This window comes from Pseudomonas sp. LBUM1645 (genome assembly GCF_059716185.1).
The window spans coordinates 1,801,644-1,916,475 of sequence record NZ_CP166811.1; the positions used below are offsets into that span (position 1 = coordinate 1,801,644).

Annotated in this window: 99 protein-coding genes, 2 tRNA genes and 3 rRNA genes (1 of these 104 running past the window's edge); 54 read left to right on the top strand and 50 right to left on the bottom strand. The window is 59.6% G+C overall.

Translation table 11 applies throughout. The features are described 5' to 3' along the window. Positions 1-11 precede the first annotated feature (11 nt). From ACA079_RS08000 to ACA079_RS08020, 5 genes are all read right to left on the bottom strand, one after another. Positions 12-1,340 carry a deoxyguanosinetriphosphate triphosphohydrolase gene (locus ACA079_RS08000; RefSeq protein ID WP_497703119.1) on the bottom strand — a complete coding sequence of 443 codons (1,329 nt, stop codon included), beginning with the start codon at positions 1,338-1,340 and terminating at the stop codon, positions 12-14. 168 nt (positions 1,341-1,508) lie between these two features. Beyond that, the gene (locus tag ACA079_RS08005) at positions 1,509-2,672 is read right to left on the bottom strand and encodes an EAL domain-containing protein (RefSeq protein ID WP_497703120.1); all 1,164 of its coding nucleotides are present in this window, start codon (positions 2,670-2,672) and stop codon (positions 1,509-1,511) included. A 126-nt stretch (positions 2,673-2,798) separates the two neighbouring features. Continuing rightward, entirely contained in the window at positions 2,799-3,140 is a 342-nt protein-coding gene (locus ACA079_RS08010) for a hypothetical protein (protein ID WP_497703121.1), read from the bottom strand. Then, positions 3,137-3,526, bottom strand: coding sequence for a phage holin family protein (locus ACA079_RS08015; protein WP_282481321.1), 390 nt, complete (start codon positions 3,524-3,526; stop codon positions 3,137-3,139). Before ACA079_RS08015 ends, ACA079_RS08010 begins: the two co-directional genes overlap by 4 nt. Before the next feature lies 1 nt (position 3,527). Beyond that, a complete protein-coding gene (locus ACA079_RS08020; protein ID WP_017340000.1) occupies positions 3,528-3,842 on the bottom strand; it encodes an ElaB/YgaM/YqjD family protein in 315 nt (104 codons plus the stop codon). Positions 3,843-4,148: 306 nt separating this feature from the next. On the opposite strand from ACA079_RS08020, the gene ACA079_RS08025 reads away from it, so the two are divergent. After that, positions 4,149-5,357, top strand: coding sequence for an ammonium transporter (locus tag ACA079_RS08025; protein ID WP_497703122.1), 1,209 nt, complete (start codon positions 4,149-4,151; stop codon positions 5,355-5,357). On the opposite strand, the gene ACA079_RS08030 is transcribed toward ACA079_RS08025, so the two are convergent. Next, positions 5,354-7,066 carry a cation:proton antiporter gene (locus tag ACA079_RS08030; protein ID WP_497703123.1) on the bottom strand — a complete coding sequence of 571 codons (1,713 nt, stop codon included), beginning with the start codon at positions 7,064-7,066 and terminating at the stop codon, positions 5,354-5,356. The genes ACA079_RS08025 and ACA079_RS08030 overlap by 4 nt on opposite strands. A 208-nt stretch (positions 7,067-7,274) precedes the next feature. Here ACA079_RS08030 and ACA079_RS08035 point away from each other — a divergent pair, with 208 nt between their 5' ends. From ACA079_RS08035 to ACA079_RS08045, 3 genes are all read left to right on the top strand, one after another. Continuing rightward, a complete protein-coding gene (locus tag ACA079_RS08035; protein WP_149629243.1) occupies positions 7,275-7,511 on the top strand; it encodes a glutaredoxin family protein in 237 nt (78 codons plus the stop codon). 167 nt (positions 7,512-7,678) lie between these two features. Continuing rightward, positions 7,679-7,996 (top strand): hypothetical protein, encoded by a 318-nt coding sequence (locus ACA079_RS08040; protein WP_008145883.1) that lies wholly within the window; start codon positions 7,679-7,681, stop codon positions 7,994-7,996. Between the two features lie 71 nt (positions 7,997-8,067). Then, positions 8,068-8,958, top strand: coding sequence for a pseudouridine synthase (locus ACA079_RS08045; protein ID WP_497703124.1), 891 nt, complete (start codon positions 8,068-8,070; stop codon positions 8,956-8,958). 88 nt (positions 8,959-9,046) lie between these two features. Here the strand turns inward: ACA079_RS08045 and ACA079_RS08050 are convergent, their stop codons facing one another. Together ACA079_RS08050 and mobA are read right to left on the bottom strand one after the other, a co-directional pair. Next, complete coding sequence (locus ACA079_RS08050; RefSeq protein ID WP_033059146.1) at positions 9,047-9,268, bottom strand: YgdI/YgdR family lipoprotein; 222 nt, start codon at positions 9,266-9,268, stop codon at positions 9,047-9,049. Positions 9,269-9,344: 76 nt separating this feature from the next. Next, positions 9,345-9,947 (bottom strand): molybdenum cofactor guanylyltransferase MobA, encoded by a 603-nt coding sequence (gene mobA, locus ACA079_RS08055; RefSeq protein WP_497703125.1) that lies wholly within the window; start codon positions 9,945-9,947, stop codon positions 9,345-9,347. A gap of 81 nt (positions 9,948-10,028) precedes the next feature. On the opposite strand from mobA, the gene moaB reads away from it, so the two are divergent. Together moaB and ACA079_RS08065 are read left to right on the top strand one after the other, a co-directional pair. Further along, entirely contained in the window at positions 10,029-10,568 is a 540-nt protein-coding gene (gene moaB, locus ACA079_RS08060) for a molybdenum cofactor biosynthesis protein B (protein WP_415757372.1), read from the top strand. Next, positions 10,552-11,778, top strand: coding sequence for a molybdopterin molybdotransferase MoeA (locus ACA079_RS08065; RefSeq protein WP_497703126.1), 1,227 nt, complete (start codon positions 10,552-10,554; stop codon positions 11,776-11,778). The genes moaB and ACA079_RS08065 overlap by 17 nt, the downstream gene beginning before the upstream one ends. Positions 11,779-11,838: 60 nt before the next feature. On the opposite strand, the gene ACA079_RS08070 is transcribed toward ACA079_RS08065, so the two are convergent. Beyond that, the gene (locus tag ACA079_RS08070; RefSeq protein WP_415773792.1) at positions 11,839-12,153 is read right to left on the bottom strand and encodes a hypothetical protein; all 315 of its coding nucleotides are present in this window, start codon (positions 12,151-12,153) and stop codon (positions 11,839-11,841) included. A 229-nt stretch (positions 12,154-12,382) separates the two neighbouring features. On the opposite strand from ACA079_RS08070, the gene yegS reads away from it, so the two are divergent. Further along, a complete protein-coding gene (gene yegS, locus ACA079_RS08075) occupies positions 12,383-13,300 on the top strand; it encodes a lipid kinase YegS (protein ID WP_497703127.1) in 918 nt (305 codons plus the stop codon). On the opposite strand, the gene ACA079_RS08080 is transcribed toward yegS, so the two are convergent. The 3 genes from ACA079_RS08080 to ACA079_RS08090 all read right to left on the bottom strand — a co-directional run bounded on the left by ACA079_RS08080 (position 13,284) and on the right by ACA079_RS08090 (position 15,645). Further along, entirely contained in the window at positions 13,284-13,943 is a 660-nt protein-coding gene (locus ACA079_RS08080; RefSeq protein ID WP_033059158.1) for a response regulator, read from the bottom strand. The genes yegS and ACA079_RS08080 overlap by 17 nt on opposite strands. Continuing rightward, on the bottom strand, positions 13,940-14,833 hold the full coding sequence (locus ACA079_RS08085; RefSeq protein ID WP_497704295.1) for a sensor histidine kinase: 894 nt from the start codon (positions 14,831-14,833) through the stop codon (positions 13,940-13,942). Before ACA079_RS08085 ends, ACA079_RS08080 begins: the two co-directional genes overlap by 4 nt. Positions 14,834-15,174: 341 nt before the next feature. Next, positions 15,175-15,645: a hypothetical protein gene (locus tag ACA079_RS08090; protein ID WP_150656970.1), complete on the bottom strand. Its 471-nt coding sequence runs from the start codon at positions 15,643-15,645 to the stop codon at positions 15,175-15,177. A 461-nt stretch (positions 15,646-16,106) separates the two neighbouring features. Here ACA079_RS08090 and ACA079_RS08095 point away from each other — a divergent pair, with 461 nt between their 5' ends. Further along, on the top strand, positions 16,107-17,042 hold the full coding sequence (locus tag ACA079_RS08095) for a chemotaxis protein CheV (protein WP_497703128.1): 936 nt from the start codon (positions 16,107-16,109) through the stop codon (positions 17,040-17,042). A 90-nt stretch (positions 17,043-17,132) separates the two neighbouring features. After that, positions 17,133-17,939, top strand: a complete 807-nt coding sequence (locus ACA079_RS08100) for an MOSC domain-containing protein (RefSeq protein WP_497703129.1) — start codon at positions 17,133-17,135, stop codon at positions 17,937-17,939. Between the two features lie 86 nt (positions 17,940-18,025). Here the strand turns inward: ACA079_RS08100 and ppnP are convergent, their stop codons facing one another. From ppnP to ACA079_RS08140, 8 genes are all read right to left on the bottom strand, one after another. Then, on the bottom strand, positions 18,026-18,310 hold the full coding sequence (ppnP, locus tag ACA079_RS08105; protein ID WP_007973461.1) for a pyrimidine/purine nucleoside phosphorylase: 285 nt from the start codon (positions 18,308-18,310) through the stop codon (positions 18,026-18,028). 69 nt (positions 18,311-18,379) lie between these two features. Next, positions 18,380-18,922, bottom strand: coding sequence for a 3'-5' exonuclease (locus tag ACA079_RS08110; protein WP_497703130.1), 543 nt, complete (start codon positions 18,920-18,922; stop codon positions 18,380-18,382). A 71-nt stretch (positions 18,923-18,993) separates the two neighbouring features. Continuing rightward, positions 18,994-20,955, bottom strand: coding sequence for an acetyl/propionyl/methylcrotonyl-CoA carboxylase subunit alpha (locus ACA079_RS08115; RefSeq protein WP_497703131.1), 1,962 nt, complete (start codon positions 20,953-20,955; stop codon positions 18,994-18,996). 136 nt (positions 20,956-21,091) lie between these two features. Continuing rightward, positions 21,092-21,889 (bottom strand): enoyl-CoA hydratase/isomerase family protein, encoded by a 798-nt coding sequence (locus ACA079_RS08120; RefSeq protein ID WP_497703132.1) that lies wholly within the window; start codon positions 21,887-21,889, stop codon positions 21,092-21,094. Then, a complete protein-coding gene (gene atuD, locus ACA079_RS08125; RefSeq protein WP_497703133.1) occupies positions 21,886-23,043 on the bottom strand; it encodes a citronellyl-CoA dehydrogenase in 1,158 nt (385 codons plus the stop codon). The genes ACA079_RS08120 and atuD overlap by 4 nt, the downstream gene beginning before the upstream one ends. Before the next feature lie 23 nt (positions 23,044-23,066). After that, entirely contained in the window at positions 23,067-24,683 is a 1,617-nt protein-coding gene (gene atuC / locus ACA079_RS08130) for a geranyl-CoA carboxylase subunit beta (protein ID WP_497703134.1), read from the bottom strand. A gap of 3 nt (positions 24,684-24,686) precedes the next feature. Then, a complete protein-coding gene (locus ACA079_RS08135) occupies positions 24,687-25,556 on the bottom strand; it encodes an SDR family oxidoreductase (RefSeq protein WP_348127198.1) in 870 nt (289 codons plus the stop codon). A gap of 12 nt (positions 25,557-25,568) precedes the next feature. Then, positions 25,569-27,359, bottom strand: coding sequence for an acyclic terpene utilization AtuA family protein (locus tag ACA079_RS08140; protein WP_497703135.1), 1,791 nt, complete (start codon positions 27,357-27,359; stop codon positions 25,569-25,571). Positions 27,360-27,549: 190 nt separating this feature from the next. Between ACA079_RS08140 and ACA079_RS08145 the strand changes: the two genes are divergently transcribed. From ACA079_RS08145 to ACA079_RS08155, 3 genes are all read left to right on the top strand, one after another. After that, a complete protein-coding gene (locus ACA079_RS08145; protein ID WP_497703136.1) occupies positions 27,550-28,176 on the top strand; it encodes a TetR/AcrR family transcriptional regulator in 627 nt (208 codons plus the stop codon). 93 nt (positions 28,177-28,269) lie between these two features. Beyond that, on the top strand, positions 28,270-29,076 hold the full coding sequence (locus ACA079_RS08150; protein WP_497703137.1) for a substrate-binding periplasmic protein: 807 nt from the start codon (positions 28,270-28,272) through the stop codon (positions 29,074-29,076). A 100-nt stretch (positions 29,077-29,176) separates the two neighbouring features. After that, complete coding sequence (locus tag ACA079_RS08155) at positions 29,177-30,190, top strand: GNAT family N-acetyltransferase (RefSeq protein ID WP_497703138.1); 1,014 nt, start codon at positions 29,177-29,179, stop codon at positions 30,188-30,190. A gap of 109 nt (positions 30,191-30,299) precedes the next feature. Here the strand turns inward: ACA079_RS08155 and ACA079_RS08160 are convergent, their stop codons facing one another. Then, positions 30,300-30,848, bottom strand: a complete 549-nt coding sequence (locus ACA079_RS08160; RefSeq protein WP_008145913.1) for an RNA polymerase factor sigma-70 — start codon at positions 30,846-30,848, stop codon at positions 30,300-30,302. Between the two features lie 371 nt (positions 30,849-31,219). On the opposite strand from ACA079_RS08160, the gene ACA079_RS08165 reads away from it, so the two are divergent. Beyond that, entirely contained in the window at positions 31,220-44,203 is a 12,984-nt protein-coding gene (locus tag ACA079_RS08165) for a non-ribosomal peptide synthetase (RefSeq protein WP_497703139.1), read from the top strand. 221 nt (positions 44,204-44,424) lie between these two features. Beyond that, positions 44,425-45,243, top strand: coding sequence for an alpha/beta fold hydrolase (locus ACA079_RS08170; protein ID WP_497703140.1), 819 nt, complete (start codon positions 44,425-44,427; stop codon positions 45,241-45,243). A 92-nt stretch (positions 45,244-45,335) separates the two neighbouring features. On the opposite strand, the gene dsbG is transcribed toward ACA079_RS08170, so the two are convergent. From dsbG to dsbD, 3 genes are read right to left on the bottom strand one after another with little or no spacing between them, the layout of a single operon-like run. Continuing rightward, on the bottom strand, positions 45,336-46,106 hold the full coding sequence (gene dsbG / locus ACA079_RS08175; RefSeq protein WP_497703141.1) for a thiol:disulfide interchange protein DsbG: 771 nt from the start codon (positions 46,104-46,106) through the stop codon (positions 45,336-45,338). Beyond that, positions 46,082-46,948: a TlpA family protein disulfide reductase gene (locus ACA079_RS08180; RefSeq protein ID WP_497703142.1), complete on the bottom strand. Its 867-nt coding sequence runs from the start codon at positions 46,946-46,948 to the stop codon at positions 46,082-46,084. The genes dsbG and ACA079_RS08180 overlap by 25 nt, the downstream gene beginning before the upstream one ends. Then, entirely contained in the window at positions 46,948-48,684 is a 1,737-nt protein-coding gene (gene dsbD, locus ACA079_RS08185; RefSeq protein ID WP_497703143.1) for a protein-disulfide reductase DsbD, read from the bottom strand. Before dsbD ends, ACA079_RS08180 begins: the two co-directional genes overlap by 1 nt. Positions 48,685-48,837: 153 nt before the next feature. On the opposite strand from dsbD, the gene ACA079_RS08190 reads away from it, so the two are divergent. The 5 genes from ACA079_RS08190 (at position 48,838) to ACA079_RS08210 (ending at position 53,342) form a co-directional block, all read left to right on the top strand. Next, a complete protein-coding gene (locus tag ACA079_RS08190) occupies positions 48,838-49,521 on the top strand; it encodes a response regulator (protein ID WP_046049207.1) in 684 nt (227 codons plus the stop codon). Continuing rightward, positions 49,518-50,843: an ATP-binding protein gene (locus ACA079_RS08195; RefSeq protein ID WP_415773813.1), complete on the top strand. Its 1,326-nt coding sequence runs from the start codon at positions 49,518-49,520 to the stop codon at positions 50,841-50,843. Before ACA079_RS08190 ends, ACA079_RS08195 begins: the two co-directional genes overlap by 4 nt. A gap of 214 nt (positions 50,844-51,057) precedes the next feature. Beyond that, on the top strand, positions 51,058-51,543 hold the full coding sequence (locus ACA079_RS08200) for a GNAT family N-acetyltransferase (protein ID WP_497703144.1): 486 nt from the start codon (positions 51,058-51,060) through the stop codon (positions 51,541-51,543). 77 nt (positions 51,544-51,620) lie between these two features. Continuing rightward, the gene (locus tag ACA079_RS08205; protein ID WP_497703145.1) at positions 51,621-53,033 is read left to right on the top strand and encodes an aspartate aminotransferase family protein; all 1,413 of its coding nucleotides are present in this window, start codon (positions 51,621-51,623) and stop codon (positions 53,031-53,033) included. An 81-nt stretch (positions 53,034-53,114) separates the two neighbouring features. Further along, a complete protein-coding gene (locus ACA079_RS08210; protein ID WP_008152757.1) occupies positions 53,115-53,342 on the top strand; it encodes an MbtH family protein in 228 nt (75 codons plus the stop codon). A 163-nt stretch (positions 53,343-53,505) separates the two neighbouring features. Here the strand turns inward: ACA079_RS08210 and ACA079_RS08215 are convergent, their stop codons facing one another. The 9 genes from ACA079_RS08215 to ACA079_RS08255 all read right to left on the bottom strand — a co-directional run bounded on the left by ACA079_RS08215 (position 53,506) and on the right by ACA079_RS08255 (position 60,589). Beyond that, positions 53,506-54,420 carry a metal ABC transporter substrate-binding protein gene (locus ACA079_RS08215; RefSeq protein ID WP_497703146.1) on the bottom strand — a complete coding sequence of 305 codons (915 nt, stop codon included), beginning with the start codon at positions 54,418-54,420 and terminating at the stop codon, positions 53,506-53,508. After that, the gene (locus tag ACA079_RS08220) at positions 54,421-55,320 is read right to left on the bottom strand and encodes a metal ABC transporter permease (RefSeq protein ID WP_003226663.1); all 900 of its coding nucleotides are present in this window, start codon (positions 55,318-55,320) and stop codon (positions 54,421-54,423) included. Further along, positions 55,320-56,183: a metal ABC transporter ATP-binding protein gene (locus ACA079_RS08225; RefSeq protein WP_497703147.1), complete on the bottom strand. Its 864-nt coding sequence runs from the start codon at positions 56,181-56,183 to the stop codon at positions 55,320-55,322. Before ACA079_RS08225 ends, ACA079_RS08220 begins: the two co-directional genes overlap by 1 nt. After that, positions 56,180-57,106 carry a metal ABC transporter substrate-binding protein gene (locus tag ACA079_RS08230; RefSeq protein ID WP_497703148.1) on the bottom strand — a complete coding sequence of 309 codons (927 nt, stop codon included), beginning with the start codon at positions 57,104-57,106 and terminating at the stop codon, positions 56,180-56,182. The genes ACA079_RS08225 and ACA079_RS08230 overlap by 4 nt, the downstream gene beginning before the upstream one ends. 35 nt (positions 57,107-57,141) lie before the next feature. Next, on the bottom strand, positions 57,142-57,714 hold the full coding sequence (locus ACA079_RS08235) for a DUF6162 family protein (protein WP_497703149.1): 573 nt from the start codon (positions 57,712-57,714) through the stop codon (positions 57,142-57,144). Further along, positions 57,711-58,040, bottom strand: a complete 330-nt coding sequence (locus tag ACA079_RS08240) for a hypothetical protein (RefSeq protein WP_497703150.1) — start codon at positions 58,038-58,040, stop codon at positions 57,711-57,713. The genes ACA079_RS08235 and ACA079_RS08240 overlap by 4 nt, the downstream gene beginning before the upstream one ends. Continuing rightward, on the bottom strand, positions 58,037-58,579 hold the full coding sequence (locus ACA079_RS08245; protein ID WP_095131872.1) for a PA2404 family protein: 543 nt from the start codon (positions 58,577-58,579) through the stop codon (positions 58,037-58,039). The genes ACA079_RS08240 and ACA079_RS08245 overlap by 4 nt, the downstream gene beginning before the upstream one ends. Beyond that, positions 58,576-59,775 carry a PepSY-associated TM helix domain-containing protein gene (locus ACA079_RS08250; RefSeq protein ID WP_497703151.1) on the bottom strand — a complete coding sequence of 400 codons (1,200 nt, stop codon included), beginning with the start codon at positions 59,773-59,775 and terminating at the stop codon, positions 58,576-58,578. The genes ACA079_RS08245 and ACA079_RS08250 overlap by 4 nt, the downstream gene beginning before the upstream one ends. A gap of 355 nt (positions 59,776-60,130) precedes the next feature. Continuing rightward, the gene (locus ACA079_RS08255) at positions 60,131-60,589 is read right to left on the bottom strand and encodes a VOC family protein (RefSeq protein ID WP_046054450.1); all 459 of its coding nucleotides are present in this window, start codon (positions 60,587-60,589) and stop codon (positions 60,131-60,133) included. Between the two features lie 343 nt (positions 60,590-60,932). Here ACA079_RS08255 and ACA079_RS08260 point away from each other — a divergent pair, with 343 nt between their 5' ends. The 3 genes from ACA079_RS08260 to ACA079_RS08270 all read left to right on the top strand — a co-directional run bounded on the left by ACA079_RS08260 (position 60,933) and on the right by ACA079_RS08270 (position 63,661). Continuing rightward, positions 60,933-62,147, top strand: a complete 1,215-nt coding sequence (locus ACA079_RS08260) for an SfnB family sulfur acquisition oxidoreductase (RefSeq protein WP_497703152.1) — start codon at positions 60,933-60,935, stop codon at positions 62,145-62,147. 2 nt (positions 62,148-62,149) lie between these two features. Continuing rightward, positions 62,150-62,815 (top strand): methionine ABC transporter permease, encoded by a 666-nt coding sequence (locus ACA079_RS08265; protein ID WP_497703153.1) that lies wholly within the window; start codon positions 62,150-62,152, stop codon positions 62,813-62,815. 75 nt (positions 62,816-62,890) lie between these two features. Beyond that, positions 62,891-63,661 carry a MetQ/NlpA family ABC transporter substrate-binding protein gene (locus ACA079_RS08270; RefSeq protein WP_497271854.1) on the top strand — a complete coding sequence of 257 codons (771 nt, stop codon included), beginning with the start codon at positions 62,891-62,893 and terminating at the stop codon, positions 63,659-63,661. Between the two features lie 123 nt (positions 63,662-63,784). On the opposite strand, the gene soxR is transcribed toward ACA079_RS08270, so the two are convergent. Then, positions 63,785-64,252, bottom strand: coding sequence for a redox-sensitive transcriptional activator SoxR (soxR, locus tag ACA079_RS08275; protein WP_497703154.1), 468 nt, complete (start codon positions 64,250-64,252; stop codon positions 63,785-63,787). A 95-nt stretch (positions 64,253-64,347) separates the two neighbouring features. Between soxR and ACA079_RS08280 the strand changes: the two genes are divergently transcribed. Further along, entirely contained in the window at positions 64,348-64,713 is a 366-nt protein-coding gene (locus ACA079_RS08280) for an antibiotic biosynthesis monooxygenase (protein ID WP_497703155.1), read from the top strand. Here the strand turns inward: ACA079_RS08280 and ACA079_RS08285 are convergent. The 4 genes from ACA079_RS08285 to msuE form a co-directional block, all read right to left on the bottom strand. Beyond that, a complete protein-coding gene (locus tag ACA079_RS08285) occupies positions 64,710-65,813 on the bottom strand; it encodes a sigma-54 interaction domain-containing protein (RefSeq protein ID WP_497703156.1) in 1,104 nt (367 codons plus the stop codon). The genes ACA079_RS08280 and ACA079_RS08285 overlap by 4 nt on opposite strands. 23 nt (positions 65,814-65,836) lie before the next feature. After that, complete coding sequence (locus ACA079_RS08290; protein WP_497703157.1) at positions 65,837-67,024, bottom strand: acyl-CoA dehydrogenase family protein; 1,188 nt, start codon at positions 67,022-67,024, stop codon at positions 65,837-65,839. A 123-nt stretch (positions 67,025-67,147) separates the two neighbouring features. After that, positions 67,148-68,293, bottom strand: a complete 1,146-nt coding sequence (gene ssuD / locus ACA079_RS08295) for an FMNH2-dependent alkanesulfonate monooxygenase (protein WP_497703158.1) — start codon at positions 68,291-68,293, stop codon at positions 67,148-67,150. 10 nt (positions 68,294-68,303) lie between these two features. After that, entirely contained in the window at positions 68,304-68,867 is a 564-nt protein-coding gene (gene msuE / locus ACA079_RS08300) for an FMN reductase (protein WP_046049228.1), read from the bottom strand. A gap of 402 nt (positions 68,868-69,269) precedes the next feature. Between msuE and ACA079_RS08305 the strand changes: the two genes are divergently transcribed. The 4 genes from ACA079_RS08305 (at position 69,270) to ACA079_RS08320 (ending at position 73,490) form a co-directional block, all read left to right on the top strand. After that, on the top strand, positions 69,270-69,539 hold the full coding sequence (locus ACA079_RS08305; protein WP_497703159.1) for a hypothetical protein: 270 nt from the start codon (positions 69,270-69,272) through the stop codon (positions 69,537-69,539). A gap of 101 nt (positions 69,540-69,640) precedes the next feature. Further along, positions 69,641-70,255 carry a LysE family translocator gene (locus tag ACA079_RS08310; RefSeq protein WP_497703160.1) on the top strand — a complete coding sequence of 205 codons (615 nt, stop codon included), beginning with the start codon at positions 69,641-69,643 and terminating at the stop codon, positions 70,253-70,255. A gap of 203 nt (positions 70,256-70,458) precedes the next feature. Then, positions 70,459-71,616 (top strand): cysteine desulfurase family protein, encoded by a 1,158-nt coding sequence (locus ACA079_RS08315; RefSeq protein ID WP_497703161.1) that lies wholly within the window; start codon positions 70,459-70,461, stop codon positions 71,614-71,616. A gap of 65 nt (positions 71,617-71,681) precedes the next feature. Continuing rightward, the gene (locus tag ACA079_RS08320; protein WP_497703162.1) at positions 71,682-73,490 is read left to right on the top strand and encodes an aminopeptidase P family protein; all 1,809 of its coding nucleotides are present in this window, start codon (positions 71,682-71,684) and stop codon (positions 73,488-73,490) included. Here ACA079_RS08320 and ACA079_RS08325 read toward each other — a convergent pair. Next, entirely contained in the window at positions 73,483-74,403 is a 921-nt protein-coding gene (locus ACA079_RS08325) for a LysR family transcriptional regulator (RefSeq protein ID WP_497703163.1), read from the bottom strand. The genes ACA079_RS08320 and ACA079_RS08325 overlap by 8 nt on opposite strands. Positions 74,404-74,507: 104 nt before the next feature. On the opposite strand from ACA079_RS08325, the gene ACA079_RS08330 reads away from it, so the two are divergent. After that, complete coding sequence (locus ACA079_RS08330) at positions 74,508-75,506, top strand: zinc-dependent alcohol dehydrogenase family protein (RefSeq protein WP_497703164.1); 999 nt, start codon at positions 74,508-74,510, stop codon at positions 75,504-75,506. Here ACA079_RS08330 and ACA079_RS08335 read toward each other — a convergent pair. Beyond that, entirely contained in the window at positions 75,503-76,093 is a 591-nt protein-coding gene (locus ACA079_RS08335) for a 2-hydroxychromene-2-carboxylate isomerase (protein WP_497703165.1), read from the bottom strand. The genes ACA079_RS08330 and ACA079_RS08335 overlap by 4 nt on opposite strands. Positions 76,094-76,127: 34 nt before the next feature. Beyond that, positions 76,128-76,856, bottom strand: coding sequence for an SDR family oxidoreductase (locus ACA079_RS08340; protein ID WP_497703166.1), 729 nt, complete (start codon positions 76,854-76,856; stop codon positions 76,128-76,130). Positions 76,857-76,948: 92 nt separating this feature from the next. On the opposite strand from ACA079_RS08340, the gene ACA079_RS08345 reads away from it, so the two are divergent. Then, the gene (locus tag ACA079_RS08345) at positions 76,949-77,509 is read left to right on the top strand and encodes a TetR/AcrR family transcriptional regulator (protein ID WP_497703167.1); all 561 of its coding nucleotides are present in this window, start codon (positions 76,949-76,951) and stop codon (positions 77,507-77,509) included. A gap of 15 nt (positions 77,510-77,524) precedes the next feature. Here the strand turns inward: ACA079_RS08345 and ACA079_RS08350 are convergent, their stop codons facing one another. Together ACA079_RS08350 and rhtA are read right to left on the bottom strand one after the other, a co-directional pair. Further along, positions 77,525-77,806 (bottom strand): hypothetical protein, encoded by a 282-nt coding sequence (locus ACA079_RS08350; RefSeq protein WP_008156219.1) that lies wholly within the window; start codon positions 77,804-77,806, stop codon positions 77,525-77,527. 168 nt (positions 77,807-77,974) lie between these two features. Beyond that, positions 77,975-78,862, bottom strand: a complete 888-nt coding sequence (gene rhtA, locus ACA079_RS08355) for a threonine/homoserine exporter RhtA (protein ID WP_497703168.1) — start codon at positions 78,860-78,862, stop codon at positions 77,975-77,977. Between the two features lie 660 nt (positions 78,863-79,522). Between rhtA and ACA079_RS08360 the strand changes: the two genes are divergently transcribed. The 5 genes from ACA079_RS08360 to rrf all read left to right on the top strand — a co-directional run bounded on the left by ACA079_RS08360 (position 79,523) and on the right by rrf (position 84,818). Then, a 16S ribosomal RNA gene (locus ACA079_RS08360) occupies positions 79,523-81,061 on the top strand. 161 nt (positions 81,062-81,222) lie between these two features. Further along, positions 81,223-81,299: transfer RNA gene (locus ACA079_RS08365), tRNA-Ile, on the top strand. Positions 81,300-81,326: 27 nt separating this feature from the next. Beyond that, positions 81,327-81,402: transfer RNA gene (locus ACA079_RS08370), tRNA-Ala, on the top strand. 249 nt (positions 81,403-81,651) lie between these two features. After that, positions 81,652-84,543, top strand: a 23S ribosomal RNA gene (locus ACA079_RS08375). Positions 84,544-84,702: 159 nt separating this feature from the next. Then, a 5S ribosomal RNA gene (rrf, locus tag ACA079_RS08380) occupies positions 84,703-84,818 on the top strand. Together the 16S, 23S and 5S rRNA genes with 2 tRNA genes alongside form the textbook arrangement of a ribosomal RNA operon. A 115-nt stretch (positions 84,819-84,933) precedes the next feature. On the opposite strand, the gene ACA079_RS08385 is transcribed toward rrf, so the two are convergent. Next, the gene (locus ACA079_RS08385; RefSeq protein WP_497703169.1) at positions 84,934-85,857 is read right to left on the bottom strand and encodes a TIGR03571 family LLM class oxidoreductase; all 924 of its coding nucleotides are present in this window, start codon (positions 85,855-85,857) and stop codon (positions 84,934-84,936) included. Between the two features lie 275 nt (positions 85,858-86,132). Between ACA079_RS08385 and mrdA the strand changes: the two genes are divergently transcribed. Then, positions 86,133-88,025: a penicillin-binding protein 2 gene (mrdA, locus tag ACA079_RS08390; protein ID WP_497703170.1), complete on the top strand. Its 1,893-nt coding sequence runs from the start codon at positions 86,133-86,135 to the stop codon at positions 88,023-88,025. 12 nt (positions 88,026-88,037) lie between these two features. Here mrdA and ACA079_RS08395 read toward each other — a convergent pair whose 3' ends face one another. Next, positions 88,038-88,997, bottom strand: coding sequence for a LysR family transcriptional regulator (locus ACA079_RS08395; protein WP_046055134.1), 960 nt, complete (start codon positions 88,995-88,997; stop codon positions 88,038-88,040). Between the two features lie 157 nt (positions 88,998-89,154). Here ACA079_RS08395 and ACA079_RS08400 point away from each other — a divergent pair, with 157 nt between their 5' ends. From ACA079_RS08400 to ACA079_RS08430, 7 genes are all read left to right on the top strand, one after another. Then, complete coding sequence (locus ACA079_RS08400) at positions 89,155-90,456, top strand: MFS transporter (RefSeq protein ID WP_008145464.1); 1,302 nt, start codon at positions 89,155-89,157, stop codon at positions 90,454-90,456. Beyond that, entirely contained in the window at positions 90,453-91,208 is a 756-nt protein-coding gene (locus ACA079_RS08405) for a class II aldolase/adducin family protein (protein ID WP_056741989.1), read from the top strand. Before ACA079_RS08400 ends, ACA079_RS08405 begins: the two co-directional genes overlap by 4 nt. After that, positions 91,205-92,134: a 2-hydroxyacid dehydrogenase gene (locus tag ACA079_RS08410; protein WP_497703171.1), complete on the top strand. Its 930-nt coding sequence runs from the start codon at positions 91,205-91,207 to the stop codon at positions 92,132-92,134. The genes ACA079_RS08405 and ACA079_RS08410 overlap by 4 nt, the downstream gene beginning before the upstream one ends. A gap of 127 nt (positions 92,135-92,261) precedes the next feature. Then, positions 92,262-93,641, top strand: coding sequence for an MFS transporter (locus ACA079_RS08415; protein WP_415767982.1), 1,380 nt, complete (start codon positions 92,262-92,264; stop codon positions 93,639-93,641). 18 nt (positions 93,642-93,659) lie between these two features. Next, complete coding sequence (locus ACA079_RS08420; RefSeq protein ID WP_497703172.1) at positions 93,660-94,052, top strand: RidA family protein; 393 nt, start codon at positions 93,660-93,662, stop codon at positions 94,050-94,052. Further along, a complete protein-coding gene (locus ACA079_RS08425) occupies positions 94,045-94,665 on the top strand; it encodes an RraA family protein (protein WP_497703173.1) in 621 nt (206 codons plus the stop codon). The genes ACA079_RS08420 and ACA079_RS08425 overlap by 8 nt, the downstream gene beginning before the upstream one ends. Positions 94,666-94,713: 48 nt before the next feature. Then, complete coding sequence (locus ACA079_RS08430) at positions 94,714-96,024, top strand: OprD family porin (protein WP_497703174.1); 1,311 nt, start codon at positions 94,714-94,716, stop codon at positions 96,022-96,024. Between the two features lie 9 nt (positions 96,025-96,033). Here the strand turns inward: ACA079_RS08430 and ACA079_RS08435 are convergent, their stop codons facing one another. After that, a complete protein-coding gene (locus tag ACA079_RS08435; RefSeq protein ID WP_033061190.1) occupies positions 96,034-96,966 on the bottom strand; it encodes a LysR family transcriptional regulator in 933 nt (310 codons plus the stop codon). A 161-nt stretch (positions 96,967-97,127) separates the two neighbouring features. On the opposite strand from ACA079_RS08435, the gene ACA079_RS08440 reads away from it, so the two are divergent. From ACA079_RS08440 to qhpG, 7 genes are all read left to right on the top strand, one after another. Continuing rightward, on the top strand, positions 97,128-98,438 hold the full coding sequence (locus tag ACA079_RS08440) for an MFS transporter (RefSeq protein ID WP_497703175.1): 1,311 nt from the start codon (positions 97,128-97,130) through the stop codon (positions 98,436-98,438). Positions 98,439-98,462: 24 nt separating this feature from the next. Beyond that, the gene (locus ACA079_RS08445; RefSeq protein WP_497703176.1) at positions 98,463-99,692 is read left to right on the top strand and encodes a Zn-dependent hydrolase; all 1,230 of its coding nucleotides are present in this window, start codon (positions 98,463-98,465) and stop codon (positions 99,690-99,692) included. Positions 99,693-99,843: 151 nt separating this feature from the next. Continuing rightward, positions 99,844-100,869, top strand: a complete 1,026-nt coding sequence (locus ACA079_RS08450; protein WP_497703177.1) for a histone deacetylase family protein — start codon at positions 99,844-99,846, stop codon at positions 100,867-100,869. Between the two features lie 248 nt (positions 100,870-101,117). Beyond that, positions 101,118-103,022: a sigma-54-dependent Fis family transcriptional regulator gene (locus tag ACA079_RS08455; RefSeq protein WP_497703178.1), complete on the top strand. Its 1,905-nt coding sequence runs from the start codon at positions 101,118-101,120 to the stop codon at positions 103,020-103,022. Beyond that, the gene (locus tag ACA079_RS08460) at positions 103,022-104,740 is read left to right on the top strand and encodes an ABC transporter ATP-binding protein (RefSeq protein ID WP_497703179.1); all 1,719 of its coding nucleotides are present in this window, start codon (positions 103,022-103,024) and stop codon (positions 104,738-104,740) included. Before ACA079_RS08455 ends, ACA079_RS08460 begins: the two co-directional genes overlap by 1 nt. Then, a complete protein-coding gene (gene qhpE / locus ACA079_RS08465; protein WP_497703180.1) occupies positions 104,730-105,407 on the top strand; it encodes a subtilisin-like serine protease QhpE in 678 nt (225 codons plus the stop codon). The genes ACA079_RS08460 and qhpE overlap by 11 nt, the downstream gene beginning before the upstream one ends. Continuing rightward, positions 105,404-106,693 (top strand): flavin-dependent monooxygenase QhpG, encoded by a 1,290-nt coding sequence (gene qhpG / locus ACA079_RS08470; protein ID WP_497703181.1) that lies wholly within the window; start codon positions 105,404-105,406, stop codon positions 106,691-106,693. Before qhpE ends, qhpG begins: the two co-directional genes overlap by 4 nt. A gap of 140 nt (positions 106,694-106,833) precedes the next feature. Here qhpG and ACA079_RS08475 read toward each other — a convergent pair whose 3' ends face one another. Further along, entirely contained in the window at positions 106,834-108,324 is a 1,491-nt protein-coding gene (locus ACA079_RS08475) for an aldehyde dehydrogenase family protein (protein WP_497703182.1), read from the bottom strand. 274 nt (positions 108,325-108,598) lie between these two features. Between ACA079_RS08475 and ACA079_RS08480 the strand changes: the two genes are divergently transcribed. Beyond that, complete coding sequence (locus ACA079_RS08480) at positions 108,599-108,853, top strand: DUF1652 domain-containing protein (RefSeq protein WP_134423379.1); 255 nt, start codon at positions 108,599-108,601, stop codon at positions 108,851-108,853. 48 nt (positions 108,854-108,901) lie between these two features. Here the strand turns inward: ACA079_RS08480 and ACA079_RS08485 are convergent, their stop codons facing one another. Further along, the gene (locus ACA079_RS08485) at positions 108,902-109,258 is read right to left on the bottom strand and encodes a hypothetical protein (RefSeq protein ID WP_497703183.1); all 357 of its coding nucleotides are present in this window, start codon (positions 109,256-109,258) and stop codon (positions 108,902-108,904) included. 341 nt (positions 109,259-109,599) lie between these two features. Here ACA079_RS08485 and peaA point away from each other — a divergent pair, with 341 nt between their 5' ends. The 4 genes from peaA (at position 109,600) to peaD (ending at position 114,174) form a co-directional block, all read left to right on the top strand. Then, positions 109,600-111,180, top strand: a complete 1,581-nt coding sequence (gene peaA / locus ACA079_RS08490; protein ID WP_497703184.1) for a quinohemoprotein amine dehydrogenase subunit alpha — start codon at positions 109,600-109,602, stop codon at positions 111,178-111,180. A 95-nt stretch (positions 111,181-111,275) separates the two neighbouring features. Further along, the gene (gene peaB / locus ACA079_RS08495) at positions 111,276-112,706 is read left to right on the top strand and encodes a quinohemoprotein amine dehydrogenase maturation protein (RefSeq protein WP_008145337.1); all 1,431 of its coding nucleotides are present in this window, start codon (positions 111,276-111,278) and stop codon (positions 112,704-112,706) included. A 1-nt stretch (position 112,707) separates the two neighbouring features. After that, the gene (qhpC, locus tag ACA079_RS08500) at positions 112,708-113,031 is read left to right on the top strand and encodes a quinohemoprotein amine dehydrogenase subunit gamma (RefSeq protein WP_008027961.1); all 324 of its coding nucleotides are present in this window, start codon (positions 112,708-112,710) and stop codon (positions 113,029-113,031) included. Between the two features lie 24 nt (positions 113,032-113,055). Continuing rightward, on the top strand, positions 113,056-114,174 hold the full coding sequence (gene peaD, locus ACA079_RS08505) for a quinohemoprotein amine dehydrogenase subunit beta (RefSeq protein WP_497703185.1): 1,119 nt from the start codon (positions 113,056-113,058) through the stop codon (positions 114,172-114,174). A gap of 135 nt (positions 114,175-114,309) precedes the next feature. On the opposite strand, the gene ACA079_RS08510 is transcribed toward peaD, so the two are convergent. Both ACA079_RS08510 and ACA079_RS08515 read right to left on the bottom strand, forming a co-directional pair. Further along, positions 114,310-114,711, bottom strand: a complete 402-nt coding sequence (locus ACA079_RS08510) for a lysozyme inhibitor LprI family protein (protein ID WP_497703186.1) — start codon at positions 114,709-114,711, stop codon at positions 114,310-114,312. Positions 114,712-114,767: 56 nt separating this feature from the next. Further along, positions 114,768-114,832 carry the 3' end of a GFA family protein gene (locus ACA079_RS08515; RefSeq protein ID WP_497703187.1) on the bottom strand. It continues 334 nt past the right edge of the window, so 65 of the gene's 399 nt are visible here — the last part of the coding sequence; its start codon lies off the right edge, out of view; its stop codon occupies positions 114,768-114,770.

Genomic DNA, 114,832 nt, shown 5'->3' on the forward strand with positions numbered 1-114,832 from the left:
CCCAGGTCTTATCAGTGGCTCGAACGACCGGTCATCTCCAGCGCCATTTCGCTTGCATAGCTGTCGGTCATGCCGGCGATGAAATCAATCATCCGTAGAAACGAGGCGTGCAATGAGCCGTGAGGATCGGGCGCATTGTTGCCCAACAGGTCGAGGACTCTGCGACTCTTGAAGGACGGCGTTCGACCGTTATGCTGTTCCAGTGCCGCGCCGCAGAAGGCGTTGAGCAGGATTTCCAGCGTGGTATAGGCACCGATTTCATGCAGGGTCTTGCGCTTGTCCTGGAAGATTTTTTTTCGCGCCATGTCCTTGGCATTCAGGACGCAACGCTTGGCAGGGCCGTGCATGTGTTCCACCAAATCACCGGGCAACGTACCGTCCAGCAACGCATCCTGTTGCTCGACAAAGGCCCGGGCAGCGGCGTTGGTCAGGTGTTCAATGGCTTTGCCTCGCAGGATCGCCAGTTTGCGCCGACGCGAATCCTGTGGACCAAGTTGGCGATAGGTTTCCGGCAGATCGTCACCCACAAGGTCCAGCAACAGGGACTCGACTTCGGCGTACTCCAGCAACTCCATTTCCAGACCGTCTTCCAGATCGATCAGCGCGTAACAGATGTCATCGGCAGCCTCCATCAGATACACCAGCGGATGGCGCGCCCAACGCTGTTCCTCGAGTTGCGGCAGGCCGAGTTTATGGGCGATTTGCTCCAGAAGCGGCAATTCGCTCTGATAGCAGCCGAACTTGTGTTTCTTGTAGCCCAGTGAATCCGCGTGCTTTGCCGTCCATGGGTACTTCAGATAAGTACCCAGCGTGGCGTAGGTCAGCCGGGTGCCGCCGTCGAACTGGTGATATTCCAGCTGGGTGAGTACCCGGAAGCCTTGGGCATTGCCTTCGAAATTGAGGAAGTCATTGCGTTCGACTTCGCTCATTGCATCCAGCCAGCCACGGCCGGCGGCTTGCTGGAACCAGTGGCGAATCGCGTCTTCGCCGGAGTGGCCGAAGGGCGGATTGCCGATGTCATGGGCCAGGCAAGCTGATTGCACCACCATGCCCAGGTCGCTGGGCTCGCACCAGTCAGGCAGCGCGCTGCGGATGGTTTCGCCGACGCGCATGCCCAGCGAACGGCCGACGCAGCTGACTTCCAGCGAGTGGGTCAGGCGCGTGTGGATATGATCGTTGCTGGTGACCGGATGGACCTGGGTCTTGCGCCCCAGGCGGCGAAACGCGCCCGAGAAAATGATCCGGTCGTGGTCTTTGTGGAAAGGGCTGCGGCCGAGTTCTTCCGGGCTGTGCAGAGGCTTTCCGAGGCGTTCGCGGGTAAGCAGGGTTTGCCAATCCAAGGCTGGTTCTCTCCGTCAGGTGACTGAGCCCCTAGCTTCCCGTTTCGCGTCAGGACCTGCAAGGGAAAAACACGCACACACCTGTAGGAGCACGGCTTGCCGGCGATGGTGGTGTATCAGGTGCTGCAATATCGAGTGAACTGCCGTCATCGCGAGCAAGCTCGGCTCCTACAGCCCGGCGGCGTCGATATCGATGAGCAGCAGTCGCTCGCCGTTGTCGAAAAATTGCCCGGCGGTGAGGCAATACTGGTTGCTGGTGGCATCGCGGTAAGTATTGGAGAGCGTCAACCTGCGTTCATCCCAACCCTCTGCCAGCAGGTGATAGAAGTAGGGGCGCCATGACCAGTTGTGGCCCAGGTAGCGATTGTCGGCCTCCCAACCGTTGTTGCGCCATTCAAGGTTGGGTGTCAGCTGCGTGCCGTGGCGGTCGCATTGGTAGAAGCGCAGCAGCCAGGGAAATGCATCCAGTTGTGGCAAGGCACTGAGCGGTGCTCGGGCCTGAGCCCATGCTTGCAGGATGGTCATCAGCTCGCTGAGTTGCTGGCGCATGATCATCAGGCGACCGCGCTCAGCCAGCTTCTGCTGAACATAGCGCTGACGCAGTTGCGCAAAGCGCTCGACAAAGGCGTCCGTGGCAAAGAAACCGGCTTGCGCCCGGGCGAACAGAAAGCCCTGAACGTAGCGCGAACCACACTCCAGGGCAAAACTCAGTTGAGCCTCGGTTTCCACGCCTTCGGCGATGATCCAGCAACCGGTTTTCTCCGCCATTTGCGCCAGAGCCTTGACCACGTCGCTGCTCGGTCCGCCTAACGCAGCGGCCTGGAACAAGCGCATGTCGAGTTTGAGAATGTCCGGTTGCAGCGCGAGTACGCGATCAAGCTGAGAGTATCCGGCACCGAAATCATCGATGGCGATCCTCGCGCCGGCCTGTCGGTACCGTGCCACGACGTCAGTCAGACGCTGAATATCGCCCCCCAGCTCGGTGATCTCGAAGACAATGCGTTGCGGGTCGACGTTGTGCCTGATCAATTGCTTGAGGCTCGGTAGAGCCTGGTCCTGCCGCAAGCGGTTGATCCAGCGTGGCGATATGTTCAGGCTCAGAAACCAGTCCGAGGGCGCTTCATGTAGACGGCTCAGCGCGTTATCGCGGATCTGGCGATCCAGACGACGCAGCGCGATGGCGGGCGTTCGCGGGTCGGCGAACAGCGGCCCCACCGAGGTCAGTTGACCGTCGGCCTGGCGCAATCTTCCCAGTGCCTCGACGCCAGCGATACGGCCGGTGGCGGTATCGATGAATGGTTGAAAACAGGCGAGCGGTTGCCCGTCGATCACGAGGCCTCCTTGGTCAGGTCTTGTTATTGGATAAAACCTGTTCACCGGGTAGGCACGCAGGATTGAACCCCTCGATAAAGAGGTTCAATCCCGGTGATGTTGCAAGAATGCAGCCAGAGGGTGGCTTTAGCGGTTGCGCGAAGAACCCTGCATGACCAGTTTGATCAGCGGCCCCAGCGTGGTGCCCAGACGAACCAGTCGAGTGAGACTGCTGACGCCACCGCTCTTGGCGCCCTTGCCCGTCAGAAAACCGAGCAAGGTGACGGCTGCCACGCCCCAGAGTGGGGCGTGCTTGATGCCGAAACCATCGTGCAGGTTTTGCGTCATCCCGCGTATGCGCTGCAAGGGTTGCAGCAATTCCCGGGATTCGTGGCGAATTTCCTGGCGATGCATTTCCATGCGCAGGCGGATCAGCGCCTTGCGCATTTCGGTGCGCGAGCTGTTGTGAGGCAGTTCAGGCAGGCTCATGGCAGCAGACGCTCCCGATCGTTGGCCAACTCTTCCAGGGTGCCGTGGAAGGGCGACGATTCATCGAAAATCGCCGCTCTCAAGCGCATCGCACAGAAAATGGCCGCCAGTGTGTAGAAAACACAGAGCCCGATGATGGCCGCCAGGCGATAGGTGTCCCAAAACAGGATCATCACCAGCGTCGACAACCCCACCAACAACAGCAAGGCAAAAACCAGCGCCAGGCCTGCGAATAACAACAGGCTTACCGTGCGGGCTTTTTGCTCCTGCAATTCGATGCCGAACAGTTCGACATGGCTGTGCAGCAGTCCAAGAAAAGCAGCACCCAGGCGCCGCGGTGAGGAGCTTGGGCCCGTCGCGGACGAGCCGGATTCGCCGATCGCCATATCAGCGCCGAGTGGCCAGCAAGCCAATCAGGAAACCAACGCCGGCCGCGATCCCGACCGATTGCCATGGGTTGGCCTGGACATAGTCTTCGGTGGCGGTAACGGCAGCCTTGCTGCGTTCGCGCAGGGAGTCTTCGGTCAATTTCAAGGTTTCGCGCGCACGCAGCAGACTGTCGTGGATTTGCTCGCGCAACTCATCAGCCTGATCGCCGGCCAACGTTGCGGTGTGTTCCAGCAAGCGTTCGGTGTCGCTGACCAGAGTCTGAAAATCGTTCATCAGGATTTCTTGAGCAGTCTTTGCCTTGATGCTGGCCATTGGTGGATCTCCGTAAGTGGCTTCTGAAGCGTTCGAGTATGAGCCTTGCGCGAAGGTTCAGTACAAATGACTGGTACAACTTTTGCTACGTCGTGGTGCGTCTGCCTGCGCCGTTGCGCTGTTGCTGGGCAGGATTCGAGCAAAACCTTATCTCAAATAATGAAAACTCGCGCAAAGGTTCCAACCTTGTGCGCCAAAGTGGCTCATCGGGATCAATCTGCTGATCCCGGCAAGTCGCAACTTGGTGCATGAATTGTCTGCGCGAACTGCTTTGGTGCTTTTTTAGCCTTCAGGTCTGCCAACCCCATGGAAAATCTGCAAAGCGCTGTGGACACTCTGGTCCATAGCTCCAATACGTTGTTCATTCTGATCGGCGCGGTCATGGTGCTGGCGATGCACGCCGGTTTCGCCTTTCTTGAAGTCGGCACGGTTCGACAAAAGAACCAGGTCAATGCCTTGTCGAAGATCCTTAGCGACTTCGCCATTTCGACCCTGGCCTACTTCTTTATAGGCTATTGGATTTCCTATGGGGTGACCTTCATGCAACCGGCAGCTGTGATCAATGCTGATCATGGCTATGGGCTGGTGAAGTTTTTCTTTCTGCTGACCTTTGCTGCGGCGATACCCGCGATCATTTCCGGCGGCATCGCCGAGCGTGCCCGCTTCGTCCCGCAGTTGTGCGCGACGGCACTGATCGTGGCGTTCATCTATCCGTTCTTCGAGGGCATGATCTGGAACGGCAACTTTGGCCTGCAAGCCTGGTTGCTGGAGCACTTTGGCGCCAGCTTCCATGATTTCGCCGGCTCGGTGGTGGTCCACGCCATGGGTGGTTGGCTGGCTCTGGCGGCGGTGTTGTTGCTCGGGCCGCGCAATGGTCGTTATCGCGAAGGGCGACTGGTGGCGTTCGCGCCCTCGAGCATTCCCTTTCTGGCGTTGGGGTCGTGGATCCTGATCGTTGGCTGGTTCGGTTTCAACGTGATGAGCGCGCAAACCCTGCAAGGTGTCAGCGGGCTGGTGGCTGTGAACTCGCTGATGGCCATGGTCGGCGGTACCGTGGCGGCGCTGATCGTCGGGCGCAATGACCCGGGCTTTCTGCATAACGGCCCGCTGGCCGGGTTGGTGGCGATCTGTGCCGGTTCCGATCTGATGCACCCGGTGGGCGCGCTGATCACTGGCGTCATCGCCGGCGCATTGTTTGTCTGGTGCTTCACTGCGGCTCAAGTCAAATGGCGCATCGACGATGTGCTGGGGGTTTGGCCGTTGCATGGTTTGTGTGGCGTCTGGGGCGGGATCGCCTGCGGCATCTTCGGCCAGAGCGCGTTGGGTGGGCTGGGCGGCGTGAGTCTGATCAGTCAGTTGATCGGCACCGCACTGGGCGTGGTCGTGGCGCTGGCCGGTGGTTTTACGGTGTATGGCGTGATCAAGGCGTTCCATGGTCTGCGCCTGAGTCAGGAAGAAGAGTATTACGGCGCTGACTTGTCGGTGCACAAGATCGGCTCGGTCAGTCAGGACTAGGTCTCTTCGTCGTCAGCGCCAGGATAGAAACCGTGCAACAGACGATAGCGGTCGTGCCGAATCTGGTCGGCCCGCTCCTGTACCTGATGCGCGGGTAATCCCAGCATGATCAGCGCGTGGGAGGCGAGCATCAGGCTCGACTCCAGCAGTTCGGGGACGACTTCGCTGGCGCCGGCTGCCTTCAACTCGGCCAGTTGGCTGTCGTCGCGTGTGCGCACCAGAATCGGCACGGTCGCGTTGAGTTGCCGCGCTTCCTTGAGGATCAGCAAAGCGATGTCGGTCTGGTCCACGGCGATCACCAGCAGCCTTGCGCGCTCCAGCCCTATCGCAACCAGTAGTTCACCGCGGCGTGAGTCGCCATAGTGCACACAGGTTTCACCCACGGCGGCTTCCTGGACACGCACCGGATCAGTATCCAGTGCGATGTAGGGTTGCTGCGCGTTGCGTAGTGCACGGCCGATTGACTGGCCGACGCGACCGTAGCCACAGATTACGACATGGTTGTGTAACCCGGCATTGAGCGCGCTGATTTCTTCAAGTTTTGCTTCTTCATTGGGTTTGCGATGCAGGCGTGTGGCGATGTGGGGTGCGGCACGCAGCAACAACGGCGTGACGAGCATTGAACAGAAGGTCGCCGCCAGCAGCAGTCCGCCAAAATCCGCGGGCATCAGTTTGTTCTGCTGCATCTGTGCCATCAGCGCAAAGCAGAACTCGCCGCCCTGGGCCAATGCCAGGCCGCTGCGCCAGGCGGTTTCGCCATCGCTGCCACGCCATTTGACCAGCAGCGCAACGACGCTGCCCTTGAGCACCAACAACCCCAGGGTCAGGCCGAGAATCAGCAGGCCGTGGCTGGCGAACAACTGCAAGTCGATCAGCATGCCGATACTGACGAAGAACAGCCCGAGCAGGATGTCGCGGAACGGGCGGATGTCGGCCTCGATCTGATGCCGGTAGTGGCTTTCTCCCAGCAGCATGCCAGCGAGAAACGCACCCAGGGCAGGGGAGAGACCGAGCAGGTGCGTCAGCCACGCCGTCAGCAGAACAATCACCAGCGCCAGTAGCACGAACAGTTCCGGGGAACGGGCAGCCGCCACTTCATGGAACAGCCGGGGCAGCAACCAGCGACTGGCCAGCAACAGGCCGACGAACAATACAACGGTTTTACCCAGCGTCAGTGGTAGCGCCCAATACCAGGCCTGGTCGCTGCTGCCAGCGAACACCGGCACCAGGGTCAGCAGCAATACCGCCACGACGTCCTGGAACAGCAACACGGCAATGGCATTCTGGCCGTGGCTGCTGAAAATCTCGCCGAGACTGGTCAGCTCTTTACTGACAATGGCCGTGGAAGACAGCGACAGGCCGGCGCCGAGTAACAGTGCAGGCGTGATCGGCATGCCGAGCAGCATCAGCAAACCGCCCAGCAGCATCCCGGAGCACAGCACCTGCAGACTGCCAAGCCCAAACACCACTCGGCGCAACACGAGCATTTTCGACAGGGAAAACTCCAGCCCAAGGGAGAACAGCAGAAACACCACGCCCAACTCGGCGAGGTCCGGCAGCTCTTCGCTTTCATTCACCCAGTTGAATGCGGTTGGCCCAATCATCAGCCCCACGCACAGGTAGCCCAGCACCGGTGGCAATCGCAGGCGCTGGAACAGTGCAATCACCACCAGGGAGGAGGCGAGGATGATCAACAGGTTGGCGAACACGAAAAACTCCGGTGATGGGCGCTGGCAATTCAAGCGTAGAGGTAAATAATCCGTGAGCATCGCGCAATGGGTATTGAAGACGACTGATGTGCGTCAGCGTATTGCCGCGATCCGTTGCCGTTATGGCCCAAGGGTAGAGCATTCAATGGCTCGACGGCTTTTCGGGGCGGGCCTAGAATGATGACTTAATTTTTTAGGTTGAGCGCTCATGCTTCCTGAATGTCAGCTGTTCGGCACCCTTGGGTGTCATCTCTGTGAAGTGGCAGAAGCCATGCTGATGGAATTTGTCGAGCGCGGTCTGCTGGTGGAACTGGTGGATATCGCGGACGACGAAACGTGGTTCGAAGCTTACAGTCTGCGTATTCCGGTATTACGGCGGGTCGATACTGGCGCTGAGCTGGGCTGGCCGTTCAGTGCCGATCAGGTAGTGGCGTTCCTGGGTTAAGCGGTGGTTGTGGTGGCGATGTTCCGCCTGTCAACTTTGCGATGGATCCCCTTGGCTTTACCGGCACTGATCGGATACTGTATGCGCATACAGTTATTCGTGATGCCTGCCTTGCGCCCCTGGTTTTCGGGCTTGGGCAGGCGATCCGGGCGTGAGAGGGATGAATCGTGGTCAATGTCGAACAATTGAAGAACAGCGTGAACCGGATGTCGGCGGACGTGGTGCGCGAGGCTGTCCTCGAATTGCGTCTGGATGGCCTGGTGACAGAAGGAAAAACTCCCTTCAATAAACTGCATTTCAATACTTGTTTCGCCGAAATCGAAGCGTTATTCCAGCGCGCGGGCTATCACCGGCAGCTGGATGTCGTGGGTTATCAGGGCTTGTTGTATGCGCTTTATGACCCTGGTCGATGGGAGGCGGTTGATGTGTTGCGCTGGCTCAAGGAGTTCACCGAAGCGGCAGCGCGCACGCAGATACCGGCTTGAGGATTCTCTTCTAGGTTCGTTCCGGCCGCTGTTGGATAATGCCGCCCTGTATTGAGGGTTAGAGCTTTCGTATGTCCACTTCATCTTTTTCTGCTGCACACAACCAGGCCAGCACGCTCTACTTGCCGCCTGGTCCGTGGCAGACCGTACTCGATTGTCTGTGCGAACACTTCAGCGCCATCGGTCGTGAACAATGGCTGGACAGAATTGCTCGCGGTCGTGTCCTCGACGGCCACGGCATGCCGATCGCCCTTGATCTGCCTTACAAGGAAGGCTTGCGGATTCATTATTTCCGTGAGGTGCCGGACGAAAAGCCGATCCCGGTGGTTGAGTCGATTCTGTACGCGGATGAGCATCTGGTTGTGGCGGACAAGCCGCATTTTCTGCCAGTGACTCCGGCGGGTGAATACGTGGAGCAGACCCTGTTGCGACGGCTGATCCGTCGACTCGATAACCCGCATCTGGTGCCTTTGCATCGCATTGACCGGCACACAGCGGGGCTGGTGCTGTTTTCCGCCAACCCTCAGAGCCGTTCTGCCTATCAGTCGTTGTTTCCTACGCGGCAGATCGAAAAGCGCTACGAGGCAATTGCCCGAGCATTGCCTGAACTCTCTTTTCCATTGGTCCATAAGAGCCGTCTCATCGATGGCGAGCCTTTCTTCCGCATGCAGGAAGGTCCGGGCGTCAGCAATACCGAGACGGCTGTCGAAGTCAGGGAGAAGAACGGTGATCTCTGGCGTTATGCGCTTTACCCGGTGACGGGCAAGAAGCATCAGCTACGGGTGCACATGACAGCGTTGGGCGCCAGCATCTGCAACGACCCGTTTTATCCGCACGTACTCAAGGATGTTGAGGATGACTACGCCAATCCTTTGAAACTGCTCGCTCAGGGATTACGGTTTGTTGACCCGGTCACCGGCCAGGAAAGAGCATTCGAAAGCACCATCACCCTGGACTGGTGATCACGAGGTTTAGCGAATCTGCTGATCTTCAGCCACGAAAAAGCCCGCATAAAGCGGGCTTTTCCATATCCGGTTGTCACCGCAAAAATTACAGCTCTTTGACGGTACGAACCTGATCCTTGTTGATGCGGGTCTGCTTGCCATCCAGTTGTTCGAATTCGTAGAAACCCGAATCCTTATCGAACTTTGGCGCGTCGACAGCCTGGATTTCTCGACCGTCATTCAAGGTGATCACTGTAGGCGATGCGCAACCGGCGAGGGTAGCGAGGCCCAGTGCGAGCATGAAAGTGGCGAGGGTCCGTTGAGTCATGAGTGTGTCTCCGAATATGAATTCTTTTGGTTGCTGAGCTTGAGACGTGTACAGCGCGTGCAAGTTCCTTCTCCTGTCAGTCTGACACAGAGTTGTGGGCACTTAACAGTTCTGGAGTGTTGAGGTTGGCCAGGCGAGGATCATTGTCCGGACATTGCAGGGCGGTAGCGCCCAGTTTGCGCATGAGGCGACCCGGGCTGCGTTCCCCGTCGTTCCAGGCACTGTCGAAATCGGCCGAGAGCGCCACGGGGATGATGCACAGCAGAGGTTCCCAGTGTTCATCATGGCGCAGCATCAGCGGTTGGTCCGGGTGCTGGCTGGCGGCTTCGCGCATGCTATTGAGCAGCGCGGCATCGATACGCGGCACGTCACAAGGCAGCACCAGCAGATGCGCATGGCGGGCGGCCTTCATGCCTGCGCGAATACCGGCCAGGGGGCCAGGAAAGTCGCCTTCATCGTCATGAACCAGCTGGTCGGCGTAGGGCGCGTACTTTTCCAGGTTTCTGTTGCAGGAGATGATCAGGTCATCGCTCAGTGAACGGGTCTTGCGGTGCAAGTGGGCAATCAATGGCTCGCCGTGCCATTCCAGCAGCCCTTTGTCCTGACCGCCCATGCGTTGGCCACGACCACCTGCCAGGAGCAGAATGGAGCAGGGCGGCAAATGTGTATTCGAGGTCATGGCAGGTCTCCATGGGGGCGGCGAAAAAATGAGGCGCTGTGATATAACACCGGGCTGTTTCTCCTACAACTGGATGAGCCTATGAAAGCCAAGGCTGATGTACCTTTCGCACCGCTCAACATCGCGGTGCTGACGGTCAGCGATACCCGTACCCTGGAAACCGATACCTCAGGCCAGGTCTTCGTCGACGGTTTGAGCGCTGCCGGCCATAACTTGGCGGCCCGGGTTCTGCTCAAAGATGATCTCTACAAAATTCGCGCGCAAGTCGCCAACTGGATTGCCGACGATGTCGTGCAGGTAGTGCTGATCACTGGCGGCACCGGTTTTACGGGGCGCGACAGCACTCCGGAAGCGGTGAGTTGCCTGCTGGACAAACAAGTCGACGGTTTTGGTGAGCTGTTCAGGCAGATATCGGTGGCGGATATTGGCACCTCTACTATTCAGTCCCGTGCCTTGGCCGGCCTGGCTAATGGCACGCTAGTCTGCTGCTTGCCAGGTTCGACCAATGCCGTGCGCACCGGTTGGGATGGCATTCTTGCCGAGCAGCTGGATTCGCGGCACCGCCCGTGCAACTTCGTCGCTCATCTCAAACAGGCGGCACCCTGTGAATCCCGCGGGTAAGCCAGGCAAGACTGGCAGTCTGATGGCTGTCGAAGTGGCACTGGCACGCTTGCTGGCAATGGCCGAAGCCTCACCGATTCGTGAGCGTGAACGCTTGCCATTGGCGCAGGTTCAGGGCCGGGTGCTGGCCGATGATCTGGTCTCGACGCTTGATCTGCCACCGTGGCCCAACAGTGCCATGGACGGCTATGCCTTGCGCGTGGCCGACTGGACTGGAGAGCCACTGGTGGTCAGCCAGAAGATTTTTGCCGGTCAGGCTCCGGAGCCCTTGAAGCCTGGCACCTGTGCCCGAATCTTCACCGGTGCGCCAGTGCCCGCTGGTGCAGATTGCGTCGAGATGCAGGAAAACGCCGAGGTTCAGGCGGATGAGCGAGTACGTTTCACCGAAACCATGGCCCCGGGACAAAACATTCGTCCTCAAGGCCAGGAAGCTACTGTTGGTGAATTGATTCTGCCAGCCGGCACGCGCCTCGGGCCAATCGAGCAGGGGTTGGCTGCATCGCTGGGATGCGCAGAGCTGGACGTGATTCGCAAGGTTCGCGTTGCTGTTCTGTCCACCGGGGATGAACTGATTGAACCGGGTCAGGCTCTGGGGCCGGGACAGATCTACAACAGTAATCGAGTGTTGCTGTGCAGTTGGTTGCAGCGCCTGGGCTGTGAGGTGATCGATGCCGGAATTCTTCCGGATGATTTAGCAACCACTCGCGCTCAACTGGGTGAGTTGAAGGATGTCGATCTGATCCTTTCCACCGGTGGTGTCTCGGTGGGAGAAGCTGACTTTCTGGGCATTGCCTTGCGGGAAGAGGGCGAGTTGACGTTGTGGAAACTCGCCATCAAACCCGGAAAACCGCTGACATTCGGGCATTTTCGCGGAGTACCTGTGATTGGTTTGCCTGGCAACCCAGCTTCAACGCTGGTGACCTTTGCTTTGTTGGCAAGGCCCTATCTCTTGCGCCGACAGGGTGTAAAAGAGGTTGAGCCCCTGAAGTTTCAGGTGCCTGCAGGGTTTGCATGGCCAAAAGCAGGCAATCGGCGCGAGTACTTGCGCGGACGTCTGGAGAATGGTCGGGCAATTATCTACAGGAATCAGAGTTCGGGTGTACTGCGTAGCGCTGCCTGGGCGGATGGTCTGGTTGAGGTGATGGAGGATCGCACGCTGATCGAAGGTGACTACGTGGGCTTCATCCCGCTGAGCGAAGTCCTGAGCTGACTCCTGCCGCTGGCTTACTGCGCAAACCCGGTTGATCGAACCGGGTTTTGCGTTCTTGGCTTACCCTTGGTGAGCCAGGAGTGTCACGACCTGGTCGAAACGGCTATTGGCGATCCAGGCCAGAACCCCGATGACCACGGCTGTTCCGAGAGCCGAATAGGCAAGCCTGTGTTTTATCGATTTGACGTCACTACGGACTTCGTCCAGGTCTCGCCGGATGTATTTGAGGTGTGTCTCCAATTCAACGACGCGAGATTCCAAAGCAGCTTCTCCAATGGGCTTTGCGCTGTTTTTGAATTCAGCCTGATGATTGGCGCGTTTTTCTGCGAACGGTACAACCGGAATGACCGGTGACCTGATCTCTTGGCTTTGCATGGCACGTCCCTGTGTAGTTCCTGCTGATGTTTGATAACTGCAGGCGCCAAGGTGTACCAATCGCATGGGGCGGTCAATTGAGCCGATTCCTTACATCTTGTAAGAAAAAGTCCCGCCTTGTAGGACGCCATACTGCTCGACTTCAAATAATTCAAATTCTTGCGACTTTTATGTGGCGAGATGAGGTCAACATCTCCCATACGGAATTCAATCACGGGAGTGACAACTAATGAGCGAACGCAAGGCACTGTTGATTCTGCATGGCAAGCAAGCGCTCAACGAGGCGGTTCGTTCTGCCATTGCGGACAAGCGCAAACAGGGTTGGGAGCTGGCCGTTCGAGTGACCTGGGAAGCGGGCGACGCGCAGCGACTGGTGGATGAAGCGCTGGCGGCGGGCTACACGCAGATCATCGCCGGTGGCGGTGACGGTACCTTGCGCGATATTGCCGAAGCCATGGCGGCGCATTCGACTCAGGCCAGTCTGGTACTGATGCCGTTGGGGACCGCCAATGATTTTGCGCGTGCCGCCGGCGTGCCTCTGGAGCCCGCGCAGGCGCTGGACCTTCTCGACATTGCACCGAGCGCCATTGATCTGGGGGAGGTCGGTGGGCAAGTGTTCCTGAATATGGCCACGGGCGGTTTTGGCAGTCAGGTCACGGCAAACACCTCGGAGGACTTGAAAAAAGTCCTCGGGGGCGCGGCTTACCTGTTCACCGGTTTATCGCGCTTCAGTGAGTTGCACGCAGCCTATGGCGAGTTGCAGGGGCCTGATTTCCAGTGGAGTGGCGAGCTGTTGGCGTTGGGCATCGGCAATGGCCGGCAGGCCGGCGGTGGACATGTGTTGTGTCCAGAAGCGCTGGCTGACGACGGTCTGCTGGATATCAGTATTTTGCCTGCGCCGCAGGAACTCGTCGGCACCTTGAAAACCCTGCTGGCGGATGGCTTCGGCATCGACAACATGTTTGTGCGAGTCCGGTTGCCATGGGTCGAAATCAAGGTCTCGGAAGGCCTCTACATCAACCTCGATGGCGAACCTCTGGAAGGTGACAATTTGCGTTTCTCGACACGTCCAGCGGCACTGCGCGTGCATTTACCTGAAAACTCGCCGCTGTTGGGGTCATCGCAATTGATCAATCATCCAGGCTGATGATCTGTTCGCGAACGGCGAACAGCACCAGGCCCGCCACATCGTAGATCTGCAAGCGCTTCATGATCTGCGAGCGGTGGGTTTCAACGGTCTTGATGCTGAGGCCCAGGCCATTGGCAATTTCCCGGGTGGATTTTCCGCGAACGATCAGCCGAAGGATTTCCAGCTGACGCGCTGTCAGGTTGTGCGAGTCGGCAGGTTCCGGCTGGTTTTTCTGAGTTCGGGTCAGCGCCTGGTTGATGACGGTGTGGGCGATGGCCGGGCTCAGGTAGCGTTCGTTGTTACGCAAGGCATCCAGGGCATGTTCGAGCTCGGTAGCCGTGGTGTCCTTGAGCAGGTAGCCATGTGCACCGGATTCCAATGCCTGCATGATGAGTGCTGGATCGGTGTGCATCGACAGGATCAGCACCTTGCTCTGCGGGCGTACTCGCTTGAGTCGCTGCAATGCGTCAAGGCCACTGGTTTCCTTCATGGAAATATCCAGCAGGACGATGTCCGGGGACAGCTGCTCGACCATCTCGAGCAACTGCGAGCCGTCATTGGCCTCACCGATTACCGCGTAGCCAGGAATATCCAGCACCAGAGCGCGCACGCCTGCCCTGATAAGCGAGTGGTCATCCACCAGAAGTAAGTTACAAGTCAACGCATAACCTTATTCGTACTGGCCCGTTCGAGCGCACGAGGCGCCCAGGGGAAGAGTGCTTCGATTTGAGTGCCTTTGCCCGGCTCGCTGGTCACGCTCAGTGTGCCGCCCAACTGATTGATCCGTTCCGACATCCCCGCCATTCCGCGTTGCCCCTCACGACCTGGATCGGTCGCTGGCGCGAATCCCAGGCCATCGTCACTGATCAATAGTGTCAGGCCCTGAGGCTGACGTTGCAGGCGGACCAACAGGTTTTTCGCTTCGGCATGGCGCAATATATTGGTCACCGCTTCCTGGGTGATTCGAAAGGCGGCCAGCGTCATTTCCTCCGGTATACCGGCCAAACGCTGATGGCATTCCAGGCTCCAGTGCACAGGCGTGTTGGCCAGCGTCTTGAGCAAATGCGCCCGCAGACTGGCTTCCAGCCCGAGACTGGTCAACTGCCTCGGATTGAGAATGGCCGATACGTCTCGCACTTTGGCCAGGGTTTCTTCCAGCGTATCGCAGAGCACCGAACACTGGCCCTGAAGTTCTTCGGGCATTCGGCGTTTGAGCCAGTCGCTTTGAAGTTTTGCCGCGGTCAGCAATTGGCCGATGTCGTCATGCAGTTCCCGACTGAGCCGGCGTCGTTCGTTTTCCTGTACCTCCAACAACCGGTCAGCCAACTCCTGGGGTTGAAACTTTATCGACTTGCGCGAAAGACAGTACTGCACCCCGACGCAGGCCAATGCCGCAATATTGAGTACCAGCAGACTCAGCGGCAGGGGAGTGGACTGGCTATATATCAGCAGGCAGCCAAGCGCCGAGCAGGTACACAACACAAGCGTGACCAGGCGCGCGTTTTTTCGGGAGGGTGGCTTTAGGGTGATCGACTTGAGGCTGGCGTACATAGCGGATGGAGCCAATGGATGTTCGCTGCGGGAAGACCGGGCATCGTGGATGACGGGTCTCTGTCTGGAGTCACTCTGCCATTAATTGACGTCAACTAATGGGCGGCATAATACCACTTAAGATACCGTTGGTCGCGTTTGGTATATATGTCTGCCGAGTCAGGAAATAAGCGTGTATGGACAGCAGTTCCATAATGGAAAAAGTTGGCAGGCAAGAATGGTTTATTTGTTTCGAGTTGTCGTAAGCAGGTATGAAATATTCAATTGCGACATGAGCCCGCTAAAGTTGAAGAGGCAATTATCGCAATAAAAATTCACAGCACGGCATAGGGCCCGATAGTTCAGGCTTGCCGACCTGCAAAGGAAACGAGTGTGAACGGTTTGGAATTAGCGGGGGGCTGAAACTGACTGTGTCCGACCTGAAAGGCGAAGGCTTCGATCAGGGATGTCTGTTCGCTGTCATCAAGGCTGAGTTGACCGGTCTTCTGATCGATAAGCTCGAGTTGCCAGGCGATCAACGTCAGGCAGTCTTTCAGCGCACTCAGGGCCTGGTCGTGTAAATCCATGTGATTCTGGGCATGGCTCAGCAAACCATGGATGTGCAACGAAAACTCCGAAACGGCTGCCAGAGCGAGGGCATCAGCCTTGTTGGCCAGTTTGAGCAGGGTGCTCAACATGCAGTCGATGGCATCCTTGTCATTGCTGATCAGTTGCAAATGACTCAGGCATTCCTCGGTTTTAACCAGGAGTGTCTCAGCTTCGACGAGAAACTCAGGGAGCCGGTGAGCCCATTCTTTACGATCGTTCGGCATGCTTATCTCCACAACGTCATGTCAAATGCGGGAATGTCGTGTGTGTCGACGGGGACAATCAGAGTCCCCGCATTGTCATGCCGTCGTGAGATCGCGCGCCGGTCTGTCTGGTTGCAGGCTGGGGAACTCGATAGGGTGGATGGCCACTTACCTGCGATCGCACACAAAAGCCTGACTCCGTTCATGCAATGAGAATGGCGTCACATTAATGGCTATTGGATATTGCGAATATCAGGTTGGGCCTGATTGCTACTAGGGGAATCCCTTACACGGGGGGAACCAACCGAACGAAACGAGGTCTCGCGGCAGGCAATGATGCAGATGAAATCACGTGGCCAGTAAAGCATGATGTTAATGTGACATCAATGTTTGGTCGTGGCATTTTACAGGGGTCAAGGTCCGGCGAAAACAGCCGATAACCCCCTTTAGTGAATTCATCAGAACAAGCCCAGGAGTCATTGATGGCCGGCATTCTCGACACGGTAGACCAACGCACGCAACTGGTGGGTGAGAATCGCCTGGAAATTCTCATGTTCCGGCTGGCCGGACGGCAATTGTTCGCGATCAACGTCTTCAAAGTGCAGGAAGTGCTGCAACTGCCGAAGCTGACCTTGATGCCTCAGCGTCATCCGTTTGTCTGCGGCGTGGTTAATCTGCGTGGCCAGACCCTGCCGGTGATCGACCTGTCCCAGGCCATCGGTATGCGTCCGCTGGTGCCAAGCCCGACCAGTACGATCATCGTTACCGAGTACAACCGTTCGGTGCAGGCGTTCCTGGTCGGTGGTGTAGACCGTATCGTCAACATGAACTGGGAAGCCATTCTGCCGCCACCGGCCAGCGCCGGTCGTCAGCATTACCTGACGGCCATCAGCAAGGTCGACGATCAGTTGGTGGAAATCATCGACGTCGAAAAAGTACTGGCGGAAATCGTCCCGTACAACGCCAAGGTATCGCGCGACAAACTCGACGATCCGGTTCTGGAACGTGCCCGTGGCCGTGAAGTGCTGCTGGTGGACGACTCGAACGTGGCGCTGTCGCAATTGCGTGACACCCTGGGTCAGTTGGGTGTGAAGATGCACATCGCCAGCGATGGCTTGAAGGCACTGAACATGCTCAAGGCCTGGGCCGATACCGGTGTGAACATGACCGACAAACTGCTGATGGTCTTCACCGACGCGGAAATGCCGGAAATGGACGGCTATCGCCTGACCACGGAAATCCGCAACGACCCGCGTCTGCGAGGCCTCTACGTGGTTCTGCATACTTCGTTGTCCGGCAGCTTCAACGACTCGATGGTGAAGAAGGTCGGCTGCGACAACTTCCTCTCCAAATTCCAGCCGGACAAACTCATCGATGTGGTGCGCCAGCGCTTGATGCTCGATGAAGTGCCTGCCTGATAACGGTGCAAGAGGCTGGCCTGAAGTCAGCCTTTGATTCGGCGATCAAGCTCGTATAGGGTGGCGTTTTTGCCTACCAGGGAGCTGGCCATGTTGCGTCTGAGCGCGCTTTATCGTTATCCGTTGAAATCCGGCAAGGGCGAGATCCTGCAGCAGGTCAGCCTCGACAAGCTGGGCCTGGACGGTGATCGACGCTGGATGCTGGTGGACGAGGCCAGCGGGCGCTTTCTGACCCAACGTGCGGTGGCGCAGATGAGTCAGCTGTCGGCGTTGTGGAATGCCGACGGTGGCTTGACCCTCAGTGCGCCGGGCCGCTCACCGATCGATATCGCCTTGCCTGCCAGCGACGCGGAACTGCGTGGCGTGACCATTTGGCGCGATACGTTGCGTGTGCCGGATGCCGGTGACGAGGCGGGTGCCTGGGTCAGCGAATTCATTGGTAAACCGACTCGTCTGGTGCAAGTCCCTCTTGAACGCGCACGGACCACCCAGGCCGGCTACGGCAAGGATGACGATCAGGTGGCCTTCGCCGATGGCTTTCCGTTGTTGCTGATCGGGCAGGCCTCACTGGAGGACTTGTCGCAAAAAGTCGGCCGCCCGCTGGAAATGCTGCGCTTTCGGCCGAATCTGGTGATCGAGGGCAGCGAGGCGTATGCCGAAGATGGCTGGAAGCGTATCCGCATTGGCGATGTCGAGTTCCGCGTGGTCAAGTCGTGCTCACGCTGCATTCTGACCACCATCGACCCGCAAACCGGCGAGCGCAGCGAAGATCGCGAACCACTGGCCACGTTGCAGAAATACCGTGCCGAGGCCGATGGTGCGATGTTCGGACAGAACCTGGTCAACGACAGCAATGGCCAACTTGAAGTCGGTATGCCGGTGACAGTCCTGGAATAAGACCGTCAGAATGACTGCCCTTTGAAAAAAAGTGCCCGTGTCCAAGGACACGGGCATTTTTTTTGTCGCTGTGAAAACCCAGGGTTTTAGCCGCGGTATTCGCACAGGTAAGCGGTGTCGACGGCCACTTTCAGCTGGAACTTGCTGTTGGCGGGCACGTTGAACTGGCTGCCGGCGGCGAAGGTTTCCCAGTCGTTGCTGTCCGGCAGTTTGACGGTCAGGGCGCCGGACACCACGTGCATGATTTCACGCTGGCTGGTGCCGAATTCGTATTCGCCCGGTGCCATGACGCCAATGGTCGCAGGACCTTCAGCGGTGCCAAAGGCGATCGACTTGACGGTGCCGTCGAAGTACTCGTTGACTTTAAACATGGGCGATTCCTCGAAAAGGGCTGAAAAGGGCCGGCCAGTATGCACAAGGCCCATGCCGGCGTCACCTCTCTAAGATGGAAGAACCAGTGGCAATAATCGTGCGGTATTGCGCGCATCTTCCAGCGCCCGATGTTGTTGACCACTGAACTGCATGCCCGCCAGTTGCAGCGCGCCGTTGAGCCCCAGCGGGCGTTCCAGCCGGCGAGCCTTGGCAAAGCGCTGTTTGAGGTTCATGTGCGGCACCCGGCTCAGGGCACTGTCGAGTTGCAGGCGCTCCCACTCCTGAACCAACTGTTTGCGATCGTAATCGCCCCAGCTGACCCAGCCTTCGAGGCGCGAGTGATGCTGGCCGAGCCAGTACTCGAACGACGCCCAGACCTCGCTCAGAGGCTGTGCGGTGTCGATGTTGGCCTGGGTGATGCGGGTCAGTTGCCGGCAAAACGGAGTCAGCAAGGGTCGACGCAGCGGCCGGACGAAACGCTGGAAAGCATCCAGTTCGCGCCCCTTGCGGTCCACCAGGGTGGCGCCGATTTCGATGATTTCCATTTCCGTTACTGGCCAACCACCCTCATCGGTGGTGGCTTCTAGATCAATGACCAGCCAGTGAGGCATCGCAGGGTTCCTGGTATCCGCGTCCTGATAGGGCTTGAGCGTAGCCAAACCCGGCGGATCCGCCTAGCGGCTTATTCGACCTCCAACAAAATCTGACGATTTTTCACCTGATCACCGACCCTGACCTGCAAGCGTTTGAGCACGCCGTCGATGCCCGACTTGAGCGGATGCTCCATTTTCATCGCCTCCAGCACGACCAGCAACTGGCCTTTAATGACCGAACTGCCCTCAGTGACCAGCACGTCGACGATCGCCCCATCCATCGGGGCCTTGAGGGTGCCGGTACTGACGCTGGCCTGACTGCTGACCAACGCCTGGGTCCGGTCCGTCAGCCGCACACTGCCGGGACGGGTGAACAACCAGAGTTGTCCTGCCTCGAGACGGTAGGCATGACGTTGGCGAATGCCGTCTATTTCCAAGGTGGCCCAGCGTCCATCGCACTGGATGATCGTTAATTCAAGGTTTTGCTCAACGACTTGAATCCGGTAGGGCGCGCCAGGCACAGCGTTCAATTCCACTGACCAATCCTGATCATCAAGGCCGATTCGATAGTGCAACGGCACGCTCGCGTTGTTGCGCCAACCGGCCAGTGGTGCGTGATGAACCTGCGCCGAGGCCTGATAGAACAGCGCAGCAGCGATGGCCAGTTCTTTGGCGCTCGGCACATGCGCATGCAGGCAGGGATGCTCGGTAAAGTGTGCCGGGATGAACCCGGTGCTGAACTCGCCACTGATGAACTGCGGGTGTTCCAGCAGGGCGGCGAGCAAGCGCTGATTGCTTTGCACGCCGAGCAGCACGCTGTCCTGCACCGCCCGCAGCAACTTACGCCGGGCTTCTTCGCGGGTGGCGCCGTGGGCGATGATTTTGCCCAGCATCGGGTCATAAAACGGGCTGACTGTCTGGCCTTCGATCAAACCATGGTCGATCCGCACGCCGCGCTGCAACGTAGGCTCCCAGGCGGTGATGCGACCGGTTTGTGGGAGAAAACCGTGCGCCGGATCTTCGGCGTACAAACGGACTTCCATGGCATGGCCGCTGAGCTGAACCTGCTCCTGTCGCAGGGGCAGAGGCAGTCCCTCGGCGACGTGCAACTGCCAGGCCACCAGATCGAGGCCGGTGATCAATTCGGTCACCGGGTGCTCCACCTGGAGTCGGGTGTTCATCTCCAGAAAGTAAAACCGCCCACGCGCATCCAGCAGGAACTCGACGGTGCCAGCGCCGACGTAATTCACGGCGCGACCCGCCTTGAGCGCCGCTTCGCCCATGGCCTGACGCAACTCGGCGGTCATCACCGGGCAGGGCGCTTCCTCGATGACTTTTTGATGGCGACGCTGGATCGAACAGTCGCGCTCGCCAAGGTAGATCAGGTTGCCGTGCTGGTCGCCGAACAGTTGAACTTCGACGTGACGCGGGTCGATCAGCGCTTGCTCGAGAATCAGTTCGTCGCTGCCAAACCCATGCAGCGCTTCGGAACGGGCGGTGCGCAGTTGCTCCAGCAAATCGTTGGCCTCGTGCACCAGGCGCATGCCACGCCCGCCACCACCGGCACTGGCCTTGATCATCAGCGGATAGCCGATGCGTGCGGCTTCGCGGCTCAGGGTCGCGTCGTCCTGTTCTTCGCCCTGATAACCCTTGATGCACGGCACACCGGCATCGAGCATGGCGAGTTTCGACAGGCGTTTGCTGCCCATCAGTTCGATGGCGTCGGGGCTGGGGCCGATGAAGGTGATGCCGGCATCCTGGCAGGCGCGGGCGAAGCCGGCGTTTTCCGAGAGGAAGCCGTAGCCTGGATGGATTGCATCAGCGCCCGTGCGCCGGGCGGCGTCGAGAATGACCGGGATATTCAGATAGGACTGCTGCACCGGTGCCGGGCCGATGCTCACGGCTTCGTCGGCCATCTGCACATGCAGCGCATCGGCGTCGGCATCACTGAACACCGCGACCGTGCGATAGCCCAGGGCCTGGGCGGTGCGCTGGATGCGGCAGGCGATTTCACCGCGGTTGGCGATCAGGATTTTTCTGAGTCCGGGCATGGGTTCTTCCCTTTGTTTTTGCGGTGAATGTGATGGCCCCATCGCGGGCAAGCCTTGCTCCTACAGGGTTTGGGATTGAATCACCGTGGTGGGATCGACCGTGAACTTGTAGGAGCAAGGCTTGCCCGCGATGCTTTTAAAGGGCCCACCCCGGTTTACGTTTCTGCACGAAGGCCATCGTCCCCTCAATACCTTCAGCCCCGGTCACCGCCTCGCTGAACCAATCGGCCGCTTCATCCAGCAACGCATTCGATGGCTGTCCGGCACTCGCGAGCAAAAGTTTCTTGGTCGTCGCATTGGCCTCCGGCGCGCAGCACAACACATGGGCCAGAATTTCATCGAGACGCTCGGCCAACGCTTGCGCGTCATGCTCGACAAAGTGCACCAATCCCATGCGCCGTGCGTGTGTGCCATCGAATCGTGCAGCGGTCAGCGCCAGTCGGCGAGTCTGAGTCAGGCCGATGCGCTGCACCACGAACGGCGCGATCTGCGCTGGCAGCAAACCGAGGCTGGTTTCCGGCAGACCGAATTGCGCCTGGTGATCGGCCAAGGCGACGTCGCTGACGCAGGCCAGACCAAAACCGCCGCCGAGCACCGCGCCTTGCAGCACCGTGATCACCACTTGCGGCGCGTGTTGCACCTCTTGCAGCAGCGCACCGAACGCGCGATTCAAGTCGCGATAGGCGCTCGGGCCTTGAGCGCGTGCGTTGGCCATGTCCTTGATGTCGCCACCGGCGCAAAAATGCCCGCCCGCACCACCGATCACCAGCGCGCGAATGGCTCGGTCGTCACGCACCGCCGCCAGCACCGCACGCAGTTCGGCGACCATTTGCAAGCTCATGGCGTTGCGGCTTTCCGGGCGGTTGAGGGTGATGTGCAGGACACCGTTATGCGATTCGAGCAGCAAGGTCTGGCAAACCGGCAGGGTGCTCATTTCTTTTTCCCCGGCAGGATGCCCATGAGTTTGCAGATGATCCCCAGCATGATTTCGTCGGCACCACCGCCGATCGACACCAGCCGCACGTCACGGTAAGCGCGGGCCACCGGGTTATCCCACATGAAGCCCATGCCGCCCCAGTATTGCAGGCAGCTGTCGCTGACTTCGCGGCCCAGACGCCCGGCCTTGAGTTTGGCCATCGACGCCAGACGGGTGACGTCCTGGCCTTTGATGTACTGCTCGGTGGCCTGATAGACCAATGCCCGCAGGCATTCGATTTCGGTTTGCAGTTCGGCCAGGCGGAAGTGGATGACCTGATTGTCGATCAGCGCACTGCCGAAGGTTTTGCGTTCCTTGCAGTACTCGATGGTGCTGTCGACGCAGTACTCCAGGCCTTTGATCATGTTCGCCGCGCCGAACAGCCGTTCCTCCTGGAACTGCAGCATCTGCATCATGAAGCCCCCGCCTTCATGGCCGATGCGGTTGCGTTGCGGCACGCGCACGTTGTCGAAAAACACCTGGGCGGTTTCCGAGCTGCGCATGCCGAGCTTGTCCAGGTGCGAGCTGAGGCTGATGCCTGGCGTGTTCATCGGCACCATGATCAGCGACTTGTTGATGTGCGGTTTGTCGTCCGAGGTGTTGGCCAGCAGACAGATGAAATCGGCGCTCGGTGAGTTGGTGATCCACATCTTGCTGCCGTTGATCACGTAGTCGTCGCCGTCCTTGCGGGCGGTGGTTTTCAAACCGGCCACGTCGGAACCGGCGCCGACTTCGGAAACACCGATGCAGCCGACCTGCTCGCCAGTGATCGCCGGCCGCAGGAATTCTTCACGCAATTCATCGGAGCCGAAACGCGCCAACGCCGGGGTGCACATGTCGGTCTGCACGCCGATGGACATCGGAATGCCGCCGCAGTGGATGGTGCCGAACTCTTCAGCCGCGACGATCGAATAGCTGTAATCGAGCCCCATGCCGCCAAACTTTTCCGGTTTGGAAATCCCCAGCAGGCCGAGGTCGCCGGCCTTGCGGAAGATCTCGTGGATCGGAAAGCGTCCGGCCTTTTCCCATTCCTCGACGTGAGGATTGATCTCGTGATCGACGAATTGGCGGACGGTGCGGCGCAGTGCTTCGTGTTCCTGGGTGAAGATCATTTTTATTGTTCTCCTTATCGTCCTTAGAAGCGGGCTACACCAAAACTGTTGGATTGCAGCGGTCGCACTTCAGCCTCATGACAGATATCCAGCAAGTACCCGAGCAAGGTCCGGGTATCGCGAGGATCAATCAACCCGTCGTCCCACAAACTGGCGCTGCCATAGAGCGCGGTGGACTGGCTGTCGAGTTTCTGCGCGGTGACCTGTTCCAGCATGTCGAGCATTTTCGGGTCAGGTACCAGGCCGTCCTTGGCCTGTTTGGCCTCGGTGACGATCCGCAGCACTTTGCCGGCCTGGGCGCCGCCCATCACCGCCGTGCGGCTGTTGGGCCAGGCGAAAATGAAGCGTGGGTCGAGGCCGCGGCCGCACATCGCGTAGTTGCCGGCGCCGTAGGAGCCACCGACGACGATGGTCAGTTTAGGCACGCGGGCATTGGCCACCGCTTGAATCATTTTCGCGCCGTGTTTGATCACGCCTTGCTGCTCTGACTCGGTGCCGACCATGAATCCGGTGGTGTTGTGAAAAAACAGCAGCGGCGTCTGGCTTTGGTCGCAGAGCTGAATGAACTGCGCCGCCTTGCTCGCACCCTTGGGCGTGATCGGCCCATTGTTGCCAATGAACCCGCAGGCGCGGCCTTGAATCTGCAGATGACCGCAGACGGTTTGCTGATCGAACTCACCCTTGAATTCGAGAAAGTTCGAGCCGTCGGCAATCCGCGCGATGATTTCGCGCACGTCGTAAGGTTTTTTCGCGTCGTCCGGAATCAGCCCGAGCAACTCGTCGATGGGGTAGAGCGGTTCTTCCCAACGACGTTTGGGTACCCAGGGCAGCTGATCGTTCCACGGCAACAGGCTGACAATCTCGCGCACCTGCCGCACGCCATCGGCATCGTTCTCGGCCAGGTATTCAGCGGTGCCGGCGATTTGCGCATGCATCTCGGCGCCGCCCAGTGCTTCATCGGTGGCGACTTCGCCGGTGGCAGCCTTGAGTAGTGGCGGGCCGGCCAGAAACAGCTTGGCCTTGCCACGCACCACCACCACGTAATCCGATAGCCCTGGCTGATAGGCGCCGCCCGCCGTGGCCGAGCCGTGGACCACCGTAATTTGCGGCAGGCCCATGGCCGACATCCGCGCCTGATTGGCAAAGCTGCGGGCGCCTTCGACAAAAATCTCCGCCGCGTAATTGAGGTTGGCGCCACCGCTTTCGGCCAGGGTAATGACCGGTAGTTTGTTCTCCATGGCGATCTGTTGCAGGCGCAGGGATTTTTTCAAACCGCTGGGGGAAATGGTCCCGCCCTTGATCGCACTGTTGTTCGCCACCACCAGCACCCGCACGCCGGCCACGTAACCGATCCCGGCGATCAAACCGCCGCCAGCCGAACTGCCGTCCTTGTCGTCATGCAGTTTGTAGCCGGCCAGACTGGCCAGTTCGAGGAACGGGGCGCCAGGGTCCAGCAGCAGATTGAGGCGTTCGCGGGGCAACAATTGGCCGCGCTTGTCGAACCTGGGTTTGGCTTCGGCCGCCTTGTTCAGCAGGTTCTGTTCGAGCTGGCGAACGTGCTCGATGCCGACCAGCATCGCCGCGCGATTGCGCGCGTACTGTTCGCTGAACGGGTCCACTTGCGACTGAATCACCGGCATGACTTATTCCTTATCCTTGAGCACGTCCGGCAAGTAGGCACGGTGAAAACCGTTATACGACTCGCTGATCTGCGCCTTGTGTATCGGCCAGGCGCGCCCGCCCAGGCTGGCGGCACCGTCGATACGCAAAGTGCTGCCACTGACAAACGCCGCGGCCGGGCTGAGCAGGAAAACGATCGCCGCGCTGACTTCCGATTCGGTGCCGATGCGTTTCAGTGGAACGTGCTCACGCAGCGTTGGGATCACCGCTTTGAACGCGCCTTCGTAGGTGTCCATGCCACTGGACGCGATCCAGCCCGGCGCCACGGCGTTGACCCGCACCCCGGCATAACCCCATTCGAACGCGGCGGTCTTGGTGAGGTTATCCATGCCCGAACGCGCCGCACCCGAGTGGCCCATGCCGGGCATGCCGCCCCACATGTCGGCGAGCATATTGACGATGGCGCCACCGTGCGTGCTCATGGACTGGTTGAACACTTCCCGGGCCATCAGGAAGCCGCCCATCAGGTTAGTGCGCAACACCGTGTCGAAGCCTTTTTGATTGATCGACGCCAGCGGCGACGGGTACTGCCCGCCGGCATTATTGACCAAGCCGTGAATCGGTCCGTACTTGCGGATCAACTCGCTGACCACATGCTTGACCGCTTCTTCCTCACGAATATCGCAGACCATCCAGTCAGCCTTGCCGCCATCCTCGGCAATCTCGGCAGCGACGTTTTTCAGCTTGTCTGCCTTGCGCCCGAGCAGCAGCACATGGGCGCCGAGGGCCGCCAGTTCGTGCGCGGTGCAACGGCCGATGCCGCTGCCGCCACCGGTCACGATGATGTTTTGGCCTGCAAACAAATCGGCTTTGAAAATCGAATCGTATGCCATGGCGACAGTCCTCTAGTTGACTCGGTCGGCGATGCGCTGAGGCACCGGTATCTGGATTTCCAGCAGTTGCTGGGCGAAGGCTTTGCCTTGCGGATCGATCCGCAGGCTGGCCACGCCACCGCCTCCCAGGGCGTTTTCCAGCAGAAAATTAAGGCTGTGGGTGCCCGGCAGGTACCAGCGTTCGACACGGCCGTGGATCGGGTCGAGGACATGACTCATCCAGTCGACGATCACTTCTGGCGTCAAGGCTTCGGCAATCCACGGCAGGTATTCCGGCTCGCGGGCCATGACGCCGATATTGCTGTGGTTGCCCTTGTCGCCGGAGCGTGCCACGGCGAGTTTGACCAGGGCCACGCTGGCATCGGCCCGGTCTGAGGGTTTCGGTGGGGCGCACGCCACGGGCAGGTCGGCGGTGTCGAGTACATCAACGGCGGGCAGGGTGCAGGGGTGGCGCTGGCCATTGAGATCAATTTCCAGCGTGCAGGCGGTTTTGTCGATAAGGAACGAGAACAGCCGGATCAGCGGATACACCGTCGGCCGTCCACCGACAATCCCGGTCAGTCCCGGTGCCATGCCGGTGGCGGCCTGGGCGATCTCCCGGGAGAACACAATCAACGCCTGTTTACCCGGATGGCGCACCGCGAGTTTGATCACCACTTCGCGGCTGTCATGGCGCTGACCGTGGGGGCCGTAAGTGGCTTCGCTGCCGAGCAGTTCGATGTTCACTTCGCTGTAGGGTGGCCAACCGCGCTGGCTGAAGATTTCCGACGTCTTGTTGATGATGGCTTCGCTGACTCGACGCGCCTTGTCGACCGCATCGATCCCCGCGATCAGGCAACTGGCGGTGCAGCGGAAACCGTCCGGGTACGTCGCGCTGACCTTGTACTGATCGGTCGGCGGCAAGCCTTTTGCGCCGTGCACCTGAACCGCGTTTTTGCCTTGTTGCACGAGTTTGACTTCAGTGAAATCGCAGACCACGTCCGGCAGCAGATACGCCTGTGGGTTGCCGATTTCATACAGCATCTGCTCGCCGACCGTCAGCGGTGTGACCAGCCCGCCGGAGCCTTCGGGTTTGCTGACGATGAACTGGCTGTCGGCGCTGACTTCGACGATGGGGAAGCCGATGTGTTCGTAGTCGGGCACCTCGCGCCAATCGGTGAAGTTGCCGCCGGTGCACTGGGCACCGCATTCGATGATGTGCCCGGCCAATGCAGCTTGGGCGAGTTTGTCGTAGTCGTGCCAGGACCAATTGAATTCATGCACCAATGCAGCGCTGACCACCGCGCTGTCGACCACGCGCCCGGTGATGACGATGTCGGCGCCCAGACGCAGGGCTTCGACGATGCCCGGCGCGCCGAGGTAGGCATTGGTCGAGACGCACATCGGCGGCAAGGGCGCGCCGCTGAACATTTCATGGATACCGCTGCTGCTCAGCTGTTTGAGCTGCGGCTGCAGGTCATCGCCCAGCAGCACGGCGATTTTCAGCGTTACCCCGGCCTTGTCGCAGGCCGCTTGCAGGGCGGCGGCGCAAGCTTGCGGGTTGACCCCGCCGGCGTTGCTGATGACGCGGATATTCTGTTCGGCCAGTTGACCCAATAGCGGGCTGAGGACTTCGATAAAGTCGCTGGCGTAACCGGCCTGGGGATCTTTCATCCGCGCGCCGGCCATGATCGACATCGTGATTTCGGCCAGATAATCGAAGACCAGATAGTCCAGACGCCCGCCTTCCACCAGTTGCGCGGCAGCGGTCGAGGTGTCGCCCCAGAAGGCGCTGGCGCAACCAATGCGGATTGTTTTTGGCACAGTCAACTCCATAATCACCCCCGACAGAAGTACATCGAGACTACCAAGCAAGCGCTTGGTTTGTAAACGGCTGAAATATCTTCTGCCCGAGCGCTTGCTTGGTCGCGCCGGCCAGCTTAAATTGCCCGCGCAACCCCGCAGTTTTAGCGGCGAGCGGCGTATTTGATTGATCGACTGTAGGAGAGAACGGGTGGACGAGCAAAAAGCCCTGAGGGTGATGCGCGAATTGGTCGGCAGCGGCCAATTGACCGACCCGGATAGCGCCCGCGGCAAACTGCTGCAAGTGGCGGCTCACCTGTTCCGCAACAAAGGTTACGAACGCACCACCGTGCGCGATCTGGCCGGCGCCGTGGGGATTCAGTCAGGCAGCATTTTTCATCACTTCAAAAGCAAGGACGAGATCCTGCGGGCGGTGATGGAAGAAACCATTCGCTACAACACCGCGTTGATGCGTGCAGCCCTGGCCGAAGCCGGCAGTGTGCGCGAGCGGGTACTGGCGCTGATTCGTTGTGAGTTGCAGTCGATCATGGGCGGCAGCGGCGAGGCGATGGCGGTGTTGGTGTATGAGTGGCGTTCTCTGTCCGAAGACGGGCAGGTGCAGGTGCTGGCGCTGCGCGACATTTATGAAGACATTTGGCTACAGGTGCTGGGCGAGGCCAAGGAGGCCGGCTTTATCCGCGGTGATGTGTTCATCACCCGCCGCTTTCTGACCGGTGCGCTGTCCTGGACCACCACCTGGTTTCGCGCCGGCGGCAGCATGAGCCTCGATCAATTGGCCGATGAGGCATTGATTCTCGTGCTGGAAGAAAAGCAGTAGTTTTGTTTTGAATCAGATGGAAACTGGCTAAGTAGCCGAAACCGCCTAGCTTGAATGCATTGACGCGTATTTTTTGGGGAGTGGGTTGTTTTGATGTCTTCGCCAATTCGGACGGCTTCGCGGCTTTTGCTGGCGACGCTTGCGGTGTTATGCGTGGTTCCATCACAGGCCGCACAGCTGGTGCGGGTCGGTGCCGCACATTTCCCCCCCTATACCGTGCGCCCGGAGTCCGGTGCCGACACTGGTTTGCTGCCGCAGCTGGTCGAGGCGCTCAATGCCTTGCAGAGCGACTATCAGTTTGTGCTGGTTCCCACTTCCATTCCCCGGCGTTTCGGTGACTTCAAGCAAGGCCGGGTGGACATGGCGATTTTCGAGAACCCGGACTGGGGCTGGAAGGACATCCCACACACCACCGTCGACATGGGGCTGGAAGACGCCGAGATTTTTGTCGCACAACACCAGCCCGATGGCCAACCGGTTCGTCAGCAGAATTATTTTGCCGACCTCACCGGCAAGCGTCTGGCGCTGTTCAGCGGCTATCACTACGAATTCGCCAACTTCAATGCCGATCCAAAATTCCTCGCGCAAAACTACAACGCCACGCTGACGTATTCCCATGACAGTAACCTGCTGATGGTGCTGCGCGGGCGCGCCGACGTTGCCCTGGTGACGCGCTCGTACCTCAGCGATTACCTGCTGCGCAACGAGAAAGTCGCCGATCAGTTGCTGGTGTCCCAGCGTATCGATCAGGTTTATCACCACTACGCCATCCTCAGTCCGGCCGCACCGATCACTGGTGAGGCGTTCGGCAAGTTGCTGCAAGGGTTGCGGGACAATGGCGAGATGCTGAAGATTTTCGATCCCTACAAGATCGCCGTGGTGCCGGTCCCGGGTAGCTGAGATCGCACCACAGGTCGCGTATTTACCGACTTCTCTTAAATTTCCCGCACTGGCTCACGTCACCTCGTTGAACTGTCGACGATTAACGTGAGCCCGACCCATGTCCACTCTGAATGACCTGACTGCCCTGGCCTTGCCGACAGGAAGCCGTCTTGTAGCTGATGAAACCGAAAGCCGCCTGTGTCTCCGCCTTGAAGGGCAGCCGTTGATTCAGTTGCGCCTGACTCGCGAGCCCGCGCTGCATGTGCAAGTAGAAGAGCGCTTCGACTACGCCGACAATCGGGCCGTCTGGGCGGCCTGTTATTGGCTGTTTGCCCGTGACCCGGCCTGCCAACGCCTGACCTGGCATCTCGATGACGCTCCCACCGAAGCATTGCTCAGCGGGTTGCTGATCCCTACCGAAACCGTCGGCCAGTATCGTTGCGAGCGAACGCTGTTCTGGCAGTTGCCTCAGCCTTGGCTGGGCGCGTCACTGACACCGAGTTATCCGCAGCAAATGGTCATCAGTGGCGGCAAGCGTCATCCGCTGCGGCCGGTGAAACCGCGCGGTGAAGTCTATCGGCGTTTTGATGCGCGCCTCGGTGCCTGGATTTCCCTGCGCACGATGGACATCGACCTGGACCTGGCGCGTTTCAATCGTTGGCAGAACAGCCCGCGCGTGGCGAGTTTCTGGCAGGAGGAGGGCAGTCTTGAACAGCATCACGAGTACCTGAGCAAACTTGAGGCCGATCCCCATACCCTGACGCTGATCGGTTGTTTCGATGATCAGCCGTTCGCCTATTTTGAAGCCTATTGGGCCAAGGAAGATCGCATCGCACCGTTCTATGACGCCGGCGATTACGACCGCGGTATTCACATGCTGGTGGGTGAAGAAAATCACCGTGGCCCGCATAAGGTGGCGAGCTGGTTATCGGCGTTGACGCATTACCTGTTTCTCGACGATCCACGCACTCAGCGAGTGGTCGCCGAGCCTCGCGCCGACAACGCGAAGATGATCGGGCATATGCAGAACCAGGGTTTCTACTGCGAGAAAGCGTTCGACTTCCCGCACAAGCGCGCGGCGCTGATGGTGTTGGGGCGTGAGCGGTTTTTTGATCGGTGTGTGTTGGCGTGATTCGGAGTTAAGCCTAAAAGATCGCAGCCTTCGGCAGCTCCTACATGGGATTGCATAACCCTGTAGGAGCTGCCGAAGGCTGCGATCTTTTTAAGCTGACAACGAGCATTCAGCGGCGGGCAAAGGTATCCACACGACTGCCCGACACCTTGCGGCAGTGCACCAGCGCATCGCGAATCATGAAGTTGACCAGGGTCGGCGAGACGCCAAGCTCCTTGGCGATGTCCTTTTGCGGCACGCCGTGCAGGCGGTACATCTCGAAGGCGTAGCGGGTGCGGCTGGGCAGCTCGGTCAGCGCGTCGGCGATGTGTTCCAGCGTCGAGAAGTTGATGTGCGAGGTTTCCGGTGAAGCACCTTGAATCACCACGTTCAGACCTTCCTCTTCAGGGCCCGAATACTTCTGCTCCAGCGCCTGTTTGCGGTAGTGATCGATCGCCAGGTTGCGCACGATCTGGAACAGGTAGCTGAGCTGAGCCTTGAACGAGGACGTGATCTGCGGCGCGGATTGCAGCCGGAAGAACGCATCCTGCACCACGTCTTCAGCACGCGACCGGCAGCCGGTAATGCGGGCTGCAATCTTGACCAGAATCAGTCGATTGTCGACGAATGCCTGAAGTAGCGGTGAATCGCACCTGCTTGTGGACACTTGTTCCGTCATGGAAATCACCTTGCTGCAAATAGGTTCGTGGGACGGCCAGCGGGGGCTGAGCCGTCCTACACATCGAGCGACAAATTATTCTTAATGATAATGATTGTCAAATGAGAAAGAGAACTAATGCTCCGCAAAGGTGCAGAGTGAGAACTGCGACACGCTGACGCACTTGGCCCTGTTGGGTTTCAAGCCTGCGGACTAATTATTTCAAGACGTCAACCGTTCTCATTGGTGAATGGTTCCGGGTAGCGGCTGCGGCCAAAACAGCATTCCCAAGCCTTGCGCGGTCGGCGAAGACCGCGCCCTGCACGCCCTCGAAGGGGCGTGACGTCAGAAAACCGATTTCACTTGCAAGCCGAATTCAGGCAGGAAACCTCATGACCGACGCGTTCGAACTCCCCAGCACACTGGTCCAAGCCCTTCAGCGCCGAGCGGCCCTGACGCCGGACCGGGTGGCCTTGCGTTTTCTCGCCGAAACCCAGGATCAGGCTGTGGTGCTCAGTTATCGCGAGCTGGATCAGCGGGCGCGGACCATTGCTGGCGCGTTGCAGGCCGAGGCTGCGTTTGGCGATCGCGCGGTGCTGCTGTTTCCCAGCGGACCGGATTACGTCGCGGCGTTCTTCGGCTGTCTGTACGCCGGTGTGATCGCGGTGCCGGCCTATCCGCCGGAGTCGGCGCGTCGTCATCATCAGGAGCGTTTGCTGTCGATCATCAGCGATGCCGAACCGAGTCTGCTGCTGACCAGCGCCAGCCTGCGCGATGCGTTGCAGCAAATTGAAGGCGCGCCGCCGTTGCTGTGTGTCGATACGCTCGACAGTGCATTGGCCGAACGTTGGGTGACGCCGGAACTTGCAGACGACCACATCGCGTTCCTGCAATACACCTCCGGCTCCACCGCGTTGCCTAAAGGGGTACAAGTCAGCCACGGCAACCTGGTGGCGAACGAACTACTGATTCGCCACGGCTTCGGCATCGATCTGAATCCTGACGACGTGATCGTCAGCTGGCTGCCGCTGTACCACGACATGGGCCTGATCGGCGGTCTGTTGCAGCCGATTTTCAGTGGCGTGCCGTGCGTGTTGATGTCGCCGGCGTATTTCCTCGGCCGGCCGTTGCGCTGGCTGGAAGCGATCAGCGAGTACGGCGGGACCATTAGTGGCGGGCCGGATTTTGCCTATCGACTGTGCAGCGAACGGGTCAGTGAATCGGCCCTGGAACGCCTCGACCTGAGTGGCTGGCGCGTGGCGTATTCCGGTTCCGAACCGATTCGCCTCGATACGCTGGAACGCTTCACCGAGAAGTTCGCGGCCTGCGGATTCACCCCGGACAGTTTCATGGCGTCCTACGGGTTGGCCGAAGCGACACTGTTCGTGGCCGGCAGCCCTCGCGGTCAGGGCATCGGAAACCTGCGCGTGGACGATCAAGCCCTGGCACAAAATCGTGCGGAGCCAGGCGAAGGCAGCGCGATTATGAGTTGCGGCATCAGTCAACCGGATCACGCGGTGTTGATCGTCGATCCAACAGCCTTCAACGAGTTAGCTGACAACGCGATTGGCGAAGTCTGGGCCGCCGGGCCAAGCATCGCCCATGGCTACTGGCGCAATCCGGAGGCCAGCGCCAAAACCTTCGTTCAGCACGCTGGCCGTACCTGGCTGCGCACTGGAGACCTAGGCTTTATGCGCAACGGTGAACTGTTCATCACCGGGCGCTTGAAAGACATGTTGATCGTTCGCGGTCACAACCTTTATCCACAGGACATCGAGCAAACCATCGAGCGCGAAGTGGAAGTGGTGCGTAAAGGTCGTGTCGCCGCTTTCGCCGTGAACATCGAGGGTCAGGAAGGTATCGGCATTGCGGCGGAAATCAGCCGCAGCGTGCAAAAAATCCTCCCCCCCGACGCCCTGATCAAAGCCATCCGCCAAGCCGTGGCCGAGGCGTATCAAGAAGCGCCAAGCGTGGTGGTGCTGCTCAATCCGGGCGCGTTGCCCAAGACCTCCAGCGGCAAACTGCAACGCTCGGCATGCCGCAATCGTCTGGCGGACGGCAGCCTCGACAGCTATGCACTGTTCCCGTCGGCAGACATCGAAAGTAAATCCGCGACTGAATCAGGTTCCGAACTGCAAACCCTGATCGGCCAGATCTGGTGCGAGCAACTGCAGGTCAAACAGATCAGCGCCGACGATCACTTCTTCCTGCTGGGCGGCAACTCCATTGCCGCCACTCAGGTGGTCGCGCGTCTGCGCGAAGCACTCGGTCTGGAACTGAACCTGCGCCTGCTGTTTGAAGCGCCGACCCTTGGCGCGTTTGCCGCCGCGGTGGCTCAGCAACAGCAGGACGGCGGACTCGCCCAAGGCTCGATCACCCCGCTGTCGCGCACCGAAGCCATGCCGCAATCGCTCGCGCAAAACCGTCTGTGGATCACCTGGCAACTCGACCCTCAGAGCAGCGCCTACAACATTCCCGGCGCCTTGCGCCTGCGCGGCGAGCTGGATGAAGACGCCTTGCGCGCCAGTTTCCAACAGCTGATCGAGCGTCACGAATCCCTGCGTACGCGGTTCTTCGAACGTGATGGTGTGGCGCTGCAACAGGTCGATGCAGCGAGTGAGTTCAACCTGCAACTCATCGACATCAGCGACCTGCCGATTGCCGAGCGTGAAGTCCGTGCGCAGCAGATCCGAGAAGACGAAGCCCGTACTCAATTCGATCTGCAGAAAGGCCCGCTGCTGTGGGTGACTCTGGTGCGCCTCGATGATGAGGACCATCAACTGTTGGTGACGCTGCACCACATCATCGCTGACGGCTGGTCGCTGAACGTGCTGATCGACGAGTTCTCGCGTCTGTATGCGGCCGCGTCCCAAGGACAAAAGGCAACGCTTCCGGCATTGCCGACCCAGTACGCCGATTACGGCAGCTGGCAGCGTCAATGGCTGGCGCAAGGGGAGGGCGAGCGTCAGCTGGCTTACTGGAAAGCGCAATTGGGCTGTGATCATCCGACCCTGAGCCTGGACACTGATCATCCGCGCTCGGCGCACCACATTCACACGGCTGCCCGCCATTCTGTGAAGCTGGGCGCGACCCTGAGCGATGCCATTCGCCAGACCGCCCAGGCCCATGACTCCACTTCGTTCATGCTGCTGCTCGCCGCGTTCCAGAGCCTGCTGCACCGCTACAGCGGCCAACGCGACATCCGCATCGGCGTGCCGAACGCCAACCGTCCGCGCCTGGAAACCCAAGGGCTGATCGGCTTCTTCATCAACACCCAGGTGCTGCGCGCCGAACTGGATTCGCAGCTGCCATTCGTGGAGCTGCTGGCGCAAACCCGTCAGGCCGCGTTGGGCGCACAAGCGCATCAGGATCTGCCGTTCGAACAATTGCTCGAAGCCTTCCCGCAAGCCCGCGAACAAGGTTTGTTCCAGGTCATGTTCAACCACCAGCAACGGGACTTGAGCGCATTGCGCCGTCTGCCTGGGTTGCTGGCCGAAGAGCTGCCGTGGCACAGCCGCGAAGCCAAGTTCGACCTGCAACTGCACAGCGAGGAAGACCAAAAGGGTCGCCTTAGCCTGTCCTTCGACTACGCCAGCGAACTGTTCGACGTGGCGACTATCGAGCGTCTGGCCGAGCATTTCAGCAACCTGTTGCGAGCCGTTTGCGAACAACCGAAAACTGCCATCGGTGATCTGCAACTGCTGACCTCGTCCGAGCTCGATCAGCAAACATCGTGGAGCGCCGCACCGTGCACACCGGCCAGCGTTTGGTTGCCCGAATTGCTCAACGAACAGGCTCGCCTGACCCCGGAGCGCACCGCGCTGATGTGGGACTGTGGCTCCATGGACTTCGCCGAACTGCACACCCAAGCCAACCGCCTGGCCCATTACCTGCGCGACAAAGGTGTCGGCCCGGACGTCTGCGTGGCCATTGCCGCCGAGCGTTCGCCGCAGTTGCTGATCGGCCTGCTGGCGATCATCAAGGCCGGTGGCGCCTACGTGCCGCTGGACCCTGATTACCCGGCTGAACGCCTGGCCTACATGCTCAGCGACAGCGGCGTCGAATTGCTGCTGACCCAAACCCAATTACTCGAGCGCTTGCCGGCCACCGATGGCGTCAGCGTGATCGCCATGGACGCCTTGCATCTGGAGAACTGGCCGAGTCATGCACCGGGTCTGCACTTGCACGGTGACAACCTGGCGTACGTGATTTACACCTCCGGTTCCACCGGCCAGCCGAAGGGCGTTGGCAACACCCATGCAGCCCTCGCCGAGCGGCTGCAATGGATGCAGAACACCTATCGTTTGAACGACACCGACGTGCTGATGCAAAAGGCGCCGATCAGTTTTGACGTGTCGGTGTGGGAGTGCTTCTGGCCGCTGATTACCGGCGCACGTTTGCTGATCGCCGGCCCTGGTGAACACCGCGATCCGCACCGGATCGCGCAATTGGTTCAACAGTTCGGCGTGACCACGCTGCACTTTGTGCCGCCGCTGCTTTCGTTGTTCATCGACGAACCGCTGACCGCCCAGTGCACCAGCCTGCGCCGCGTATTCTCCGGCGGCGAAGCCTTGCCCGCCGAACTGCGCAACCGCGTGCTGGAACAACTTCCGGCCGTGCAATTGCACAACCGCTACGGCCCGACCGAAACCGCGATCAACGTCACTCATTGGCACTGCACAACAGCCGATGGCGAGCGCTCGCCGATTGGTCGTCCGCTGGGCAATGTGCTGTGCCGTGTGCTCGATGAGGCACTCAATCCCGTTCCGGCCGGTGTGCCGGGTGAACTGTGCATCAGCGGTATCGGTTTGGCGCGCGGCTATTTGGGGCGTCCGGGCCTGACTGCAGAACGTTTTGTCGTCGATCCATTGGGCGAGCAGGGCGCGCGTCTGTACCGTACCGGTGACCGTGCACGCTGGACCGCCAATGGCGTGATCGAATACCTCGGCCGTCTCGATCAGCAGGTCAAACTGCGTGGCTTCCGTGTTGAACCGGAAGAAATCGAAGCACGATTGCTGGCTCAGGATGGCGTCGCTCAAGCCGTGGTGCTGGTGCGCGAAACGGCGGCCGGCGGACAGTTGATCGGTTACTACACCGCAACTGATTCCACAGAAGATGTTGATGCTCAAACCGCTCGCCTGAAAGCTGCGCTGGCGGCTGAGTTGCCGGAATACATGGTCCCGGCGCAGCTCATGCGCCTGGACGAAATGCCTCTGAGCCCCAGTGGCAAACTCGACCGTCGCGCCTTGCCGGAGCCGCTGTGGCAAGTGCGCGAGCACGTTGAGCCGGTCACCGCCCTCGAGCAACAAATCGCCGGCATCTGGCGTGAAGTATTAGGCCTGGCGCAAATCGGTCTGCGCGACGACTTCTTCGCCCTCGGCGGCCATTCCTTGCTGGCCACGCAAATCATCTCCCGCACCCGTCAGGCCTGCGACGTCGAGTTGCCGCTGCGCGCGCTGTTCGAAAACAGTGAGCTGGGCGCGTTTGCCGAACAGGTTCAATTGATCCAGGCCAGCGGTAAAACCAACCAGCAGCCGCCGATCGAGAAAGTCGACCGCAGCCAACCGGTGCCGCTGTCCTATTCCCAGCAGCGCATGTGGTTCCTCTGGCAGATGGAGCCGGACAGCCCGGCCTACAACGTTGGCGGCATGGCGCGGCTGCGCGGGGTGCTCGATGTCGGGCGCTTCGAAGCCGCGCTGCAAGCACTGATCATGCGTCATGAAACCCTGCGCACCACGTTCCCGAGCATCGATGGCGTGGCGCAGCAACGGGTTCACCCGGACACCGGCATGCGCATGGACTGGAAGGACTTCTCCGCGCTCGACGTTGATCGCCGCGAACAGCGCGTCCAGCAACTGGCCGACGACGAGGCGCATAAACCTTTCGATCTGGAAACCGGACCGCTGCTGCGCGCCTGCATGGTCAAGACCGCCGAGCACGAACATTATCTGGTGCTGACCCTGCACCACATCGTCACCGAAGGCTGGGCGATGGACATCTTCGCCCGGGAACTGAGCGCGCTCTACGAGGCCTTCGTCGATGACCGCGAATCGCCGCTGCAACCGCTGCCGGTGCACTACCTGGATTACAGCGTCTGGCAGCGCCAGTGGCTGGAGTCCGGTGAACGTCAGCGCCAACTCGACTACTGGACCGCGCAATTGGGGCGTGAACATCCGCTGCTGGAATTGCCCGCCGACCGTCCACGTCCGCCCGTTCAAAGTCATCAGGGCGAACTGTTTCGTTTCGACTTGAGTGATGATCTTGCCGCACGCGTTCGTGCCTTCAATGCACAAAATGGCCTGACCCTGTTCATGACCATGACCGCCGCGCTGGCCGTGCTGCTTTACCGCTACAGCGGCCAGACCGACCTGCGCATCGGCGCGCCGGTGGCCAACCGGATTCGTCCGGAAAGCGAAGGGCTGATCGGTGCGTTTCTCAACACCCAAGTGCTGCGTTGCCAGCTCGACGGGCAGATGTCCGTGGGTGAGTTGTTCGAGCAGGTTCGCCACACCGTGATCGAAGGCCAGTCCCATCAGGACCTGCCGTTCGATCACTTGGTGGAAGCTTTGCAGCCACCGCGCAGCGCGGCGTACAACCCGTTGTTCCAGGTGATGTGCAACGTGCAGCGCTGGGAATTCCAGCAGAGCCGCACACTGGCCGGCATGACCGTCGAGTACCTGGCCAACGATGCGCGAGCGACCAAGTTCGACCTCAACCTGGAAGTCACCGACCTCGACCATCGCCTGGGTTGCTGCCTGACCTACAGCACCGATCTGTTCGATGAGCCGCGCATTGCGCGGATGGCCGGGCATTGGCGCAACCTGCTGGAAGCCCTGCTGGCCGATCCGCAACAGCGCCTCAGTGAGCTGCCGCTGCTGGAAGCCAGCGAACAACAAAACCTGCTCGACAGTCTCGGCGTCGAGCCGGGCGAACATCGTCTCGACCAGTGCATTCATCACCTGTTCAGCGAGCAGGCGCTGGCGCGCAAAGATGCACCGGCATTGACCTTCGCCGGGCAAACCCTGAGCTACGCTGAACTCGACAGCCGCGCCAATCGCCTGGCCTGGATGCTCCGTGAGCGCGGCGTCGGGCCGCAGGTTCGGGTGGGACTGGCACTTGAGCGTTCACTGGAAATGGTCGTCGGCTTGCTGGCGATCCTCAAGGCGGGCGGCGCCTACGTGCCGCTGGACCCGGAATACCCGCTGGATCGTTTGCACTACATGATCGAAGACAGCGGCATCGGTTTGCTGCTCAGCGACGCGGCGATGTTCGACGCGCTCGGCGAACTGCCGACAACTGTCGCTCGTTGGTGCCTGGAGGAGGACGCAGCAGAACTGGCCAACTACCCGGCCACCGAGCTGCCGTTTATCAGCCTGCCGCAGCATCAGGCTTACCTGATTTACACCTCGGGCTCTACCGGCAAACCGAAAGGCGTGGTGGTGTCCCACGGTGAAATCGCCATGCATTGCCAGGCGGTCATTGAACGTTTCGGCATGCGCCCGGACGATTGCGAACTGCACTTCTATTCCATCAACTTCGATGCGGCAACCGAGCGTTTGCTGGTGCCGTTGTTGAGTGGTGCTCAGGTTGTGTTGCGAGCACAGGGTCAGTGGGACGCGGAAGAAATCTGCGGTCTGATTCGCCGCCATCACATCAACATCCTCGGCTTCACCCCAAGCTACGGCAGCCAATTGGCGCAATGGCTGGCGACTCAGGGCGAAATCCTGCCGGTGCGCATGTGCATCACCGGCGGTGAAGCGCTGACTGGCGAGCACCTGGCGCGGATTCGCGCGGCGTTCAAGCCGAGCCTGTTTTTCAACGCCTACGGCCCGACCGAAACCGTGGTCATGCCGCTGGCCAGTCTGGCGCCCGAGCAATTGGAAGAAGGCCTCGGTAGCGTGCCGATCGGCAGTGTGATTGGCGCTCGCGTGGCCTACATCCTCGACGCTGATCTGGCGTTGGTGCCGCAAGGCGCGACCGGCGAGTTGTACGTCGGCGGCGCTGGTCTGGCGCAGGGTTATCACCAGCGTCCGGGTATGACGGCCGAACGTTTTGTGGCTGACCCGTTTGCGGCCAATGGCGGGCGTCTGTACCGCACCGGCGATCTGGTGCGCCAGCGCGCCGATGGTCTGGTGGAATACCTCGGACGTATTGACCATCAAGTGAAAATTCGTGGTTTCCGCATTGAACTGGGCGAAATCGAAACCCGTCTGCTGGAACATGAATCGATCCGTGAAGCGGTGGTGTTGGCGCTGGATGCCCCGAGCGGCAAACAACTGGTCGGCTATCTGGTGACTGAAGTCGCCGAGCAGGATGAAGCGCAACAACACGCACTGCGTGAGGCGTTGAAGGCGCACCTCAAATCCCAGCTGCCGGATTACATGGTGCCAACGCATTTGATCCTGCTGGCCAGTATGCCGCTGACCGCCAACGGCAAACTCGACCGCCGCGCATTGCCGGCGCCGGACCCGGAGCTGAACCGTCAGCAGTACGTGGCACCGAGCAACGAGCTTGAACTGACGCTGGCCGCCATCTGGTGCGAAGTGCTGAACGTCCTGCAGGTCGGCCTCAACGACAACTTCTTCGAGCTGGGCGGCGATTCGATTCTGTCGATCCAGGTGGTCAGCCGTGCGCGGCAGCAGGGCATTCACTTCAGCCCGCGTGACCTGTTCCAGCACCAGACCGTGCAGACCCTGGCCGCTGTGGCGACCCGAACCGAGCAGATCACCGCCGAACAAGGTTTGCTGACCGGCGAATCGCGTCTGACGCCGATCCAGCACTGGTTCTTCGACACCGACATCCCCCAGCGCCAACACTGGAACCAGGCGTTGCTGCTGGAACCGACCGTGGCACTGGAGCCCCATCGTCTGGAGCAAGCGCTGCTGGCAGTGATCGAACAGCACGACGCCTTGCGTTTGCGCTTTACCGAAGACGCAGGTCAATGGCAGGCCGAGCACCAAGCGGTTTCCGATGCGCCGGTGCTGTGGCAAGTGCGTGTTTCGACCATGGACAAATGCGCAGCACTGTTTGCCGATGCCCAGCGCAGCCTCGACCTTGAGGAAGGGCCGCTGATGCGCGCGCTGCTGGTCGATGGTCCTGAGGGGCAACAGCGGCTGTTCTTCGCCATCCACCACTTGGTCGTGGATGGGGTTTCGTGGCGGGTGTTGCTGGACGATTTGCAAACGGTGTATCGCCAACTGGACGCAGGGCAGTCGGCAAAACTGCCGGCGAAAACCAGTGCCTTCAAGGACTGGTCCGCACGCTTGCAGGCGTATGCCGGCAGTGAATCCCTGCGTGAAGAACTGAGCTGGTGGCAGTCGCAACTGGCCGGTGAAAGCGCCGGATTGCCGTGTGGTCGCCCCGAGGGTGGCCGGCAGAACGGTCATGCGCAAACCGTCAGCGTGCGCCTCGATATCGAGCGCACCCGCCAATTGTTGCAGCAAGCGCCGAGCGCCTATCGCACTCAGGTCAACGACTTGCTGCTGACCGCATTGGCCCGCGTGCTGTGCCGTTGGAGCGGTCACGAATCGGCGCTGATTCAACTCGAAGGCCACGGTCGTGAAGCACTTTTCGACGAAATCGATCTGACCCGCACCGTCGGCTGGTTCACCAGCGCCTATCCATTGCGGCTGATGCCAGCGGACGGGCAGGGCGGCTCGATCAAGGCGATCAAGGAACAACTGCGCGCTGTGCCGCACAAAGGTCTGGGTTATGGCGTGCTGCGTTATCTCGCCGATGACTCGAGCCGGCAGACCATGGCGGCCTTGCCGGTGGCACCAATCACCTTCAACTACCTCGGTCAATTCGACCAGAGCTTCGGCGCGGACGCCTTGTTCCGTCCTCTCGATGAAGCAGTCGGCGCGGCCCATGATCCGCGCGCGCCGCTGCCCAATGAGTTGAGCGTCGACAGTCAGGTCTATGGCGGTGAGCTGGTGCTGCGTTGGACCTTCAGCGCCGAACGTCACGACTCGCAGACCATCACTGAATTGGCAGACGCTTACCTCGGCGAATTGCAGAGCCTGATCGAACATTGCCTGCGCGACGATGCGGGAGGCCTGACGCCGTCGGACTTCCCGTTGGCGAAACTGACCCAGCCACAACTCGACGCGCTGCCAATCCCGGCCGCCGCCATCGAAGACGTCTACCCGCTGACGCCAATGCAGGAAGGCATGCTGCTGCACACCTTGCTGGAACCGGGCACTGGCCTCTACTACATGCAGGATCGCTACCGCATCAACAGCGAGCTCGACCCGCAACGTTTCGCCCAGGCCTGGCAAGCGGTGATCGCCCGTCACGAAGCCTTGCGCGCGTCATTCTGCTGGAACGTCGGCGAAGACATGCTGCAAGTTATCCACAAGCCGGGCAGCACGCCAATCGAGTATCTGGACTGGACGGCAATTGCCGAAGCCGAGCAGGAGCCGAAGTTGCAGGCGCTGCTGAAAAGCGAGCGCGAGGCCGGGTTCGATCTGCTCAACCAGGCACCGTTCCACCTGCGCCTGATCAAGGTCGGCGCGGCGCGCTACTGGTTCATGATGAGCAACCACCACATCCTCATCGATGCCTGGTGCCGTTCGCTGCTGATGAACGATTTCTTCGAAATCTACACCGCCCTCGGCGAAGGCCGGGAAGCGCAACTGGCCGTGCCACCGCGTTATCGCGACTATATCGGCTGGCTGCAACGCCAGAGCCTGGCCGAGGCGCGGCAGTGGTGGAAAACCAACCTGCAAGGCTTCGAGCGGACCACGCCGATCCCGAGCGACCGGCCGTTCCTGCGCGAACATGCCGGCGAAAGCGGCGGCATGATCGTCGGCGACCGCTACACAAGGCTTGATGCTCGTGACGGTGCGCAACTGCGCGAACTGGCTCAGGCCCATCAACTGACCATCAACACCTTCGCTCAAGCGGCGTGGGCGCTGGTGCTGCGCCGCTTGAGCGGTGATCGCGACGTGCTGTTCGGTGTCACGGTGGCCGGGCGTCCAGTGGAAATGCCGGAGATGCAACGCACGGTCGGGCTGTTCATCAACAGCATCGCGCTGCGGGTGAAAATGCCCGAGGACGATCAGCGCTGCAGCGTTCGCCAATGGCTCAGTGGCTTGCTCGACAGCAACATGCAACTGCGCGAGTACGAATACCTGCCGCTGGTGAGCATTCAGGAAAACAGCGAACTGCCCAAGGGCCAGCCGTTGTTCGACAGCCTGTTTGTGTTCGAAAACGCCCCGGTGGAAGTCTCGGTGCTGGACCGTGCGCAAAGCCTCAACGCGACCTCGGATTCGGGCCGAACCCACACCAACTTCCCGCTGACGGCGGTCTGCTATCCGGGCGATGACCTGGGCTTGCACCTGTCTTACGACCAGCGATATTTCGATGAGTCGACCGTCGAGCGCATGCTCGGCGAGTTCAAGCGGTTGCTGCTGGCGCTGGTCGAGGGTTTCCATGGCGACATGGCCGATCTGCCATTGCTGGGCTTTGATGAGGAAGACTTCCTGATCCACGGCTGCAATCAGAGCGAGCACGATTACCCGCTGGAGCAGAGTTATGTCTCATTGTTTGAAGCGCAGGTTGCCGAGCATCCACAGCGCATTGCCGCCAGTTGCCTGGATCAGCAGCACAGCTACCTTGAGCTGAATGAGCGCAGTAACCGTCTCGGTCACGCCTTGATCGCCGCTGGCGTGAGGCTGGATCAACCGGTGGCGTTGCTGGCTGAACGTAACCTCGATCTGCTGGGCATGATCATCGGCAGCTTCAAGGCTGGCGCGGGTTATTTGCCGCTGGATCCGGGCCTGCCGAGTCAGCGTCTGAGCCGAATCATCGACCTGAGCCGCACGCCGTTGCTGGTTTGTTCTCAGGCCTGCCGCGAGCAAGCGATGGCGCTGCTGGATGAGTTCGGTTGCGCCAACCGGCCGAAGTTGTTGCTCTGGGAAGAGGTGCAGGCGAGCGATGTTTCGGTTGCCAACCCGGGCATCTACAGCGGCCCGGACAACCTTGCCTACGTGATCTACACCTCGGGTTCGACCGGCCTGCCGAAAGGCGTGATGGTCGAACAGCGCGGCATGCTCAACAACCAATTGAGCAAGGTGCCTTACCTGAACTTGAGCGATGCTGATGTGATCGCTCAAACCGCCTCACAAAGTTTCGATATTTCGGTCTGGCAGTTCCTCGCCGCACCGCTGTTCGGCGCTCGGGTGGACATCGTGCCGAACACCATCGCCCATGATCCGCAAGGGTTGCTGGCGCATGTGTCGGCCCAGGGCATTACCGTGCTGGAAAGCGTGCCGTCGCTGATTCAGGGCATGCTCGCCCAGGAGCGCATGAGCCTCGACGGTCTGCGCTGGATGCTGCCGACCGGTGAAGCGATGCCGCCGGAGCTGGCGCATCAGTGGCTGCTGCTCTACCCGGAGATCGGGCTGGTGAATGCTTACGGTCCGGCGGAATGCTCGGATGACGTGGCGTTCTTCCGCGTCGACATGGCGTCGACGCGCGGCAGTTACCTGCCGATTGGTACGCCGACTGACAACAACCGCTTGTACCTGCTTGATGGCGCGCTGGAACTGGTGCCGCTGGGTGCGGTGGGTGAGTTGTGCGTCGCCGGCACCGGGGTAGGGCGCGGTTATGTGAGCGATCCGCTGCGCACCGCGCAGGTGTTTGTGCCGAATCCGTTTGGTGAGCCGGGTGATCGTCTGTATCGCACTGGCGACCTGGCCCGTCGGCGCAGTGACGGCGTGCTGGAATACGTCGGGCGTATCGACCATCAAGTGAAGATTCGCGGCTACCGCATCGAACTAGGTGAAATCGAAGCGCGTTTGCATGAGCAACCGGAAGTGCGTGAAGCCGCAGTCGGCGTGCAGGAAGGCGTCAACGGCAAACATCTGGTCGGCTATTTGGTGGCGGCTGATTCTTTGATCAATCCAACCGAGCGACTGGAACGCATCAAGCAACGCCTGCGCGCCGAACTGCCGGAATACATGGTTCCGCTGCACTGGCTATGGCTGGATCGCATGCCGCTCAACGCCAACGGCAAGCTTGATCGCAAGGCTTTGCCGGCGCTGGAGATCGGCCAGTTGCAGAGTCAGGACTACCAGGCGCCGCGCAATGAACTGGAGCAGACGCTGGCGGATATCTGGGCCGAGGTGCTGAAGGTCGAGAAGGTCGGTATTTGCGACAACTTCTTCGAGCTGGGCGGGCATTCATTGCTGGCGACGCAGATCGCTTCGCGGGTGCAAAAAGCCCTGCAACGTGATGTGCCGCTGCGGGCGATGTTCGAATGCAGCACGGTGGCGGAGTTGGCCGAATACATCGACGGATTGGCGGCGAGTGATATCACTGAGGAGAAGGTGGATCGTCTTAATGACCTGATGGCGGAGTTGGAGGGGCTTTGATTCTTTAGCGCCTGTCATGGCCTCATCGCGGGCAAGCCTTGCTCCTACAGGGTTTGTGTCGTTCCTCATTATTGAGAACAACATCAAACCTGTAGGAGCATGGCTTGCCCGCGATGGCGTCAGTGAAATGTGCGCAGATTTGCGCGTTGACTGTCGCTTCGGACCGGCTCAGGCTGCCTGTGTTTTTTTGGGTGGATCGCAATACACAAAGGAGGCAGTCAATGCCCTTCGTTACGGTTGATGGACAACCCCTTCACTACCTTGATCAAGGCACCGGCCCTGCCGTTCTGCTGGCCGGCAGTTATCTGTGGGACCAGGCCATGTGGGCGCCGCAGATCACCGCCCTGTCGCAGCAATACCGGGTGATTGCTCTGGACCTGTGGGGCCACGGTGAATCCGGGCGGATGCCTGAGTGCACACACTCGCTGGATGACATTGCGCGCCAGGCACTGGCGCTGCTCGATCATCTGGACATCGACCGTGTCACGCTGGTCGGTCTTTCGGTCGGCGGCATGTGGGGCGTGCGTCTGGCGCTGTCGGCGCCGCAGCGGATCAACGGTCTGGTGCTGATGGACACCTACGTCGGCGTCGAACCCGAACCGACTCGCCAATACTATTTTTCGCTGTTCAAACAGATCGAAGACGCCGGCGTGATTGCGCCGCAGCTGCTCGATATCGTCGTGCCGATCTTCTTCCGTCCGGGTATCGATCCGCAGTCGGCGCTGTATCAGGATTTCCGCGCCAAACTGGCCGCACTGCCGCCGGAGCGCCTGCGCGAGAGCATCGTGCCGATGGGGCGGATTACGTTTGGGCGGGATGATCTGTTGCCGCGTCTGGGCGAATTGAATCCTGACACCACGCTGCTGATGTGTGGCGATCAGGACAAACCGCGGCCGCCGTCGGAGACAAGGGAGATGGCTGAGTTGATCGGTTGCCCATATCTGCTGGTGCCGGAGGCGGGGCATATCTCCAATCTGGAGAATCCGCAGTTTGTCACCGACGCGCTGCTGTCATTTTTGTCTAAGTGGAATCCGGCGTAGCGTTTGAGAAAAAGATCGCAGCCTTCGGCAGCTCCTACACGAGGACGCGCACTCTGTAGGAGCTGCCGAAGGCTGCGATCTTTTGATCTTGCTTACTTCGGCCCGAGAATCTGCACCAACTTGTCCGGCGAAGGCGCGCCTTGCTGTTGTTGCAGCTCGCCCTTGTTGTCCATATAGAAAATCGCCGGGGTGGCCTGCAGCTCCAGGTCTTCCATCAACTGCATGTTGGCCGCCAGCTTCGCCTGAATCGCCGGGGGCACGTTTTTCAGGGCTTTTAGCGAACTTTCCTTACCTGACTTCTCATGGTCTTCCAGCGCTTTCTGCGGATCCTTGGCAGCCAGCAGCGCAGCTGATTTGCCCGGACTGTCTTCGCGAATGATGCCGACCATAATGTGCCGCAGCTGCACCTTGCCCGCCTTGACCCATGGCCGCGCCTGTTCCCAGAACACGTTGCAATAAGGGCAGTTCGGATCGCTGAACAGGTACACGATCCGCGGTGCATCTTTCTTCCCGTCGCCGATCCAGTTGCTGGTTTCCATCTTGCCCCAGACTTCCTTGGACATCGGTGCGTAAACCAGCTTCTGCAACGGCGCGCTGCTCAGGTCGTTGCCGTCGGCGTCGTACAGATTGCCGAGCAGCACATGCTTGCCATCCGGGGTCAGGTACAACGCTATGCCACGGTTCTGGTACTGCGCCGCATAACCGCGCAAGCCGTCGGGTGCGTCGAATTGGCCGACGATTTTCGCGCCTTTGGCTTCGATTTTCTTGATCGCTTCGGGCAATTCTTCGGCGGCCTGCACCGACGGTAGATGCAACAGGGCGGCGCCCAGGGTCAACGTCAGCAGGTGGCGGAGGCGGGGCATGGCAATTTCCTTGAAGAGGTGGCCGGTACGGCAGGATTCGGGGTGTCGAAGTTTTCCAGGGCGCGGGCCAGGCTGGCTTCCGACAGCTCACCCAGATGGCTGCCCAGCAGGCGACCGTCGGGGCTATAGAACAGCGTAGTCGGCAACGCCATGGAGCCGACGGCCTGACCCAGTCGGCCACTGCCGTCAAAAAGTACGTTGGACAGGCTCAGGCCTTGGGTCTCCAGAAAAGTACTGACGCTTTGCATGCTTTCAGCCTGGTTGACGAACAGGAACGTCAGGTCCGGGCGGTGTTGCTGGGCGTTTTCCAGCACCGGCATTTCCCGACGGCACGGCGGACACCAGGTGGCCCAGAGATTGATCACCAACGGGCCGCCCTTGTAATCAGCCAGTTGCACGGTTTCACCGGCGGCATTGCGCAGGGTAATTTCCGGCAAGCGTGTGCCTTGTTCGTAAATGGTCAGTGAGAAGGTCGCCAGCAGCCAGAACGCCAGGCCGCTGGCCACGCCAAAGCCCAACGGCCGGCGCAAGCCCGGACGACGCCAGCCTCGATATAACGCGGCAAGCAGCAGCACGATCACACCCGGCCAGGCGAGGAAGCCGCCGTCGCGCAGGTCGATGATCTGCCAAAGGTCATCGCGATAATGGGCCCAGTAAACGGCCACGAAACTGACCCGGGCGGCCAGCATGCCCAGCAGGAACAGGCTGAACAGCACCGACTCCGGATTCTCGCCACCGCGCTTGGCCACCCGCCAGCCGACGAAGGTCGCCAGCGCCAGGGCACTGATCAGCAGCAGGTGATTAAGCGCGATGGCAAAAGTGCCGAGGGTAAAGGTCAGCATTAACGGGCGTCTCGGGTGGTGGTCCAGCGTTGCAGGAAAGTGTCGGCATCGACTTCGCCGGTGATGCGCTGGCTGCGCCGCTCGATGCCGTCGGCGCCGATCCACAACAGGCTCGGTGGCCCTGGCACTTTATAACGGCCGAGCAGTTCGCGGCTGGCGGCATTGTCGGCGGTGACGTCCAGCCGTAGCAAGCGCACATCGCTCAAGGCTTGCAGTACATGAGCTTTGCCGAACACCTGTTTTTCCATGACCTTGCACGACACGCACCAGTCGGCGTAGTAGTCCAGCAGCACCCATTGGCCCTGAGCCTGTGCCGCGTCGAGCTCCCGTTGCAGAGCTGCCGGGTCCTTGATCGTGGTGAATGCGTCGTGGCCGACCGGGTTTGCGGCGCTGCTCGAGTTTGAGGCGCTGTAGACCTGCAATGGCTTCACCAAGTCGTCGCTGCCGCCGGCGGCACCGATCAGCAGCAGGCTGCCCCACACACCCAGCAAAAGTGAGCTGGCGCCGAACACATGGGCGACGCGACTGAAACCTTCCGACTGCTTCCAGGCGCTGTACGCGGCAATCAGCAGCAAAGCACCGCACAAACCAATCCACAGTGATTCGTCCAGTACCGGACGCAGCATCAGCAACGCGGTGGCGAGGAACAGGAAGCCGAATACACCCTTGAGCAGGTTCATCCAGGCGCCGGGTTTGGGCAGGAAGCGATTGCCGATGGTGACCAACAACAGCAGTGGCACACCGATGCCGACGCCCATGGCGAACAAAATCAGCCCGCCATGCAGCGCATTGCCGCTTTGCGCGATGTAGAGCAAGGCGCCGGCCAGCGGGGCGGTCATGCACGGCCCCACCAGCAAACCGGACAAGGCTCCCAGCACACCGGCGCCGAACAGGCTGCCGCCACGCTGATTGCGCGAGACGTTTTCCAATCGATCACGCACCGCCACCGGCAGTTGCAACTCGAAGAAGCCGAACATCGGCAACGCCAGCAACACAAACACCGCCGCGAAACTGCCCAGCAACCAAGGGTTCTGCAACAACGCCTGCAGATTCGCCCCGAGCAGCGCGGCCAGCACGCCCATCGCCGCATACACCAGCGCCATGCTCACGACATAGCTGGTGGCCAAGGCGAAACCGCGCTTGGGCGTGGCGCCACTGCCGACGATCAAACCGCCCAGAATCGGCAGCATCGGCAGCGAGCAAGGCGTGAAGGCCAGCAACAGCCCCAGACCGAAGAACACCAACAAGCTCCAGCCCAGCGCTCGTTGTTGCAGGCCACTGGCCAGGGCTTGATCCGGCGCTTCGTTTGTCGCCGTGGTAGTCGATTTACCGCCCAGATCCACGACCTGAGTTTGCGGTGGATAACACAAACCGGCATCGGCACAGCCCTGGAAACCGACCTTGATCTGGCCGGTCGCACCTGCCGGAATCTTCAGTTCCAGACCCTGGCGATAGACTTGCTGTTCGCCGAAGAACTCGTCGCTGTGCGCTTCGCCTTCAGGTAATACGGGATGGTGCTCAGCGGGCAAGCCATCGAATTTCAGGCGTTTCTGATAAAGGTAATAACCGTCGGCGATCTGCCAATACAGCTGGGTTTCACCGGATTCAAGACGTTCGGAGGTGAAGATGAACGCCTTGCCGACGGGAAGAAATTCGGGTTTGGTCGCGAACGGATCAGTCCCTGCCTGGGCCAGACCCGAGATCAAGAGAACAAAAAATAGAAACAGTCGACGCATGGGTAAGCCTTATCCCTGTGCAAGTGAGGTGCACAGTGGCGGGCGGCGATTAACCGATGATTAACCACAGTTGCCTTGTGGCAATGGCGCTTGCGGCATAATGTCCGCTTAATCGGCCACCGGCCTAATCACCTTTTTTCAACAGGTCTCACCATGCACGTACTGGTTTGCGAAGACGACGAGCTGATCGCCAGTGGCATTGTCGCTGGCCTCACCGCTCAGGGCCTGACGGTAGAGCATGTCGCCACCGCATCCTCGGCCCGGGCGATGCTCAAGGTCGCCGAGTTCGATGTAATGGTGCTCGACCTTGGTCTTCCCGATGAGGATGGCTTGAAGCTATTGCAGCAGTTGCGACACAGCGGTCTGGAAATCCCGGTGTTGATCCTCACCGCCCGGGATTCAGTCACCGACCGCGTCGATGGCTTGCAAGCCGGTGCCGACGATTACTTGCTCAAGCCGTTCGATTTGCGTGAACTCGCCGCGCGCCTGCACACCTTGTTGCGACGAGTGGCCGGACGCAGCGTCAACCTGATCGAACATGGCCGTCTGACTTACGACCCAAGCAGCCGCGAAACCATGCTCGGCGGCCAGCCGGTGGACCTTTCCCGTCGTGAGCAGTCGCTGTTGCAGGCCTTGCTGCATAATCGGGGACGGGTGCTGTCCACCGAGCAATTGAAAGACAGCGTTTATGGTTTTAACGATGAGCTGGAAAGCAACGCCCTCAACGTGCATATCCATCACCTGCGGCGCAAACTCGGCAATGGCATTGTCGAGACGGTGCGCGGCCTGGGCTATCGCCTGGGGCCGGCCGATGGCGGAGAGGAATTGAAAAAGTGATGAGCCTGCGTTTGCGCCTGAGCCTGACACTCGGCGCCGCTTTTGCGCTGATCTGGGCCCTGGCTGCGGCCTGGATGCTCAGCGACCTGCGCAATCAGATGATGTTTTCCCTCGACCAGCGGCTGGTGGCGTCGGCACGGATGGTCGCCGGCCTGATGGAGCAGTTGCCGCCATTGCCGAGCAAAGGCGAGGGCACCCATTTCAGCGCTGAACAACTGAACCTCCCCGGCGGCATGGCCTGCCAGGTCAGTTCATTGCGCGGCGAAATCCTCGCCCGCAGTCACACCGATCCGCAACAAACCCTGGAGGCCGAAAAAATGGGCTTCCACGACCAGATGATCGACGGCGCACCGTGGCGAAGTTTCACCCTGGCCCGCGGCGACGTGCGCATCACCACGGCCGACCGGCAGATCGAGCGTGAGGCCTTGAATATGTCGATCCTGCTGGCGGCTTCGGTGCCGGTGGGCGTGGCGTTACTCGGTTGCCTGTGCCTGCTCTGGCTGGGGATCGGCCAGGGACTGGCGCCGCTCAACCGCATGCGCGATGCGTTGATGCGCCGTAGCGCCGATTCTCTTGAACCCTTGCAAATCCAGCCGCTGCCCAGCGAACTGCAACCGTTGCTGGACACCCAGAATCAGCTGTTCCAACGGATCGGCAAGACCATCGAAAGGGAACGCCGTCTGACCGGTGACGCGGCCCATGAATTGCGCAGCCCGCTGACGGCGATCAAGACCCACCTGCAAGTGGCGCGCATGACCGACGGCGCGGCCCGGGATCAATCCCTGGCCCGGGCCGAAGAGGGCGCCGATCGCCTGCACCGGACCCTTGAACAATTGCTGTTGCTGGCGCGGGTCGAGGGCAGTCTGTCGTTCGATGACGGCGTGCAATGCAGCGCCGAGCAGGTGGCGAAACTGGCGATTCAGGACGCCGCCAGTGGTGATCGTCAGCGGATCAAATTTCAGATGCCGCCGAAAATCTCCCATGCACCGGTGCAAATGCCCGCGGTGCTATCGATTGCCGCGCTGCGCAACCTGCTGGACAACGCGCTGCGTCATACCCCGGGCGACGGCGCGGTGGAGCTGAGCCTGGAAACCACTGGCAGTCGTGTGCACTTTTTGGTCCGCGACCACGGCCCGGGGATTGCCGAAGACGATCTGCAACATTTGACCCAACGCTTTTGGCGCAACGGGCAGAGCACCGGTTGCGGCCTGGGTCTGGCGATTGTTCAGGCAATCGTCCAGCGCTGTGGTTGTACGTTGCATTTCGACAGCCGGCCGGACGGGTTGCGAGTCGAACTGACCATGCCGTTGCAACCGGTCTAACCCACAACACCGATCCCTGTAGGAGCTGAGCTTGCTCGCGATGGCGTCCGTACAGCCAACATCAACGTTGAATGTCAGGACGCCATCGCGAGCAAGCTCGGCTCCTACAGGGATCGATGCACATCTAATGTAACTTCTCTCCATTGGCATTCGAGCCACCACCGGCGCTATCGTCCCCGGCAGCTTTTTCTCAATGGATTGAGGTAACAGCGCCATGGATGCATCGATTCACATCTGCAAGGCAACAACTGCCGACGCCGGCATCATCAGCCGGATCGTCGAGCGCTCCATCCGTGTCGGTTGCGCGCTCGACCATCGCAACGATCCGCTAACCGTCGCCACCTGGACCCACAACAAAACCATCGAACACGTGCAGCCCTGGCTGACCGACGAGCGGTTGTACCTGAACATCGCCCTGTTGCAGGACAAACCGGTCGGCGTCGCGATGGCTGCGATCAGCGGCAAGGTCGCGTTTTGTTACGTGCAACCGGAATGGTTTCGTCGCGGCGCCGGGCAAGCGCTCGTGCACGACCTTGAAGGCTGGTTGACCGATCAGGGTTTGCGCCGGGCCCGACTCAATAGCACCCGCACCAGCGAAGCGTTTTACCGTCATCTGGGTTACCAGCCTTGCGCCGAAACCTTCGCCGTCGCCGGGCTCCACGCCATTCCCATGCACAAAGCGCTGACACCCCCTTCATAGAAAGCTGAACGCGGGTCTAAATCCTCGGCGCCCTGATGCGTTTCCAGAACAGGAAAACCTTATTGAGGGGTCGAGAGATGTCAGTCGCTACCAGCCTTATGGAAGATCAGTCGGCCCGGATCACTCCGGCGCCGACCGAGACGCTTTATCAGTTCAACGAATCGCCGCTGTTGGCCCGTCAAAACCAGCAGGAATCGAATGCCCGCAGCTATCCGCGACGCATTCCCCTGGCCCTCAAACGTGCCAAGGGCATTTATGTCGAAGACGTCGAAGGCCGCCGTTTCATCGACTGCCTGGCTGGCGCAGGGACGTTGGCCCTTGGGCACAACCATCCGGTGGTGATCGACGCGATCCAGCAAGTGCTGACGGATGAACTGCCGCTGCACACCCTCGACCTGACCACCCCGGTCAAAGATCAGTTCGTTCAGGATCTGTTCGGTCTGCTGCCGCCGGCATTGGCCGCTGAAGCGAAGATCCAGTTCTGTGGCCCGACCGGCACCGACGCGGTGGAAGCCGCACTGAAACTGGTGCGCACCGCCACCGGGCGCAGCACCGTGTTGTCATTCCAGGGCGGTTATCACGGCATGAGCCAGGGCGCGCTGAGCCTGATGGGCAGTCTGGGGCCGAAAAAACCCTTGGGCGCCTTGCTCAGCAGCGGCGTGCAGTTCATGCCGTATCCCTACGATTACCGCTGCCCGTTCGGGCTCGGCGGCGCGCAAGGCGTGCAGGTCAATCTCAACTACCTGGAAAACCTGCTCAATGATCCAGAAGCCGGCGTGCAATTGCCGGCGGCGGTGATCGTTGAAGTGGTGCAGGGCGAGGGCGGGGTAATCCCGGCCGATCTCGACTGGCTGCGCGGCCTGCGGCGGATTACCGAAAAGGCTGGTGTCGCGCTGATCGTCGATGAGATTCAGAGCGGTTTTGCCCGCACCGGCAAGATGTTCGCCTTCGAACACGCCGGGATCATTCCGGACGTGGTGGTCATGTCCAAAGCCATCGGCGGCAGTTTGCCGCTGGCGGTGGTGGTCTATCGCGACTGGCTCGACACCTGGCTGCCAGGCGCCCATGCCGGAACCTTCCGCGGCAATCAGATGGCGATGGCCGCAGGTTCTGCGGTGATGCGTTACCTGATCGAACATAAGGTCTGCGATCACGCGGCCGCCATGGGCGAACGCTTGAGCGAACACCTGCGCATCCTGCAACGGGACTTCCCGCAACTGGGTGATATCCGCGGTCGCGGCTTGATGCTGGGCGTTGAACTGGTCGATCCAACTGGCGAGCCGGATGCACTGGGTCATCCGCCGATCTTCGGTCGACTGGCGCCGCTGGTGCAGCGTGAATGCCTCAAACGCGGTTTGATCCTCGAACTGGGCGGCCGTCATGGCGGCGTGGTGCGCTTCCTGCCGCCGCTGGTGATTACCGCTGCGGAAATTGATCAAGTGGCCGAGATTTTCGGCCGGGCCATGGCCGCTGCCACCGCCAGCCTCTAAATTTCTCAGCCTCTGACACGTTCCTTCTACATAACGGCTGCGCACGCAGTGCAGCCCACCCTACAGCGATGGAGAAACACCATGACTTCAGTATTCGACCGCGAGGACATCCTCTTTCAGGTCGTGGTCAACCACGAAGAGCAGTACTCGATCTGGCCCGACTACAAAGCCGTGCCTGCAGGCTGGCGCACCGTGGGCAAGAGCGGCCTGAAAAAGGAATGCCTGGCTTACATTGAAGAAACCTGGACTGACATGCGTCCGCTGAGCCTGCGCCAGAAGATGGAAGAGCAGGCGGCTGTGGCTCACTAAGTCACCGCGCAAAAAGAAGCCCGCTGAACCGGTAAGGTCAGCGGGCTTTTTGTTAGGGTTGAATATCAAAAGATCGCAGCCTCGTTTCACTCGACAGCTCCTACGAGGGCTCCACAAAACCTGTAGGAGCTGTCGAGTGAAACGAGGCTGCGATCTTTTGATCTTAGGCTGATGGCTTACCGCTCAACCCCTTGATCAGCAAATCCACATTCCCTTCCAGCTCGGCCACCGGATCCGCCGCATCCACACTCAATACCACCAACCGACTCCCAGCCTCGGCAATCACCGCTTTCACCGCATCCGACGGCTGTCGATGATGCAACACCACCGCCACGTCATTGTCCTTCAGCGTCGCACCCAATTGCTTGAGCGCTTCAGGTGTCCACTCGGCATCCGGCCGCGCATCGAGGCCGATCAGCTCCAGGTTTAGACCGCCAATCAGATAGCCAAAGTGATCGCTCAGGCTCATCACGCTGAGGTTGTCGGCACTGGCCAGCCGCGCTTCGCTGTCGGCGCTGAACTTGAGCAAGCGCTGTTTGAGCGCCGCCAGGTTAGCCTCGATCTTCGGCTTGGCCTCGGGCGCCAGGCGCACCAGGTCCGCCGCCATAACGTCCGCCATCCGTCCCATGTTGTTGCTGGAAAACCACGGCTGACTGTTCAACCCATCGACCTTGTTGTCGGGTTGCACGGCGATGCCGGGCAGGGCGCCGTCCACCGGGCGCGCGGCGTCGACCTCGACGATGCGGATGTTGCTGCGCCGGGAGATCGGGTACAGCGGATCATCCGCCCACAACGAGCGCAGGCCTATCACCGCATCGGCATCGGTCGCCAGTTTGGCCAGCGCCGGAGCGCCACGACCGGTGAAGTACGCGGTCTGACGGCTGCCGGGCAGGTTCGCCGGCGCGGCACGTTCAAGGTTGATGTCGGTGCCTTTGAGCAAGACTTCGCCCAGACCATAAGTGATCGGCAAGGACGCCAGCACGCGCAGCGGTTTGGCGCTGTCGGCCGCGAACAGTGGGGTATTGACCAGCCCACACAGGGCGACGGCCAAGGTCAGTTGACGCAGAGAGAAAGACATTTATCCGAGATTCCCTTTCAGACTGGGGACAACGCCACGCGCAATGGCGGCGAGAGCGAAGGCGATACCGGCCACCAGAATGATCGCGGCGCCGGACGGGATAGGCAGGTCGAAGACAATCGGCGCAAGGATCCCGCACAGCGTGCTGACCGTGGCGATCAGCACCGAGCACCAGAAGAAGCCCTTCAGCGACTGACTCAGCAATCGCGCAGCTGCCGCCGGAATCACCAGCAGGGCACCGACCAGAATCGCGCCGATGACTTTCACCGCCGCCACGGTGATCAGGGTCACCAGAATCACAAACAGATAATCCAGCGTCTTCACCGCCACACCACGCACCGCCGCCAGTTGCGGATTGAAACTGGCCAGCATGATGCGGTTGTACAGCGGCAAGGCCAGGGCCATGACCAGCGAACCGACGATGGCCAACACCAGCAGATCATTGCCGTTAACGGTCAGCACCGAACCGAACAACACGTTTTCGAGGATGTGTACGTTGATCTTGCCCGCCAGAATCAGCAGCAGACTGGCACCCAGCGCCAACGACACGGAAAGGAACACGCCGATCAACGTATCCGGCGCCAGACCCGTGCGGTTACGCAGGTAGTTCAGCAAAATGCCGAACAACAAGCAGTAGCCGAACAGACTGCCGTAAGGCCCGGTGTACGGTTCGCCCAGCAAAATACCGATGGCCACTCCGGTCAGCGCCGCGTGGCCCACCGCTTCGGAGAAAAACGCGAAACGCTTGACCACCACCAACGTCCCCAAACCGCCCAACACCGGGCCGATCAGCAAGCCGGCGAGCAACGCGTTGACCACAAATCCATAGGCCAGCGCCTCGGGCAAGTAACCCGACGAGGCCCAGCCCTGGACCATCAAACGAAAGGCTTCGTAACTCATCAGGCAGCGCTCCGAGGATGGGTCGAGAACAAGGTCAGCAAGCGTTCCGGGGTCAGCGCCTGTTTCGGCGTGGCATCGAACAGTACTCGGCGATTAAGCCCGGTGACCCGATCCGCCAGCCGTCCAACCGCTTCCAGATCATGCTCGATCCACAGCACGGTGATGCCGCTCTGGCGCCAGTCGCCGAGTAGCCGTTCGAACACCTGAATTCCTGCCTCATCCAAAGCCGACATCGGTTCATCCAACACCAACAATTGCGGTGCTGGAATCAACCCTTGAGCCAGCAACACACGCTGACGCTCACCGCCGGACAACGCACCCATGCGCCGCTTGCGTTTGTCCTGCATGCCGACCCGTTCCAGCGCTTCGCCAATCGCGGCGGCGTAGTGCTTGCTCAAGCCGAGAAACGCCGGACGCCGCTGGCACATCGCGGCCATGAAATCATCGACGGTCATCGGCAAACCGCGATCGAATTCCAGGGCTTGGGGCACGTAGCCGATGGTTCCAGGTGTGCCGGGCCATTGCAGACTCAAGCGACCCTGATGCGGCATCTGCCCGAGCAAGGTTTTGATCAGCGAACTTTTGCCGCCGCCGTTGGGGCCGACCAGCGCATGCACGCTGCCGGGCTGGACCTGAAAAGTGACGCTGTCGAGGATCGTCGTGCGGCCCAGCGTCAGGCTGACCTCCGCAAAATCCAGAGTCGGCCCCGAAACCTGTGGGAGCGACGGTGCGACGATTCGACTTGCTCGCGATTGCGGAGTGTCATCGAACATTGATGGCGACTGATCCACCGCTATCGCGAGCAAGCTCGCTCCCACAGGGGATTCGGGGTTGGTCGAACGAATGGTTTCTTTAGCCGTCATTTGCCGGACTCCTGAATCGCCCGGACCACGGTGTTGAGGTTGCCGGTCATTTCTTTTTCATACTTGTCGGCGGTGTATTCGCCATAGGAAATGTGCGACAGCGGGTACAGCTTCACCCCGGACTCACGCTGGATGGTCTCGACGTAGGTGGACGGGAAATCCATCTCCGAGAAGATCACTTTCACGTCCAGTTCGCGCAGTTGATCGATGGTTTTTTTCAACTGGCTCGGGCTCGGTTCGATGCCGTGCGCCGGTTCGACCACGGCGGTCACTTCCAGGCCGAATTCGCGCAGCAAATAGTCGTAAGCCGCGTGAACCGTGGCCACTCGCAGTTCCGCGTTCGGCGCCTGGGTCAGCTTTGCCAGGGCATCAGCGCGCATCTGCCGCAGGCGCTTGCCGTAGGCGCGGGCGTTCTGGGTGTAGGTCTTGGCGTTGGCCGGGTCGAGCTTGCCCAGTTCCCGGGCGATGTTGTTGACCTGGGCAATCGAGGCGCTGATCGACAGGAACGTGTGCGGGTTTACGACCTTACCAGCGCCGCGAGCGGCAACGCCGGTGGCGGCCAGCAACGGCACGTTTTCGTTGGCTTCGATCACCGTGATGTTCGGGGTTTCGCTGGCGGCGATCATGCGGTCGGCAAAGTCGTCATGGCCGACGCCGTTTAACACGACCACGTCCAGCCCGCTGATGCGCTTGATGTCTTCGGCGCGCGGCTCGTAGGCATGCGGGTTGAAACCGGCCGGAATCAGCGGCACCACCTCGGCCTTGTCACCGACGATGTTCGCCACGTAGCTGTAATAAGGGTGCAGGGTGATGCCGATGCGCAGGCGCTTGGTCTCGTCGGCATTGGCCAGCGGGGTCAGCAGACAAGCCATTAAACCGACCAACATCAGGCGCAAGAAAGAACGTTGAGATGAAATAGGCATGGGAAAGCGGTCTTCTCTCGGGTGAAGGCGAGGGTTCAGTGCCGGTGCTGGCGGGTCACGCCGGCATCGAATTGCGCGACGATCTGCTGCCAGCCGGCGCTTTCCAGCGCAGCGTCGGTGAGGTCGGTCGGGGCCGCGAGGGCGTTGCCGCGGTTGAGCCAGACGTCCGGCGCATCGTCGTCAGCGGTCAAGCGCATCAGAAACGAACCCGCCACGGTGGGCGTCTGGCTCTGGCCGAAGTAAGCCTTGGTGTCGAGCAATTGCCAGGCATGACCACCACGGCTGACGGAACTGGCGTCCTGGGCGAACGGCGCAAAACCTTCATCGGCGAGGGCTGCGGGGGCGGGGAGCGCTTGTTGCTCCTGACGCAGTAGATGAATTTCGTCGAGCGTCACCCGCAGGTCGGCGTAGATGCCTTGCTCGGACGCGCTCAAGTCACGACGAGCATCCAGTTGATGGCTGCCAACACTGCTGACTTCCTGAGTCTCACCGCGCCAGGCGACCACCGAGCCGGCCACCGCCAGAATCATCAGGCACAACAGCAACACAAAAAGGGTTTCATGGCCGGCACCGGCCGGGCGGACGATTTGCGTAGTCGGTGTACTCATGGGGCTTCGATGTCCGCTTGGTCGATCTCGACAACGTGACCGGGACCGGCGTCGAACAACACGTAGAACTCGGCGCCGGGCTTCTTGAAGGTCAAGGTCGAATCGGCGCCGAGCTTGCCTGGCACCAGGATGGTTTCGTCGTAGCCGATCACATCCAGGGTCACCCCCGGCGCGCCGCTGCCGTCGGAGAAACCGCCGGTGCATTTGATCTGCTCGGCATCGATGGCTTTGCATTCGCACATCGGGTTGTGGGCCAGGGCGCTGGCGCTGAAACCGGCGCAGAGCACCAGCAACGCGGCGCTTAGAGGACGTAGAACGTTAATCATGGTTTGCCTCCTTGTTGGTTCAGCCAGGCGAGGGTGGCCGGGGATGCCTGGCTCAGGGGGATGGAGGCCTGATGCATGGCGCCGTCCCAGCCTTCCATGGTGATCCACAGCTCGGCGTCGGCTTTGGTCTTCTCGGGGATCGGCAACATCGCGCCCATGCGGTACGGCGTGCCGAAGAAAATCACCCCGGCAGCGCGCAGGCTGCGCGGTTTGCCGATGCGCAGGTACGTCGCCTTGACCTGATCGCGGCAGCTATCGCACAGCGCCGCGTTGAAGTTCTTCATGTAACCGGCCGGGCCATCGAGCCTCGGTGCTTCGTTACGCAACTCGGCCAGGCGCAGGCTCCAGGGGCCCACCTGAACCTCTCCGATCTCCCGCTCGCCCAGGCCGGTGTCACCACGAAACAGCGCGGCGTCGGCGAAGTACTTGGGCATGAACCCCAGCGGCACCAGCAACAGCAGAACGTTGATGTGGAAGCGCCATTTGTGCCAGAAACGGCTCAGTTTCGAAGCCGGTTTATCCGCGATGAACAGACTCATTGGCTGACCTCCGTGGTTTCATGGCTGTTGGCCGGAGCGGCCTGACTGCGCGGGCGTTTATGGCTGCGCTTGAGGGCGTTGGCCGTGGCCAGAGCGGTGCGTTTGGTCCAGATCAACAGGCCGCTGAGAACCATCATGCTGAGAAGCAGGCCGAAGAAGAACCAGATCAGCTTGATCCAGATGCCGCCGAAATCCCCGGTGTGCAGCGGACGCATGGATTCGGTCACCAGCTCCAGACCGGAACGGTCCGACAACAGGCGGGTGGCGGCGATGTCGCCGGTATACGGGTTGATATCGGCGGTCTGGAACATCAGCGGATACCAACTGCGTCCGCCTACCGAGAGGTAGCTGTAGGCGTTGGCGGGCATGCTGACAAAGCTGTCGTCCAGGCCGGGAATACGTTCCTTGGCTTCGCGGATCGCCGTCTCCAGGCTGATCATCGGCGCAGGCGAACCGTCGGCAGTCAGCGGGACACTTTCACGCGGGACCACGGCAGCCACCGGCGCGGTGGAAATCGTAATCTGGTTATCGAACATGAACGCCTGAATCAGGAACCAGGTGCTGGTGATGGAAATCACCGCGATAAACCAGATCGACCAGATGCCGCTGAGACGGTGAAAGTCGCCCCAGAAAATCCGTGCACCGTGACGAATGCGCAACGTCGGGCGGAAGAAACCTTTCCAGAAGCGCTTGTAGACCACCAGCCCGGTGACCAAGGACGCCAATAGCGGCAAGCTCAGGAATGACACCAGGTACCAGCCCCAGCTGTAACCGTTGGTGAACGGCACCAGCCACCAGCCATGCAGTGCGCGGGTAAACGCCTTGAAATTGAATTCTGGGGCAGTGCCCTGAATCACGCCGCTGTAGGGATTGACGTAAACCGTCACCGAGCGACCGTCGGGATAGCTGACGTCCACGTCGAGGGCGAAGTGCGATTCATCGGGCCGACTGATGCCTTCGACCAGTGTGTTCGGCTCGGCTTTTTTGATCGCGGCAATGATCTGGTCATAACTGAGCAGCGGCGCATCGTCCGAGGGTTGGCTGGCGCGCATTTGCGGGTTGGCCAGCCAGACGATTTCCTGGCTGACCACCGCCAGGGTGCCGGTCACGCAGACGATCAGCACGAAAAACCAGATCGGCAATGCCAGCCAGCTATGGACCAGAAACCAGAGTTTTGAACGGGATTTCTTCGACATGATTAAAGGTCTTGTTTCGATGAGAGGGACTCTGCTGCGGGCTTCCCAGCGATGAGGTCCACAAAGGGCCGGGCCGTGGCTTTTGCCTACGCGGGCCGACTGCATCTAAATAAGACGGATGAGCATCGAAAATCCCGAAGGGGGATATGAAAGAAAATGTTTCGCGATATCGTTTGGCTGGTTTCTGTAGGAGCAAAGCTTTCTGTCATTCAACATTGATGTTGACTGACCCAACGCCATCGCGAGCAAGCTCGCTCCCACAGGTGATCTAGGGTGTTCACAAATAACGTGTTCGCAGAAGATCCCTGTGGGAGCGAGCTTGCTCGCGATGAGGCCCTATCAGTCACAGAAGGGTTCAACCCTGCTTGAACATCTCCTTCGCCCGCTGCTCAATCTGCTCCTGAGTCAGATCTTCCTTGCGCGTGGCCAGAAACCACAGATGCCCATAGGGATCCTTCAGGGTTCCCGAGCGGTCGCCATAAAACTGATCCTTGACCTCGGACACCACTGTGCCGCCAGCCGCAATCGCCTGTTTATAAGACTTGTCCACATCGTTCACATACAGATGCAGCCCTACAGACGGCGACTTGTCCGGATTGCTCAGCGGGCCCTGATCGCACGGCGTGCCAAGCATGATCGGGCAATCGCCGATGCGCAGTTCGGCATGCCCGATGCCGCCATCGGGCATGGACAGGCGCATGACTTCGGTGGCGCCAAAGGCTTTCTTGTAGAACTCGATGGCTTCGGCCGCTTTTTGAATGCCCAGGTACGGGGTGATGCTGTGATAACCCTCTGGAATGGGTTTGACGCTCATGGCTGTTCTCCCTGTTTTTTGTTTTGGGATGAAGGTGGTCCTTCGCCGATTTACAACCTATGAAGAGTAGTAGGAGCTGCCGAAGGCTGCGATCTTTTGACCTTGGCTGCGGTGCGGCCGACGAAAAATCAAGATCAAAAGATCGCAGCCTTCGGCAGCTCCTACAGGGTGTAAGGCATAACAACGCCACTGTTCAGCCATCAACAGCGGAGCAGCAGATTGCTCGGGTTGCTCATGGATAAAACCTTCTGAACGGCCCAGAACTCCCCGAAAACATTGGTTCGCACGGTCAGGCACAGAAGCTGCAATGCCCTCTGGTAAACACTGGTACCGAGAGCCTTGTATGCCTGAATCTGCCGTTTATCCGATCAATCCACCGGCCGCCCATCGGATCGCCAACGAAGCCGAAGCCTTGCGCGTCGCCGAACAAGTCGCCGCGATCCTGCTGGAACAAGACGCCGAACGCGACCGCACCCGCCAAGTGCCCGCCGAGATCGTCGATCTGTATTCCAACAGTGGTTTGTGGGGCATCAGCGTACCGAAAGAGTTTGGCGGCGCGCAGGTGTCCTATGCGGTGTTGGCGCAGGTCATCGCGATCATCTCGGCGGCCGATCCGTCCCTGGGGCAAATCCCGCAAAACCACTATTGCCTGCTGGAAGACATTCGCCTGCAAGGCACGCCTGAGCAGCAAACGCACTTCTTCGGGCTGGCGCTGCAAGGTCACCGCTTTGCCAATGCCTTGTCGGAAACTGGCGGCAAGAACGTGCAGGACATTCAGGCGACCATCCGCCGTTACGGCGACGGCCATGTGATCAACGGCCGCAAGGGTTATTGCACCGGTTCGCTCTACGCCCACTGGCTGGCGGTGCTGGCGCTGGATGAAGAGCAGAAGGGCCAGTTGGCCTTTGTCGAGCGCGGCACCCAAGGGCTGGTGATCGTCGACGACTGGGACAGCATCGGTCAGCGCACCACCTCCAGCGGCACGGTGCTGGCTGAGGATTTGCACGTCTCGGCGTTCAATCTGTTCCCGACGTATCGCTCTTATGAAACACCCACTCTGGCGGGCCCGTTCGCGCAGTTGACCACCGCCGCCATCGATGCCGGCATCGCCCGTGCGGCCCTGCGTGACACCATCACATTCGTTCAGCTGTTCGCTCGGCCGTGGATCGACGCGGGTGTGGAAAAAGCCAGTGAAGATCCGCTGACCATCATTCAGGTCGGCGGCCTGGAGATTCGTCTGGAAGCGGCCGAAGCCTTGCTGGAACGCGCCGGTTGGGCGCTGGATGCCGCACGTTCGGCACCTGACGAAGACAACGTCGCGCAAGCCTCACTGGCAGTCGCCAAAGCCAAAGTGCTGACCACCGAAATCGCCATTGAAGCCAGCAACAAGCTCTTCGAACTCGGCGGCACTCGCTCAACCCTGAGAAAACACAACTTCGACCGCCACTGGCGCAACGCCCGGGTCCACACCCTGCATGATCCGGTGCGCTGGAAGTACCACGTGGTCGGCAACTGGCTGCTCAATGGCGTCAAACCACCGCGTCACGACTGGTCCTGACCATGGCCGAGTGGCTGAAAAACATCTATTGGGCCGACATTGCCCAAGCCTGCCTCGACACCCTGAGCATGCTCGGCGCCGCCCTCGGTTTTACCGTGCTGCTGGGCCTGCCACTGGGCGTGGTGCTGTTCCTCACCGGCAAGCGCCAGTTGCATGAAGCGGTCGGTGTTTATCGGGTGCTGTCGGTGATCGTGAACATGCTGCGTTCGCTGCCGTTCATCATTTTGCTGATCGTGCTGATTCCCTTGACCACGTTGTTGGTCGGCACTTCACTTGGTGTGCCGGGGACGATCCCGCCGCTGGTGGTCGGTTGCACGCCGTTCTTCGCGCGTCTGGTTGAAACCGCCTTGCGTGAAGTCGATCGCGGGGTGGTGGAAGCGACTCAGGCCATGGGCGCCAACACGTGGCAGATCATCCGCCACACCTTGTTGCCCGAAGCGCGGGGAGGGTTGCTGGCGGCGGTCACGGTGACCGCGATTGTGCTGGTGGATTACACGGCGATGGCCGGCGTGATCGGCGGCGGTGGTCTCGGCGACCTGGCGATCCGCTACGGCTATCAGCGTTTTCAGACTGACGTGATGGTGGTCACCGTGGTGCTTCTGCTGATCCTGGTTCAGGCCCTGCAAATGAGCGGCGACCGACTGGTGGCGCGCTACAGCCGACGATAAAGACTCGATTCAACCATTAAAAACCGGCCCAACGTCCGCCCCACGACGGCCACTCAATCTGCCTAGGAGCACAGCATGAAAAAGACCCTGGCCATTCTGGCTGCCGTCCTGTCGTTCAACGCTCACGCCAACGAAAAACTCATCGTCGGCGCCACCCCGGTGCCGCACGCGGAAATCCTCGAGTTCGTCAAACCGACTCTGGCCAAGGAAGGCGTGGACCTGGACATCAAGGTTTTCACCGACTTCATCCAACCCAACCAGCAATTGGCGCTGAAGAACCTCGACGCCAACTATTATCAGTACCGACCGTTCCTCGATGATTTCAACAAAACCCGTCATACCGATCTGGTACCGGTGGTCGGTGTGCACATTGAACCGTTTGGCGCTTACTCGACCAGGATCAAAAACATCGCCGAGCTGAAGGATGGCGCCACGGTGTCGATCCCCAATGACCCGGTGAACACTGGCCGTGCGCTGGTTCTGCTACACGAAGCCGGCCTGATCAAACTCAAGGATCCGAGCAACACCCTGGCGACTCAACGGGACATCATCGAAAACCCCAAGCACCTGAAAATTCGTGAACTGGAGGGAGCGCTGCTGGCCCGTTCGGTGAGCCAGGTGGACCTGGCGTTTGTCTTTGCCAACTACGCACTGGAAGCGGGGATTGATACCAACAGCGCGTTGATTGTCGAGAAGGGCAAGAGTTTGTACATCGAGTTTCTGGTCGCGCGGCCGGACAACATCAACGACCCGGGTTTGCAGAAACTGGCCAAGGCGTTGAACTCCGATGAGGTTCGGCAGTTCATTTTGACCCGCTACAAAGGGCAGATTGCGCCGGGGTTCTGATCTTCTGCCGGCCTTGAAGGCGCCATCGCGGGCAAGCCTTGCTCCTACAGGTTTGTGTCGTTCGCAATAATCACCAACGACACAAACCTGTAGGAGCAAGGCTTGCCCGCGATGGCCGCAACGCTATTTCGGACCTGTCCCGGATTCCAGCAGCTGCGCCCCCGGCCCTCGCTCCCCCAACACATCGCCAAAGTTGCGCAACGGACACGCCTCCATCGACAAACACCCACAGCCAATGCAGCCATTGAGCTTGTCCCGCAGCAAGGACAGCTGATTGATCCGCTCATCCAGATCCCGACTCCACTGCGCCGACAACACCTTCCAGTCCGCCGCCGTCGGCGCCCGATTGTCCGGCAGCGATTTCAATGCCTCGCCAATCTCCGCCAACGGAATCCCCAATCGCTGAGCCACTTTGATCAACGCCACCCGCCGCAACACTTCCCGGGGATAACGCCGCTGGTTGCCCTGGTTGCGATTACTTTTGATCAAACCCTTGGATTCGTAAAAGTGCAGCGCCGTGACCGCGACGCCGCTGCGCGCAGCCACTTGGCCTACGGTGAGTTCCTTGTGCAGATTTTCCGAGGTGATCATTTAAAAAATGCCCCTTGACCTCAAGTTAACTCGAGGTTTTACCCTGCAGGCCTTCGGATCGCAAGAACCGGCTTACAGGTGAGTGGGGACTATTCATGCAACTGTCAGAGAAAAATCGCAGCTTCACCCAATTGATCGAATTCGAGATCGAACCGTATCAACAGCCCGCACTGGTGTCGGCACTGTCGAAACAGACCGAGCGTCTCGCCCAGGACTTCACAGGTTTTCTGAGTGCCAGCATCCAGGCCAGCGACGATGGCCGGCGGGTGCTCAACTACCTGCAATGGCAAACACGCGAGGCGGGAGAGGCCGCGTTTAAAAGCTTTGAAAGCGGCGAGCAGGATTTCTGGCAACTGATCCGCGCCCATCAGGCGAAAACCGTGACCTTCGGCTCGTTCCAGGTACTGCACAGCCTGGAACGCAGCCACGACAACGCATTGCACTGCAACTTGGTGGGTTAGATCGACAGCTGCATGACACGCTCGCCCTGAAGGTTTTCCGTGGGCCGGCGTTTGTTAACCGCCAGCTCGCCGATCTTGATCAGCCGCGTGCGGGTTACGTTGCGGCTCAGCCCCAGCAGCGCAGCGGTATGCACCTGGTTGTAATGACTGAATCGATAGGCCGCCCGCAGTAAAGCGTCTTCGACTTTCTCGTGCAGCGCTCCGGCCTGTTCTTCGAAGAGCTTTTGAAAGGCGCGATCGAGCAGCGCTTCTGGTGAGTCGTCGACGTTGTTGTGGTAATCGTCCTGACGCTCGATGCGCATGTTCGACAGCCGCAGGTCGTCGCGTTCGATCACGCCGTTACGGCAGATCAGCAGGGTGTGGTGAATGACGTTTTCCAGTTCGCGGATGTTGCCCGGCCAGCTGTAGCTGCGCAGTTTCAGTTCGGCCTCTTTGCTGATGGTGATGGTGCCGTAACCGAGGCGCTGGCTGTAGGCTTCGACGAAGTGTCGGGTCAGCGGCAGGATGTCGCCGGGGCGGTCGCGCAGCGGGCTCAATTCCAGGCTGACCACGTCGAGGCGATAGTACAAATCCTCGCGGAAATGCCCGGCGTTGATGGCTTTCTCCAGTTGCACGTTGGTCGCCGCCAGCACGCGCACGTTGATGGGAATGCTCTTGCGCGAACCCAGTCGCACCACTTCGCGCTCCTGCAACACCCGCAACAACTTGACCTGAATCGCCATTGGCAAATCGCCGATTTCGTCGAGGAACAACGTGCCGCCGTCGGCCTCCTCGAACCAGCCGGCCTTGGCGCTCAGCGCACCGGTGAAGGCACCTTTTTCATGGCCGAACAACTCGGCTTCCACCAGGGATTCGGAGAACGCGCCGCAGTTCACTGCCACGAAAGGCCGGTTACGGCGGGCGCTGAGGTTGTGGATATGTCGCGCCACCAGCTCCTTGCCGGTGCCGGTTTCGCCGATGATCAGCACGCTGGCTTCACTCGGTGCGACTTGTTGAATGTGGGCGAGCAAGGCCTGGGATTTAGGGTCTTCGAACACCTGCGCCGTGGCGCGGATCGAGGTGGCCAGAGCGGGCGAGGGCGGTAAGGTCAGCAGTTGCATGGGCAGGCTCCATGAATAGAAGGCTATGAATAGAAAGTCGGAATCGGCAGGGACTGGTTGAGCGCCCAGTCACCCAGTTCATGGAGTTTGTAATCCACCGGGTCGTGCAGGGTTTGCGTGCGCAGGTTGCGCCAGTGGCGATCCAGTCGCAGTGAGGCATGCGTTGAGCGGGCGCCGGTCACTTCGAACAACCGGCTACAGAGTTCCAGACCATTGCGGGTGGCAGCGACCTTGGCCGTGGCAATGGCGGTAGCCAGGTGTCCACGTTCTTCGGCGCTGAGGTTCGGGCCTTTGGCCCAGGCCTTGTCGAGCAACCCGGCAGCGCGCTCCACCAGCAGTCGAACACTTTCGAGGGCGACCCAGAATTCGCCGTAGTGGCCGAGTACATAAGGATCCTGACGCACATCCTGAGCACTGGATTTGTGCCACGGACGGGTTTCGGTGAGGGTGTATTGCCGCGCCTCTTCGAACGCACCTTCGGCGATGCCGAGAAACATGTGGGTGAAGGTCAGTTGGGCAATCAATGGCCGCAGGCAGGCGAATGGCGTACTCAGCGGACCCGGATCGAGCAGCAATTCCGACTCTTCGACCCGTACCCGTTCGAAGGTCGCGCTGCCGCTGTCGGTCTGGCGCTGGCCCATGTTGTTCCAGTCGTTGTGCAAGGTGATGCCGCTGCGACCGCTGGGAATCGCAGCGATCAACAGCTTGCCGCCAGCGCTTTCGTCCACCGCCGAGGCGATCAGCATTTCCGAATCGCTGGCGCCGGAGCAGAAGCTTTTCTTGCCGGAAAACTCACGCCAGCCACCGAGGTTTTTCACCACGGTGCGGGTGTCCAGCGGGTTGAGGGCATTGCCCCAGAACCAGTTCTTGCGCGCGGTCTGTTCGAACCACGGCTGCCACTGCTCGGGCCGGGCGAACAGGCGCACGGTGGCGAGCATCAGGTGATGGAAGCCGAAGACATGGGCAATCGAACTGTCGACCTTGGCGAACTCGCGCACAATGGTCAGGGTGTCACTCCAGCTGGCGCCGAGGCCGCCGTACTGGGTGGGAATGCTTAAGGCGAGCAAACCGCTGTGGCGCAAGGCATCACGTTCGGCTTTGGGCGTACCGCCACGTTCATCGCGCTCGACAGCGGTCAGGGCAAACTCGGCGGCCAATCGGCGGGCGGTCTGCAAGGGGGATATCAGGGCGCTTTGCGGCTTGGCAGTCACACGGAATTTCCTATATGTCGATGGACCACCGTAGGAGCTGCCGCAGGCTGCGATCTTTTGATCTTGATCTTTGAAATCAAAAGATCGCAGCCTGCGGCAGCTCCTACAGGACCGAGGTCAGGATCAGGCTTTGGCGTGAGCCGGCAGCACATCATTGGCAATCATTTCGCCAAACGGCCCGGTGAGATTGGTAACCCCACGTCCGGCCAGGCTGGCGTACGGCTCAGGCAACAGCGGGAACACCAGCTCGGCAAAGCGATATGCCTCTTCGAGGTGCGGATAGCCGGAGAAGATGAAGCTCTCGATTCCCAGGTCCGCGTACTCCTTGATTCGCGCCGCCACTTGCTGCGGATCGCCCACCAACGCCGTCCCGGCGCCGCCACGCACCAGGCCGACACCGGCCCACAGGTTGGGGGATATTTCCAGGTTGTCACGACGCCCGTCATGCAACGCCGCCATGCGCCGCTGACCTTCGGAATCAAAACGCGAGAACGACTTCTGCGCGGCCGCGATGGTCTCGTCGCTGATGTGCTCGATGAGTTTGTCCGCGGCTTTCCAGGCCTCTTCAGCGGTCTCGCGGACGATCACATGCAAGCGAATCCCGAACTTCACCGTGCGACCGTTTCGCGCTGCGCGCTCCCGCACATCGGCCAGTTTTTCCGCCACGGCGGCCGGTGGTTCGCCCCAGGTCAGGTAGACATCAACCTGCTCGGCGGCCAGTTCATGGGCGGCTTCGGAAGAGCCACCGAAGTACAGCGGCGGATAGGGTTTTTGCACCGGCGGATACAGCGCCTTGGCGTTCTGCACTTGCAAGTGTTTGCCTTCGAAATCCACCGATTCGCCTTGCAGCACCCGACGCCAGATTTGCAGGAATTCGTCGGTTACTTCGTAGCGTTCGCTGTGATCGAGGAAGATGCCGTCGCCACGGTTTTCATCCGGGTCACCGCCCGTGACCACGTTGATCAGCAAGCGGCCATTGGACAGTCGATCCAGTGTCGCGGCCATGCGCGCCGAGACCGTCGGCGAGATGATCCCCGGCCGAATCGCCACCAGATAACGCAGGCGTTCGGTCAGCGGCACCAGCGCCGAAGCAATCACCCACGAATCCTCACAGGAGCGCCCGGTGGGAATCAGTACGCCGTGGTATCCGAGGCTATCGGCCGCCTGGGCCACTTGTTTCAGGTAGTTGAGTGTCACCGGGCGTGCGCCCTGAGTGGTGCCCAGGTAATGGCCATCGCCGTGAGTCGGCAGAAACCAGAAAACATCCATGAAGAAATCCTTAAGCGATTTTCAGCAGATTTTTGGGGTGCACGCCAAACAACGGCGCGGCGCGTTCTGCAGCAAGGCGTATGCGGGCCTTCAAGGGCTCACTGGTTATTTGGTAATTGGAGAAATCGGCTTCGGTGGCATAGACGCCAATCGGCAAGGTCAATGCCTGGAAGAAACTGAACAGCGGCCGCAACTGGTGATCGAGCACGAGTGCATGACGCTCGCTGCCACCGGTGGCGGCCAGCAATACCGGTGTGTCGATCAAGGCATTGAGGTCGATCAGGTCGAACAGATGCTTGAGCAATCCAGGGTAGGAACCGCGATAAACCGGCGCGGCGACGATCAGCAGGTCGGCGTTCTCGATCGCTTGCAGCTCGGCTTCGATCTCGGCGCTCAATTCCTGACGGGACAGCGCGGCGCCCAACGGTCGGGCGATGTCACCCAGTTCAATCAGCTTGCTTTCAATCGGCAATTGCTCCGCCAGTTGCGCCAACAGTGCCTGGGTCAGCACCAATGTGCGGGACGGACGCCAGGTACCGCCGGAGAGGGCAACGACTTTCAATGGACGCGACATGATCAGTTCCTTTTTAAACAGTTGCTCAGGGAGCAGTGAGTAGTCACTGACAGAGAGCAAGAGCTGTACCAATCCCTCGGAGTCCCGATTTACGGGGCTTTCAGCGCGTTGCCCGGTAGACGCTGTACGAATGGCAGAGCTGTTTGTTGAATGACTGTTGCCTGGCAAACAGTTGCTTGAGCAACAGTGTGTGAAGCGATGACAGTTGTTATAAAGGCTCAGTGTTATTCCGTAAAAGACCTTAAATTAATATTTATAGATCATTTAGAGATATAAGGCGCTCTACCTGAGTGACGTTAGGCAAAGTCGATAGCCACTATCGAGAGCGTTGATTTCTACTGATCGGATGCCCGGCGTAGCCTGTGTTCATTGCCCGAACCCAGATACACCAGGACGCTCACAATGAAACCTCTAATCGCTACTTTCTTGCTGCTTGCGGTCTCCGTACTCGCCGGATGTGCCAGCCATGTTTCCCCGGAACTACGGCCCTACACTGCGGAAGAAACCAGGGAACTGGCACTTGAGGCGTTGAATCGTCGCAGTTTGTCCTTCGACGAATACCACGCGAAAAAAGCCGAATTGCTCGGCCAACCCCAAAAATCGTTTAGTTTCGACAAACAAGGCGAGATGAACGCCGAACGTGCTGTACAGCTTCACGGTCGTCCTAGCTGAGAGAAAACTGTACCGCTTGAAGTTTCACGTAACTGTCCATGGGTTTCCCTTAAGGGCTGCGATAGGGTCAACACCTGACTGACCCCAATGGACTGCCACCCATGACGCTCTCGCTCGATTTGCTGCTGGGCTTTGCCCTGTTTGCGCTTGTCACTTCGATTACTCCCGGCCCCAACAACACGATGTTGCTGGCATCTGGCGTGAACTTCGGCTTTAACCGCACCATCCCCCACATGCTTGGTATCACCTGCGGCTTCTTCGTACTCGTCGTGGCAGTGGGTTTCGGCTTGGGCGCAGTGTTTCAAACCTATCCTTTGCTCTATAGCGTGCTGCGTTACGTCGGCGCGGCGTATTTGCTGTATCTGGCGTGGAAGATTGCCCATTCGGGACCGGTTTCCGAGAGTGAAAAGGGCGAGAGCAAGCCAATCAGCTATTTGGGCGCCGCAGCGTTTCAGTGGGTCAATCCCAAGGCGTGGATCATGGCCATCGGTGCCATCAGCACCTACACGCCAATGCAGGGCTACTTCACCAATGTGATCGTGATTGCTGCGGTCTTCGCCCTCATCAACCTGCCAAGCGTTGGCGTCTGGGCTGCGTGTGGCACGCTGTTGCGCAATGTGCTCAAGGATCGCCGCTGGTTGCGCCTGTTCAATTGGGGCATGGCCGCGTTGCTGGTGGCTTCGCTGTATCCGTTGTTGCTCGAAAGCTTTAGCTGACGCATTGCTTCAACCGGTTGCCCGATGCCTGTTAAGCTCGACTTCAGGAGCGTTCCTACGCACTTTTAAATGAAGTTGTTCTTCTTTAACGGCCTCCGATCAGGTATTTCTAACGCTCTGCACATCGGCGCAGCTCACGAGGCTGCGCTTCGACGTTTCAGTGACGAGCTTCCTGATCCCGGAACATGCTCTGCGAGTCTTTTATGAATAAACGTCCGTTGTATTTCGACTACGCCGCCACCACGCCGGTGGATGAGCGAGTCATCAAGGTCATGGTCGAGTGTCTGGGTTTTACCGGCAACTTCGGCAATCCGGCGTCCAGCTCCCATGCGTTCGGTCAACAGGCCCGGCAATCGGTCGAGCAGGCGCGGCGTCAGGTCGCCGAACTGGTCGGCGCCCAGGCGGAGCAGATCGTCTGGACCTCCGGCGCCACCGAATCGAACAACCTTGCCCTCAAAGGCGTGGCCCAGGCTCGCGGCGTTTCTGGCGGCCACATCATCACCAGCCAGATCGAACACAAAGCGATTCTCGACACGGCGAAGCAGTTGCAGGATGCCGGTGTTGCGGTGACTTATCTGGTGCCTGACGCCGAGGGTTTGATTACCCCGCAAGCGGTCAGCGAAGCGATGCGCGAAGACACCTTTCTGGTGTCGTTGATGCTGGTCAACAACGAGCTGGGCACGGTCAACGACATCTCGGCCATCGGCGAAATCGTGCGTGCTCGCGATGCGTTGTTCCATGTCGACGCGGCTCAAGGTGCAGGCAAAGTGGTGATCGACCTGGCCCGGTTGCCAGTGGATCTGATGTCATTTTCGGCCCACAAGATTTACGGCCCAAAAGGTATCGGCGCGCTGTACGTCGGGCCGCGCGCGCAGCAGCGTTTGCAGGCGCAGATTCACGGCGGTGGTCACGAGGGCGGTTTGCGTTCCGGCACCCTGGCGACTCACCAGATCGCTGCCATGGGTGTGGCCTTCGCGCTGGCGGCCTCTTCGTTCGATGAAGAGAAAGCCACGATCGTCCGGTTGCGCGAGCGCTTGCTTGAACAGCTGCTGAGTATTCCAGGGGTTCGCCTCAATGGCAGTCCGACCCAGCGCATTCCCCATACCCTGAGCCTGACCTTTAGTGAAGGCGAGTTCAATTCCGCGGCGTTGAGCACCTCGATCGCGTTTTCCGCGACCTCGGCCTGCAACTCCGCCAGCAACGCGCCTTCCCATGTGCTGCTGGCCCTGGGGCATGACGCCCGCTCGGCGAGTCGCACCATTCGCTTGAGTCTCGGCCGGTTCACCACCGAGCAAGACATCGACCAAGCGGTACACCTGATTAAAGCGGCCTGTGCCAATGCTCCGGCATTTTGGCAATAAGGTCTGAAAGTGTCGGCGTTGATCGGCACTCAACAATAATGATGAAGTGATTAGCAGGAGACATGATGAGTACGCAGCCTTCGATCAATGGATCGGTGCCTCAACGCCTGGCGCAAACCCGCGAACTGATGAGCCGGGAGGGCATTCATGCTCTGCTGGTGCCGTCGGCCGACCCGCACCTGTCGGAGTACCTGCCGGGTTACTGGCAAGGGCGACAATGGTTGTCGGGCTTCCATGGTTCGGTCGGCACGCTGATCGTTACGCCGGACTTTGCCGGCGTCTGGGCCGACAGCCGATATTGGGAACAAGCGACCAAGGAACTCAAGGGCAGCGGGATCGAACTGGTCAAGCTGCAACCGGGTCAGCCCGGCCCGCTGGACTGGCTGGCCGAGCAAACCCCTGAAGGCGGCGTCGTCGCGGTAGATGGCGCGGTAATGGCCGTGGCTTCGGCGCGTACGTTGGGTGGCAAGCTTGAAGAGCGCGGCGCACGTCTGCGCACTGACATCGATGTGTTGAACGAAGTCTGGAGCGACCGTCCGACGCTGCCAAATGAACCGATCTATCAACACCTGCCGCCTCAGGCGACGGTCAGCCGCGGCGAGAAACTGGCCAAGCTGCGTGAGGTTTTGAAAGATCGCGGTGCCGATTGGCACTTCATCGCCACCCTTGATGACATCGCCTGGCTGTTCAACTTGCGCGGCGGTGACGTGTCGTTCAACCCGGTGTTTGTTTCCTTTGCCTTGATCAGCCAAGAGCAGGCAACCCTGTTCGTGGCGCTGAGCAAGGTCGATGCCGAACTGCGCGCGACCCTCGAAAAGGACGGCGTGACCCTGCGCGATTACAGCGAAGTGGCCGCCGCCTTGCGCGCCGTACCGAGCGGCGCGAGCCTGCAAGTTGACCCGGCGCGCGTCACCGCTGGCTTGCTGGATAACCTGGATAGCGGTGTGAAGCTGGTCGAAGGCCTGAACCCGACCACGTTGGCCAAGTCGCAAAAAAGCCTGGCCGATGCCGAGCACATTCGTCAGGCCATGGAGCAGGATGGTGCGGCGCTGTGCGAATTCTTCACCTGGCTGGACACTGCGTTGGGTCGTGAGCGCATCACCGAACTGACCATCGACGAACACCTGACGGCCGCGCGTACCCGACGTCCGGGTTATGTGTCGCTGAGCTTCAACACCATTGCCGCGTTCAACGCCAATGGCGCGATGCCGCACTACCACGCCACCGAAGAAGAACACGCGGTGATCGAAGGCGACGGTCTATTGCTGATCGACTCCGGCGGCCAGTACCTGGGCGGCACCACGGATATCACGCGGATGGTGCCGGTCGGTACGCCGACCGATGAGCAGAAGCGCGATTGCACGCGGGTGCTCAAAGGCGTGATTGCGTTGTCCCGTGCGCAATTCCCTCGTGGCATTCTCTCGCCGTTGCTCGATTCGATTGCCCGCGCGCCGATCTGGGCTGAAAGCGTTGATTACGGTCACGGCACCGGTCACGGCGTCGGTTACTTCCTCAACGTGCACGAAGGCCCGCAGGTCATCGCCTATCAAGCCGCTGCTGCACCGCAAACCGCGATGCAACCGGGCATGATCACGTCCATCGAACCGGGCACTTACCGTCCGGGCCGCTGGGGTGTGCGGATCGAGAACCTGGTGTTGAACCGTGAGGCGGGCAAAAGCGAATTCGGTGAATTCCTGAAATTCGAAACCCTGACCTTGTGCCCGATCGACACTCGATGCCTGGAACCGTCGCTGCTGACTGACGACGAAAAGCAGTGGTTCAATGCTTACCACGCCGAGGTGCGTCAGCGCTTGAGTCCGTTGCTCGACGGCGCAGCCCTTGAGTGGTTGAACACCCGGACTGCGGCTATTTAATCGGTTGGAGTTCAGGCGCTTCTTCGAGCGCCTGGCTCATGTAGTCGACAAAGGCTTTGACCCTGGCGGATTGGCGACGATTCGCCGGGGACACGGCATGAATCGGCAGCGACTGCGCGCTGTATTCCAGCAGAATCGCTGTCACGCGTCCCGCCTTCAAGTCCTCGCTGAACAGCCAAACCGGCGACAGCGCAATCCCCAATCCCCCCAGTACCATCTCGCGGATTGCCTCGGAGTTGTTGCTTTGGGCGTTGCCCTTGATTCGCACTTCGTGACGTTGGGCATCTCTTTCGTAAACCCATAGGTTCTGACTGTTCAGCAGGTTGAACAGCAGACAGTTGTGCTCGCTCAGTTCTTGCGGTGTTTGTGGGTGGCCGTGTTGCGCAAGGTAGTCGGGCGCTGCGACGGTCACTCGGTGGGTGGTGCCGATGCGGCGGGCAATCAATCCGCTGTCGTTCAACTCGCCGATCCTGAACGTGACGTCCAGTCCTTCACTGACCAGGTCCTGGTTTTGATCGCTCAGTTGTAGATCAATCTGCACTTGCGGGTATTTTTTGAGGAATGCCGGCAGTCGCGGGGCAATCTGCAAGCGCCCGAAGCTCACGGAAGATCCGATTTTCAGGTTTCCGGCAACAGCTTCGCGGCCGGAGTGAAAGCTGTGTTCTGCAGCGTCTACGGCCGCCAGAATTTGTCGACATTCGCTGTAGTACCGCTGACCTTCGTCGGTCAGGGACAGTTGTCGGGTGCTGCGGGAAATCAGCTTTCCACCCAGTTCAGTTTCCAGTGCCCGCAGCACCTTGCTGATGGTCGGCTGACTGGTCTGCAATTCCCGGGCGACGGCAGAAAAGCTGCCACGTTCGACAACACGGACGAAGATCGCCATTGCATTGAGTTTGTCCACGGGGTTTCTCATTGATGCCAAATGGGCATGGTCACTATAGCGATATAGCGTCTTATCGGCATGAGTGAACGGGAGGAAGATTTATCCCACACCCACCTCTGACGGGAAATTGCGAAATGACTGACTCACTTGAAATGCGCGCTCTGATTGTTGATTCGGCCAACGGGCCTTTACGCTTGGCTTCCATTCAACGGCCCGTGCCTGGAGCCGGCCAGGTATTGGTCAGGATCAAGGCCAGTGGGGTGAACCCTTTGGATGGAAAGATTCGATCGGGTCAGGCTGCTCATGCGCGCCAGCCGTTGCCGGCGGTTTTGGGTATTGATCTTGCGGGAACAGTGGCGGCATTGGGGGAAGGCGTCAGTGGATGGCTGCCGGGGGATGAGGTCTATGCGATGGCCACCGGTATTGGCGGTGCGCAGGGTTCACTGGCGGAATACGTCGCCGTCGATGCACAACTGCTGGCGCGCAAGCCAGTCAATCTGAGCATGCGCGAGGCCGCAGGGTTGCCGTTGGTACTGATCACGGCGTGGGAAGGATTGGTGGATCGTGCGCGGGTGCGGGCGGGGCAGAAAGTGCTGATTCACGGCGGTGCGGGTGGTGTCGGGCATGTGGCTATACAAATTGCCCGGGCTTTCGGTGCTGACGTGTTTGCCACCGGGTCGGCTGGGCAGCAGGCGATCATTGAAGGGTTCGGTGCGACGTTTATTGATTACCGCAAATCTTCGGTTGAGGAGTATGTGGCTGAGCACACGGCGGAGGAGGGCTTCGACATTGTCTACGACACGGTGGGTGGTGAGACGCTGGACGCTTCATTCAAGGCTGCTCGCGTCTACGAGGGGCATGTCGTGAGTTGTCTTGGATGGGGGCAGCACAGTCTTGCGCCGCTCTCGTTTCGTGGGGCGACTTATTCTGGAGTGTTTACCTTGTTGCCGTTGCTGACTGGCAAGGGGCGTGAGCATCACGGGGAGATACTTCGGGAGGCTGCGCAGTTGATCGAGGCGGGTCAGTTGAAACCGCTGCTCGACCCTCGGCAGTTCACGTTGCAAACCGCCGAGGCCGCCCATGAGCTGCTCGTTTCGGGAGCTGCGCAGGGGCGGTTGGTTGTCGAGATTTAACTCAGGGCTTCAAGGACGAAGTCCAGGCGGTCCTGCCCGAAGAACAGCTGATTATCGACAAACATGCTCGGGGCACCGAAGACACCCCGTTGCACTGCTTTCTCTGTGTTGTCCTTGAGTGCTGCTTTGACTTCCTCGTCGGCGGTCAGGGCCAGCACCTCATTTGGATCGAAACCGTTCTGTGTCAGTACTGACGCGACGGTTGCGAGGTCATCGAGGCTGCGGCCTTCAACCCAGAGAGCGTGAAACAGGCAATCGATGAATGCCTGAAAGCGTCCGGGATGGCGCAACTGCATGCCGGTGACAGCGCGCATCAGCATCAGGGTGTTGATAGGGAATTGGGGATTGAACTTCAGTGGCACGCCATAGCGCTTGGCATAGCGGTCCAGGTCTTGAAACATGTAGCGGCCCTTGGCGGGGACGGTCGCGGGGGAGGCGTTGCCTGTGGCTTTGAAGACGCCGCCCAGCAAAACGGGTATGTAGATCAACTGGCTGTCGGTCTGCTCGCAGATCTTCGGCAGTTGGGTATAGGCCAGGTAGGTGGCGGGGCTGCCGAGGTCGAAGTAGAACTCCACGGTTTTGCTCATGGTCGATGCGCTCTGCTTATTATTTTTAGGGGGGTTACCAGCGTTCGTTCCAGGGGCGCAGGTCCAGCTCGAAGGTCCATGCGTCACGGGGCTGGCTGTGCAGGTACCAATAGTTCTCGGCAATGTGCTCTGGATTGAGAATGCCGTCCTGGTCCTTGGTCGCGTACTTTTCGGGGAAACTCTCACGGATAAAATCGGTATCGATGGCACCGTCGACTACAACATGGGCGACGTGAATGTTCATCGGCCCCAGTTCACGCGCCATGCTTTGCGCCAGGGCACGAATTCCGTGTTTTGCGCCAGCGAACGCCGCAAATCCGGAGGCCCCGCGCAGGCCGGCGGTAGCACCGGTGAACAGGATCGTCCCGCGTTGACGCTTGGCCATGCGCTTGGCCACTTCACGAGCGTTGAGAAAACCCGAGAAGCAGGCCATTTCCCAGATCTTGAAATATTTGCGCGCGGTTTCTTCGAGAATGCTGCAAGGCACATTGGCGCCAATGTTGAAAACGAATGCTTCGATCGGGCCAATCTCGCTTTCGATCTGCTCAACCAACGCGATCACGTCCTCTTCCTTGCGCGCATCGCAGGCAAAGCCGTGGGCTTCACCGCCATCGGCCTTGATGGCGTCCACCAGCGGCTGGAGTTTGTCCGCGCTGCGTCGGGTGACACACGCCACAAATCCTTCCTGCGCAAAACGTTTTGCAATTGCGCCGCCGGTAGCATCCCCGGCACCAACAACCAGTACGACCTTCTTGTTATTCATGGGTAGGGCCCTTTGCTAAACGATCGTTAACTAAACGAACGTTATGCTACGATTCGGCAAGCGTCAAGGCGATCAATCCTGAGGGCAAGGCAATGCGTTACTCGGCCAATCACAAACTGGAAACCAAAGAAAAACTACTTGAAAGCAGTGCGGTGTCGGCCAAGAAGTCTGGTTTTTCAACGGTGGGTGTCGACGGTTTGATGAAGGCGATCGGTTTGAGTGGGGGGGCTTTCTACAGTCACTTTTCGTCGAAGGATGAGCTGTTCGCTTCAATCGTCGAGCGTGAGCTGTCTCAAAGCCTGGAGCGTTTAGGGGCGGACCAGAATCCTGAGAAGCTCCAGCGCTGCTTGAAACACTACCTGAGCATGGCTCATGTCGAGCACCCGGAATCCGGTTGTGCATTGCCGGCATTGGGGGCTGAGATTGCACGTTCAGACGTGATGATTCGTCAGCAGGCGGAGAACTGGATTTGTCGGCTTCAGAATAGTTGGGCGCAGGTCCTGGAAAGCGACAGCCTGGCATGGGCGATTCTGTCGCAATGTATCGGTGCGTTGGTCATTGCGCGAATGCTGGCCACGCCAGACATCCAGCGCGCGGTACTGAAGTCCAGTTACGATGAGATTGGCCGCCAGATCGCAGGTCCACGAACCTGACAAGGCGGCATCAATCTATTTGCAGATGACGATCATGCTGCGGCTGGTATAGCCGGCAGGGTTGAGGCCGAACGGGTAATCACCTGGTTCTTCCACAGCGTCCCCTGACTTGGCGATGACCTTGTAACCTTTGGGAGCGCATGAGTTGGCAGCGCTGGTGTAGCACTTGTCCCAGGATGACGACAGCCCGGAACAGTTGATATGCAGCCCTCTCTTGCCGTGTTTTACCTGGGTTTTCGATGTCGCCGCGCAGCCCGCAACCGCAAGTACGGCGATCAGTATCAAAATTCGTTTCATTACTGTCCTTATAGCGTCCCCGGATCTTTGCGCCCGGGTTTGGCTGCATTCGCTTTCGCTTGAAGCGTTCTGATATCCCTGTCTGAAAAATCCATGTCTGACACTGGGTTACGGGCCTAAACATGGCCTAATTGCGCGGCAAATACCAGACCCTCGTCAAATCCTGTCTCAATCTGCAGCGACAGCAGGCTTGGCCGCACTCCCCATCGTAATGGTCGCGCCAACGGAAGCCAGAATGATGCACATGATGGCCATCCATTGTGACAGTGAGAGGTACTCGTGGAGGAACAAGAGGCCTGACAGTGCGCCGATCGCGGGCTCAATGCTCATCAACGTGCCGAATGTGCGGGTCGGGATTCGGGTGAGGGCGACCATCTCCAGCGTGTAGGGCACGGCGGTGGACAGAATGGCGACAGCGATGGCCACGGGGATCAGTGAGGGAGTGAGCAGCGCGGCGCCAGCATGGACGATGCCGATAGGGGCTACAAAAAGTGCCGCAATCATCACCCCCAGTGCCGCGGTCTGCACGCCGTTGTCGGCGCCGGCCTTTTGGCCGAACAGAATGTACAGCGCCCAGCAGACTCCCGCGCCCAATGCATAACCGGTGCCTACCAGATCGATTCCCGCGGTGGTTTCTCCCATAGGTATTAACAGCAGCAAGCCGACGGCTGCCAGGGCGATCCACAAAAAGTCGATCGCGCGACGTGAGGCGTAGATGGCTACCGCCAGTGGGCCGGTGAATTCCAGCGCAACCGCGATGCCGAGGGGGACGGTTTGCAAGGACATATAGAAGAGAAAGTTCATGCCGCCCAACGCCATTCCGTAGACGATGACGGTGCGCAGGGATTTTGCGGTGAGCTTCGCTCGCCAGGGGCGCAGTATCAACATCATGATCACGCTGGCGAAGATCAGCCGCAGGGTGGTGGTCCCTTGCGCGCCGATAATGGGGAACATGCTTTTAGCAAGGGAGGCTCCCGACTGGATGGATGCCATGGCTATCAATAGCAGGCCAACCGAAAACAGGGTCGAGGCAAGGCTGCGAGGTTGGTCATTCATGGCGTGGCATCGTCCGAAGTAGGAAACGAGAGTGTTATTGGGCAATATACTGCGCATTCATGGCGGGCGCGTCTATATATAAGCAGCGATTTTGAGCATCCTTATAGAAAAGCGTAATTAAGGGTTGACGGCAGATGCTGGAAGTCTATAATTCGCCCCACTTCCGGCGCAGTCGAAACGGAAAACTCCTTGGTAAACAATGAGTTATGCAGGTTTCGGCGGTGAGTTGCTTCAGATCATCGAAGCCCAGAAGGAGTTGATTGAGCGGGTTGTTTGGCTCGATTGACGATTCGATCTTCTCGGTCGAAAGCGGTGTAAAAGAGGTGTTGACAGCAGCGAGTAACGCTGTAGAATTCGCCTCCCGCTAACGAGAGATCGGAAGCGCAAGTGGTTGAAGTTGCAGAGGAAACTTTGAAAACTTCGGAAAATAACCGCTTGACAGCAACAGAGGCTGCTGTAGAATGCGCGCCTCGGTTGAGACGAAAGATCTTAACCAACCGCTCTTTAACAACTGAATCAAGCAATTCGTGTGGGTGCTTGTGGAGTCAGACTGATAGTCAACAAGATTATCAGCATCACAAGTTACTCCGCGAGAAATCAAAGATGTAACCAACGATTGCTGAGCCAAGTTTAGGGTTTCTTAAAAACCCAAAGATGTTTGAACTGAAGAGTTTGATCATGGCTCAGATTGAACGCTGGCGGCAGGCCTAACACATGCAAGTCGAGCGGCAGCACGGGTACTTGTACCTGGTGGCGAGCGGCGGACGGGTGAGTAATGCCTAGGAATCTGCCTGGTAGTGGGGGATAACGCTCGGAAACGGACGCTAATACCGCATACGTCCTACGGGAGAAAGCAGGGGACCTTCGGGCCTTGCGCTATCAGATGAGCCTAGGTCGGATTAGCTAGTTGGTGAGGTAATGGCTCACCAAGGCGACGATCCGTAACTGGTCTGAGAGGATGATCAGTCACACTGGAACTGAGACACGGTCCAGACTCCTACGGGAGGCAGCAGTGGGGAATATTGGACAATGGGCGAAAGCCTGATCCAGCCATGCCGCGTGTGTGAAGAAGGTCTTCGGATTGTAAAGCACTTTAAGTTGGGAGGAAGGGCATTAACCTAATACGTTGGTGTCTTGACGTTACCGACAGAATAAGCACCGGCTAACTCTGTGCCAGCAGCCGCGGTAATACAGAGGGTGCAAGCGTTAATCGGAATTACTGGGCGTAAAGCGCGCGTAGGTGGTTTGTTAAGTTGGATGTGAAATCCCCGGGCTCAACCTGGGAACTGCATTCAAAACTGACAAGCTAGAGTATGGTAGAGGGTGGTGGAATTTCCTGTGTAGCGGTGAAATGCGTAGATATAGGAAGGAACACCAGTGGCGAAGGCGACCACCTGGACTGATACTGACACTGAGGTGCGAAAGCGTGGGGAGCAAACAGGATTAGATACCCTGGTAGTCCACGCCGTAAACGATGTCAACTAGCCGTTGGGAGCCTTGAGCTCTTAGTGGCGCAGCTAACGCATTAAGTTGACCGCCTGGGGAGTACGGCCGCAAGGTTAAAACTCAAATGAATTGACGGGGGCCCGCACAAGCGGTGGAGCATGTGGTTTAATTCGAAGCAACGCGAAGAACCTTACCAGGCCTTGACATCCAATGAACTTTCCAGAGATGGATTGGTGCCTTCGGGAGCATTGAGACAGGTGCTGCATGGCTGTCGTCAGCTCGTGTCGTGAGATGTTGGGTTAAGTCCCGTAACGAGCGCAACCCTTGTCCTTAGTTACCAGCACGTAATGGTGGGCACTCTAAGGAGACTGCCGGTGACAAACCGGAGGAAGGTGGGGATGACGTCAAGTCATCATGGCCCTTACGGCCTGGGCTACACACGTGCTACAATGGTCGGTACAGAGGGTTGCCAAGCCGCGAGGTGGAGCTAATCCCAGAAAACCGATCGTAGTCCGGATCGCAGTCTGCAACTCGACTGCGTGAAGTCGGAATCGCTAGTAATCGCGAATCAGAATGTCGCGGTGAATACGTTCCCGGGCCTTGTACACACCGCCCGTCACACCATGGGAGTGGGTTGCACCAGAAGTAGCTAGTCTAACCTTCGGGAGGACGGTTACCACGGTGTGATTCATGACTGGGGTGAAGTCGTAACAAGGTAGCCGTAGGGGAACCTGCGGCTGGATCACCTCCTTAATCGACGACATCAGCTGCTCCATAAGCTCCCACACGAATTGCTTGATTCATTGAAGAAGACGATAAGAAGCAGCCCTAACAGGTTGTAGCTTAGTTGGTTGGAACGCACCCCATGCTCAGTGGTAAAGAGCAGGGTGAGGTCGGCCTTAAAGCTCGAAATTGGGTCTGTAGCTCAGTTGGTTAGAGCGCACCCCTGATAAGGGTGAGGTCGGCAGTTCGAATCTGCCCAGACCCACCAATTTTGTGTGGGAACCTGTAGAAATACGGGGCCATAGCTCAGCTGGGAGAGCGCCTGCCTTGCACGCAGGAGGTCAACGGTTCGATCCCGTTTGGCTCCACCACTACTGCTTCTGTTTGTTGAAAGCTTAGAAATGAGCATTCCATCGTAGGATGGTGAATGTTGATTTCTAGTCTTTGGATTAGATCGTTCTTTAAAAATTTGGGTATGTGATAGAAAGATAGACTGAACGTTACTTTCACTGGTAACGGATCAGGCTAAGGTAAAATTTGTGAGTTGCTCTTAATTGAGTATTATCGAATTTTCGGCGAATGTCGTCTTCACAGTATAACCAGATTGCTTGGGGTTATATGGTCAAGTGAAGAAGCGCATACGGTGGATGCCTTGGCAGTCAGAGGCGATGAAAGACGTGGTAGCCTGCGAAAAGCTTCGGGGAGTCGGCAAACAGACTTTGATCCGGAGATGTCTGAATGGGGGAACCCAGCCATCATAAGATGGTTATCTTAAGCTGAATACATAGGCTTAAGAGGCGAACCAGGGGAACTGAAACATCTAAGTACCCTGAGGAAAAGAAATCAACCGAGATTCCCTTAGTAGTGGCGAGCGAACGGGGACTAGCCCTTAAGTGGCTTTGAGATTAGCGGAACGTTCTGGAAAGTACGGCCATAGTGGGTGATAGCCCTGTACGCGAAAATCTCTTAGTCATGAAATCGAGTAGGACGGAGCACGAGAAACTTTGTCTGAATATGGGGGGACCATCCTCCAAGGCTAAATACTACTGACTGACCGATAGTGAACTAGTACCGTGAGGGAAAGGCGAAAAGAACCCCGGAGAGGGGAGTGAAATAGATCCTGAAACCGTATGCGTACAAGCAGTGGGAGCCCACTTTGTTGGGTGACTGCGTACCTTTTGTATAATGGGTCAGCGACTTATTTTCAGTGGCGAGCTTAACCGAATAGGGGAGGCGTAGCGAAAGCGAGTCTTAATAGGGCGTCTAGTCGCTGGGAATAGACCCGAAACCGGGCGATCTATCCATGGGCAGGTTGAAGGTTGGGTAACACTAACTGGAGGACCGAACCGACTACCGTTGAAAAGTTAGCGGATGACCTGTGGATCGGAGTGAAAGGCTAATCAAGCTCGGAGATAGCTGGTTCTCCTCGAAAGCTATTTAGGTAGCGCCTCATGTATCACTGTAGGGGGTAGAGCACTGTTTCGGCTAGGGGGTCATCCCGACTTACCAAACCGATGCAAACTCCGAATACCTACAAGTGCCGAGCATGGGAGACACACGGCGGGTGCTAACGTCCGTCGTGAAAAGGGAAACAACCCAGACCGTCAGCTAAGGTCCCAAAGTTATGGTTAAGTGGGAAACGATGTGGGAAGGCTTAGACAGCTAGGAGGTTGGCTTAGAAGCAGCCACCCTTTAAAGAAAGCGTAATAGCTCACTAGTCGAGTCGGCCTGCGCGGAAGATGTAACGGGGCTCAAACCATACACCGAAGCTACGGGTATCACTTAGGTGATGCGGTAGAGGAGCGTTCTGTAAGCCTGTGAAGGTGAGTTGAGAAGCTTGCTGGAGGTATCAGAAGTGCGAATGCTGACATGAGTAACGACAATGGGTGTGAAAAACACCCACGCCGAAAGACCAAGGTTTCCTGCGCAACGTTAATCGACGCAGGGTTAGTCGGTCCCTAAGGCGAGGCTGAAAAGCGTAGTCGATGGAAAACAGGTTAATATTCCTGTACTTCTGGTTATTGCGATGGAGGGACGGAGAAGGCTAGGCCAGCTTGGCGTTGGTTGTCCAAGTTTAAGGTGGTAGGCTGGAATCTTAGGTAAATCCGGGATTCTAAGGCCGAGAGCTGATGACGAGTTACCCTTTGGGTGACGAAGTGGTTGATGCCATGCTTCCAAGAAAAGCTTCTAAGCTTCAGGTAACCAGGAACCGTACCCCAAACCGACACAGGTGGTTGGGTAGAGAATACCAAGGCGCTTGAGAGAACTCGGGTGAAGGAACTAGGCAAAATGGCACCGTAACTTCGGGAGAAGGTGCGCCGGTGAGGGTGAAGCATTTACTGCGTAAGCCCATGCCGGTCGAAGATACCAGGCCGCTGCGACTGTTTATTAAAAACACAGCACTCTGCAAACACGAAAGTGGACGTATAGGGTGTGACGCCTGCCCGGTGCCGGAAGGTTAATTGATGGGGTTAGCTAACGCGAAGCTCTTGATCGAAGCCCCGGTAAACGGCGGCCGTAACTATAACGGTCCTAAGGTAGCGAAATTCCTTGTCGGGTAAGTTCCGACCTGCACGAATGGCGTAACGATGGCGGCGCTGTCTCCACCCGAGACTCAGTGAAATTGAAATCGCTGTGAAGATGCAGTGTATCCGCGGCTAGACGGAAAGACCCCGTGAACCTTTACTATAGCTTTGCACTGGACTTTGAATTTGCTTGTGTAGGATAGGTGGGAGGCTTTGAAGCGTGGACGCCAGTTCGCGTGGAGCCAACCTTGAAATACCACCCTGGCAACTTTGAGGTTCTAACTCAGGTCCGTTATCCGGATCGAGGACAGTGTATGGTGGGTAGTTTGACTGGGGCGGTCTCCTCCTAAAGAGTAACGGAGGAGTACGAAGGTGCGCTCAGACCGGTCGGAAATCGGTCGTAGAGTATAAAGGCAAAAGCGCGCTTGACTGCGAGACAGACACGTCGAGCAGGTACGAAAGTAGGTCTTAGTGATCCGGTGGTTCTGTATGGAAGGGCCATCGCTCAACGGATAAAAGGTACTCCGGGGATAACAGGCTGATACCGCCCAAGAGTTCATATCGACGGCGGTGTTTGGCACCTCGATGTCGGCTCATCACATCCTGGGGCTGAAGCCGGTCCCAAGGGTATGGCTGTTCGCCATTTAAAGTGGTACGCGAGCTGGGTTTAGAACGTCGTGAGACAGTTCGGTCCCTATCTGCCGTGGACGTTTGAGATTTGAGAGGGGCTGCTCCTAGTACGAGAGGACCGGAGTGGACGAACCTCTGGTGTTCCGGTTGTCACGCCAGTGGCATTGCCGGGTAGCTATGTTCGGAATAGATAACCGCTGAAAGCATCTAAGCGGGAAACTAGCCTCAAGATGAGATCTCACTGGGACCTTGAGTCCCCTGAAGGGCCGTCGAAGACTACGACGTTGATAGGTTGGGTGTGTAAGCGCTGTGAGGCGTTGAGCTAACCAATACTAATTGCCCGTGAGGCTTGACCATATAACACCCAAGCAATTTGTGAACTCGAAAGAGGCCAGATTGCGGTGTGTGAAGACGAAACGAACCGAAAGTTCGAGATACTCACCAAACACCAAGCTGTCACATACCCATTCGCTGGAGCGTGAACCTGCAAAGGCCCACGACCTGGCTACCGAATTTCTTGACGACCATAGAGCATTGGAACCACCTGATCCCATCCCGAACTCAGCAGTGAAACGATGCATCGCCGATGGTAGTGTGGGGTTTCCCCATGTGAGAGTAGGTCATCGTCAAGATTAAATTCCGAAACCCCTATCTGCGTATGCAGGTAGGGGTTTTGTTTTGCCCGCAGGAAAGTGGCGTGGCGAAAAAGGGATAGTCCATCGGCCATCCCAGCTTCCAGCAGCATCGTTAGTGAAACTTCGGCAGAACGTATTCAGCGATCTCTTCAATAACCTCGGCAACCGGTCGCTCGCTACGACGCAGGTGCAAGCCAACGTGCTGCACACCGGCCTCACGCAAAGCCTGAAGCTCATCGATCAACGCCAGCCTCCCGCAACTGCCGCCAAAACGTACACGTCGCATCGGTGCATGAGGATTGGCCGCCAGATCCAGGTGAACGAAGCTGATGTAGGGTTTATCGCCACCGACCTCCCGCCACAGTCCCACTCGGCGCCGATGCTCATCCGGAGTGCCAGGGTAGGCGAGCCAGCCGTCCATGTGTTGGCCGATCCACGCCGGGGATTGCTGACCAAGACCTGCAACCAACAATGGCACTGGCTGATCTCGCTTCGGTAACAGGCGAGCACCTTCCGGCAAGCGTCCTTCACCTTGGCTGCGCAACAACTCGACCGTATCGCGAAAGATCTCTCCCCGCTGATCGTAGTCCACACCAAATAACGGATACTCCATAGGTCGGTCGCCACTGGCCACACCCAGTAGCAGACGTCCATCACTCAGTTCATCAACACTGTTGGCTGCCTTGAGCGTTAACCAAGGTTGACGTAGCGGTAATACAACCGCGGCCGTACCCAGCATGATGTTGTCAGTGATCCCGGCCAGGTAGCCAAGGTAGGAAAAGGTTTCGAACACCTGTGCCGCATCACCAAAATTGGGGTCATAAACCGGCACATCTCGCACCCACAGGGCGCGGAAACCAGCCTTGTCTGCGAGGCGCGTCACCGCGGCGTGTTGCTTCAGGTCCGGAACACCAAAAGGTCTGCCTTCGGCAATCCGCAGCCGCTGCCCATCGCTGGACCAATCGTTATCCAGCGGCAGTTCCAACCCAATGGAAAATCCAGCTGAGCCCAGTAAACGTTGAAATCGTGGATGCATGAAAAGACTCCAAAAAAACTAAACGGAATGACATGCACCCAGTATCTACAGGCCCTCCTTCAAGAAAAATGCATGAATGGGAATATCAATCTTGAGCAAAACGCACGAGTCATTAAAAAAACCGACCGTCGTTTTGGCCCTCAAGGACAACCGTTAGAGGAAATCGCACTAAAGTGACCGCCCGGTTTTTGGTATGGTGCAGCTCGTTTTTTAACGGACTGATTTCAAGCCTACGGATCGGCATCCCCCTTTACAGTCAAAGAGCTGCTGCAGAAATGCCCCAACCGATACCGATCAAGGACCACGAAAAAGAGACGCGCCTGGTCAACAAAAGACTGATGGCTTGCGCCCTGTTCGTTGTCGCCATTACCTGTGCACTGGTAGTGCGCATGTATGTACTGCAGGTGGTCGAATTTGACTATCACTCGACGATCTCAGAAAACAATCGCGTCCATGTCCTGCCGATCACCCCCACGCGCGGATTGATCTACGACCGCAACGGTGTAGTTCTGGCGGACAACCGCCCCAGCTTCAACCTGACCATCACCCGCGAACGCGCCTCTGATGTCAAAGAGGAACTGGATGAAGTAGTCACCCTCCTGCATTTGCCGACAGAAGATCGAGCGCTGTTCGACAAGGCAATGAAGCAGACCCGGCATCCATTCGTGCCGGTCACCTTGTTCTACGAGCTCAGCGAAGAACAAATCGCGGTGTTGGCGGTCAACGAGTTCCGTCTGCCGGGGATCGACGTAGAGCCACAATTCGTTCGCCACTACCCGATGGGCGCGCACTTTGCGCATTCGATCGGCTACGTCGGCCGCATCAACGAGAAAGAATCCAAAGCCCTGGACACGGTGGAATACCGTGGCACTCAATCCATCGGCAAGACCGGCATCGAAAAATTCTACGAGTCGCAGTTACACGGCCAGGTGGGTTACGAAGAAGTCGAAACCAACGCTCAGGGCCGGGTCCTGCGAGTGCTCAAGCACACCGATCCGATCCCCGGCAAAAACATCGTACTGAGCCTCGACGTCAAACTTCAGGAAGCCGCCGAGGAAGCCTTGGGCGATCGTCGCGGTTCGGTGGTTGCTCTCGATCCGTCGACCGGCGAAGTACTCGCGATGGTCAGCAAGCCGAGTTTCGACCCGAACCTGTTCGTCACCGGAATCAGCTTCAAGGAATACGCAGCGCTCCACGACTCCATCGACCGGCCGCTGTTCAATCGCGTACTGCGCGGCCTCTATGCACCGGGTTCGACCATCAAGCCTGAAGTGGCCATTGCCGGCCTCGACGCCGGCGTCGTTACCCCGCAGACCCGTGTCTTCGACCCCGGCTATTACCAACTCCCGGACTTCGATCACAAGTACCGCAACTGGAACCACAGCGGCGATGGCTGGGTGGACATGGACGCGGCGATCATGCGCTCCAACGACACCTACTTCTATGACCTGGCCCATAAGCTGGGCATCGATCGCCTGCATGACTACATGGCCATGTTCGGTCTCGGCGAGAAAGTCTCGCTGGACATGTTCGAAGAGTCTGCCGGCTTGATGCCATCGCAAGCGTGGAAGCGCGCCACGCGCCGTCAGGCATGGTTCCCGGGTGAGACCGTGATCCTCGGCATCGGCCAGGGCTACATGCAGGTCACGCCGCTGCAGCTGGCCCAGGCCACTGCACTGATCGCCAACAAAGGTGTCTGGAACCGCCCGCACCTGGCCAAGACCGTGGACGGTGTTGCGCCAGTGGATGAGCATCCAATGCCAAACATCCTGTTGAAAGACCCGCGTGACTGGGAGCAGGTCAACCACGGCATGCAAATGGTAATGCACGACGCTCGCGGGATTGCCCGAGCGGCAGCGCAGGGCGCTCAGTACCGCATCGCCGGCAAGAGTGGTACCGCGCAGGTGGTGGCGATCAAGCAGGGCGAACGTTACAACCGGGCGAAAACCCTGGAGCGTAACCGCGACAACGCCTTGTTCGTCGGTTTTGCCCCGGCCGAACATCCGAAGATTGTCATCTCGGTGATGATCGAAAACGGCGAGGCCGGCGGTCGCGTCGCAGGTCCCGTGGTGCGGCAGATCATGGACGCCTGGCTACTCGATCAGGACGGTCACTTGAAGCCGCAATACGCCACACCTAGCAAAGCACCGGGCGACCCTCACGTCTAAGCGATCAAGGCTTCACAGCACAGGCTCACGAATACTGAGCATGTGCTGGAAGCTTTCGAGGAACACGGTTTCGGCCTGACTCATCTTCTGTTCGCGATTCCACAGCAGCTGGATATCGAAATCCACCACCCCGTCTTCCGGCGGCAAACGCCAGAGCAAACCTTGCTCGACATCCCTTCGTACCAGGTGCGTCGGCAGGCAGCCAATGCCGAACCCTGAACAGATCAAGCGATAAATCTCTTCGAAACTCGTCGATGAAGCGACGATCTTGCCGGTAAAGCCTTGCTGGTCGCGGAACAATGTCAGGGGCGAAAGATTGCCCCCGAGTTGATCGCTGGTGAAGCTGACAAAGTTCTCCGCCGCGAGCTGTTCCAGGGTCAGATTCTCTTGCCCGAACAGTCGATGACGCTGCCCACAAAAGTACGCATAAGTCTCACGAAACAGTACTCGCTGCTCCAGCCGCGGCTGCGGTAAACGGCACAGGCCGACGCCAATGGTCGCCGTCTTTTGCAGCAGCGAACTGATGATGTTCGAGCTGCCCATCACTTCGACTTCAAACTCGATTTTCGGATGGGTTTCGTGGAAATCGGCGAGGAAGTCGTCGTAATGTCGTGCCTGCACACCGCTGACGGTAAGGATGCGGATCTTGCCGACCACGTCGTCGTTACGACTTTCCACCACCGTGCCCAGTCGTGAAATATCGCCGTAAATGTCCGCCGCAATGCGTAGGACTTCCTCCCCGGTTTCCGTCAGATCAAACCGCCGCCCGCTGCGGGCAATCAACACACATTCCAATTGTTCTTCCAGTCGTTTCAGTGCCTGGCTGACGGCTGACTGCGTGATGTGCAATCGCGCGGCGGCCCGGCTCATGCTGCCTTCCTGGCCGATCACCAAATAGGTGCGTAGCAGGTTCCAGTCGAGGCGGTCATTCAGAAAGCGGCGACCGACCCAAGGGTTAGAAGTGGAGGGCATAAAAACTCCATGTAGTAGCAAGGCTAATAGTAAAGATAAGAATTTGAAAATTGACTAATCCTGGCACGGAAGCGATAAAGCTAACAAGCGCCACAGAGTGCAACCCGTAAACAGCCTTCAGTACCTGCCCAAAACTATAAATACACAGGGTCCTTGCATGCACACTACCCCTCAACCGCGTCGAGCGGCGGCGGCAGCCTTCATTGGCACGACCATCGAGTTCTACGACTTCTACATCTATGCCACGGCGGCAGCGCTGGTGCTCGGGCAAGTGTTCTTTCCCAGCCACGACCCGGTGATGAGCACCCTGGCAGCGTTCGGCAGTTTCGCCGTCGGCTTCATCGCTCGCCCAATGGCCGGTATGGTGTTTGGTCACTTGGGTGATCGCCTCGGTCGCAAGAAAATGCTGCTGGTCACCATGGCGCTGATGGGGCTGGCCACTGCTGGCATCGGGATGTTGCCGAGCTACGCCAGCGCCGGTATCTGGGCCCCGATTGGCCTGATTGTGCTGCGGTTGATCCAGGGTATTTCAGTCGGTGGCGAGTGGGGCGGGGCGGTGTTGATGGCCAGCGAGCACGCACCGGCCAAGCGCAAGACTTTCTATGCATCGTTCGCTCAACTCGGCAGCCCGGCCGGTTTACTGCTGGCGTTGATTGCCTTTCGTCTGGTGACTTCTCTTGAGCCAGAGGACTTCCTCGCCTGGGGTTGGCGTCTGCCGTTTCTCGCCAGCGGTGTGTTGATGATGGTTGGCCTGATGATCCGTTCCGGTGTCCACGAGTCGCCGGAGTTCGCCAAGGCCCGGGACAACAACGAGACTTCCAAGTACCCGGTGAAGGACGTGATCCGCACCTGCTGGCGGCAGATCCTGTTTGCCGCCGCGGCGGTGACCATCGGTTCGGCCGGGTTCTTCTTTACCAACACTTTCATGATCACCTACGTCACCCAGTATCAGGGCATCGCTCGCTCGACGATTCTCGATTGCCTGTTCCTGGTGACCGTCATTCAGCTGCTCTCGCAACCACTCTCCGCATTGCTGGCCGAGCGCATCGGCGAAGGCCGCTTCCTCAAACTCGTCGCGCTGCTGTGCATGGTCACGCCGTATCCGATGTTCATGCTGGTGGGCACACAGAACATTGTGCTGATGACCGTCGGCATCGCTCTGGCGGTGGTGATTCTCTCGGCGCTGTATGCGGTGATCGCCGGTTACATGACCCAGGCGTTCCCGGTGCACCTGCGCTACTCGGGCATTTCTATCGCCTACCAACTCAGCTGCGCGCTGGCCGGCGGTACTACGCCGCTGATCGGCACGCTACTGGCGAGCAAGTTTTCTGGACAATGGTTGCCGTTGGCGGTGTTCTTCACCTTGCTCTCGGCCCTGTCCTTGATCGGTGTTTGCGGCCTGGCCCGCCTGCGCGCCAACCCGGTCGTCACCCACGCTGCTAAAGAGGTGTATTCGTGAGTAAACCTGAACACATCGGCCCGGTTGAATGGCAAGCCCGTTGCGAACTGGCTGCGCTGTATCGCCTGGTCGCGCACTTTCGCATGACCGACCTGATCGACACCCACATCACCCTGCGTATTCCGGGGCCGGAGCATCACTTTCTGATCAACCGTTACGGGGTGATTTTCGACCGCATGCGCGCTTCGGATCTGGTGCGTATCGATCAGGACGGGCGAGTCGTTGACCCGGAATATGAAGGTCATCGCGTCAATGCTGCCGGCTTCGTCATTCACTCGGCGATCCACATGGCCCGCCCGGACCTGAACTGCGTGATTCACACCCACACGGCCGCTGGCATGGCGGTCGCCGCACAGAAGCACGGCTTGCTGCCGATCAGTCAACACGCACTGAAGTTCTACGGCAAGTTGGCGTATCACACCTATGAAGGCATCGCGCTGTCGCTGGATGAGCGCGAGCGGTTGATTGCCGACCTGGGGCCGCACCGGGCGATGATCCTGCGCAATCATGGACTGTTGGTCGGTGGTTCCGGCGTGGCCCAGGCGTTCCAGGAAATTCACTTTCTGGAGCGTGCCTGTCAGGCGCAAGTCGCGGCGTTGTCCGGTGGTTCGGCGTTGCATTACCCGTCCCCGGAAGTCTGTGCGCACACCGCCGAGCAGTTTGACCGCGATGAGCAGGACAACATCATCGACCTGGCCTGGGAGGCCGCCCTGACCCTGATCGAATCCCAGCGCGAGTCCTATCTGTCATGAACACCGTGGTTCTGCTGTCCCGCGACACCCTGCTGCTCAAGCAATTGCAGGCCGCGTTTGCCCGCAGTGCGCCGCAGCTCACTACCGTGCTGGCGGATGATCCGCTGGCCAGGAATGCGCAGATTGCCGCGTGCTGGTTTCCCTTGCCAGGCAGCCTCACCGCATTGCCGAACCTGCAAGTCATTCACTCGGTGGCCGCCGGCATCGATCACCTCGATCACGACCCGTCGTGCCCGGACTTGCCGATATGCCGAGTGGTCGATCCCGGTCACCGCCAAGGCATGACCGAGTACGTGCGCTGGGCGGCGATTCACTATCACCGCGGCTTCGATCAGGTGCTGTTGCAGCAACAGGACCAGCGCTGGGAACGACCACTGCAACGCGCGGCGGGGCAGTTCAAGGTTGGGGTGATGGGGCTTGGGTCGTTGGGCAGCGCGATTGCCCAGGACCTGGCCGCCGCCGGTTACGACGTGCGTGGTTGGGCGCGCCGCAGCAAGGATTTGCCGGGCGTACAGACGTTCGCCGGTGCGGAAAAACTCAACCCGTTCCTCGATGGATTGGAGTTGCTGATCAACCTGTTGCCGCTGACCCACGAAACCCGCGGCATCCTCGGCAGCGCAACGTTCGAGCGGCTCGCCAATGGCGCCGCGCTGGTCAATTGTGGTCGCGGCGGTCATCTGAATATCGACGACCTTGAACAAGCCCTCGCCCGAGGAAAACTGCGCGGTGCGTTGCTGGATGTTTTCGAACAAGAACCGCTGCCGGTGGATCACCGTCTCTGGACAATGCCCGGCGTCACCATCACCCCGCATATGGCGTCCGCGGCTTCCCACGACTGTATCGCCGAACAAGTAGCAGAGAACTTTCGCCGTTTAAATACCGGTGAGCCGTTATTGAATTGTGCGGACCGAACACTCGGTTATTAATAAGAAAGCGCCTTGCGAACTCGCCCATTGAGTTGGGCGATATATAACAACAATCCCTCACTTCGAACGTTTTACTGCCAGTTAAAACAATTAAATACGAGTTCTTGATGAACTCCTGGAGACAGTAATGAGCGATCTATCGCCTGTAGAAAAGTCCGGCGCACCTCCGGAAGTTGCAGTCAGCATGAAGAAAGTGGCCGTGGCCAGTGTGATTGGCACCACGGTGGAATGGTACGACCTGTTTGTTTTCGCCACGGCTTCGGCGCTGGTGTTCAACAAAGTGTTCTTTCCGGATTTCGATCCGTTGATCGGTACATTACTGGCGTTCGGTACGTTTGCTTCGGCCTACCTGGCCCGGATTGTCGGCGCGGCACTGTTCGGTCATTTCGGTGACCGCCTGGGACGCAAGTCGATGTTGTTGGTTTCACTGTTAACCATGGGTGCCGCTACTTTCGCCATCGGGTTATTACCCAATTACGCGGCCATTGGTATCTGGGCGCCGATCCTGTTGTTGCTGCTGAGGGTGATTCAAGGCCTGGCGTTGGGCGGCGAGTGGGGCGGTGCGGTGCTGATGGCGGTGGAACACGCTCCCGCCAACAAACGCGGCTTGTACGGCTCGTGGGTACAGATCGGCGTTCCGGCCGGGACCATGATTGCCAACTTGGCCTTCCTGCTGATTGCCGCGTGGCTGTCCCCTGAAGACCTGTTGGCCTGGGGCTGGCGTATTCCGTTCCTGGCCAGCGTGCTGCTGATCGCCGTGGGCTTGTACATCCGCTTGAACATCTCTGAAACCCCGGCCTTCAACAAGGTCAAGGAAGCCGAGGTGCAAGTGAAAATGCCGCTGGCGGAAGTGTTCCGCAAGTACTGGAAACAAGTGGTGCTGGGCGGGATCGCTACCATGTCGACCGGGGCGTCGTTCAACATCATCGTTGCCTTCGGTCTGACATACGGCACGCAGAATCTCGGGTTCAGCCGCAGCGTGATGCTCGGCGTGGTGTTGCTGTCCTGTGCCTGGTGCATCGTCATGTTGCCGGTGTTCGGCGCGCTGTCGGACCGTTACGGACGCAAGCCGATCATCGTCGCCGGCATCGTGGCCGAAGCGTTGGTGGCGTTCCCGATGTTCTGGTTGATGGACACCAAAGAGTTGCCCTGTGTGATCTTCGGCTACCTGCTGTTGATGACGGCCTTCGCGGCCAATTACGGGCCGATCGCGACCTTCCTTGCCGAACTGTTCGGCACCCGGGTGCGCTATTCCGGGTTGTCGATCAGCTACATGTTGTCCGGCCTGCTCGGCAGTGCCGCGACGCCTATCGTCACCACCGCATTACTGGCAGCGACCGGCAAAGGCTCTTCGGTGGCCTGGTACATGATCGGCGCGGCGTTGATTTCGCTGGTGGCGTTGTTGTTGCTGACCGAAACCTTCAAGCGAGACATCAGTGAAGTCCCCGCAGCAGTGCCGGCCAACGAGCCAGCCCTCGGCAAACCTGTCAAATCGGCTGCCGCCTGATTAATGGAGCTCAACAACATGCGCAGAATTCAGTCAGCCCCGGGCTTCATCGGCCCGGTCGGCCCTTACTCCCAAGCGGTGGTCAGCGGCCACCTGGTGTTCACCGCCGGGCAGATTCCGGCCCAGAGCGGGCTCGATGACCAGCCCGCCAGTTTCACCGAACAAGTGCGACAAACCTTGCGCAATCTGGAGGCGATCCTGATTGAAGCCGGGTCCGATTTCAGCCACGTGATCAAGGTCAACGCGTACCTCACCGATCCCGCGCAATTGGAGCCGTTCAACGCGGTGTATCGCGAGTTTCTCGGCCATGCGCCGCCGGCACGCACCACCGTGTGTGTAGCGCTGTGGGGCGTGTCGCTGGAAATCGACTGTGTCGCTGAGTTGATTGCCAAGGAGGCGGAACATGAATGAATCGCAGCTGATCGAGCAGCTCAACGCGGTGAGCTTTCCGACCCTCGGGCATTTTCTCGAGGAGGGTTTTGCCGACTCGCAACTGCGGGCCATGGTGCCCAATGTGAAACTGGTCGGCCGGGCGCTGACCCTGAAACTGGTGGGCGCCGATGCCATCGCGGTCAACCAGGCCCTGGCGCTCATCCAGCCCGGCGATGTGCTGGTGATCGACACCGACGGTGACTGGCAACACGCCCCGGTGGGCGCCGTCACCAGTTGCGCGGCGCGTTGCGCTGGAGCGGTGGGCATTGTGGTGGACGGCGCGGTGACCGACTTGCTCGAACTGCGCGAGACCGGCCTACCGGTCTTCGCTCGCGGCACCAGCCTGCTGACCACCAAGCTGCATGGCCGTGGCGACAGTCAGATCAATCAGCCGATTCACTGTGCCGGTGTCACGGTGCATCCCGGGGATTTCGTGCTGGCGGACGACAACGGCGTGCTGTTTCTCGATCCGGCCACCGCGCAAAACGTCATCGAGCGCGCGCTGGCATCGGACCGGGCAGAACCGCAACTGCTGACCCGGTTAATGGCGGGCGAGCCGGTGTCCAGTGTCTTGAGTATCAAACTCTCTTAATGACCGGCAGCCAGCCTGAAAACTGGCTGCTCAGGAACTTCAAAATCAATGAACAAACAACCGTTGGCACTTATTGCGATCGGCAGTGCGCTATTCAGTCCGTTGAGCATGGCGGACTTTATTAAAGACAGTAAAGCCACCCTCGGGATGCGTAACTATTACTTCAATAACGATAATCGCGATGGCGCCGCGAACCCTTCCAGAACCGAAGAATGGGCGCAGGGTTTCATGCTCAACTATCAGTCCGGATTCACTGAAGGCACTGTCGGCTTTGGCGTCGATGCGTTAGGGCTGCTGGGTATTCGCCTGGACAGCGGTGACGGTCGCCATGTTGGCAGTTCGATGATCCCCGACGATGGCAACGGCGCAGCCGAGCAATGGTCGCGCTTCGGTGCGACGGCGAAGATGCGCTTTGCCCAGACTGAAATGCGTTACGGCACCCTGACACCGAAGTTACCGATTCTGCAGGCCAATGACGGACGGCTGCTGCCGCAAACGTTCGAGGGAGGGCAGATCGTCTCCAATGACTTCGAGCATCTGACCCTGACCGGTGGTCATCTCGAACACGCCACGGGTCGCGGTTCCAGCGACAGCACCGGTTTGGCCGTGGCCGGCGGCACCCGGGAAAGCAACGCGTTCAATTTTGCCGGTGCCGATTACAAAGTCACCGATGCGCTTCTGGCGCAGTACTACTACGCCAATCTCGAAGACTATTACCAACAGCATTTCGCCGGTCTGGTTCACAACCTGACACTGGGGGATTTCGGCGCGCTGAAAACCGATCTGCGCTACTTCAAGACCTCCGCCGACGGTGCCAATGATTCGGCCAGCGGTCGGGCCAGCGGCTACCGCACCAGTGGCTTTACGCAGAACGGCGACGGCAAGATCGACAACAACACCTGGAGCCTGGCGTTCACCTGGAGCATCGGCGCTCACGCGCTGATGGCCGGTTATCAGCAGGTGTCCAGTGACAGCGGATTCGTGCAGCTCAACCAGGGTGGTTTGCCGGACAAAGGCGCTGGAGGCGCAAGCGTCTACCTGCTGACCGACCGTTACATCCAGAACTTCACCCGCGCCGGAGAGCGTACCGGTTTCGCCCAGTACAGCTACGATTTCGCCGCCCTTGGCGTGCCGGGGCTCAAGGCTTCGGCGATGTACCTTTCAGGCAGCGGCATTAAAACGGTGGCCGGACCTGAGCAAGAAGAATGGGAGCGGGACCTGAGCCTCGACTACGTGATCCAGAGCGGGCCGTTGAAAAACGTCGCACTGGGTTGGCGCAACGGTATGTCGCGCAGTGAAGCATCGCGCGATGCGGACCAGAACCGCTTGGTGGTCAGCTACAGTCTGCCGTTGTTCTGATCGGGCAACTCAGTCCAGCAAGCACTGTTGCAGGCTCTCGAGAAAAATCGTCTCGGCCCGGCTCATGCGCTGCTCGCGGTTCCACAGCAAATGAATGTCCACATCGGCAATCCCTTCGTGGGGCGGCAGGCGCCAGAGCAATCCGGCGTCGACGTCCGCCGCCACCACGTGCTCGGGCAAACAGCCGATCCCGTACCCGGCGATCACCAGTCGCCGGACTTCTTCCAGGCTCGGTGACGAGGCAACGATGCGTCCGCTGAAGCCTTGCTGATCACGAAAAATCGTCAGCGGCGAGAGCATTCCGCCGATCTGGTCGCTGGTGAAACTGACGAAGTTCTCCCGCTGCAAATCCCCTTCGGCGACGTTCTGTTGGCCGAACAGTGCATGGTGCTTGCCGCAGAAAAACGCATAGCGCTGACGCAGGAACAGCCGTTGTTCCAGGCGCGGTTGCGGGCGGCGATTGAGGCTCAGGCCGAGGGTCGCGGTTTTTTCCTGGAGGGCGCTGACGATGTCGGAACTGCGCATCACGTCGACTTCCAGATCCACTCGCGGGTGCTGGCGATGAAAGTCCGCGAGGAAGTCATCGAAGCGCTCCGAGAAGATCCGGCTGATGATCAGCAAGCGAACCTTGCCGATCACTTCGTCGGCCGGTTGCTCCAGCACGCTGCTGACCTGGGACATCTGGCCATAAATTTCCCCGGCGAGTTCGAAGATCTGCTCGCCGACTTCGGTCAGGGCAAACCGTGGTCCGCGACGGGCGATCAATTGTCGGCCCAGTTGCTCCTCCAGACGCTTGAGCGCCTGGCTCACCGCCGGTTGCGTCAAGTGCAGGCGGGCGGCGGCGCGGCTGATGCTCAGCTCCTGACCGATCACCCGAAACGTGCGCAGCAGGTTCCAGTCCAGACGGTCATTGAGCAGGCGTTGTACATCGCGTTCGGCCATGGTGGCTCTCGATTATAAGCTGGCGTAATAGTTCGCATAATAAATAGAAAATTGACTAATCATAGCCCCGAGACGATAAATCATCTCCAGACAGGCGCCGTCAGAGCGCCTTGATTTAGCCGTTTCACTCCTGCCAAAAAAATAACCAAAGGAGCCTGACCATGAAGCCTAACGCTTCGCCCCAGCCTCGCCGTGCTGCGGCTGCCGCATTCATCGGCACCATGATCGAGTGGTATGACTTTTACATCTACGCGACCGCCGCCGCGCTGGTATTCGGCGCGCTGTTCTTCCCTTCCGACGACAAACTGTTCAGCACCATGGCCGCCTTCGGCACCTTCGCCGTGGGCTTCTTTGCGCGGCCGTTGGGCGGGATTATCTTCGGCCACATCGGCGACCGCATTGGTCGCAAGAAGTCGCTGATCATCACCTTGCTGATGATGGGCGTGGTCACGGTCTGCATCGGTTTGCTGCCGACCTACGCACAAATCGGCGCAGCGGCGCCGGTGCTGCTGATTCTGCTGCGCATCGTCCAGGGCATCGCCGTCGGTGGCGAGTGGGGCGGGGCGGTGTTGATGGCCGGGGAGCATGCGCCGAAAGGTCGACGCAACTTCTTCGCGTCCTTTGCGCAGCTGGGCAGCCCGGCCGGTTTGATCCTGTCGTTGCTGGCCTTCAGCGCAGTCACCCGTTTGCCGGAAGAAGACCTGATGAGCTGGGGCTGGCGTCTGCCGTTCCTCGCCAGTTCGTTGTTGCTGCTGGTGGGCCTGGCGATTCGCCTGGGCGTGAATGAGTCGCCGGAGTTTCTCGCCAGCCGCGAACTGGCGCGCAAAAGCACACGCAAGGAGCAGGCACCGGTCATGGAAGTCCTGCGTACCGCGTGGCGCCCGCTGCTGCTGTGCATCGGCGCCAACACCCTCGGGATTGCCGGGGTGTATTTCACCAACACCTTCATGATCGCCTACACCACCCAGCAACTCGAACTGCCGCGCTCGCTGATCCTTGAGTGCCTGTTTGTGGTGGCGATCATTCAGTTCTGCATTCAACCACTGGCCGCGTGGGTCGCCGAGAAAATGGGTGCCACGCGATTCCTGTGCCTGGTGTCGTTACTGGCCATCGCCTCGCCGTACCCGATGTTCGTGCTGGTCAGCTCGGCCCAGGCGCCGCTGATCATCCTCGGCATCGCCCTGGCGGTGGTGTGCATGGCGTCGTTCTACGCGGTGATCGCCGGTTACGTCAGCGGCATGTTCGAGACCCGTGTGCGCTACACCGCGATTTCGTTGGCCTATCAGATTTGTGGCGCCGTAGCCGGTGGCCTGACGCCGCTGATCGGCACCTTGCTGGCGCATAAGTTCGCCGGTCAATGGTGGCCGATGGCGGTGTTCTACAGCCTGATTGCCGCGACTTCGCTGATCTGTGTCCTGTCCCTTGCCCGTCGCCATGCCAGCGCTGAACGCCTCGAAATGGCCAACGCTTGATTAACGTATTTCCAGGAGTAACTCATGTTGAAGATTAATGGTGAACGCCTCTGGGCGAGTCTGATGGACATGGCCGAAATCGGCGCCACCGCACGTGGCGGCAGCTGCCGCCTGGCCCTGAGCGATGAAGACAAGGCCGGTCGCGAATTGTTTTCCCACTGGTGCCGCGAAGCCGGCATGACCCTGAGCGTGGATGCCATCGGCAACCTGTTCGCCCGCCGCGCCGGCACCGACCCCGATGCCGCGCCCGTGATGATGGGCAGTCACCTCGACACCCAGCCTGAAGGCGGGCGTTTCGATGGCGTCTACGGCGTACTCGCCGGCCTGGAAGTGGTCCGTTGCCTGAATGACCTCGGCATCCAGACCCGCAAGCCGCTGGAAGTGGCGGTCTGGACTAACGAAGAAGGCGCACGCTTCACCCCGGCGATGTTCGGCTCGGCGGTGTTCACCGGGATCATGCAACTGGACGCGGCGTTGGCGGTGCGTGACATCGACGGCATCAGCGTTGCCGAGGCGTTGCAACGCACCGGTTACGCCGGCGAGCGCCCGTTTGGCGGCGCGGTGGATGCGTACTTTGAAGCGCACATCGAACAAGGGCCGATCCTCGAAGACAACGCCAAAAGCATCGGCGTGGTCAGCGGCGGCCAGGCGATTCGCTGGCTCGACGTGCGGGTCGAAGGCATGGCCGCCCACGCCGGCACCACGCCGATGCCGCTGCGCAAGGACGCCTTGTATGGCGTGGCGCGGATGATCCAGGCCATCGAAGGTTTGGCCACCGATTTCGCCCCTGAAGGCCTGACCACCGTGGGCGAGTTGAGCATCAACAAGTCTTCGCGCAACACCATTCCGGGCTTGGTGAATTTCACCGTCGACCTGCGTCATCACCGCGACGAAGCGATTGAGGCCATGGAGCAGCAAGTCCGCGAACGGCTTCAGGCGATTGCCGATAGCCGAGGCTTGAACCTGACGATTACGCCTCACTGGATCAGCCCGGCAACACCGTTCGATGCCGATTGTGTGGCGGCGGTGCAGCAGGCGGTGGACGCGCTGGGCTACGCTCAGCAATCGATTGTCAGCGGCGCGGGCCACGACGCAATTCACCTCGCGCGGTTCTGCCCGACGGCCATGGTGTTCATCCCTTGTGTGGGCGGCTTGAGCCATAACGAAGCCGAAGATGTGCTGCCCGAAGACGTGCGTCAGGGCACTGATGTCTTGCTCAACGCTGTCGTGAGCCGTGCCGGAAAAGTCGAGTAAAACGCAATCCATGTGGGAGCGAGCTTGCTCGCGATAGCGGTGGATCAGCCGCCATCAATGTTGAATGTGCTGACCTCATCGCGAGCAAGCTCGCTCCCACAGTTGAACGCACTCGGTTTCAAGATTTAAGTTAACTGACAGGTATTAATCCATGCGCAGTTTTTTCCACCCCGAACAATTGCTTCACCATCCACGCAGCTACTACTCCCGTGGGCAGATGCGCACGCCGCAGGAAGTGCCGGAGCGCGCTCAGAGGTTGGTGCAAGCGTCTCATTCATTGGGTTTTACGGTTGAGCAACCGGTCGATGCCGGGCTCGATCCGCTGCTGGCAGTCCATGGCGCACCGTACCTGACGTTCTTGCAGGAAGCGCATCAGCGCTGGAAGGAAATTCCCGAGGATTGGGGCGACGAGGTGATGTCGAACATCTTCGTGCGCGAGCCCAATGCCCTGCGCGGGATTCTCGCCCAGGCCGCGCGGTATCTGGCGGACGGCAGTTGCCCGGTGGGCGAGCAGACCTGGCGTTCGGCCTATTGGTCGGCGCAAAGCGCGATCGCCGGGGCTCAGGCGTTGCTCGACGGCGAGCCGGCGGCTTACGCCTTGTGCCGTCCACCGGGACACCATGCCCGGGCCGAGGCGGCGGGCGGTTTCTGTTATGTGAACAACGCAGCGGTGGCGGCTCAGGTATTGCGTGCCGGATTTGCACGAGTCGCGGTGCTCGACACCGACATGCATCACGGTCAGGGGATTCAGGAGATTTTCTACGACCGTGATGACGTGCTCTACGTCTCGGTGCATGGCGATCCGACCAACTTCTATCCGGGGGTTGCCGGGTTTGCTGATGAGCGGGGTGTCGGGAAGGGCGAGGGGTTCAACCTAAACTTGCCGATGGCGCATGGTGCCAGTGAGGCGGACTTCCTGGGTCAATTGGACGTGGCGTTGGCGGCGGTAAAAGATTTCGGCGCCGAGGTGTTGGTGTTGTCCCTGGGGTTCGATATTTTCGAGCTGGATCCGCAGAGCAAGGTGGCGGTGACCCGTAAAGGGTTTGAGGCACTTGGGGCGCGGATTCGCAGCCTTGGGTTGCCGTGTCTGATTGTGCAGGAGGGCGGGTATCACCTGGAGAGTCTGGAGGATAATGCGCGGGCGTTTTTTGTGAATGCCGAGGTGTGGCAACTCTGAGTTCTTTGGTGTCTGGTTGATCGCTATCGCGGGCAAGCCATGCTCCTACAAGGGCCGAGGTTGAATGCCAATCCAGGCTCGGCTCGATCCCTGTAGGAGCAAGGCTTGCCCGCGATGAACGATAACGCGGTCCCCCGGATGAAACACAAGCGCCGTAAGGCACTTGCCATCGCCCTGACGTTAACGTAAAGATTGCGGCAGGGCGCTGATCTTAAAAAAGCGCAGGGCGGACCGATCCGGAGCGCTTGATGACGCTAATAAAAACAACTCCTCCGAAACTGCACCGCGAAGCCCGGTTGGCCCGGGAAAAACTCCATCTCGAGGGCGAAGTCCCGGATGGCGTGCTGCGGGCGGAAATCGATGCGTCGTGGCGGCGCAGCCTGAGCCATGGCGTGCATTTCAATGCCAAGCACGAGCTGGCGCTGGAATCGAGCGCGAGCCTCGACGTGCTGTTGGCGAGCAATCGGCTGCTGATCGATGCGGCATTGCCGGCCATCGATTACCTGGCCGAGCGTCAGGGCAAGGAAGGGCTGATCATCCTCGCCAATTCCGACGCCACCATCCTCGCTGTCGAAGGACGCGCCGATCGCCTCAAGGGCAGCGGCCTGCAAGACATCACCCTCGGTGCCTGCTGGAGCGAAGCCGCTCGCGGCACCAACGCGTTGGGCACTGCACTGGTGGAAGCCCGGCCAACGATGATCGATTGCGGCGAACATTACCTCGATCGCCTGACCGATTTCTCCTGCACCTCGGTGCCGATCCATTGCCCCCAAGGCGACATCCTCGGCGTACTCGACCTGACGCGCGAAGGCCCGCTGGGCCGCGTTCACGACAGCACCGCGTTGCTGGCGATGGCCGTCAGCCAGATCGAAAGCCGGGTGTTCAACGCCAGTTATCCGGACGAGATCGTCCTGGCCTTCCACAGCCGCCGGCAATACCTCGAATCCCCTTGGCAAGGCCTGTTGGCGGTGAGCCTTGGCGGGCAGATTCTCGCGGTCAGCGCCCAGGCCTGTCAGTTGCTGCATGCCGAGCGCTCGGCGCTGGTCGGTCGACGCTGCGAAGAGTTTCTGGGTGTCGATGGCCTGCAACTTCTGTCGCGTCTGCATCAGGGCGGTGTCGGCAGTTTGCAAACGGCCAAAGGTGAGTTTTTCTACAAAACCCTGCGTGCGCCGCAGCGTTCGATCAACGTCAGCACGCCGCCGCGCAGCACAGCGAAAACCGCCAAAGCACAACCGGATCTGGAGTCTCTGGCCGGCAGCAATGTGCGCTATGCCCGAGCCTTGCGCATGGCCCGTCAAGGCCTGGCCAATGAGCTGCCGGTGTTGCTGTTGGGTGAAACCGGCACCGGTAAGGAAGTCATCGCCCGCGCCCTGCACATGGCCGGCACCCGCTGCGACAAACCCTTTGTCGCGGTGAACTGCGCGGCGATCCCCGAAGGCCTGATCGAGTCGGAATTGTTCGGCTACCGCGAAGGTGCGTTCACCGGCTCGCGCCGCGGCGGCATGATCGGTCGTCTGCAACAGGCCCATGGCGGCACCTTGTTTCTCGATGAAATCGGCGACATGCCGCTGGCCTTGCAGGCCCGTCTGTTGCGGGTGTTGCAGGACCGCAAAGTGGCACCGTTGGGCGCCGGCGAAGAGCAAGACATCGACGTCGCATTGATCTGCGCCACGCACCGCGACCTCAAGCGACTGGTCGAAGAAAAACACTTCCGCGAGGACCTGTTTTATCGGGTCAACGGTATCAGCGTAATGCTCCCGGCCTTGCGCGAGCGTGAGGATTTCAGCGGTTTGGTCGCTCGTCTGCTAGCCAAACTGGATGCACCGGCGATGGTCCTGCATGACGATTTGAACCGCTTGCTCGGCGGCTATCACTGGCCGGGCAACATCCGCCAACTGGAAATGGTCCTGCGCACTGCGCTGGCCATGCGCGAGCCGGGGGACACCGTACTCACCCTCGACCACTTGCCCGACAGCATGCTCGACGAGTTGACCGCTACCGAACGCCCTCAGGCCGGGAGCATTCGCGAAAACGAACTGGAGCTGATTCGCCAGTCCCTGGACACTCACCAGGGCAACGTCTCGGCCGCCGCCGACGCCTTGGGCATCAGCCGCGCGACCTTGTATCGCAAGCTCAAACAGTTGCGCTCGTGATGCAGCGCTTGATCGTTCGGCTGATCGACAGCCAGAACCCCGAAGCCCTGCAAGCGGCGTTGCACTGGCTCTACAGCTTCGTGCGGCCGCATCGTCTGGCGATTGCCGGGTTGCTCGGGTTATCGGTCTGCGCCTCGTTGCTGGTGCTGGTCCAGCCTTGGCTGACCAAACTGCTGATCGACGATGGCTTGCTGGCGCGAAACTTTCCGATGCTGGTGCTGATCGCCGGTCTGATGATCGTGGCCGGGTTGTTGGGCACTGCGCTGTCGGGGATCAACCGGTACCTGCACACGCGGCTGTCCGGGCGGATTCTGTTTGCCCTGCGCGATGACCTTTACCGACATCTGCAAACCCTCTCGCCGAGTTTTTACGGACAGCGGCGCATCGGTGACCTGATGTCGCGCCTCGATGGCGACGTTGCTGAGATCCAGCGCTTTGCCGTGGACTCGTTGTTCTCTGCGGTGTCGAGCGTAATCGGTCTGGTCTGCGCCGTGGCGATGTTGCTGACCCTGTCGTGGAAACTCTCGTTGCTGGCGCTGGTGCTGATTCCCCTCGACGTACTCTGGCTGCGCTGGATGCGACGCAAGGTCGAGCGCGATGTGCGGCAATTGCGCGAGCGTTCGGCGGATATGTCCTCGTTCATGGTCGAGACCTTGCCGGTGATGAAGTTCATCCAGTCTGCCGGCCAGCAACAGCGCGAATCGCGGCGCCTGGAAACGTTGGGTCAAGGCTACATGAGCCAGTTGCTGCGCCTGCAAGTCACCGAGTTTTTTACTCAGGCGGTGCCCGGCACACTGACGTCTCTGTCCCGTGCCTGTGCGTTCCTGATCGGCGGATATTGGGTGGTGCAGGGGACCTGGCAACTGGGCGCGCTGATCGCGTTTTCCACCTATCTGGGCATGGCCGTCGGACCGGTACAGAGCCTGCTCGGGCTCTATGTCGCGGTCCAACGAATGACCGTCAGCCTCGGTCGCGTGATGGAGTTGCGCGGTGAAGAACCGACCGTTCTCACCCCGGTCACGCCGCAGCCGATGCCGACCTCCGGCGAACTGCGTTTCGACGATGTGCACTTCAGTCATCCCGGTCGCCCGACAACTTTGCGCGGCATCGAAGCGCGAATTCCCTACGGTTTGAAAGTCGCCCTGAGCGGCGGCTCTGGCGTCGGTAAATCAACCCTGATCGACCTGCTGCAACGGCACCACGATCCGCAGTCGGGCCGGGTGTTGCTGGGAGAGGTCGATCTGCGCGAACTGGACCTGTTCCAGTTGCGTCGGCGGATTGCCGTGGTCAGTCAGGACATCGTGCTGTTTCGCGGCAGCCTCGCCGACAACCTCGCCTACGCGGTGCCGGACGCCAGCCGTGAAGCGATTGCCGAAGTCGCACGGCTGGCGCAACTCGACAGCCTGATCGAGTCGTTGCCCGAAGGCCTCGACAGCCCGTTGGGCGAGCGTGGTCAGCAGTTGTCCGGCGGGCAGAAACAGCGCATCGCCATCGCTCGGGCGCTGTTGCAGGATCCATTGATTCTGGTGCTGGACGAAGCGACCTCGGCGGTGGATGAAGCCACCGAGCGCGAAGTCATCGAAGCCATTGATCGTCTGTTTGCCGGGCGTACGCGAATTCTGATTAGTCACCGTCCTTCAACCTTGGCTGATGCCGATTTGCGCTTTGAATTGCTCGACGGCGTACTCACTTCAAAAACGGTGTTGCATGAAGCCTGAGCTGCGGATTGGCGTGGTGGACAGCGGTCACTCGGCGGCGCAGCGGGTGCAGGTGATCGCCGGGCGGCGCTTCTCGTTGCTGGCGGATGGCCTGGCCGAAAGCGACTTGCGCGACGATCCGCTGGGTCACGGCAGCGCGGTGATCGAGGCCATCGGTCGACGGGCGCCTTCGGCGGTATTTTGCGTGGCACAGGTGTTCGACCAGCGTGGAGTCACCAGCGCGTTGCAGATCGCCACGGCAATTGATTGGCTGGTGGCGCAGGACGTTCGGCTGATCAATTTGAGCCTCGGTCTGCGTCAGGATCGTAGCCTGTTGCGTGAAGCCTGTGCCGCGGCGGTAGCGCGAGGTGTTTTGCTCTGTGCGTCCAGCCCGGCGCAGGGCGAGGGCGTGTTTCCGGCGAATTATCCACAGGTGCTGCGAGTCACCGGCGATGCGCGTTGCGCCGAACAGGAATGGTCGTGGCTCAACAGCGCTCAAGCGGATTTCGCCGCGTGTGTGCATGGCACCTATCCGGGGCAGTCTGGCGCCAGCCTCGGCTGTGCGGCGTTGAGCGGGCACATTGCGGGTTTCCTGGTGGCACATCCCGAGGCGAGCAACGAACAGGTCATCGAATGGCTGCGGGAGAATGCCCGTTATCGCGGCCCTGAACGGCGCTTCGGGCCATGATTTTGATTCTTGGCGCAGGGCCAGCGGGAGCGGCGGTTGCCTTGGGTTTGCGTCGGCTCGGTTATCCCGTGACGCTGGTCAGCGAATGGCGGCGGTTTGCGGCGCTGGAAGGCGTCTCCATTCGGGTGCTGGAGGCTTTGCGTGGCGCGGGGCTACATCAGGCGCTGGCGGATGCAGCGCTGCCGTCCCAAAGACAGGTGTCATGGAACGGCCAGCAGCATGCGCAAAACATCGAATTTTTACTGGATCGCCCGAGCTTTGATCGAGGCTTGCGCGAGGACCTGCGCCTGGCTGGCGTTGAGCTGATCGAAGGCCGCGTGCTGACGGTGCAGTCATCGGCTTCGGGGCATCGGATCGAGGTCGAAGGGCGCGAGGCGCTGCTGACGGATTTTCTGGTTGAGGCGCGTGGGCGTCAGGCACCTTCGCTCGGCAAAGGCCAGCGCGGGCCGGAGACGGTCAGCCTGCTCAATCGCTGGCAAGGCGCGCCGGGCAGCACCGCCAGCGCGGTGGAAAGTCTTGAGGACGGCTGGGCCTGGATGGCCCGGCGAGCCGACGGTCAGTGTTACTGGCAATGGACCGTGGACGTGGCCAGTGCTGAATTGCCGGGCAAGGCGCAGTTGCTCGATTACTGTCGGGAGCGACGTCAGGGTTCGGCGTTGGCGCGGGCGTTTTTCGGTGCAGGGCCGGAAACTGACCTGCAACTGCATGCACGCAGCAGTACCGCGATTTTGTGCCCGCAGGTGTGTGGCGATAACTGGATTCGGGTAGGGGATGCGGCGATGGCGGTGGATCCGCTGTCGGGCAACGGGATTTTTCAGTCATTGTCCTCGGCGTTACAGGCGCCGACGGTGATCAACACGTTGTTGCGTAAACCCGAGCGAGCGGCGCTGGCTCAGCGCTTTCATCAGCAACGGGTGGAGCAGTTGTTTTTGCGTTTTGCGCGGATCGGGCGGGATTTTTATGCCGATGAGCAGCGTTGGTTGCAGCAGCCATTCTGGCAGGCGCGGCGGCAGTGGCCGGATGCTGAGGTGGCGCATGCCGAGGCGGATTTTTCCTCGTTGAGGATTGAGTGCGCGCCGGTGTTGAAAGACGGTTTTGTGGATGAGGCTGAGGTGGTGATAACGGCGGATCAGCCGCTGGGGATCTGGCATGTGCAAGGGGTTGAGTTGGCGCCGTTGGTGCGGCGGTTGCGGACCGAACCGGCCGAGCAGGCGTTGGCGGGGTTGACGGGGGAGCAGGGAAGGGTGGTTCGCAGTTGGTTGTTAGCTCAGGGGTTCAAACCCTGAGATTCATGTTGTCCGGGCTGGCCCTATCGCGAGCAAGCTCGCTCCCACAGTGATTTGTGTGATGCCAGATATTGCAGCTTCACCACAAAACCCTGTGGGAGCGAGCTTGCTCGCGATGGCGCCCGTGAGGGCGCCGCAGATCACAACTTAATCAACACCGACTTCAACTCGGTGTAATGCTCAATCGCCGCATACCCCATCTCCCGCCCAACCCCTGACATCTTGTACCCACCAAACGGCAACGCCGGGTCCAGGGCACTGTGGCAGTTGACCCACACCGACCCCGACTTGATCCGCGGAATCATCCGGTGCACCGCCGCCAGATCGTTCGACCAGATGCTCGCCCCAAGCCCATACGGACTGTCATTGGCCATGCGCAACGCATCGGCTTCATCATCGAACGGAATCGCCACCAGCACCGGCCCGAAGATCTCCTCCTGCACCAGTGAGTGCTTCTGATCGACGTCCACAATTACCGTCGGTTTGACGAAGAACCCCGGCCCGAACTGCTCACCGCCACAGGCGATCGTCGCACCACTTTCCCGTCCCTTTTCGATGTACCCGTAAACCCGCTCCTGCTGACGCGCCGAGATCAGCGGGCCCATGTCGACACTCGGATCCATGCCGTTACCGAGCTTCATTGCGTTGGCGATGTCGGCGATGTCCGCCACCACATTGTCGAAATGCTTACGCTGCACATACAGCCGGGAACCTGCGCAGCACACCTGGCCCTGGTTGAAGAAAATCGCGCCGGCGGCACCGGCTGCGGCGGTCTTCAGGTCGGCGTCGGCCATGACGATGGTTGGCGATTTGCCGCCCAGTTCCAGGGTCACCCGGGTCATGGAATCCATGGCGATCTTGCCGATCTGCTTGCCCACGGCGGTGGAGCCGGTGAATGTCAGCTTGTCCACCAGCGGATTGTGGGTCAGGGCGGAACCTGCGGTGATGCCGGTGCCCGTGACCACGTTGAATACGCCTTCGGGGTAACCGGCCTCCAGCACCAACTCGGCTAGTTTCAGCGCGGTCAGCGGGGTTTCGTCGGCGGGTTTGAGCACCACGGTGCAACCGGTGGCCAGGGCCGGGCCGAGTTTCCAGCAGGCCAGCAGCAGCGGGAAGTTCCAGGCGACGATGGCGCCGACCACGCCCACCGCTTCGCGGCGGATGAAACTGTGGAATTGATCGTTGGGCATCAACGGCAACGACACTTCAACGCTGGAGCCTTCGATCTTGGTCGCCCAACCGGCCATGTAGCGCAGGAAGTCGATGGACAGTTGCACGTCCATCACCTGGGCCACCGCCGCGCTTTTGCCGTTGTTCAGGCATTCCAGTTGCGCCAGCAGTTCGGCGTCGCGCTCCATCAGATCGGCGAGTTTCCACAGCAGGTTCTGCCGCTCCCGAGGCCGGGTGCGGGTCCAGGCCGAATCATCAAAGGCCTGACGGGCGGCGAGCACGGCGCGGTCGACATCCTCAGGCGTGGCCCGTGGCACGACGCACAGCACTTCGCCGGTGGCCGGGTTGTGCAGGGGCATGGTCTGGCCGTCGGCGGCCTCGACCCAGTCGCCGCCGATGAGCATGCGTGGGGCGCGCTGGATGAACGCCGAAGTGGCGGGAAGCAAATAAGGGAGGGGCATGGCGAGACCTCTTGTTGTTCGTGAGAACGAGGCTTTCGCAATGGCTGTGCCAAGTGCCCGCAAAGGCAGAGCCGGCCTTGGCTGGCGGGGTTTTGGGGCGTTCAAGGGAATAGCGGGCGCTGTGAGGTTGTTGCAAATTGCGACAACTATGAGACGACGAGCAACCGGGTGGCGACCTTGAGACCTCCACTAATGAGGATTAGAATTTTCAGGATCGGTGGGTGAAATGACGGACCGTTCATCCGGCAATATATCTGGCGTGAGGGAGGTAACGATGTTCCTTTCAACCCTGGAAATTCAAAACATCATTGAGCACAGTTTTCTGCCCTCCGTGTGCACCTGCACCATGGCGGCGGACCAGTCCCTGACGATTCGGGTCTGCGACTGCATGACCGGCAAAGTGGATATAGTGGCCACCCACGTTCCCCTGTGGACACTGGACAGTCCCCATGCGATCGCGTCGCTGGTGGCGGACATGCAGCACGAGATCGACGTACACAAAAGCGTTCACCCCACCTACGACATCTGAACCGGCGCACGCCGCACCGTGGAAAACGGTGCGGCCCGCGTCGATTATTCAGGCTGCAAACTTACGGGAAATTTCTTCGAACGTGTTGCCATCCACGGCAGCCAACAGCTTTCTGTCGTCCTTGAGTGTCGCCAGAAAGGTCACTTCGGTTTCCTTGCCAGCCAGCATGAACCCGGCGATTGCGCCGATGGGCCCCAACAGCATGGCCCCGGCCACGCCAAAGCCGATGGCATCCTTGATGTTGTTGATCGAATCCTCGTTGGCCACTTCCACAGACTTGAACGATGAGAGCGGGAGGGTGATGCCGGGCCATGGGTGAAGCGACGTTCTGAGGGTGAAAACGCCGTCTCTGTACTCTCCATCACCCTGCAGAAAGTCCCCCGCCAGGACAGTGATGCTTGCCATTTTTCTATCCCCTGGTGGCAATCGGTGAACGACCATTTCGCGCTTGCAGGGGGGCGTCGTCAATCGTCGGCCGATGAACTGTTCCGGTCTGGCCATCTATGCTGTCTCAGACTGCAACAACTGTCGCGATATTAGACGCTGGCGATCTCGTTCAGCGATAGCGAAAAGCATTCATCTTCACACAACGTCTTGATTTAAAAGGTAATCGGCAAGCTGGCACGCTCCGTGTATTGCTCATTGCAGACGTTTCTCCTGCCTCCGTCAGCGGTGCGCCGCCGACGGCAGAAACCATAAAAACGATAAGCCACAAAAATAAGAAAGCACCGTGAGGTTCGACGTTGATGAAGAGAAAACTCCGATCAGGCCTGAGTGCCAGTCTGCTGGCCGTGGCCGCTTGTGTGGCGCTGCATTCGCCTTACAGCCTGGCAGCCCGTGACGCTCAGACCATCCTCAAGGAAACCTGTCAGGGCTGTCATACCCCCGAAGCCGATAACGCCCTGAGCCGCATCAGCCACCAGCGTAAAACCCCTGAAGGCTGGCTGATGAGCATCGCCCGCATGCAAACCATGCACGGTTTGCAGATCAGCGATGACGACCGCCGAACCCTGGTCAAATACCTGGCCGACACCCAAGGCCTGGCCCCAAGCGAGACCGATGGCGTGCGTTATGCGCTGGAGCGTCGACTCAATACTGCCGAGAAGTTCGACGACCAGACCAGCCAGATGTGCGGCCGCTGCCACTCCGGTGCGCGGGTCGCCCTGCAACGGCGTCCGGCCCAGGAATGGGAGCGTCTGGTGAACTTCCACCTCGGCCAATGGCCGTCCCTGGAATACCAGGCGCTGTCTCGCGACCGCGACTGGTTCGACCTTGCTCGAAAAGACATGGTGCCGCTGTTGGCCAAGCGTTATCCGCTGGACAACCCGGCCTGGAAAAAATGGCTGAGCACCGCGCCAAAAGCCGAAGTGCTGGTGGGCGACTGGAGCTTCAGCGGCCATTTGCCGGGTAAGGGTGAATTGGCCGGTGTGATGAGCGTCACGGCCGATGGCAGCGACACGTTCAAGGTCAGCGTCAAAGGCCAATACGCCGACGGCAGCCCGTTCAACGGTGATGGCAGTGCGATTCTCTACACCGGTTACGAATGGCGCGGCAACGTGACCATCGACGGCGTGACCATGCGCCAAGTGTTCGCCGCCCAAGGCAACGCAATGCAGGGCCGGATGTTCGAGGCCGAGCATGATGAGCGAGGTCTGGACTTCGTCGCCGCCAAGCAGGGCAGCAGCCGTTTGCTGGCGGTGCAGCCGGGTTATCTGAAGGCTGGCGCTGAAACTGAAGTCACCCTTGTCGGCAGCGGTCTCACCGGCAAACCGAACTTCGGCAAAGGTGTGGAAGTGGTCGAAGTCATCGAGCAGAGCCCGGGTCGGATCAAGGTCAAACTCAAGGCCGCCGCCAATGCTCAACCGGGTCTGCGCAACGTCACCGTAGGCACGCTGAAAGGCCCGACCCTGTCGGTCTACAGCAAGATCGCCGAAGTCAAAGTCGTGCCCGAGTTCTCGGTGGCGCGGATCGGCGAGGGCGGTGGTTCGACCCCGAAAGTCCAGGGCCGTTTTGATGCCGAAGCCTGGGGCAAGGGCGTTGATGGCAAGCCGTATCGTATCGGCGTGTTCCCGGCGCAGTGGTCGGTCGAAGCTTTCGACGACCGCGCCAAGGAAGACGAGGACGTCAAGTTCGCCGGCACCATGCAGGCTGACAGCGGCGTGTTCACACCGGGCGATGCCGGGCCTAACCCGCAGCGCAAAATGTCTACCAACAATGCCGGCAACCTCAAGGTGATCGCCGCCGTCGACGATGCAGGGAAATCCCTGACCGGCGAAGGCCACATGATCGTCACCGTGCAACGCTGGAACAATCCACCCATTCCATGATGTTGAAAACGTGAGCTGGCTGACTTCAACGGCTTCAGACATTTTTTTGGAATGACCGTGAGCCCCGTAGAACGGGGTTTGCACAGGAGGTTGCAATGGGCGCTATTTTGAATCTGGTTGAGCGGAACCTGCACGAAGTGCACGTCGATGCCGACCGCATGCTGTTTCACATCCCTAGCAGTTCGCTGTTCGCCAGCGATGAGCTGACGGGCACCATCATCGATACCTTGCGCGGTCCCGGCTGTTCGTCGGAGGACTTGATCCAGCGCTTGGCGTCACGTTTCAACGGTGAGGAAATCACCGAGACCTTGCGTGAGTTGATGTCTCTGGAGCTGGTCAGCGACGGCTCGCCGCTGACCCCGGACATCGGCACCAAACGGGTCGAGCGCACGGCGATCAACACCGTGGTGCTCAACGTCAACACCGGCTGCAATCTGAGCTGCACCTACTGCTACAAGGAAGACCTGGACAAGCCGTCGGCCGGCAAGAAAATGGACGTCGAAACGGCGGTCGCCTCGGTGGAAATGCTGCTGCGTGAATCGCCGGACGAAGAGCGTTTCACCGTGGTGTTTTTCGGTGGTGAGCCGCTGAGCAATCGCAAGCTGATCGAGTACATGGTCGACTATTGCGAGAAGCGTTTCCGCGAGGCGGGCAAGTTCGTCGAGTTCGTCATGACCACCAATGCGACGCTGCTCACCGAAGAAACCGTGGACTACCTCAACGCCCACCGTTTCGGCCTGTCAGTCAGTATCGACGGACCGAAAACCGTGCACGACCGCAACCGCATCACCGTGGGTGGGCAGGGCACGTACGACGTGGTGCGGCGCAAGGCCGAGATGCTGCTGTCGCGTTACAACAGTCGTCCGGTCGGTGCCCGTGTCACCCTGACCACCGGCGTCACCGACGTCGAAACCATCTGGGATCACCTGTTCAACGAACTGGGTTTTGCCGAGGTCGGGTTTGCTCCGGTGACCTCCGGCGACATCAGCACCTTCAACCTGTCCAGCGACGAGCTGATCGAAGTCTTCGCCAACATGAAGAAACTCGGCCGGCGTTATCTGGAAGCGGCGCTGGAGCATCGCAACATCGGTTTCTCCAACCTGCACCAGTTGATCACCGACATCCACGAAGGCCACAAAAAAGCCCTGCCATGCGGCGCGGGCCTGAAAATGCTGGCGGTGGATCACAAGGGCGAATTGAACCTGTGCCACCGTTTTACCGGCTCATCGTTGCCGACCTTCGGCAATGTCCACAGCGGTGTGAAGCAGGTGGAGTTGAACGACTTCCTGTCCCAGCGCCTGGACCGTACCAACACCGGTTGCGAGGACTGTCAGATCCGCAATCTCTGCTCCGGCGGCTGCTACCACGAGAGCTACGCCCGTTACGGCGACCCGACCCACCCGACCTATCACTACTGCGAACTGATGCGTGACTGGGTCGACTTCGGCATCGAGGTCTACACCCGGATCATGGCCCACAACCCTGCGTTTATCAGCAGCTACATCACTCCGCGCAAGGCTCACTGATATGAAACATCTCAAGGCAATCAATAATAAAGCGCTGAAACTCGATGAGGCCGCGGCCGAAAACCGCATCGAAGAGGTGGTGGCGATGAGTTCCGTCGCCGGCTGCGCCTCGACCACCGACCCGGGTTGGGAAATCGACGCCTTTGGCGGTGTGTCGTCGCTGTGCCAGCCGATGGAAGCCGACCTTTACGGATGTTCCGACCCTTGCTGGTGGCCGGCCCAGGTGCCCGACATGATGAGCACCTACCCGGACTGGAACAAGGATGCCCAGGCGTCCAACGACAACTGGCGCAACCTCGGGACTGTCTTTCCAAAAGACAAGTAATCGGTCAGATAAAAGGATTCCAGCATGCCTAGCATCAAAGCCTGCGGCCTGGCCGCGTTTGCCGTCCTGAGCGTCTGTTCGCTCACTCTTATGGCCGATGAAAACACTGCACTCGAAACCGGTCACGAGTACATGGTGACCACTAATTACCCGAACAACCTGCACGTCATCGACCTGGCCACCGACACCCTGTTCAAGACCTGCAAAATGCCGGATGCCTTCGGTCCCGGCACCGTTCAGTTGTCGCCGGACCGCAAGACCGCTTACGTGCTGAACAACCACTACGCGGATGTCTACGGTGTTGAACTCGACAGCTGCAAGCAGGTGTTCCACGCCAGCATCGCCCAGAAACCGGGGGAGAAAGCGCGGTCCATGTTCGCCTTTACCCTCAGCCACGACGGCAAGGAATTGTTCACCATTGCCAACCCGACGTTGATGCTCAACGACCGCTACGAAGTGCAGCAACCGCGGCTCGATGTGTACGCCACCGACGCCGGCATGGACGCCAAACCCGTGCGCAGTTTCCCGGCGCCACGACAGCTGACCATCATGCAGAGTGGTGACGACGGCACGCTGTATGTGGCCGGGGCGGATGTCTACAAGGTCGATGTGAAGACCGGCAAGTTCGACGTGCTGATCCCCAGCCGCCACTGGAAGCGCCCGAACTACAGCGCACCGGACGTGCTCTACGTGTGGAACCAGCAGACTTATCGCCATGACCTCTCGCTGCTCTACACCGCGGCGAAATTCAAGGACAAGAAGCAGGATCCAGCGACCGCCGAGTACCTCTACGGGCTGTTCAGCATCGACCTGAAAACCGGCAAGACCGAAACCACCGACTTCGGTCCTCTGACGGAAATCTACTTCAGCGGCATGCGCTCACCGAAGGATCCGAACCTGATGTTTGGCGTGCTGAACCGTTTGGCGAAGTACGACATCAAGGAGAAGAAAATGCTCCAGGCGGCGACGCTGGAACATTCCTACTACTGCATTTCGTTCAACAAGGACGGCAGCAAGATTTACCTGGCCGGGACGTTTAATGATGTGGCGATCTTTGATTCCGAGAGCATGAAGCAGATTGGCAGCATCAAGTTGCCGGGTGGGGATATGGCGATCACGACGGCGCAGATATTTGTTCGGTAATCGATTCGCCCGTGCGGACGCCATCGCGGGCAAGCCTTGCTCCTACGGATTTGAGTCGTTCACAACGCAGGCGAACGACACAAACCTGTAGGAGCAAGGCTTGCCCGCGATGAGGCCCTCAAGATCACCGAATCATCAAGCCCCCGGCACCGGACAACTCAAATCCCCCTCCTGACACTTCAGATAATTCTTGAAAGTCTCAACCCGCGCCTTGGTCAACTCAGTAACACAGTTGCTGTAGATCAGCGGATACACACTCCCGCCTTCCACCCCGGCGCTCGAGAACTTGCACTCGGCATCCCGAAACGCAATCCACGAACGCTGCGCCCCGATCAGAAGCTTTTTGCTTTCCGGGTTGCTCTTCAAACGCTCGTTGATCTGCTGGTAAAGCGCATTCAACTCCTTGTCCGCCGCCTTGTGCTGCTGCGCCGCGCACTGATTCATCGTGGCCTGATCGGTGGCGTTGTCGCAGTCCACCGCATAAGCAGCGGTAGTGAACAGCAGAGGCGTCAGAGCCAGAAGAAAGCGTGGGTACATGGGATTCTCGCTGTAACAGGAAAGTCGGGATGCAGTTTAGTGCCGTGTTCGACCCTTTATGTTTGCCATTCAGGGCATTTTTTAATCGATTCATAGCCAAGCCACGGCACATCATGTGACG

What these genes read in the sequence shown, in the direction of transcription:
- ACA079_RS08010 (WP_497703121.1), bottom strand. Translation starts at nt 3,140, where the DNA reads ATGAGCCTGCCTGAACTGCCTCACAACAGCTCGCGCACCGAAATGCGC.
- ACA079_RS08015 (WP_282481321.1), bottom strand. Translation starts at nt 3,526, where the DNA reads ATGGCGATCGGCGAATCCGGCTCGTCCGCGACGGGCCCAAGCTCCTCA.
- ACA079_RS08020 (WP_017340000.1), bottom strand. Translation starts at nt 3,842, where the DNA reads ATGGCCAGCATCAAGGCAAAGACTGCTCAAGAAATCCTGATGAACGAT.
- ACA079_RS08025 (WP_497703122.1), top strand. Translation starts at nt 4,149, where the DNA reads ATGGAAAATCTGCAAAGCGCTGTGGACACTCTGGTCCATAGCTCCAAT.
- ACA079_RS08035 (WP_149629243.1), top strand. Translation starts at nt 7,275, where the DNA reads ATGCTTCCTGAATGTCAGCTGTTCGGCACCCTTGGGTGTCATCTCTGT.
- ACA079_RS08045 (WP_497703124.1), top strand. Translation starts at nt 8,068, where the DNA reads ATGTCCACTTCATCTTTTTCTGCTGCACACAACCAGGCCAGCACGCTC.
- ACA079_RS08050 (WP_033059146.1), bottom strand. Translation starts at nt 9,268, where the DNA reads ATGACTCAACGGACCCTCGCCACTTTCATGCTCGCACTGGGCCTCGCT.
- mobA (WP_497703125.1), bottom strand. Translation starts at nt 9,947, where the DNA reads ATGACCTCGAATACACATTTGCCGCCCTGCTCCATTCTGCTCCTGGCA.
- moaB (WP_415757372.1), top strand. Translation starts at nt 10,029, where the DNA reads ATGAAAGCCAAGGCTGATGTACCTTTCGCACCGCTCAACATCGCGGTG.
- ACA079_RS08070 (WP_415773792.1), bottom strand. Translation starts at nt 12,153, where the DNA reads ATGCAAAGCCAAGAGATCAGGTCACCGGTCATTCCGGTTGTACCGTTC.
- yegS (WP_497703127.1), top strand. Translation starts at nt 12,383, where the DNA reads ATGAGCGAACGCAAGGCACTGTTGATTCTGCATGGCAAGCAAGCGCTC.
- ACA079_RS08085 (WP_497704295.1), bottom strand. Translation starts at nt 14,833, where the DNA reads ATGTACGCCAGCCTCAAGTCGATCACCCTAAAGCCACCCTCCCGAAAA.
- ACA079_RS08090 (WP_150656970.1), bottom strand. Translation starts at nt 15,645, where the DNA reads ATGCCGAACGATCGTAAAGAATGGGCTCACCGGCTCCCTGAGTTTCTC.
- ACA079_RS08095 (WP_497703128.1), top strand. Translation starts at nt 16,107, where the DNA reads ATGGCCGGCATTCTCGACACGGTAGACCAACGCACGCAACTGGTGGGT.
- ACA079_RS08100 (WP_497703129.1), top strand. Translation starts at nt 17,133, where the DNA reads ATGTTGCGTCTGAGCGCGCTTTATCGTTATCCGTTGAAATCCGGCAAG.
- ppnP (WP_007973461.1), bottom strand. Translation starts at nt 18,310, where the DNA reads ATGTTTAAAGTCAACGAGTACTTCGACGGCACCGTCAAGTCGATCGCC.
- ACA079_RS08110 (WP_497703130.1), bottom strand. Translation starts at nt 18,922, where the DNA reads ATGCCTCACTGGCTGGTCATTGATCTAGAAGCCACCACCGATGAGGGT.
- ACA079_RS08115 (WP_497703131.1), bottom strand. Translation starts at nt 20,955, where the DNA reads ATGCCCGGACTCAGAAAAATCCTGATCGCCAACCGCGGTGAAATCGCC.
- ACA079_RS08120 (WP_497703132.1), bottom strand. Translation starts at nt 21,889, where the DNA reads ATGAGCACCCTGCCGGTTTGCCAGACCTTGCTGCTCGAATCGCATAAC.
- atuD (WP_497703133.1), bottom strand. Translation starts at nt 23,043, where the DNA reads ATGATCTTCACCCAGGAACACGAAGCACTGCGCCGCACCGTCCGCCAA.
- atuC (WP_497703134.1), bottom strand. Translation starts at nt 24,683, where the DNA reads ATGCCGGTGATTCAGTCGCAAGTGGACCCGTTCAGCGAACAGTACGCG.
- ACA079_RS08135 (WP_348127198.1), bottom strand. Translation starts at nt 25,556, where the DNA reads ATGGCATACGATTCGATTTTCAAAGCCGATTTGTTTGCAGGCCAAAAC.
- ACA079_RS08150 (WP_497703137.1), top strand. Translation starts at nt 28,270, where the DNA reads ATGTCTTCGCCAATTCGGACGGCTTCGCGGCTTTTGCTGGCGACGCTT.
- ACA079_RS08155 (WP_497703138.1), top strand. Translation starts at nt 29,177, where the DNA reads ATGTCCACTCTGAATGACCTGACTGCCCTGGCCTTGCCGACAGGAAGC.
- ACA079_RS08160 (WP_008145913.1), bottom strand. Translation starts at nt 30,848, where the DNA reads ATGACGGAACAAGTGTCCACAAGCAGGTGCGATTCACCGCTACTTCAG.
- ACA079_RS08165 (WP_497703139.1), top strand. Translation starts at nt 31,220, where the DNA reads ATGACCGACGCGTTCGAACTCCCCAGCACACTGGTCCAAGCCCTTCAG.
- ACA079_RS08170 (WP_497703140.1), top strand. Translation starts at nt 44,425, where the DNA reads ATGCCCTTCGTTACGGTTGATGGACAACCCCTTCACTACCTTGATCAA.
- dsbG (WP_497703141.1), bottom strand. Translation starts at nt 46,106, where the DNA reads ATGCCCCGCCTCCGCCACCTGCTGACGTTGACCCTGGGCGCCGCCCTG.
- ACA079_RS08180 (WP_497703142.1), bottom strand. Translation starts at nt 46,948, where the DNA reads ATGCTGACCTTTACCCTCGGCACTTTTGCCATCGCGCTTAATCACCTG.
- dsbD (WP_497703143.1), bottom strand. Translation starts at nt 48,684, where the DNA reads ATGCGTCGACTGTTTCTATTTTTTGTTCTCTTGATCTCGGGTCTGGCC.
- ACA079_RS08190 (WP_046049207.1), top strand. Translation starts at nt 48,838, where the DNA reads ATGCACGTACTGGTTTGCGAAGACGACGAGCTGATCGCCAGTGGCATT.
- ACA079_RS08200 (WP_497703144.1), top strand. Translation starts at nt 51,058, where the DNA reads ATGGATGCATCGATTCACATCTGCAAGGCAACAACTGCCGACGCCGGC.
- ACA079_RS08205 (WP_497703145.1), top strand. Translation starts at nt 51,621, where the DNA reads ATGTCAGTCGCTACCAGCCTTATGGAAGATCAGTCGGCCCGGATCACT.
- ACA079_RS08210 (WP_008152757.1), top strand. Translation starts at nt 53,115, where the DNA reads ATGACTTCAGTATTCGACCGCGAGGACATCCTCTTTCAGGTCGTGGTC.
- ACA079_RS08215 (WP_497703146.1), bottom strand. Translation starts at nt 54,420, where the DNA reads ATGTCTTTCTCTCTGCGTCAACTGACCTTGGCCGTCGCCCTGTGTGGG.
- ACA079_RS08220 (WP_003226663.1), bottom strand. Translation starts at nt 55,320, where the DNA reads ATGAGTTACGAAGCCTTTCGTTTGATGGTCCAGGGCTGGGCCTCGTCG.
- ACA079_RS08225 (WP_497703147.1), bottom strand. Translation starts at nt 56,183, where the DNA reads ATGACGGCTAAAGAAACCATTCGTTCGACCAACCCCGAATCCCCTGTG.
- ACA079_RS08230 (WP_497703148.1), bottom strand. Translation starts at nt 57,106, where the DNA reads ATGCCTATTTCATCTCAACGTTCTTTCTTGCGCCTGATGTTGGTCGGT.
- ACA079_RS08235 (WP_497703149.1), bottom strand. Translation starts at nt 57,714, where the DNA reads ATGAGTACACCGACTACGCAAATCGTCCGCCCGGCCGGTGCCGGCCAT.
- ACA079_RS08240 (WP_497703150.1), bottom strand. Translation starts at nt 58,040, where the DNA reads ATGATTAACGTTCTACGTCCTCTAAGCGCCGCGTTGCTGGTGCTCTGC.
- ACA079_RS08245 (WP_095131872.1), bottom strand. Translation starts at nt 58,579, where the DNA reads ATGAGTCTGTTCATCGCGGATAAACCGGCTTCGAAACTGAGCCGTTTC.
- ACA079_RS08250 (WP_497703151.1), bottom strand. Translation starts at nt 59,775, where the DNA reads ATGTCGAAGAAATCCCGTTCAAAACTCTGGTTTCTGGTCCATAGCTGG.
- ACA079_RS08255 (WP_046054450.1), bottom strand. Translation starts at nt 60,589, where the DNA reads ATGAGCGTCAAACCCATTCCAGAGGGTTATCACAGCATCACCCCGTAC.
- ACA079_RS08260 (WP_497703152.1), top strand. Translation starts at nt 60,933, where the DNA reads ATGCCTGAATCTGCCGTTTATCCGATCAATCCACCGGCCGCCCATCGG.
- ACA079_RS08265 (WP_497703153.1), top strand. Translation starts at nt 62,150, where the DNA reads ATGGCCGAGTGGCTGAAAAACATCTATTGGGCCGACATTGCCCAAGCC.
- ACA079_RS08270 (WP_497271854.1), top strand. Translation starts at nt 62,891, where the DNA reads ATGAAAAAGACCCTGGCCATTCTGGCTGCCGTCCTGTCGTTCAACGCT.
- soxR (WP_497703154.1), bottom strand. Translation starts at nt 64,252, where the DNA reads ATGATCACCTCGGAAAATCTGCACAAGGAACTCACCGTAGGCCAAGTG.
- ACA079_RS08280 (WP_497703155.1), top strand. Translation starts at nt 64,348, where the DNA reads ATGCAACTGTCAGAGAAAAATCGCAGCTTCACCCAATTGATCGAATTC.
- ACA079_RS08285 (WP_497703156.1), bottom strand. Translation starts at nt 65,813, where the DNA reads ATGCAACTGCTGACCTTACCGCCCTCGCCCGCTCTGGCCACCTCGATC.
- ssuD (WP_497703158.1), bottom strand. Translation starts at nt 68,293, where the DNA reads ATGGATGTTTTCTGGTTTCTGCCGACTCACGGCGATGGCCATTACCTG.
- msuE (WP_046049228.1), bottom strand. Translation starts at nt 68,867, where the DNA reads ATGTCGCGTCCATTGAAAGTCGTTGCCCTCTCCGGCGGTACCTGGCGT.
- ACA079_RS08305 (WP_497703159.1), top strand. Translation starts at nt 69,270, where the DNA reads ATGAAACCTCTAATCGCTACTTTCTTGCTGCTTGCGGTCTCCGTACTC.
- ACA079_RS08310 (WP_497703160.1), top strand. Translation starts at nt 69,641, where the DNA reads ATGACGCTCTCGCTCGATTTGCTGCTGGGCTTTGCCCTGTTTGCGCTT.
- ACA079_RS08315 (WP_497703161.1), top strand. Translation starts at nt 70,459, where the DNA reads ATGAATAAACGTCCGTTGTATTTCGACTACGCCGCCACCACGCCGGTG.
- ACA079_RS08320 (WP_497703162.1), top strand. Translation starts at nt 71,682, where the DNA reads ATGAGTACGCAGCCTTCGATCAATGGATCGGTGCCTCAACGCCTGGCG.
- ACA079_RS08325 (WP_497703163.1), bottom strand. Translation starts at nt 74,403, where the DNA reads ATGAGAAACCCCGTGGACAAACTCAATGCAATGGCGATCTTCGTCCGT.
- ACA079_RS08330 (WP_497703164.1), top strand. Translation starts at nt 74,508, where the DNA reads ATGACTGACTCACTTGAAATGCGCGCTCTGATTGTTGATTCGGCCAAC.
- ACA079_RS08335 (WP_497703165.1), bottom strand. Translation starts at nt 76,093, where the DNA reads ATGAGCAAAACCGTGGAGTTCTACTTCGACCTCGGCAGCCCCGCCACC.
- ACA079_RS08340 (WP_497703166.1), bottom strand. Translation starts at nt 76,856, where the DNA reads ATGAATAACAAGAAGGTCGTACTGGTTGTTGGTGCCGGGGATGCTACC.
- ACA079_RS08345 (WP_497703167.1), top strand. Translation starts at nt 76,949, where the DNA reads ATGCGTTACTCGGCCAATCACAAACTGGAAACCAAAGAAAAACTACTT.
- ACA079_RS08350 (WP_008156219.1), bottom strand. Translation starts at nt 77,806, where the DNA reads ATGAAACGAATTTTGATACTGATCGCCGTACTTGCGGTTGCGGGCTGC.
- rhtA (WP_497703168.1), bottom strand. Translation starts at nt 78,862, where the DNA reads ATGAATGACCAACCTCGCAGCCTTGCCTCGACCCTGTTTTCGGTTGGC.
- ACA079_RS08385 (WP_497703169.1), bottom strand. Translation starts at nt 85,857, where the DNA reads ATGCATCCACGATTTCAACGTTTACTGGGCTCAGCTGGATTTTCCATT.
- mrdA (WP_497703170.1), top strand. Translation starts at nt 86,133, where the DNA reads ATGCCCCAACCGATACCGATCAAGGACCACGAAAAAGAGACGCGCCTG.
- ACA079_RS08395 (WP_046055134.1), bottom strand. Translation starts at nt 88,997, where the DNA reads ATGCCCTCCACTTCTAACCCTTGGGTCGGTCGCCGCTTTCTGAATGAC.
- ACA079_RS08400 (WP_008145464.1), top strand. Translation starts at nt 89,155, where the DNA reads ATGCACACTACCCCTCAACCGCGTCGAGCGGCGGCGGCAGCCTTCATT.
- ACA079_RS08410 (WP_497703171.1), top strand. Translation starts at nt 91,205, where the DNA reads ATGAACACCGTGGTTCTGCTGTCCCGCGACACCCTGCTGCTCAAGCAA.
- ACA079_RS08415 (WP_415767982.1), top strand. Translation starts at nt 92,262, where the DNA reads ATGAGCGATCTATCGCCTGTAGAAAAGTCCGGCGCACCTCCGGAAGTT.
- ACA079_RS08420 (WP_497703172.1), top strand. Translation starts at nt 93,660, where the DNA reads ATGCGCAGAATTCAGTCAGCCCCGGGCTTCATCGGCCCGGTCGGCCCT.
- ACA079_RS08425 (WP_497703173.1), top strand. Translation starts at nt 94,045, where the DNA reads ATGAATGAATCGCAGCTGATCGAGCAGCTCAACGCGGTGAGCTTTCCG.
- ACA079_RS08430 (WP_497703174.1), top strand. Translation starts at nt 94,714, where the DNA reads ATGAACAAACAACCGTTGGCACTTATTGCGATCGGCAGTGCGCTATTC.
- ACA079_RS08435 (WP_033061190.1), bottom strand. Translation starts at nt 96,966, where the DNA reads ATGGCCGAACGCGATGTACAACGCCTGCTCAATGACCGTCTGGACTGG.
- ACA079_RS08440 (WP_497703175.1), top strand. Translation starts at nt 97,128, where the DNA reads ATGAAGCCTAACGCTTCGCCCCAGCCTCGCCGTGCTGCGGCTGCCGCA.
- ACA079_RS08445 (WP_497703176.1), top strand. Translation starts at nt 98,463, where the DNA reads ATGTTGAAGATTAATGGTGAACGCCTCTGGGCGAGTCTGATGGACATG.
- ACA079_RS08450 (WP_497703177.1), top strand. Translation starts at nt 99,844, where the DNA reads ATGCGCAGTTTTTTCCACCCCGAACAATTGCTTCACCATCCACGCAGC.
- ACA079_RS08455 (WP_497703178.1), top strand. Translation starts at nt 101,118, where the DNA reads ATGACGCTAATAAAAACAACTCCTCCGAAACTGCACCGCGAAGCCCGG.
- ACA079_RS08460 (WP_497703179.1), top strand. Translation starts at nt 103,022, where the DNA reads ATGCAGCGCTTGATCGTTCGGCTGATCGACAGCCAGAACCCCGAAGCC.
- qhpE (WP_497703180.1), top strand. Translation starts at nt 104,730, where the DNA reads ATGAAGCCTGAGCTGCGGATTGGCGTGGTGGACAGCGGTCACTCGGCG.
- qhpG (WP_497703181.1), top strand. Translation starts at nt 105,404, where the DNA reads ATGATTTTGATTCTTGGCGCAGGGCCAGCGGGAGCGGCGGTTGCCTTG.
- ACA079_RS08475 (WP_497703182.1), bottom strand. Translation starts at nt 108,324, where the DNA reads ATGCCCCTCCCTTATTTGCTTCCCGCCACTTCGGCGTTCATCCAGCGC.
- ACA079_RS08480 (WP_134423379.1), top strand. Translation starts at nt 108,599, where the DNA reads ATGTTCCTTTCAACCCTGGAAATTCAAAACATCATTGAGCACAGTTTT.
- ACA079_RS08485 (WP_497703183.1), bottom strand. Translation starts at nt 109,258, where the DNA reads ATGGCAAGCATCACTGTCCTGGCGGGGGACTTTCTGCAGGGTGATGGA.
- peaA (WP_497703184.1), top strand. Translation starts at nt 109,600, where the DNA reads ATGAAGAGAAAACTCCGATCAGGCCTGAGTGCCAGTCTGCTGGCCGTG.
- peaB (WP_008145337.1), top strand. Translation starts at nt 111,276, where the DNA reads ATGGGCGCTATTTTGAATCTGGTTGAGCGGAACCTGCACGAAGTGCAC.
- qhpC (WP_008027961.1), top strand. Translation starts at nt 112,708, where the DNA reads ATGAAACATCTCAAGGCAATCAATAATAAAGCGCTGAAACTCGATGAG.
- peaD (WP_497703185.1), top strand. Translation starts at nt 113,056, where the DNA reads ATGCCTAGCATCAAAGCCTGCGGCCTGGCCGCGTTTGCCGTCCTGAGC.
- ACA079_RS08510 (WP_497703186.1), bottom strand. Translation starts at nt 114,711, where the DNA reads ATGTACCCACGCTTTCTTCTGGCTCTGACGCCTCTGCTGTTCACTACC.